Below are 90,329 nucleotides of genomic sequence, written 5' to 3'. Positions count from 1 at the left end.
CGCCGCGCCGGTCGGGCGGCGCGCTCTCGGGCAGCCACAGTTCGACGCGCGTCCCCCGGCCAACCTCGCTGTGGATGCGCAGATCGCCGCCGCTCTGGCGCACGAAGCCGTAGACGCTGCTGAGTCCGAGCCCGCTCCCCTCGCCAGCCGCCTTGGTTGTGAAAAATGGTTCGATCACCTTGTCGAGCAGCACCGGCGCGATCCCGCAGCCCGTGTCGGTGACGCTCAGCACGATCGCGTGCGCGGCGCCGCCGTCGGCCGCCGGTTCGCGGCGCGCGGCCAGCGCCAGCTCCCCGCCGTCCGGCATCGCGGCGGCGCTGTTGAGCGTCAGGTTGAGGACCGCGTTCTCGAGCTGGCCGCGATCGACGTTCACCCACATCGGATCGGCGGCCGGCTCCAGCACGACGGCCACTCGCTGGCCCGCCGAGTATTCGACGAGATCGAGCATTTCCGCGAGCATCGCCCTCACCGACACGCGCTCGGCCCGCAGCGGCTGGCGCCGTGCGAATGCGAGCAGCCGCCGCGTGAGCCGCGACGCACGCTCGGCCGCGCGGCGTGCCCGCTCGGCCATCGTCTGCGCGTCCTGCTGCCCTTCCAGCCGCGGCAACAGCAGCTCCAGATTGCCGAGTATCGCGACGAGGAAATTGTTGAAATCGTGCGCCACCCCGCCCGTCAGCTGGCCGAGCACATCCATCTTCTGCGCCTGACGCAGTTCCGCCTCGACCGCGCGCCGGCTCGTCAGGTCGCGGCAGACCGCCACCCATCCGCCGTCAGGAAGGGGCTGGCAGTGGAATTCGAGGGTCCGCTGGTCCCGCAGGTGCAGTTCGGCCGATGCGGCGATACGCGCGCCGTCCGACGTGCGGGTCGCGGTTTCGCGCGACACCTGGCGCCAGCGCGCCGGCTGGTGCATGGCCTGCCGCAGCGCCGCGAGCGACAGGCCCGAATGCAGCGCGCCCGGGTCGATCCCGAGCAGCGTCGCGAAGGGCGGATTCCACGCGATCAGGCTGCCGTGCGTGTCGTGGACGGACACCCCGTCGTTCATCGAATTGAGCACCGACTCCTGCAGGCGGCGCTGCGACTCGAGCCCCTGGGTCAGTTGCTCCTTTTCGATCAGATTGGTGCGAAACACCTCGAACGCGCGCGCCAGCTCGCCGATTTCGTCGGGCCGGTGCGTCGACGGCATCCGGTCGGACGTAATCCCTTTCGCGAGTCGCGCCATCACGCGCGTCATCGCCTGCAGCTTGTGCAGGATGCGGCTCGCGTAGGCGACGCCGAGCAGCGCGACCGCGACGCCCGCGACGGCCAGCAGCAGCAGGCCCGACTGGCTGGAGACCGCGACCTTGCGCACCTTGTCGCTGCGCTCGCTGGCGATCTGCCGCAAGCGTTCGACGTAGCGCGCCGACTTGCCGCTCAGGTGATCCGCGTGGCCGCGCAGGAGCGTGACGAGATAGCCCGTCTGCGCTTCGCTCGACAGGAATTCGCGGCGCACCGCGAACACGCTGCGCGCGCCGCCGTCGAGGTGCTGCAGCGCGTCAGCAAGCGCCGGCTGCAGACGATCCTCGCCGCGCTCGCGCACGCGCAGCCACAGCGCCTCGTTATCGCTTTCCGCGCTGCCGAGCTCCGCTGCGTTCGCGGCCTGGAGCGCTCCGGCCGTGCGGGCCCAGATCTCGAGCAGCGTCGGCGCGCGCTTTGCAATCACGCTCTTGTCGCGCGCGATGCTTGCGCCGATGCGGTCGTTCGCGACGCGCAGGTCGCTCAGTTCCTCCTTGAGTTGCCGCTGCCGGCCCGACACGATCAGCAGCCTGGCGAGATCCTGGTCGATCGCGTCGAGATCGTCGATCACCGCGAGTCGCTCGCCGGCCTTGGCGGCGGGCCCCGGCTGTTTGCCGAAGCCCGGCGACAACCGCCGGATGTCGCCGAGCAGGCCGCGCAGCAGCTCGGTGTCGTTGTGCAGCAGGTCAGAAGAATCCGTCAGCATCATGCTCGGCGCGACCGCGGCGAGCTGCGCGACCTTGTCCGACAACTCGAGCGCACGGGCGATCTCCGGCACCACGTTCGCCTCGTATTCGTCGAGCGCGTTCTGGTTCGCGCGCATGCCGAGCACGCCGACCACCACGACTGCGAGCGTGATGCCGAACAGCAGCAGGAACGTCGCGATCAGCTTGGCCCGGACACTCCAGGGCGGCAACAGCCTGAACGTCGCGCGCATCGCGTCACACGCGCACGACGGGCACCGCGAACATATAGCCGACGCCACGCTGCGTGCGGATATAAGTCGGCTGCTCGGGGTTCGGTTCGATCTTGCGGCGCAGGCGCAGGATCAGCACGTCGATCGTTCTGTCGTATACATCGATGCCGAAGCCGCGCGTATGTTCGAGCAACCGGTCGCGCGACCAGACGCGCGACGGCTGCTGCACCATCGCGGCGAGCAGCTCGAATTCGCCCTGTGTCAGCGAGCACGGCGCACCGTTGTGCGTCAGCGTGCGCGCGGCCAGATCCATCGTCCAGCCGTCGAAGCAGTAGCGCGGGCCGCCGCCGTTCGATGCGGGGCGCGGCATCGACAGCTCGGTCGTACGCCGCAACTGGGCGCGCACGCGCGCGATCAATTCGCGCCCGGAGAACGGTTTCGTGACGAAATCGTCGGCCGCGGTCTCGAGGCCTAGCACGCGATCCGTCTCGTCGCCAAGGCCGCTGATCATGATGATCGACACGTCGGAGCGGCGCCGCAGCTCGCGCGCGACCGTCAGGCCGTCCTCGCCGCGCAGCTTCAGGTCGAGAATCACGAGCGCGTGCGGCGCGGCCGCGAGCTGCTGCTGCATCCCGGCGGCGCTGTCGACCGCCGAAACCCCGAACCCGGCTTCTTCCAGCGCGCTCGTCAGCCAGGCACGCACTTCCGGATCGTCGTCCACCACCAGGATCCGTTGTTTTTCCGACATGGGTGTTCTCCTCTGAGCTGGTCCTGCGCGCCTTTTTTGATCGTCCGTACGGTGCGGACTGGCCGTTCCGGCAATATGAGGCCGGACTGCGATGGCATGACGCAGTCGGCCCGGAAACGAATGGTGGCTGATTCAGGTCGATCCTGGCAAGTTCGCGAGAACTCGGAGCGGCGCGTGGATGCGCACGACGTCGCTTCCGTCTTCGCGTGAACGTGCCCCGATCGCGCAAGGGCACCGGCAGCGCCGTGCGATCATGTGTTCGGAAGCCGTGTGGTGGCGCTGTCACCGGCGTATCGTGTCCGGCTACCTGATCGCGCGCGGCGAAACGGTGCCGCGCATCATGGGCCAAGACCGCGTCGGGCCCGCGCGCCTCACGGCCGGCGCTGTGATCAGGACGGGCGGCTCGGTCGTCTATCCGGACGTAGAAGGCGATGCTGCGGCGCAAGCACCCGCCACGCAACCGGAACCGGACGAGCGACGCGGCGCCGGTCGCACGCCCGGGGAACGTTGGCGCGATAACGACATGGCGGCGTGACGGCGTGACGCGACACGCCCCGCACGTCCGCGGCCCCGCACTCGCCCCGATTTGCGTGTCGGCCATCCTGCATTACCATCGAACGACCACCGCGCATGCCCGCCTCCGGCATGCGAGCCTGCCACCTCCGAATTCCCGCACCGATGCTCGCTCTCATCATCCTCGCCGGCCTGTGGGCAGGCTTGCAGAACGCCCTCGCGGGCGGCGGCTCGTTCGTGACGTTGCCCGCGCTGATCGTGTCGGGGATGTCGCCGCTCGCGGCAAACATCACGTCGACGGTCGCGCTGTTCCCGGGCCAGGTCACCACCGGCTGGGCCAGCCGGAACATGGTGCAAGGCGCGGGCAAGCTGTCGTTTCGCGCGCTGTTCGCGCTCAGCGTGGTCGGCGGCGCGCTCGGCGGGCTGCTGCTGCTGAAAACCCCGTCGTCGATCTTCTCGCACCTCGTGCCGTGGCTCGTGCTGTTCGCGACGGTCGTGTTCGCGTGGGGCAGTTTCTTCCGCAGGCCGAGTGCGGGCGCGCAGCATCTCGGCCCGGTCACGGCCGCGATCTCGCAGTTCCTGATCGCGATCTACGGCGGCTACTTCGGCGGCGGAATCGGCTTCCTGATGATGGCTGCGCTGACGATGGCCGGCCTGTCGCCGCGTCACGCGATGTCGACCAAGAACGCGCTCGCCGGCGTGATGAACGCATCCGCGGTCGTGCTGTTCGTGACCTCGCCCGACCTGCACTGGCGCGCGGCGATCGCGCTCGGCGGCGGCGCGATCGTGGGCGGCCTGCTCGGCGCGTGGGCACTGCATCGCGTCAACGAACGCGTGCTGCGGATCGGCATCGTCTGCATCGGCGGCGCGCTCACCGTCGGGCTGTTCGTCAAGCCGATCTGACGCACGCGCGGGAACGGCCGGCGCGGCGCCGCCGCAACGGCAATTGATGAGCAAACCGCAAGACGTCTTTCGGATATCTCGTTTGCGGTCGCGCCCGCGTCCGCCGACAATCCGGGGCTGCCATCGTCATTGCCCGCTCGCGGGCAACGCCCGGCAATCCGCGGCCGGCGCCTCCGTCATCATCATCCACCGCCGGCCCGGCACATCGCGTCGCATACGCTCCCGACATCGGCGCACCGCGCGGCGGCAGAAGGCTTGCCGCAGCCCCCGCCCGATACCTTCCCGGCCAACAATAAATAGAGGTAGGAGATGCAGGACAACTCATTGAGGCAAAGCCTCAAACAACGACACATCACGATGATCGCGCTGGGCGGCGTGATCGGCGCGGGCCTGTTCGTCGGCTCCGGCGCGATCATCGCGTCCGCCGGTCCCGCGGCGATCCTGTCGTACCTGATCGGCGGCGTGATCGTCACGCTGGTGATGTTCATGCTTGGCGAAATGGCGTCGCGCAACCCCGACAGCGGGTCGTTCTCGACGTATGCGAGCGCGTATCTCGGCGAATGGGCCGGCTATGCGGTCGGCTGGCTGTACTGGTTCAAGTCGATGATGACGATCACGGTCGAGGCGATCCTGCTCGGCGCAATCCTCCACGATTTCCTGCCGTGGCTGCCGATATGGGGCGGCGCGCTGTTCATGCTGGTCACGCTGATCGCGAGCAACGCGTACTCGGTACGCTCGTTCGGCGAAGCCGAATACTGGCTGTCGTTCGCGAAGGTAACGACGATCATCGTCTTCATGGGGCTCGGCGTGTCGATCCTGCTGGGCTTCCAGCCGCGCATTCCCGCTCCCGGCCTCGTGAACCTGACGGACCACGGCGGCTTCATGCCGAACGGCATCTCGCCCGTGCTCGCGGGCGTGATGGTCGTGATCTTCTCGCTCGGGGGCAGCGAGATCGCGGCGGTCGCCGCCGGCGAATCGGAGAACCCGCGCAAGAACGTGATCCGCGCGATCAAGAGCGTGATCGTGCGCGTGATGATGTTCTACGTCGGCTCGGTGTCGATCCTGATCCTGTGCATGCCGTGGACCGACAAGGCCAACCTGAAGTCGCCGTATGTGTCGCTGTTCGGCATGGCGGGCTTCGCGGGCGCGGCCATCGCGATGAAGCTCGTGCTGTTCGTGTCGTTCATGTCGGTGATGAACTCGTTTCTGTTCTCGAACTCGCGCATGCTGTTCTCGCTGAGCCAGCGCGGCCACGCGCCCGCGATGTTCGGCCGCACCAACGCGAAAGGCGTGCCGATGAACGCGCTCCTGCTGTGCCTCGCGCTCTGCGTGTCGATCCTCGCGATTCACTTCGTCAGCGGCGGCGACCTGTTCCTGATGCTCGCGAAAAGCAGCGGCGCGTTCGTGATGATCGTGTGGATCTTCATCATCGTCGCGCACTTCGCGATGCGCCGGCAGACGAAGAGCGAACAGCGCGATCCGACGGCGTTCCGCGCATGGTTCTATCCGGTATCGAACTGGGTCGCGCTGCTCGCGCTGGTCGCCGTGCTCGGCTCGCAGGCGTTCAACCCGGATTCGCAGTTCCAGTTCTGGTTCACGGTGTCGACGGCGCTGGTGATCGTCGCGTCGTATTTCATGCGACGCAAATCGTCGTCGCTCGGACAGCCGTCGGTGCGCTGAGCGCTCAGGCGGCCGTGCGGCTGCCTCGACACGCAACACACGCGGGTGCGGCGGCCGGTTCGTGCGCGCCCGCCAGTCAACCCTGGCAGGCGCGCCCGTTCAACCGAACGGCCGCACGCCGATCAGCGGGCCATGCAGGAACAGCGCGAACACGGCCCACACGATGTGCCCCGCCACGACGGCGATGATGTCGCCAGACAGTCTGCCGGGCGGATAGCGAACGCCATCGCGGCGATCGCGTGCGCGCGACACGACGAAATCGACCAGCGACCACACGAAGAACGCGCCGAACAGCACGACCGCATGCAGCGTGCCGTTCGCGAGCAGGTGCGCGACCGCCCATACCATCACGCCGGCCAGCATCGGATGATGGACGAGCGGCTTGATCCGGTTGCGCGGCACGTACGCGGCGGCGATCAGCACGAACGCAACGGCGGTCAGCACGCCGGTCAGGTGGCGCACGCCGACGGGCGACACCCACAGCAGCGTCACGTTCTCGCGCGCGAGCCCGTAGCCGCGCACGATCAGTACGAAGCCGACGATCGATGCGATCGCATACCCGGCCTTCCAGCCCTTCTCGCCGATGCGTTCGATCATCGCGGTGCGCCAGCCGTCGGCCACGATCCGGATCGAGTGCACACCGAGGAAGATCGCTAAACCGAGAATCAGGACGAGCATCGGCTGTCTCCGTCTGGAGTGTCGAGGGGGGAGCCATTCCGCGCGGCATTCGACGCGCCGTTCGCGGAGCCGGCAGCGAGGCCGGCGGGGAATGCGCGAGACGCGGACGCAACCCGCGCCGATCATAAACGCCACAACCGCCGTTGTGAAGCATCGGGAATGTGCGGTGCGGCAAGCCTGGCGCTTTCGTGTATCCCGTGCGGATGCGAGGTATCGCCCGACTCGCCCGGCAAGGACAAAACGGAAAGAGAGGACAACGGACATCCCGCCGCCGTGACGGCGTGCGGCTGATGCTACGGTTGCTTGCGCTTCGACGCGGATTTCGGGGCGGGCTGTGTGGCGGGTTTCGTGACCGGCTTCGCGCCCGCTTTCGTGGCGGGTTTCGCAGCCGCTTCCGCCGCCTTCGGCGACGGCCTCGTACTCCGTTTCGCTGCCGGTTTCGACGCTCCTGCCGGTTCCTTCGCCGGTTTCGGCCCGGCCACCTTCTTCGCCTTGCGCTTCGGCGCACCCGCCAACAGCGCCGCGCGATACGCGCTGCGGCACCAGTCGAACAGCGCGCCGGCATCCTCGAGCACGTCGGCCGGCGTTTCGTAATAGCCTTCGAGCGCGACGGTCCGCGTGCGCCCCGTGTACGAGAACGGCCCCATCCCCGCCGCGATGAACGCCGGCCGGTTCACGTCGTCGACCCGCAGGAACAGCGACCCGCGCGCGAGAAACCCGAACATCACGCCATCGAGCCGCATCGCCGCGCCGCTGAAGAACCGCGTGACGTCGACGCGACCGAGGCTCGCGACCTGATACGCGATCTCGTCGCCATGCGCCTTGTCCGCCTGCCAGCTCATCAGCCGCTCGCTCGGGCTAGCCGGTCACGCTGCGCCGGTACAGCGCTGCGTCCACGCGTCGAGCCGGGCGTCGTCGAAGCCGACGAGCGCCGCGCTTTCGCGAATCTGCCGCCACGTCGCGCGATCGACCGGAATGCCGTCGGCGCCACGCGCGGCGCGACTCGCCTCCTCCGGCTCGCCGGGCATCTGCACCGGCGCATCGCCCGCCTGCGGCGACGCCTTCGCCCATGCGACGAACGCATCGGCCTCGCGCTGCGCATCGGCCGCATCGAACGCGTTCGGGTCGATCAGCACCGACAGCATCCCGTTCACGATCGCGCTCGTCTTCTGCAGCGTGTCGCCGTACGTCGTATGGCCGCCGACCAGCGCGCCTCCGAAGATCTCGCACATCGCGGCGAGCGCATAGCCCTTGTGCAGCCCGAACGGCAGCAGCGAGCCGAACGGCTGCTCGTGCATGACGGCCGGATCGTCGGTCGGCCGGCCGAGATGATCGATCAGCGACCCGGCCGGCACGCGCTTGCCCTGGTTATGGGCGACGCGCGTCTTGCCGTATGCGATCGCGCTCGTCGCGAAGTCGAGCAGCAGCGGCGGCTGACCCGCGCGCGGATACGCGGCGCAGAACGGATTCGTGCCGAAACGCGGATCGGTGCCGTGCAGCGGCGCGACCAGCAGGTCGCCCGGCACGTTGACGAAGTGAAACGACACGAGCCCCGAGCGCGCGCATTGCTCGGCCCAGTGCCCGATACGGCCGAGGTGATGCACGTCGCGCAGCCCGATCGCGCAGATGCCCATGCGGCGCGCACGCTCGATGCCTTCGACCATCGCCTCGAACGCGATCACCTGGCCGAAGCCGCGTCCGCCGTCGACCGTGAGCACCGCGCCGCCGTCGCGGGCGATCGACGCGTGCCCGTTCAACTGCAACTGCCCTTCCCGCCACGACGCGACGTAGTTCGGGATCATCCCGATCCCGTGCGAATCGTGACCCGCGAGATTCGCGCCGACCAGATGATCGGCGACGAGCCGCGCCTCGCGCTCGCTGCTGCCGGCCTGCTCCCACAGTGCCGCGACGAATGCATGCAGCGGTTCGGCGCGCATGCGCAGCGGTTCGGTATCAGGTGTCGGCAGCGCGGTCATCGGCAAGGCTCCGTCGGGTCAGGTCGAGGCGGGATGGGCAGCAACGGCGCTCAGCGCGCGGACGCGATCACGTCCGCTACCGCCGCGGTGAGCTTCTTCGCGTACGGCACGTGCAGGAACTCGTTCGGGCCGTGCGCATTCGACTTCGGTCCGAGCACGCCGCACACCATGAACTGCGCGGACGGGAAACCGGCCTGCAGCACGTTCATCAGCGGGATCGTGCCGCCGAGGCCCATGTACGCGCAATCTGCACCGAAGTGGCGGCGCGACGCGGCGTCGAGCGACGACGCGAGCCACGGCGCGAGGTCCGGCGCGCTCCAGCCGGTCGCGGCGCCCGCGTCCGGCTTGAACGTGACCTTCGCGTTGTACGGCGGATCGAGTTCGAGCAGTGCCTTCAGCTGCTGCACGGCCTGCGCGGCATCGACGAGCGGCGGCAGGCGCAGCGACAGCTTGAACGCGGTGCGCGGACGCAGCACGTTGCCCGCATCGGCGAGCGCCGGCATGCCGGCCGCGCCCGTCACCGACAGCGACGGACGCCACGTCGAATTCAGCAGCGCCTCGCGCGGATCGGTCGTGGTCGGCAGCACGGGCTTGCCGTCCATCCCGCAGGCCCACGGCAGCCCCTTCCACACGGTGTCGCCGAGAATCGCGGCGGCCGCGTCGGCTTCGCGCACGCGGCTGTCCGGAATCTCGCAATGGAACACGCCCGGCAACAGGTTGCCGTTCTTCGCGTCTTCCAGGCGTTCGAACAACTGGCGCATCACGCGGAAGCTCGACGGCGCGATGCCACCGTAGACGCCCGAATGGATGCCTTCCTCAAGCACCTCGACCTGCAGGTCGCCGGACACGAGCCCGCGCAGCGACGTGGTGAGCCACATCTGGTCGTAATTGCCGGCGCCCGAATCGAGGCACACGACGAGCGACACCTGGCCGAGCCGATCGCGCAGCGCATCGACGTACGGCAGCAGGTCGTAGCTGCCCGATTCCTCGCAGGTCTCGATCAGGCCGACGCAGCGCGGCCGCTCGACGCCCTGCTCGTCGAGCGCGCCGAGCGCCGCGAGGCTTGCGTAGATCGCGTAGCCGTCGTCCGCGCCGCCGCGGCCGTACAGCTTGCCGTTCTCGAACTTCGGCGTCCACGGGCCGAGGTCCGCACGCCAGCCGTCGAATTCGGGCTGTTTGTCGAGGTGGCCGTACAGCAGGATCGTGTCGGTGCTGCCCGGGCGCGTCGCGGGCGTTTCGAAGAAGATCACCGGCGTGCGGCCGGGCAGACGCACGATCTCGAGCTTCAGGCCTTTCACCGGCTGGCGTTCGGCCCACTGCGCGGCATCGGTCACGACCCGTTCGAGATACCCGCGCTTCGCCCAGTCGGGGTCGAATGCGGGACTCTTCGCGGGGATCGCGATGTAGTCGGTCAGTGCATGGAGGATTTCATCGTTCCACTTGCGCTCGACGAAGGTAACGAGCTTGTCATGGTCGAGGACGGGGGTAGTGTCGACGGAGGTCATGGTGGGGTGCCTGGATAGGGCTGACGAAAATCCGGATGATACGCCGATGGTCCCCGCCCGGGGCCGTCGCGAGCGGGAACGCGGACGCAAGCGCGCTCGACGAACCGACCATCGGAGCCTGGATCGGCGGCAAACGGGAAGGCAGCATCGGCATCACCTTTCGGAACGAGAAATCGTCATGTGCGTCATGGGCATCGACGCATTGACAGGTTTAATGCGCCAGATAATACCCACAAATTCTAAAATAAATTGCCCCATTATTTACATCACTGAATGATTTAACCAATTCGTCAAAAATGAATTATTCATCGACGAACGACCGGCGCGATTCTCGATTTTCCTGCACCCGCACCATCCCCCGTCAGCCTTGATGCACGGCGCCGCCATGCCGCACCGCAACACCCGTCGCCGGATTTCAATGACATCCATCAACATTTAACTCATTAAATCCCGGCGTTTTCCATTACACGATCCGATTAACGGGATAACATGGCTTCGCTTAATAAAACGACGATCCATTCCGGAATCGTCGATCGGCGCCGGGCCGCGCCACCTCAACCGCATCACGTCTTTTCCAGGAGCCTCGCATGTCCGATGCCAGCTCGTCCTCCTCCCGTTCCGCCGCCGCGCCAGCCGCGGCTTCCGCGCCGAAGATCGGCGTCATTCCCGCCACGCTGATGGTCGCGGGCAACATGATGGGCTCCGGCGTCTTCATGCTGCCCGCGAACCTCGCCGCCACCGGCGGCATCGCGATCTTCGGCTGGCTGATCACCGTGGTCGGCGCCGTGTCGCTCGCGCTGGTGTTCGCGAAGCTCGCGGCGATCGACCCGGCCGCCGGCGGCCCGTATGCGTATGCACGCAAGTCGTTCGGCCCGTACATCGGCTACCAGACCAACCTGATCTACTGGCTCGCGAACGTGCTCGGCAACGTCGGCCTCGCGGTCGCCGGCCTCGGCTACCTGACGCACTTCTTCCCGGTCCTGCACGACCCGCTCGTGTTCGCGCTCGCGCAGATCTTCGTGATCTGGCTGTTCACCTACGCGAACATCCTCGGGCCGAACGTGGTCGGCCGCGTGCAGTCGGTCACGACGATCTGCGCACTCGTGCCGATCCTCGGGATGGCCGTGTTCGGCTGGTTCTGGTTCAGCAAGGACGTGTACTTCGCCGGCTGGAACGTGTCGGGCGCGAGCAGCTTCAGCGCGATCGGCGCGACGCTGAACTTCACGCTGTGGGCGTTCATCGGAGTCGAAAGCGCATCGGTGTCGGCCGGCGTCGTCGAGAACCCGTCGCGCAACGTGCCGATCGCGACCGTCGGCGGCGTCGTGCTCGCGGCCGTCTGCTACGTGCTCAGCTCGACCGTGATCATGGGGATGATCCCGAACAAGGCGCTGCTCGCATCGAGTGCGCCGTTCGCGGATGCCGCGCGCCTCGCGCTCGGCAACACCGCCGCCAACGCGGTGGCCATCTGCGCGGCGCTCGGCTGCCTCGGCTCGCTCGCGGGCTGGACGCTGCTGGTCGGCCAGACTGCGAAGGCCGCGGCAGACGACGGCCTGTTCGCCGGCGTGTTCGCGCGCGTCAACTCGAAGAACGTGCCGTCGGCCGGCCTCGCGATCGTCGCGGTGATCATGTCGGTGCAGGTGCTCGCGACGATGTCGCCGAGCGCGAGCGAGCAGTTCGGCAAGATCGCGTCGATCGCCGTGATCATGACGCTGCTGCCGTACATCTACTCGTGCATCGCGATCAAGGTGCTCGGCTACGGCAAGATGCCGTCGCACCAGTTCACCTTCTACACGATCGTCGGCCTGATCGGCGCCGTCTATTCGCTGTGGGCGATGGTCGGCTCCGACGGTCAGCAGACGCGCTGGTCGCTGATCTTCGTGATCGCGACGATCGTGTTCTACGAGCTGTCGATCAACCGCCAGCGCGAAATCGCGGAAACCCACATCCATCCGGGCGGCCGCTCGCCGCGCTGGGTGCGCTACTTCGCGCTCGCCGTCACCATCGTCGCGCTCGTCGCGACCTTCTGGATCTCCGTCGGCCAGCACAAGGCCGACCGCCTTCTCGCACGCTCGCCTGCCGCCGCAGGCATCCCGGCCACTCAACCAACGGGGGAATAACAGATGACCGCTTCCTTGACCCAACCGGCATTCCGCCGCCTCGGCATGAAGGCACTGCTCGTGCAGCACGACATCGACGAGCGCACCGCCACCGGTCGCGCCGCCACCGCGCTCGCCGAGGAATTGCGCGCGCGGCTCGTCGACGTCGTGATCGCGACGTCCGCCGACGACGCGTGCGCCGTCGTCAATGCCGATCCCGCGATCCAGTGCCTGCTGCTGAACTGGGAGCTCGGCAACGATCCCGCGCATGCGCCCGCGCAGGCCGTGCTCGACGCGATGCGCGCGCGCAATGCGACGGTGCCGGTGTTCCTGCTCGCGAGCCGCGCGAGCGCGGCCGCGATTCCGGTCGACGCGATGCGCAAGGCCGACGACTTCATCTGGATGCTGGAAGACACCACCGCGTTCATCGGCGGGCGAATCGTCGCCGCGATCGAACGCTACCGCGAGACCGTGCTGCCGCCGATGTTCCGCGCGCTCGCGCAGTTCTCGCGCGTGTACGAATACTCGTGGCACACGCCGGGCCACACGGGCGGCACCGCGTTCCTGAAATCGCCGGTCGGCCGCGCGTATTTCGAATTCTTCGGCGAAGCGCTGTTCCGCTCGGACCTGTCGATCTCGGTCGGCGAACTCGGCTCGCTGCTCGACCACTCGGGGCCGATCGGCGAAAGCGAGCGCTACGCGGCGCGCGTGTTCGGCGCGCACCGCACGTATCACGTGACGAACGGCTCGTCGATGTCGAACCGCGTGATCCTGATGGCAAGCGTCACGCGCAACCAGGTCGCGCTGTGCGACCGCAACTGCCACAAGTCGGCCGAGCACGCGATGACGATGTCCGGCGCGATTCCGACTTACCTGATCCCGTCGCGCAACCATTACGGGATCATCGGGCCGATCATGCCGGAACGGCTCACGGCCGCCGCCGTGCGCCTCGCGATCGACGCGAACCCGCTGGTGCGCGACCGCGACGGCATCGATCCGGCGCCGGTGCATGCGCTGATCACGAACTCGACTTACGACGGCCTCTGCTACAACGTCGCGCGCGTCGAGGAACTGCTCGGCCAGAGCGTCGACCGGCTGCATTTCGACGAAGCCTGGTATGGCTATGCGCGCTTCAACCCGATCTACCGCGACCGTCACGCGATGCACGGCGATCCGTCTCAGCACGACGCGAGCAAGCCGACCGTGTTCGCGACGCAGTCGACGCACAAGCTGCTCGCCGCGCTGTCGCAGGCGTCGTTCATCCATATCCGCGACGGCCGCAACCCGATCGAGCATGCGCGCTTCAACGAGGCGTACATGATGCATGCGTCGACGTCGCCGAACTACGCGATCATCGCGTCGAACGACGTGAGCGCCGCGATGATGGACGGCCCCGGCGGCGAGGCGCTGACGACCGACGCGATCCGCGAGGCGGTATCGTTCCGCCGGATGCTTGCGCGGCTGCATGCGGAATGCGAGGAGAACGACGACTGGTTCTTCAACGGCTGGCAGCCGGACATCGTCGTCGACCGCAAGACGGGCCGGCGCGTGCGCTTCCATGAAGCGGACGAAACGCTGCTCGCCACCGACCCGTCATGCTGGGTGCTGCATCCGGGCGATACGTGGCACGGCTTCGGCAACATCGAGGACGACTACTGCATGCTCGATCCGATCAAGGTGTCGATCGTCACGCCGGGCGTCGCGCCGAACGGCGGGCTGATGCCGGTCGGCATTCCGGCGTCGGTCGTCACCGCATATCTGGACCGGCACGGCATCGTCGTCGAGAAAACGACCGACTTCACGATCCTGTTCCTGTTCTCGCTCGGCGTGACGAAGGGCAAGTGGGGCACGCTCGTCAACACGCTGCTCGACTTCAAGCGCGACTACGACACGAACGCGCCGCTCGAACAGGCGCTGCCGGAACTCGTCGCGCGCTATCCGGAGCGCTACGGCAAGCTCGGGCTGCGCGAGCTGTGCGACCTGATGTTCAGCGCGATGAGCGACCTGAGGACGACCGAGATGATGTCGCGCGGCTTCTCGACGCTGCCGCAGCCGGACTTCAGCCCCGCCGAGGCGTTCGAGCATCTGGTGCACAACGACATCGAGATGCTGGAGCTGTCGGAAATGGCGGGCCGCACCGTCGCGACGGGCGTCGTGCCCTATCCGCCGGGCATTCCGCTGCTGATGCCGGGCGAGAACGCGGGCCCGGCCGACGGCCCGCTGCTCGGCTACCTGAAGGCGCTCGAACAGTACGACCTGCGCTTCCCGGGCTTCACGCACGATACGCACGGCGTCGAAGTCGAAGACGGCGTGTACCGGATCGCCTGCATCCGGCAGGCCGACCACGACACCGCCACGCGGTGAACGGATGTGTTGCGACGCCGCGCCGGCTTGACGCGGCAGGCTGTCACGCGTGACAGCCTGCCGCTCAGGCGGGCAACTGACCGACCCACGCGGCAAGCTGCGCTTCGCCTTCCTCGTCGAGCTTGCCCTTCAGTTCTCCGTACCACGACACGATCGCGTCGGCCGGCTGCGTGGCCTTCAGGATCTCGAGACTGTTCTCGAGGAATGAAGAAAAGAACGGAATGCCGCGCATGTAGAGGAAGGTCGAGTCGGTAATGCGCACGTGGCCGTATACATCGCGCACCCACGCAAGATGCGGCAGCGCTTCGCGCACGTGGCCGCTTTGCATCAGCGCCGAAATGAAGTTCACGCGCGCTGCTACGTCCGACTGCTCGTGCGTGTCGTGATTGACCTCGGCCGCCTTCTCCATCCACGCTTCGCCGCGCGCCACTTCGCCGCACATCACGGACGTCGTCGCGAGTTGCACCGCGTTGTGCGCGCTCGGCTCGTGCTGGAACAGCCCGAGCCAGTAAGGAAACGCTTCCTGGTAGCGCTTCATCGCCGAGTACGACAGCGCGCACAGGCGCGCCGCATCGGCCAGCCGTTCCACGTGCGGGGCCGCCGCCGCGATCGCCGCCTCGTGCCGGCCGGCCTGGAATGCCTTCAGCGCGGGCGCGAGTTCCGGCGCGATGTCGGGCGCGCCCTGCTCGTTCGCGTTGCCTGCTTCGCTTGCTTCGTTCGCGTCGTGCCGCGGCGTGGGTGTTGCCGCTTCGTCACGCGGTTTCTTTCCGAACAGCTTTCCCAGCAGGCCCATGGTGATTTTCCTTGTCGTTGTGGTGAATGAATGGTGCATGCGCGCCGTATGCTGCCGGCCGGTCGCGACCGCCAATGCCCGCGATCTTGCGCCGGCATGAAATCATGCGCGAGAAACATCGTCGCCACCGCATCGGAGCGCGTCCGCTGCGGGCACGCGCACATCGGCTTCGATGCGAAACAGCAACCGGTCGTCGAGCACGTCCCAGATATCGACCTCGCCGCGCCCGCCCGTCGGCAGGCCCGCGAACACCGGACGTCCGCCGATCCAGCCGGCCTGGCTCTTGAACCACTTCCGCTCGCACCAGCCGCCGCGATGCAATGCGATCCGCTTGCCGCTGTCGACGTCGAACTCGCGCAGCACGCATTTGGCATCGCGCGCCAGCACGCGCGTGCCGTCGTCCGAGAATGCGCACGGAAAACCGTTGTCCGCGCCGGGCAGCTCGCGATCGGCTTCGCCGTCCGTGCGCACCACAAGCGCCGCGTCCTGCGCGAACGCACGGCGACGGCCACCCGCGCTCACCGCGAACGGCGCATCCTTGTAACGCTGGTCGGCCAGATCGTAATCGAGCACGTCGAGCGCGCCATCCGCAGCGAGCGGCACGCGATAGAGCCGGTTGCGGATGCGCACCCACGCTTCGCGCGCGTCGGGTGCGAGATGGACACGCTCCGGCTCGTCATGGCGGCTTTCTGCCTGCCAGCACACCTGCGCGGCGCCGCTCGCGGCGTCGACCCGGTAGAGCGCCGTGTTGTCCCGGTACGCGACGACCAGCGTCGACAGCGACGCATCGGCCGACGCGCTCACCGGCACGTTGCGCAGCCCGTCCATCGCGCTCGCCTCCGTTCCGTCCGGCACGAAGGGGCGCGGCAGCGCGAACGACACGACCACCTGTCGCCGAGCGAGATCCCAGATATCGCAGAACCGGTCGCCGGCCACGACGAGGCGCGGCTCTCCCGTGTCGTCGCGCGTCCAATCGAGCACGCATGCCCGACGGGCGGCGGCCGGCTCCTCGTGCGACGATCGCCGCAACCCGTTCGCCGATACCGATTCGGGCGCCGCGCCCGCACTGGCCGGTGCCGCCGCGTCGGGCGCGACATAGTCCGGCGGCACGTAATCGGGCATCGGCGACCGGTGTCGCGCGCGCCACGCGGCCAGCCATGCCTGATAGACGTAGCGGCGACTGCCGTCCGTGCCGACATCGGGTTGTTCCAGACGAAAGCCGGCCGGATCGACGCCCGGCAGCGGCACGAGTTCTGCACCGTTGCAATAGACGTAGGCTCGCGCGCGATCGCGCGCGAAATGCCCGGACAGGAACGTGAGCGTCGCGCCATCGACGCCGCGCCGATACGGCTGGTTGTCGTGCAGCAAGCGCCCCTGCCCGTCGCGCAGGAAGCCGTACCCCACAAGTTCGGCCGTCGGCGCATCGAATTTCGCCTTCACTTCCTTGCCGAAACAGAACAGCCGGCCGCCTTCGCGCAGATGGTGATCGCCGATGACTTCGACCCGCGCGGGATCGATGCCGCGCTTGCGTACCAGCATGCACAGCACGCCGTTGCGATCCTTCGCATACGTGTCGTTCAACACTTCGAAGGTCTTGCCGTCGACCTTCGCGGCGTCCGCATGCCCTCGCCATTGCCGCAGATAGCAATGGTCGCCGGCCTGATACCAAGGCCCCGTCAGGTGCCGCCACTGGCCCGGATCGCCCGGCAGCGGCCCGCCGTCGAGAAAACCCTTGTGGTACGTCGAGTACGAATAGAGCCGCGAGCGGTCAGCGATGAATGAGTCGCCGAGCCACCGGACCGTCGCGGCATCCGGTTCGAGCAGCGGCAGATCGTGCAGGTACACCTGGTTGCCGACCACCCGGTAGCCGCCGCCGAGCGCCCGTGCCGGCGTGTCCGGCGCGGCCTGCCCGCTCAGCGCATGCCACCAGTAGCCCTGCAATTCGGGACGCGCGGCAAAAAACGGCGACCAGTCGCGCTCCCATTGCTCGCGCGGGCCGGGATCGTCCGCGTGACCGTAACGGTAGGGTCGCGCGCGGTCGGTCGCCTGATCCTGCGCCACATCGTCCGCGCTGACGAAGCTCGCCGGGTCGGCGCCTTCCAGCGCGCGCCCGCCGTACCAGACTCGCTGCGCATCGACCAGGTACGCGCCGACCCGGCGCAGCGTCGCGGGATCCGCGCCGCGCATGCGCTTGCCGTAGTGATACAGGTAGCGGTCGTCGTGCCCCCATGACTCGTTCAGCAGCCGAAAGCGCGCGGGCGACGCGCCGGCGAGTGTGCGGTTCTGGAAATAGACATGGTTCGCGTCGACCGCATGCGACTCGTCGAGCAGGCGAAACGTCGCGACGTCGACGTCGAGCACGGTGAAACGCAGCAACGTGAACGTGCACGCATAGGCACGCACGCCGTCCGTCGCCAGATACCGGGACAACGGCCGGAAGCCGTCGATCGCGATGCCTTCGATCACGTTGCCGGCCCGGTCGCGCAGCGGGCCGTCGTGGCAATACACGTGCGCGTCATCGCGCATGAAGCCGAATCCGAGGTTCTCTGTGAGTGTCATGTTGGTTCCGCTTTCGTCCGGAATGCCCCGGTCAGACGGTGCGCCGCCGGGTACGAAAGCCATCGCCGCGCGACAACGCGGCGCTCAAGCGTCCTGCGATCTTACGCCACGATCCATCCCGCGCCGATACGCGGCGGGGCTCGTCGCCGCGACGCGCCGGAAATGCCGCCGCAGCGACTCCTCGGAGCCGAAGCCCGCACGCTCGGCAACCTGCGCGAGCGACAGCGCGGGATGCGTTTCGAGCATGTCCTTCGCGACGTTCACGCGCTCCCGGATCAGCCACGTGAGCGGCGACATCCCCGTCGCATCGGCGAACTGGCGCTGCAGCGTGCGCGTGCTCATCGCAGCCTGTGCGGCCAGCGACGCGAGCGTGTGCGGCTCGGCCGCATGCGCGCGCATCCAGTCGATCAGCTTCGCGATCCGGTCGCTGCCGCCGGGGGCGACCGGGCGCGGCACGAACTGCGCCTGCCCGCCGTCGCGATGCGGCGGCAGCACGAGGCGCTGCGCGACGCGATTCGCGATCGCGCCGCCGTGATCGCGGCGCACGAGATGCAGCAGCATGTCGAGCCCCGCCGCCGAGCCGGCCGACGTGATCACCTGCCCTTCGTCGACGTACAGCGCGTCGGGGCGCACGCGCAGCGCCGGATAGCGCGCCTGCAGACGCTCCGCGTAGCGCCAGTGCGTCGTGACGGTCAGCCCGTCGAGCACGCCGGCCGCCGCGAGCACGAACACGCCCGAGCAGATCGAACAAAGCCGCACGCCGCGACGGTGCGCGGCCCGCAGCTTCCCGAGCAACGGTTCCGGCGGCAACTCGTCCGGATCGCGCCAGCCGGGAATCACGATGGTGTCCGCGCGATCGAGCATCGCGAGACGATACGGCGCGGCGACCGTGATGCCGCCCGCCGCGCGCACCGGCCCCGGCTCGCTCGCGCAGACCGCGAAGCGATACCAGTCGACGCCCAGTTCCGGGCGCTCGAGCGCGAACAGTTCGACCACGCAGCCGAATTCGAACGTGCAGAGGCGATCGTAGGCGAGCGCGACGACGAGATGATTGTGCATGGCGCGATGTTACCGGAACTTGTCGATCGCGCCACTGCTGCGACGGCCGCCGAACCGCGATACTGACCCTCGTTCCGGCGCACTTCGCGCCGTCCTTCAGGAGCGTGTTTCATGTCATACGTCACCGACATCCCAGCCGCCGACAGCGCCGCCGCCCTCGCCCATTTCGACGCGTCGCTGCGCTTCGAGACCGATTGCTGGGATGTGCACGACGCGCTTGCATCGGGCGCGCCCGACTTCGTGCTGCTCGACGTTCGCGGTCCGGACCTGTTTGCGCGCGGCCACGTGCCCGGCGCCCGCAACCTGCCGCACCGCAAGATTGTTGCCGGCAAACTCGCCGATTACCCGGCCGGCACGCTGTTCGTCGTCTATTGCGCGGGCCCGCACTGCAACGGCGCCGCGCGCGCGGCGATCCGGCTCGCGCGCCTGGGCCGTCCGGTGAAGCTGATGATCGGCGGCGTCACGGGCTGGCTGGACGAAGGTTTCGCGCTGAGCAACGATGGGCAGCCGGAAGGCGCCGGTGCGCTCTGATCGTCATTAAAAACGCAACAATCAATTGTCTGCACGCAAACGGAAAAAGCGCGACAATCGGTCACATTGCAGTTCGGTTGGAGCAGCAACATGCATGACGCAGTCTTGATTGATATTGCCGGTTCGGCCGCCGCGGTCGCACTCTATTTCTTTCCGGCCATCGTCGCCGACCGGCGCGGCCGGCGCGACAAGCTGATGATCGCGATGTTCAACGCGCTGTTCGCGTGGACGGGCATCGGCTGGCTGATGACGCTGTACTGGGCGTTTCAGCCGAACCCGCAAGCCGATGTCGCGCAAACCATCCTCGCGAAGCGCCATGGCATCAGCATGCGTACCTTCTCGACCGGTCTCGTCGAACGCGTGCAGCGCCGCGTCGCCGCCCAGGAGCAATGGGCGGAGAAGCAAGGCTGCCGCTGAGCCCCGTTTTCCCGCTTACCGGGGCGTGCCGAAATTCGGCATCCTGACGTTGGTCGACGCCCGGTAGCTCCACACCAGCCTGTCGCGCGGCGCCCCGCCGCACGCACCCAGCCACGCGTCGAACGCGCCCGCCGTCACGGCCCGCGCGATCCGCTCGCCCGGGCAACCGTGCGGCCCCGTGCCGAACCCGAAATTCGGCCCCGGCGCGCGGCCGGGCAGCAGTCGATGCGGGTCGCGATGCACGGCCGGATCGCGATTCGCCGCCGCGAGCACGACGAGAATCGCCGCGCCCGCATCGACGCTCACGCCTTCGATCGTCGTGCGCGACGCAACGAAGCGGCGCGTGTTCTGCACCGGCGAATCGAATCGCCCGACTTCGGCGACGAATTCGTCCAGCGCGGCGGCGTTTGGCATCGGGCGTTCGCGCTCCGTCCGGTGAGCCGCCGTCGCATCCCACGCCACCAGCACGTTGCCGAGCCATGCGGCCGTCGCCTCGCAGGTCTGCGACAGCAATCCGACGAGATTCGCGACCCGTGCGCCGCTCGCCTGCCAGCCCGCGTCGCGCGCCGCCTGCTGAACCGCCGCGACGAGCGAGCCGTCCTGCGCCCGCGCGTGTGCAACGCGCTCGGTCATCCGGTCCAGCAATTCCCTCGCGGCCTCGCTCGCGCGGGCCAGGGCCGCATCGTCCGACAGCGGCGACAACGCGGCGACGAAATCGACGACCCGCGCGGCGATCTCGTCGAGTTGCGTATCGTCGAAACCGAGCAGGTCCGCGACCGCGCAAACGGGCACCGTCAGGCACCACGCGTTCAGCGCGTCGGCATCGTGAAGCGCGTGCAGCCGGCTGCCGGCAAGCTGCGCGGCCCGCTCGCGCAGCGCGTATGCATCGATCGGCGCGAACGCGGTGCGCAACGCCTGCTTCGGCACGTCGTGCCGCAGCGCGCCGTCGTTCATGCGCACCAGTTCACCGAACAGCGCGCCGGCCGTCGTGCCGCGCAATGCCGACGGCACGGGCGCGTCGAGCGGCCTGACGCGGCACGCGGGATGGCCGAGCACGGCCGTCACGCTCGCCGCACGGCTCGCGACCCAAAGGCCGAGCGTGGCATCGAACGCGAGCGGCGGCCCGTCGACGAGCGTCGCGTAGTACGGATAGGGATCGCGGTGCGTCACCGCGGCAATCGGATCGGTCGGGTTCATACGTGCAGTATCGGCGCACTGCGCGGCCGCACGTTTCGGACTGGCGTGAAATGTCGAAGTGCGGGCAGCGCGGGCCGCGGCTGTGCAGCACGACCCGGGCGGCAGGCGCCACGCGGCGCGGCGCCATGACGAAACGACCGGCGTCAGGCCGCCGACCGGTGGCGGTACGCCTGCATGCGCATACGGACGCGCCCGGCCGAAATCGCGCGCGGCTCGGCCACCACCGTCTCGTGGTGGAACATTTCCTGCCGGAAGTGGCCGCTGTCGTCGAACCACTGGCAAATCAGCCAGTCGGCATCGTCGAACACGACCGGCCCGGCATAGGTGACGGTCATGCGCGGGCCGCCGGTTTTCAGCGTCACGACATCACCGACGCGAAAGCCACTGCCGGGATTCTCTCGGATCGTCATCGCTTTCTCGACTTTCCATATATTCATTTTCCGGCGGCCTGCCTGCCGGCACATTTGACTGTGCCGCAGACTACCAATCCGAAAAATAAACGGTAACTCCATAAAATCGAAAGGAACCAGTCTGGAAACCGCAACAATAGGTGCGATCAATACACTTGGCGGATTGCCGATCGCGAGAACCGGCGGGGCTTACGCGCCGGCTCCGATCGAACGGCTGGAATGCGGAGAATAAACGAAGTAAATTACGCCGTCATCGAACTTTAAATCGACGGCGATTTCGCTTGATTACTGTCAATTCCTTTTCAACGTGAAAACGTTCCCGGGTTTTATCGAATGATCATTGCGCAAGCGGAACGCCGGAATTGTCCGGCGCGGCAAACCAGCGATCGAGGTCGCGCCCCGGCACCGCCGCCTGCGCGAACGTGAACGTGCCGTCGCGCGCCATTTCCGTCGCACCGCGCAGGAACGCGCCAAGCGCGGCGCGGGCGAGCGCGCCGCCGACGCTGATGCGCTTCACGCCGAGCGCCGCGAGCGCATCGCGGCTCAGCAACCCGCCTTGCAGCCCCATCACGACGTTGACCGGTGCGCTCACCGCACGCGTGACCGCCGCGATGTCGTCGGGATCGGTCAGGCCCGGTGCGTACAGCACGTCGGCACCCGCATCGCGATACGCGACCAGCCGCGCGATCGTATCGGCTAGATCGCGACGGCCATGCAGGTAGTTTTCGCAACGCGCGGTCAGCGTGAACGGGAACGGCAACGCGCGCACTGCCGCAACGGCCGCGCCGATCCGCTCGACCGCCGCATCGTGCGGATAGATCGGCGCGTCGGTGCGACCGGTCGCGTCCTCGATCGAGCCGCCCACCGCGCCGGCTTGCGCGGCGAGCCGGATCGTGTCGGCCACCGTCTCGGGCGCGTCGCCGAAACCGTTCTCGAGATCGGCGCTCACCGGCAGGCCGCCCGCCGCCGCGATCTCGGCAATGTGCGCGAGCATCGCGTCACGGCCGATCGCGTTGTCGGGCAGCCCTTTCGAATACGCGAAGCCGGCGCTCGTCGTGGCGAGCGCGTCGAAGCCGGCCATCGCGAGCAGCCGGGCGGTGCCGGCGTCCCACGGGTTCGGGATGATGAATGCGCCGGGGCGGGCATGCAGTGCGCGGAAGGCTTCGGCGTGGCGGGCTTGAAGGTCGGAACGGGTCATCACGGACTCCCGAATGAGGTTGACGAGCCAGCTTACGCGCATCGCGCACGCGACGTTTCAGCATCAGCCGAAGTGTCGCCGCGCACATGCGATGCAGCGCAGGCGCGACCCGCGCCTGCTCGCTACCTCGAGCGAGACCGTTCAGTTCGATACGGGTTGTCGCCCGTCGAGACCAAGCAGCACGTCCGCCACCGCGTCGGAAAAGCGCATCGTCCGACCGTCGATCAGCACCGCTTCCGGATTCGACGGATCGCGCACCGCGTGCGGCACGCCGTGCGCGAGCAGCACGCGCGCGCAGGCTTCCCAGTCGGCGTCGCCGACGCCAGCCGGTTCGTTGACCGACGCCCAGGACAGCGTACCGAGTGCGTCGCTCCCGAAGCCGTGCGCGTCGCGCCAGCTCGCGCCGTGTTCGAGCAGGAATGTCAGCAGCGCAGCGTCGCCGCGGAACACCGCATGATTGAGCGCGCTCGCGTCCCAGTCGCCGCCGCGCGCGGCGATCGGCCAGCCCAGTTCGACCATCACCTTCACCGCATCGACCGAACCCCACGCAGCCGCATCCGGCAGCAAGCGCAGCCGGTTTTCCGGCAATGCCCGCGGAAGCGCCGGATGCCGGGCCTGGAGGCGCCGTGCATCGGCGGCATCGCCGCGCGCGCACGCCGCGACGAACGCGTCTTCCGCGTCCAGCGGCTCCTCGGCACCGACCGCGCGCAACGCCGCCGCGACGTCGGACAGCCCCGTCTGCATCGCGAGCCGATACGCGCTGACGCCCGCGGCGGTTCGCGCGCGCGGATCGGCGCCGGCCGCCAGCAACGCGGCGACGTGACGTGCCGAGCAACGCACGGCGATCGCGCGCAACAACGGCGCGCCCCACATCTGCGCCGGCCCCGCCCCGGCCGGTTCGTTCGGATCGCCGCCATGCGCGAGCAGCAGTTCGAGCGCGTCGGCATCGGGCATGTCCAGCGCGCGCCGCAGCGCGTTCGTCCCGGTCACCCGCGCACCATGCTCGAGCAGCACGCGCGTGCACGCCGGATTCTCCAGCGAGTGATACAGCGATTCGCCGTCGTTCGGATCGGCGCCGGCTTCCAGGAGCATCGCCGTCAGCACCGGATCGCGAATGACACCGGCGGCGCCGTAAAGCGCCGACAGCGGGCCCGAGTCGTCAGGCGCGGCAAGCGACGCCGGCGGAAAGCGGTTGCCGATCCGCTGGTTCGGGTCGGCGCCGGCGTCGAGCAGATGGCGCGCGCATGCGCGCAACTTCGCGGCGAACGCCGGAATCCGGCCGAGTCGCGAATGCGTCACGGCGACGAGCGGCGGCAGATTCAGCACGCCGTCCGCGCGCGCGACCCATCCGGGGTCGGTGGCCGTGGCCCGCATCAGCGCGTCGAGATCACCGGCCGCACAGGCGACGGTCAGATCGTCGCCGACGAAGTCCGGCTGCTCGCGCAGCAATTGCGCGGCGACGCGCGGCCGTCCTGCATCGACGCCGCCGGTCACGTCGCCGCCATAGGCGACGTCGAGCCAGCGGCGAATCAGCAGCGACCGCTCGTGCCGCGCGAGCGCCTGCGTTTCGACGAACACGCCGAGATCGGCCCACGACGCGAAGCCATATTCGCGCGCGATGCAGGACTGCGCATCGTGCAGCCGCAGGTCGAGCGCGGCGACATCGTCGAGCGTGCGGTTCGCGGCGGCGGGCAGCGAGCGGGCGAAACGCGCGAGCGCGTCCGGGTCGCGCTGCCGGTAAAGGCGCAACAATGCCTTGGCCTGCTTTTTCAGATGATCGGGATGGGCCTTGAGAGGCAGCTTGTTCATGCGCATCCTCGTGCAGAAATGGCTGAAGGTCCGCAATACCGCCAGCACAAAGGACAGGGGGAAAGACTGGAGTTGCTGCCACAGGTGGGTTCAACCCTTTCCGCGGACCCGGAAGCGACCTGCATCGCATGATCGCCATGCTAGGCGAGCGCCGACCGGCTCGTCAACCGTCGCGCCGCGCGCTGGCGGCGACGCTCAGCGCACTCCGCGCACGAGCTGCTTCGTCAGGAAAATGCGCGTATGCCCGGCCGGATAATCCGGCAATTCGCCGAAGCGGACATAACCGCGTTTCTCGTAGAACGGCCGCGCCTGGAAATCGAACGTATCGAGCCACGCGCCATGGCAGCCGCGCGCGACGGCCTCCGCTTCGGCGAGATCCATGATGCGCGTGCCGGCGCCCTGCCCGCGCGCCGCCTCGGGCACCACCAGCAGATCGACGTGCAGCCAGCCGAATGCCGTGCCGCCCCACAGGCCGCCCACTATCGTGCCGTCGGCATCGGTCGCGAGCACGGCCAGCGGCCGGAATTCGTTCGGGCCGACCCGGCTTTCGTTGAACCGGACGAGCGGCGCCACGATCTGCTTGCGCACGTCCGCATCGCCCGCGTCGGTCACCGCGTATCTGAGGGTCATCGGTTGCATCGGAAGGAATCGCGAAAACAGGAGATCGAAGCAGCCGGTACGGTCATACGACGTACGCACCCTTCGCATGCAGCTCGGCTTCGGTGCGTTCGAGCGCGGCGATCGCGTCGCTGCCTTCGAGCGCCAGCAACTGCGCGACCAGCGTCTCGGCCATCGCGTGCGCGGCGACCAGCGACGGAAAGAACGACGGGCTGTCGTGCGTGAAGATCAGTTGCGCGTCCGCATGCAGTGCGATCGGCGACACCGCGCTGTCGGTGATCGCGACGATCTTGCTGCCCTGAGCCTTCGCGGCCTGCGCGACGCGCGTCGCTTCCGCCGAATACGGCGCGAAGCTGACGACCACGGTCACGCTGTGCTTCGCGATCGTGCGCAGCTCCATCTCGAGCGAGCCGGCGACGCCGTTGAGCAGCGACACGGTCGGCCGGAACAGCCGGTAGCCGTACACGAATCCGAACGCGACCGGATAGCACGACCGGAATCCCGCGACGTGGACGTGCGATGCCTTGCGGATCAACTTCGCGGCGTCCGCGAGCGCTTGCTCGTTCTGCGCGGCGGTGGCCGCGAGATTGTGCTGCTGTGCGGCGAGCAGGTCGTGCGCGAGCGACGCCTTCGCGTCGGGGCGTACCAGCGAACGCGCACGCTGCGTGAGCGGCTCGGGACGCGTACGCACGCGCGCGACGCACAGGTCGCGCAGCTCGTTCCAGCCGGGGAAGCCGAATTGCTGCGCAAGCCGCACGAGCGACGCAGGCTGTACCTGCGCGCGCTGCGCGACCTTGCGCATCGACGAAGTGGCGACTTCGTCGGGATGATCGAGCAGAAATGCAGCGCCCGCCTGGAATTGCGGGCTCAGTTCGGAAAATTGCGCCCGGATCCGGGACGCGAGTTCGTCGAAATTGGCGGCCATCTTGGTGAGAACGGGAACCGGTCGCTCATGGTATCACCGGCCCCGCGCGCACCGGTCAGCGCAGCACTTCGACGTGGTCGGCGTCGACCTTCACGCGGCCCGACCACTTGCGCTCGAATTCGCCGGTCACCTTCACTTCGTTCCTGTCGTTCACGGGCTGGCCGGCAGCCCACAGCTTGTCGTCGATCTCGACGCGGATCGTGCCGGTCGCATCGGCGAACTCGTAATCCTCGCCGCCGACGTGCTTGACGATGCGCCCCTGCAACTGCACGTGCTGGTCGTCCTTGCCGTTCGCGAGCAGTTCCTTCACGGTGATGGTGGTCAGCGCGGACGGCCCCGTGTATTGCGCGTAGACGGCGGCGGGCAGCGCGGCGAGCGCGACGGTCAGGATTCGGGCCAGGTGTTTCATGATTGGATTCCCCTTGTTCGACATGGCGCCGCGTCTCGATGAACGCGACGACCCAAGATTACGGACCGTAAGATTAAGCAAACCTGAAGGCGGCGGCGAAGTGACACGGTGCCGCATTGGACGAGTACGAAATGCGGGCCGGCCGCAGGCCTTTAAGCTGGGGCTAAGACACCAGCCTTTATCATGGGAACCCCGGGCGTTCACGCCCACGAAGAGACACGAATCCATGCGCGTACTGCTCGTCGAGGATGATCCGCTGATCGGCAGCGGGCTCGAACAGGGCCTCCGGCAAGAGGGCTTCGCGGTCGACTGGGTGAAGGACGGCGACGCCGCGTCGCTCGCGCTGCGCTCGACCGGCTATGGCCTGCTGCTGCTCGACCTCGGGCTGCCGAACCGCGACGGCCTGTCGGTGCTCGCGTCGCTGCGCCGCCGCGACGAAACGCTGCCCGCCATCATCATCACCGCGCGCGACGGCATCCCGGACCGCATCGCCGGCCTCGACAGCGGCGCCGACGACTACCTCGTCAAGCCGTTCGTGCTCGAGGAACTGCTCGCCCGCATTCGCGCGGTCAACCGTCGCCACGCGGGGCGCGCGCAGACGACGCTCGCGATCGGCCCGCTGCGGCTCGATCCGGTCAAGCACCTGGTGTGGCTCGACGACGACGCAGTCACGCTGTCGCCGAAGGAATTCGTATTGCTGCACGAACTGATGCGCGACCCGGGCGCGGTGATTTCGCGCGAGCAGTTCGAGGAGCGGCTCTATAGCTGGGGCGAAGAAATCGAGAGCAACGCGGTGCAGGTGCACATCCACAACCTGCGCAAGAAACTCGGCCACGACATGATCCGCACGGTGCGCGGCGTCGGCTACCGGATCGGTGACGGCACATGACGCGGCTGCAGCAGGCGATCGCGCGCTGGCGCACCGCGTCGCTGCGGCGGCGCCTGCTGATGTGGCTGCTGCCCGCGGCCTGCGTGATCGGGCTGGTTGCGAGCGCGGGTACCTACTGGGGCGCGCTGCGCGAGCTCGACGACCTGCTCGACGACCAGATGCGCAGCATGTCGAAGCAGATCGTCGTCGGCCCGAACGGCGAGCTGTCGTTCCGCAATCACGGCGACGGCAAGCACGATTTCGAGGCGAACGACCCCGACGCGGTGCTGCTGCAGGTGTGGCGCAACGGCACGCTCGTCTATTCGACCGATCGCGACTCGCCACTGCCGCCGCCCGCGCAGACGGGCATCGCGAGCGTCGACGTCGGCGGCCAGCCGTGGCGCACCTACGTCACCGAACGCGGTGGCACCACGATCCGGCTCGCGCAGGCGCGCCACGCACGCTGGGAAGCGATCGCGGGCATCGCCGTGCATCTGCTGTGGCCGGTATTCTCGATGCTGCCGGTGCTCGCGATCGGGCTGTGGTTCGGCATCGGCGCGGGGCTGCGGCCGCTGCGCACGATCGCGGCCGGGCTGAAGCGCAGGAATGCGAACAATCTCGAACCGGTGGACGTCGCGTCGATGCCGAACGAGGTCCGCCCGCTCGCGGAAGCGATCAACGACCTGCTCGCGCGGCTCGACCGCTCGTTCACGCTGCAGCGGCATTTCATCGCCGATGCCGCGCACGAGCTGCGCACGCCGATCATGGGGCTGTCGATCCAGTCGCAACTGTTGCGGCGCGCGGCGAGCCCCGAAGAACGCGAGCAGATCCTCGCGCAGATCCACGCGGGCACGACGCGCCTCGGCCATCTCGCAGAACAGTTGCTGACGCTCGCGCGCCTCGAACCCGATGCGCAGGCCTCCGCGTCCGCGCCCGTCGATCTCGCCGCGCTGTGCCGCTCGGTGGTCTCCGACCGCGCGCGCGTCGCCGACGCGCACCGCATCGATCTCGGCGCGATCGTATCGTCGCCCGTGATGGCCGCGGGCAATGCGGACACGCTGCGCGTGCTGCTGAACAACCTCGTCGACAATGCGATCCGCTACGCCGGCGACGGTGCGCGCGTCGACGTGTCCGCACGCATCGACGGCGCGACGCCGGTGCTCGAAGTCGCCGACGACGGCCCCGGCATCCCCGAGGCCGAACGGGCCGATGTGTGGGAGCGCTTCTATCGCGGCGAAGGCGCGCAGGCGGCCACGTCGTCGGGCAGCGGGCTCGGGCTGTCGATCGTCAAGCGGATCGCCGAACAGCATCGCGCGACGGTCGCGCTCGGCACGACGCAAGGCGGGCGCGGCTTGACCGTGACGGTGCGGTTCCCCGTGCCGGCCTGACGCGTACCGGCCCGACGCGCATCGCCGCACGGCTTGTCCACAGATTGTGTTGGCAAGCTTGTGGACAACCCGCCGCCAACGACGACAAGCCATTGATCGGAAAGGATTTGGCGGTCGTGCGCAATGAATGCGCCGGACAGGCAAGCGTGATCGCCCCCATCCCCACCCGCGCTTCCATGTCCCGCTTCAAACAGAGGGGCCCGAAATTTCCGGTCCGGCAACAGATCGGCATCGACACGCAACCCGTCGCGCTCGTCAACGTCTTCACGCTCGATCCGGCGAACGATGCGGATTTCCTCGCCGTGCGGAAGGGCAACGCCGGGTTCATGAAACGGCAGCCGGGATTCATTTCGACCCGGCCGCATCGCGCGCCCGGCGACAGTCCGGCCGACTTCAATTGCGCGCCCCGGGAATCGACGGATGCGTTTCGCGCCGCGTTCACGCATCCCGAGTTCGTCGCGAAACGCCCGGCCCGTCCGTCGTCGGCCGTCGCGAGCCCGCACTTGTTCCAGAAGGTCGCGGTAGCCGGCATCTGTACTGCGTGAGCGCACGCGCAAGCCGGCACGCCCCGCGCTTTGCATCCAGTGCCATGCCGGCCGATCGCGCACCCGGACTTCTCCACAGAAAATGTTGGCAAGCTTGTGGATATCCTGCGCACCGCAGCGCTAAGCCCTTGATCCGATGGACTTTGGCACGCGTGATGCAGACGCGGCGCGCGCCGGGCCGTCATACGCGCCGCGTCGCCGCACTTCGCGTCACGATGCCACGCCGGCGATACACGATTCGACCGCCGCAACACTTACCCACAGATTATGTTGGCAAGCTTGTGGATATCGTGCGCATGCATGCGCTAACCCGTTGATCGGACAACGATTCATGCGCCGCGTCACCGTTTCGGCAGCGCGCGGCCGCCGCACGCGCAGAAACGGACGATCCGGCGCGGCAGCGACGCACTGCCCGCACGCCGTCCGCGCCTTGACGCCCCTGCATCCCGCGCGTCAAGATCACCCGAGCGGCACATGGCCCTGCGTCGCCAGCTTCGCGCGTCTGCGCAACGGGCCGGCCGTTCCGCCGGCACTGCACAACGACACATCATTCCGAGGAAGACCATGGAACACTTCACCGCGTGGCAGTTGCTCGTTTCTCTCGTGCTCGTCGCCGTCGTCATCTATCCGTACGTGCGCATCGTTCGGCGCACCGGACATTCGGGCTGGTGGGTTCTGACGATGTTCGTCCCGATCCTGAACTTCGTCATGCTGTGGGTGTTCGCGTTCGCGCGCTGGCCCAACGTCGACGATCGGCAGAGCTGAACGTCTTGCGGGCAACGGCGCCGGCTTGTCCACAGATTGTGTTGGTAAGCATGTGGATAGCCTGCGCATACAGCACCCAAGCGCCTGATCCGAAAGACTTTGTTCGCGCCGCTTCGAATGCGGCACGCGGCGGGCAAGGCCGTGCGCGCGCATCGTCATGCGGCATCACGGTCGCATGCCGTGCGGCCCGCCCAGCTTGTCCACAGATTGTGTTGGCAAGCGTGTGGATAGTCTGCGCATACAGCACCCAAGCGCTTGATCCGAAAGACTTTGTTCACGCTGCTGCGAACCAGGCACGCAGGCTCGTCCGACGCCTGCCGCGCGTGCTCGCGGGCTTGTCCACAATTTTTGTTGGCAAGGATGTGGATATCCTGAGCACGTGTGACCTAAGTCGTTGATCGCACAACGTTTCGACGGGCAGGTCACGTTAGCGGCACGGCATGCATCGACCGCTCGATCACGCACGCCGCGCCACGCCACCCGCTCAGCCGAACGTCGCGACCGCGATGCGCGCGGCCGCGGCGATCACGGCGTCCTTCGCCTTCGCATCGGCACGCGTCTGCGTGTAGTACACCACCAGTACGACCGGCGCACCCGACGGCGGCCACATCACGCCCGCGTCGTTGGTCGTCCCGTAGTCGCCGGTGCCGGTCTTGTCGGCCACCTGCCAGCCGGCCGGCACGCCGGCGCGAATCCGCTTGTCGCCGACCTTGTTGCCGCGCAGCCATGCGACGAGTTGTGCACGCTGCGCGGCAGGCAGCGCGTCGCCGAGCGCGAGCACGCGCAGGCTCGCGGCCATCGCGGCCGGCGTCGTCGTGTCGCGCTGGTCGCCCGGCAACGCGGTATTCAGTTCGGTTTCCCAGCGATCGAGCCGGAACGTGTCGTCGCCGATCGAGCGCGCATATGCCGTCACCGCCGACGGTCCGCCGATCATCTTCATCAGCAGGTTCGCGGCCGAGTTGTCGCTGTATTGAATCGCCGCCTCGCACAGCGCCGCGACGGTCATGCCGGTGCCGACGTGCTTGCTCGACACCGGCGAATAGTTGACGAGGTCGCCCTGCCCGACCATCACGCGCTGCTGCAGCAGCCCCGGACGCTCGACGCTCTGGGCAAGCACCGCCGCACTCAGCATCGCCTTGAACGTGCTGCAGAACGGGAAGCGCTCGCCGGCGCGATGCTGCGCGCGCCGGCCGCTCGCGGTATCGATCGCGCACACGCCGAGACGGCCGCCCGCTGCGTGTTCGAGCGCGGCGAACGACGTCGCGGACGACATGTCCTGCGCGGCGGCGGGCGGCGACGACGCGCACGCGGCGACGGTCAGGACGAGCGGCGCCGCCGCCGCGGCCAGCAACAGGGTTCGACGTTGCGAGGAGTAGGTCATGTCAGTCTCTCGTGGTGGAATGGATGCAAAACGGCCGGCCGGCGAGACAGCACTATCGTGACTTTACGGTTGCCTGACAAGCAACGATAATTGAGCGCTGACAAAAGAATTTCTTATGACCAAGCTCCGACCTCATCTTCCGCTGAATGCATTGCGCGCGTTCGAATCGTCGGCGCGCCACCTGAACTTCACGCGCGCCGGCCTCGAGCTGAGCGTGACCCAGGCCGCGGTCAGCCAGCAAGTGCGCTCGCTCGAGGAGCGGCTGGGCTGCACGCTGTTCACGCGCCTGCCGCGCGGCCTCGGGCTGACCGACGAAGGACGCGCGCTGCTGCCGGTGCTCAGCGACGCGTTCAGCCGGATCGAGACCGTGCTCAAGCAGTTCGAGGGCGGACGCTTCCACGAGGTGCTGACGCTCGGCGCGGTCGGCACCTTTGCCATAGGCTGGCTAATGCCACGACTGAAACGGTTCGGCGATACGCACCCGTTCGTCGAACTGCGGCTGCGGACCAACAACAACGTCGTCGACCTCGCGGCCGAAGGGCTCGATTTCGCGATCCGCTTCGGCGAGGGCAACTGGCCCGCGACGCGCAACGAGCGCCTGCTCGACGCGCCGCTCACCGCGCTGTGTGCGCCCGAAATCGCGCGGCGTCTCGCGCAGCCGGCCGATCTCGCGAACGAAACGCTGCTGCGCTCGTACCGCACCGACGAATGGCTCGGCTGGTTCGACGCCGCGCAGCTCGAACCGTGGCCGGTCAACGGGCCCGTGTTCGATTCGTCCCGGCTGATGGTCGAGGCCGCGATGCAGGGTGCAGGCATCGCGCTCGCGCCGGCCTGCATGTTCGCGCGCGAACTGCAGCTCGGCCTGCTCGCACGTCCGCTCGACATCGACGTGCGCGCGGGCGGCTACTGGCTCACGTCGCTGAAGTCGAAGCCGCTCACGCCCGCGATGACGCTATTTCGCGACTGGATCACGGCGGAATCGGCCGAGGCCAGCGCGACGCCGGCCGAATGACCGGAGCCGCTTGTCCACAGAAAATGTTGGCAAGGATGTGGATATCCTGGGTACCCGGGGCCTAACTCGTTGATCACGCACGCATTAACGTGCCGACGCACGCATCGGGCAGCCCCGCCGCACGGGCGTCCGGGCGACTTCCTCCGCACGCGCGATCATCAACCATCGAGAAGCAATCACGTCAGACTTATCCACAGATTTTGTTGGCAAGCCTGTGGATATTCCGCTCGATCGATGCGTAACATATTGAAACAAAAGAGGATTCGGTAGATCGCAGTCGAAAGGTCAATGATGCGACACCGATTGACGCCCTCACGGCACGCATTGCACGGCCGATTCTGGGGGCCGGTTCTCCACAGATTTTGTTGGCAAGCTTGTGGATATCCTGAGCACCACCCGTCTAAGTCATTGAGCACACGGGGTTTTGTGCGCGTCATGCAGGATCGGGCAGCGTCGGCGCGGGCCATGCGGCCGACGCCGGCGCTGCCGGTTCGTCAGTGCCGGTCGAGCGCGCCGCGCAATTCGCTCGCCTTGTCGCGCAGCGCCTCGTAGCCAGAGCGTGCATGTTCGGGGAGATCGGGATCGCCGATCAGCGCGCCGAGCGTTTCGATCAGGCTGAACAGGATGCCTTTCGCCGCGCCTGCCGCGATGCTCTGCGACTCGATCGACTTGTGCAGGTGGTCGACTGCCGCTTCGAGATTCTCGAGGTTCTGCTCGCGATCGTCGGGCCGATTGTCGGTCGTCATCGTATGTACCTCCGCCATCGTTCAAGGGTCATGTCACGATTCTATGCCGCTGCGCACGGTCGTGGCGCGACATTGCGCAACGTCCGTGCGCCCGCCCGGGCTACAGCACCGCGACCACCTTCACGCGCCCCGGCTGCCCCGCCGCCGCGACCACCTGGCCGTCGACACGGCGGAACGTCAGCGACACGGTTTCGTCGCCCACGCGCAGCTCGTCGATACGCAACCAGTCGACGCCTTCCGGCAGCGCGGGACGCTCGACGCGCACCTCGTGGCGCGCCGCATCGACGCTCACGCCGAGACACGCCTGCAGCATCATGAACGGCGCACCGGCCGCCCACGCCTGCGGCAGGCAGGCCACCGGATAGGCGGTCGGCGGTTCGCCGCGCCGGCGCGGGAATCCGCAGAACAGCTCCGGCAGCCGCATCTCGAAGCTCACCGCGGCTTCGAACAGCGCGCGCAGCAGGTTCACCGCGGCCGTCTTGTCGCCGTAGCGCGCGAGCCCGCGCGCGATCAACGCATTGTCGTGCGGCCACACCGAACCGTTGTGATACGCCATCGGGTTGAAGCGCGGCTGGCCGGCCGCGAGCGTGCGGATGCCCCAGCCCGTCTGGAACAGCGTCGAGCCGAGCACGCCGGCGACTTGCGCGCCGCGCTCGGCATCGGGCAGCCCGAACGCGAGCAGATGGCCCGCGTTCGACGCGAACACGCGGCACAGGTCGCCGTGACCGTCGAGCGCGATCCCGTAGAACTTGCCTTCCGGCATCCAGAACAGCGCTTCGACCTGGTCGCGCAGCGTCTTCGCGCGCAGCGCATAACGCGTCGCATCGGCCGCATGGCCGCGCCGGTGCGAGCACGCGGCCATCGCATCGAGCGCCGCGCACGCATACGCCTGCACTTCGACGAGCGCGATCGGCCCGTCGGGGAAGCGGCCGTCCGCGTGAAACACCGAATCGTGACTGTCCTTCCAGCCCTGGTTCGCGAGGCCGCGCTCCGACGTGCGCTGGTAATCGAGCAGCCCGTACGGATTGCGATCGCACTTGTCGGTTACCCACTGCGCGGCGCGCTCGAGCGCTGGCCACAGCTCGTCGATCAGCGCATCGTCGCCGGTGTGTTCGACATAGGCGCCCGCGAGCACGATGAACAACGGAGTCGTGTCGACGCCGCCGTAATACAGCGCGAACGGCACCTCGCCCGTCGCGGCCATCTCGCTGCGGCGGAACTCGTGCATGATCTTGCCGGGCTCCGCATCGCGGAACGCGGACGTCTCGCGCGCCTGGTGCTCAGCGAGAAACCGCAGCACGCCGCGCGCGAGCGACGGCTGCAGCCACAGCATCTGCAGCGACGTGATCACCGCGTCGCGGCCGAACGGCGTCGAGAACCACGGAATGCCCGCATACGGATACGGGCCGGTGTCGAGCTGGGTCGTCAGCAGCCCGAGATCCGCGAGCGAGCGGTCGAGCCACGCGTCGAACAGCGGATTGCCGGTGTTCACGCGCGCCATCGTCTCGCGGCGCGAGCGCATCTCGCGATGCACGCCGACGAGCGCGGTGCGCAGCGCGACGCGACCGCATCCCGGGCCTGCGCCGTCGTGCGCCGAACCGAGCGTCGCGTCGACGGTCAGGTAGATCGAGATGCACGCCTGCGCGGCGATCGTCAGCGTGTAGTCGGCGCGGTCGACCGACAGCGCGTCGGGCGCCGGCGAGAAATGCACCGTCACGTTGCGTTCGACGCCGTCGAGGCCATCGTAGCGCAGCCGCGCCGCGCCTTCGTCGACGCGCGGCGCGGCCACGGTTCCGCGCTTCGGGCGCTGCGTGCCGCGCACTTCGAACATGTCCTTGAAATCCGCTGCGAACGACAGCGACAGCGGCACCTCGGCCTCGCTCGCACCGTAGTTCGTCAGCGTCAGCGCTTCGTAAAGCACGTCGCCCGCGAGGACGCGCGTCCGTTCGATATGGATCACGCCCTCGGGCGTTTCGTGGCCGCCGAGCGGCGGCAGCGGACGGTTCGTCAGGTGCGCGGTGAACGACGCGTTGTCGGCGCTCGTCGCGCCCGACAGCAGCGACGGCGCGCGGCCGCCGAAGGTCAGGCGCCATTTCGACAGCACGCGCATGTCGTCGACGAACAGGCCGTCGTCGTGACCGCCGATGTCGCCGAGCGCATCGCTGACCACGAATGCGTCGCCGGATTTCAATACGTACTGGTTGTTGCGCGCGAGCGCCTGCGGGTCGGCTTCGGGCGCGATGAAGGCGGGCCCCGACGCCTGGGTCGGGGGGGCCGGCGCGGCTTGCGGCGCCTGCGTCGTGGTGGCTTCGGCGTGATTCGGCATCGATGCTCCTGTGTCGAGACGCAACGCGCGGTGCGCGTCGCGTGTTTCGCACAGGATAGGCCAGAACGGGGAGCGCGCGCAGCGACGCGCCGCGCGTCGCGGGGCACCGCATGCGCGCGCGGGTTACGCGCCGGCCAGAACTTCCGGAGGATATTGCCGAGCATCGCGTTGCCGCGAGCAATCGGCACGCTCGACACCTGGCACGGCGCGCAGTCGTTCCGCGAACGTGAATGCCGACGAAAGTCGCACGCCGCACGATGCCCAAAGTCCCGACAATCGCGAATCGTGCGATACCGGTGCACCGCGATCCATTAGCGCGAATGAAAAGTCACGGCCGAATCGACGCAGAAAAGGCGAAAAGACGCGCAACAGAAACGAACTAGTCGACGTGAACCGAATCCCGGCAGGCACCGCCTCATGAAAACAGGCGCATCAGGTAAAGCATCGGCCGGAACGATATCGGCCGCGCATCGGGGTTCAGCCACAGGCGCAGCGCGTAGATCGCATACGCCGGCACCTCCCGCCAGCTCGAATAGACATCGCGCAACTGGAAGCGGCGCGGATACGCGGCCGAGATGTCCGCGCGCGCGATGCCGACCCGCTCGAATGCGAGGCGCGCCCGTGCGAGGTGGTAATACTGGCTGACGATCAGCACGCGCGACAGGCCATGCGCTTGCAGATAGGCGCGCGCGTGCTGCGCGGTCGCGAGTGTGTTGTCGCCCTGGTCGTCGACGGCGATCCGCTCGGCCGGCACGCCGCGCGCGACCAGGTAGTCGCGCATCGCGGTCGCCTCGTTCAGCCCGGGGCCATCGAGCGCGCCGCTGACGAGAAACGCCGGACACTGCCCGGTGCGATAGCACTGCACGCCGACGTCGAGCCGCGCCGCGAGCACCGGTTTCGGCGCACCGCTGTCGTCGAGCGCGTTGCCGAAGATCACGGCGACATCGCACGGCCTGCTCGGCATCCGCATCCCGTATCCGACGAGCGCGACGGCCGCGACCACCCACAGGCAGGCGAAAACGGCCAGCACACGGCCGATGCGGGCTACGCGGCCCCGCCCGGGACGCTCGTTCAACATGGTCGGACTCCTGGAAAGATGCGCGGCCGGCTCGTCCGGCACGCGGCCCGGCATGCTGCCACGGCGCGCGCGCACGTGTCCAGGTATCGATGTCAGCGGGAAGTCGCGATGCCGGACGAAGCCCGCGTCGTTCGGGCGCGCGGATGTTCGGTATTCGAAAGACTTTGAACGAATGTTGCCGGGGGGCCATGTACGGCGCCCGTCTCAATCCACCGGGCACATCGCGAGCCGCCCCATCGCCTCGCCGGCGCCGCGCACCGCGCAGGTGGCCGGCTCGTCCGCGATCCGCGCGGTCAGGCCGGTCTCGTCGTACAGCAGGCGTTCGAGATCCGCGAGCAGCGCGCCGCCGCCCGTCAGCACCACGCCGCGATCCGCGATGTCGGTCACGAGTTCGGCCGGCGCGTTTTCCAGCACCGATTTCACCGCGCGGATCACCTGCTTGAGCGGCGCGGCGAGCGCCTCCGCCACATCGTGATTGGACAGCTCGACGGAGCGCGGCAGGCCGTCCTCGACGCTGCGTCCGACCGCGCGCGTCGACGTGCGTGGCACCGCGCTGGTGGCCGAGCCGATCGTCTTCTTCACGTGCTCGGCGGTCTGTTCGCCGAGCAGCACGCCGTACAGGTTGCGCACATGGTTGACGAGCGCCGCATCGAACTGGTTGCCGCCGACGCGAATCGCCTCGCGGTACACGATGCCACCGAGCGCGATCACCGCGACTTCGGTCGTCCCGCCGCCGATGTCCACGACCATCGAGCCGACCGGCTCGGTCACCGGGAGGCCCGCGCCGAGCCCTGCGGCCAGCGATTCCTCGATCAGTTCGACATCCGATACACCGGCCGCGAACGCGGCTTCGCGGATCGCGCGGCGCTCGACGGCCGTCGCGTCCGACGGCACGCACAGCGTGACCTCGACGCGGCGGCCAAAGCGCGAGCGCGTGCGCGACATGTCGATGAAGCGGCGGATCATCTGCTCGGCGGCGTGCGCGTCGGCGATCACGCCGTGCTGCATGGGCCGCACGGCCTCCAGATGGCCCGGCTCGCGGCCAAGCAGCGCCTTCGCGAGTTCGCCGACCGCTTCGAGCGTCGGCCGCGCGTCGGACGCGCCGGCCTTGCGAAAGCACACGACCGACGGCTGGTTCAGCACCACGCCGCGCTCGTGCGTATAGATCCGCGTACTTGCCGTTCCAGGGTCGATCGCAACGGGTTGCGCAAACAACTTTCCGAACAGCGGTGTCGACATATCGAGCCTTTTTTTGGACGAACGGGCCGCAACGGCCAGGCCGCATCCCCGCGGCGCGCCTTTGCCGCCCATCCCGCCTGGCGGCAAATCGTTCCGATACTTTAGGCAATTCCGACGATTTTTTCGCGACGAAATTGCCGAAAACGCGTTTTGCGACATGCCCGACTACGCATCGCGCCCCTCGCGTTGCGTCCGTAAAACACGGTACTCTCTCGGTCTTGCCTGCTCCCTGGCAGGCGTCCCATGCCGATCACGCCAGATACTCCACCATGACAGCGACCGCTTCTCTCCGCTGGCTGGGGGTGCGCCAGCTCGGCGCGACACTCGTCGCGCTCTGGTGCTGCACCGTCGCCGCGCAGCCCTCGCCGGCCGCCGACACTGCCACCCGCGCCGCCACCGCCGCCACTGCGCCGGCAACCGCACCCGGCGCCGCCGCGCCCGCGCCGACCTGCACGGCCGACGGCGGCCCGGCCGGACGTCCGTCGGTCGGCCTTGTGCTGTCCGGCGGCGGCGCACGCGGCTATGCGCACCTCGGCGTGCTGAAGGTGCTGGAAGAGAACCGCATTCCGATCGACTGTATCGCGGGCACCAGCATGGGCGCCGTGGTCGGCGGCCTGTATGCGAGCGGGATGGCAGCCGACGAGATGCAGAAGCGGCTGTCGGAGGTGAACCTCGCGGATATCGCGTTCGACGTGACCGATCGCGCGGACCTGCCGCAAAGCAGCCGCGAGGACGAGCGCCTTTACATCAACGGGCTCACGCTCGGTTTCGGCAAGAAAGGCGTGAAGGCGCCGGTCGGCCTCGTGCAGGGCAACCGGCTGCAGGCGCTGCTCGCGAACTGGACGGCCGCCGTGCCGACCAACCAGCCGTTCGACCAGTTGCCAATTCCGTATCGCGCGGTCGCGACCGACCTGCAGACCGGCCAGATGGTCGTGCTGGACCACGGCTCGCTGCCGCTCGCGATCCGCGCGAGCATGGCGATGCCCGGCCTGTTCGCGCCGGCCGAGATCAACGGCCGCGCGCTCGTCGACGGCGGCCTCGTCAGCAACCTGCCGGTCGACACCGCGCGGCAGATGGGCGCGAAGGTCGTGATCGCCGTCGACATCGGCTCGCAGTTGCGCCCGCTCGACGCGCTCGCGTCGCCGGCCGACGTGATGCAGCAGATGGTCGGCATCCTGATCCGCCAGAACGTGACGTCGCAGCGCAAGCAGCTCGACGCGCAGGACATCCTGCTCACGCCCGACCTTGGCTCGCTCGCATTCACCGATTTCCAGAACGCTCGCCAGGCGATCGCCGCCGGCGCGGCCGCCGCGACCGCGGCGCTGCCGCGGCTCAAGCGCTTCGCGCTCACACCGGAGCAGTACGCGGTGTACCGCTCCGCGCATGCGCAACCGCTGCCGCCGCCGATCCGTATCACGCGCATCGACATCAAGACGACCGGCGGCGTGCCGAAGCGCGTCGTTGCCGACGCGCTGCACGTGAAGCCGGGCGACACCTACGATCCGGCAACCGTCAGCCAGGATCTGCTCGGGCTGACGACCGGCGGCAATTTCGAGAGCGTGACGCAGCAGATCGTGAGCCACGGCGACGACAACGTGCTCGAAATCAACGCGCGCGAGAAATACTGGGGGCCGAATTTCCTGCTGTTCGGCGTCGGGATGTCGAGCAGTTCGACCGACGAAGGAGGCTTCCGCCTGCACGTCGGCTACCGGCGGCCGTGGCTCACCGAATCGGGCCTCGAGTTCCGCGCGGATACGACGATCGGCAGCGACCTGCAGTCGGCGCGCGTCGAGTTGCGCCAGCCGTTGTCGTCGACGTACGGCTATTACCTCTCGCCGTACGCCGAATATCAACGCCGCTACGCGAACCTGTACGACGACAGCGGCGAGGTGAAACTGAACCAGTACCTGATGCAGACGGCGCGCGCCGGGATCGACTTCGGCCTGCCGCTCGCCCGCCTCGGCGACTTCCGGATCGGCCTCGGCTACGCGACCGGTCACGGCTCGCCCAACTACAACCTGCCGTCGGCCGCCGACGAAGACGGCGGCTCGACGCTGCTGTGGCCGAGCTTCACGTCGCAGGCCCTGACCGCCCGCGCGCGGCTCGTCATCGACCAGCTCGACGATCCGATGTTCCCGCGCCGCGGGTACTACACGGAGTTCCGCGTCGAGCGCTCGCTGCTGTCGCACAACAGCGAGTCGGCGATGCTCTTCGGCGGCGACAACCGACCATACACCGAGCTCTACGGCAAGGCGATGATCGCGCAGCAGTTCGGCCGGCACAGCATCAGCGCAACGATCGAGGGCGGCAAGAGCATCGGCGGCACCAACCTGATCAACGCGTTCAACTTCACGCTCGGCGGTTTCCAGCATCTGGCCGCCTACGCGGCCGACCAGTTGAACGGCAACGCGCTCGCATACGGCAACGTGACCTACATGAATCAGTTGATGACGTTCAACGCGTCGCCGGTCAAGGCGCTGTCGATCGGCGCCAGCGCGGAAGTCGGCAACGTGTGGTCGAGCGGCGAGCAGATCGGCGGCGGCACGCTCAAGCAGAGCTATACGTTCTTCACGAGCCTGTCGACCGCGTTCGGCCCCGTGTACATGGGCGTCGCGCTCGCACCGGGCGGCCGGCGCAACATTTACCTGCAGCTCGGCCGCACGTATTGAGCGATCGCGGATGCCGCCACGGCGGCACCCGCGCATGCGGCGCGTCGCGCGCATGCCTCGATCAGAAGTCCGCGGCCATCGCCGCCGCGCACGCTTGCGCGCGTTCGATGCTGTCTTGCGCCCGGGCATTCCACGTGTGTTCGACACTCACGCTGCTGACCTCGCGCACGCCGATGAACTTCAGCCAGAACTCGATGTAGTCCGCCTGATGCCGGAATCCGGGATTGCCGGCATCCGCGCCGGTTTCCTGGCTCTGTCCGCGAACATGGATGACCAGCGCGCGCGCAATCTTCAGCAGCGGGCCGTACGCGCTGCCGTCGAACGTGAAGAGCATGTTCCGCTGACTGACGAGATCGATCAGTTGCTTGAGCTTGTACGGATAGCCGAAATTCCACATCGGCACGCCGACGACGATCCGGTCGGCCGCCTGAAACCGCCTCACGAGCGCCTGGATCCGCAGCCATGTCGCCTGCTCGGCCGCATCCATCGGCTCGTTCGCGACGCCTTTGTACTTGGCGCCGATCGCGTCGCTGTCAAAATCCGGCAAGTTTTCTTCCCATACGTTCAGCGTATCGACGTCGACCGATTCGTGCGTGTTGCGGCACGCGTCGACGAATGCGTTGGCGACCGCGATCGAAGCCGACCTTGCGCCGCGGGGAGAGGAAACGATATTCAGTAGCCGCATGATGCGTGATCCCGACAGGAATGCATGAACGAAGGACGGCAAGCGCGGCCGCCCCGGCCTCACTGCTGCTGCGCAGGCCGCCTGCTTCATGCTTTCAGGGGGCTGCCCGCGAAATAATTGCAAATGCAATCGTATAGCAAGGTGCACATGAGTTGCAAATGCAACCTCATGCGATCACGGGATGAGAAAGGTCTTGCGGGGAAAGTCGGCGACGCGCCGCGACACCGATGTGGATCACCGTCGCGATGATCGTTGCCGCCGCGGGTCGACCCGCGCGTGCGGCGTATCGCTAGATCGGCCAGCTGATCTCGAACCGCGCGCCGCAGAGTTCGACCGGATCGACGACCGCGATCCGGCCATTGTGTGCATGGAGCACCTGCCGCGTGATCGCGAGGCCGAGCCCGTAGCCGCCGGTGCGGCGGTCCAGCCGCACGAATGCGTCGAAGATCCGCTCCCGTTCGCTCTCCGGCACGCCGGGGCCATCGTCCTCGACAAAGATTGCGATGTTGCCGTGGTCGATCGAAATCCCGACGACGATCCGCGACGCCGCGTACTTGCTCGCATTGCGCAGCAGGTTGCGCATCGCGTACGACATCAGCCGCCGGTCCATCTTCACGCGCAGGTCGGATTCGAGCGCGATGCGCGACTCGATCGCGCGCTCCGGATACAGCAGTTGCGCGTCGTTGACCTGATGCTCGAACCAGGCGACGGGTGCGGTCAGTTCGAGGTTCGACTGCAGCGAGCTGTACTCGAGACGCGCATACGTGAGGCTCATGTCGATCAGCTCTTCGAGCTCGGTCACGTCCTGCGCGATGCTTTCCAGCGCACCGTGGTATTCCGCCGCGGAGCCCGGTTCGCGCAGCATTTCGAGCGCGAAACGCACGCGTGCGAGCGGCGTGCGCAACTCGTGCGAGATCCCGTTGGTCAGATCGCGCTGCGCGGCGATCAGCCGTTCCATGCGCATCGCGAGCGCATTGAGCGTGCGCGCGAGCGGACCGATGATCACGCTGTGCGATTCCCGCGCGCGCGTGTTGAAGCGCCCGCCCGTGAAGTCGATCGCGCGCTCGCGCACCATCACGAGATCCGACCACACTGGCCGCATCCACCGGTACGCGGCCAGCGCGGGCGCGGTGAACACGAACGCGAGCACAATCCAGATGTCGCCCGGCAGCGCGTCGAACGCGTGCCATACGACCTCCGGCGACAGCACGACGCACAGCGCGAGCGCCGGCACGAGCGCGGTCAGCAGCACGAGGCCGAGCAGATGCAGGTAGGTGCGCACGTACAGGCGCGACCAGCTCGGAATGCGGTCGGCGCGCGTGTCCGTCCACGCGCGACGGAAATGCAGCCAGCGCCATTTAACATAGCGCAGTGTCGAAAGCGGCGGTGCGTCAGGGTGCGAACGGGTGCGTCGGATCATCGCGGCTTCCGGTCAGGGGTATCGGGCAACGCGGGCGCGCGGCGGCAGACGGTGCAGTACGCGGGCGGTGTCATTCCCACGCGTGCTTGCTGAACTGGTAACCCTTGCTGCGGATCGTCTTGATCCGCTGCGGGTTGCTCGCATCGTCGCGCAGCTTGCGGCGCAGCTTCGAGATGCGGCCGTCGATCGTACGGTCGAGGCCGTCGAATTCGACCCCGCGCAACTGCAGCATCAGGTCGTCGCGGCTGACGACTTCGCCCGCATGACAGACCAGCACCCAAAGCAGGTCGAACTCGGCCGACGTGAGGTCCGGCGAGTCGCCGCCGGGCAGCACGACCGAGCGGTCGGTGCGGTCGATCGAGAACTGGCCGAACGTGTAGCGCTCCGGTTGCGGCGCCGCCCCTTCCGCCGCGCGGGCCGGTGCGCGGCGCAACTGCGCCTTGATCCGCGCGAGCAGGATGCGCGGCTCGACCGGCTTGTGCACGTAGTCGTCCGCGCCGAATTCGAGACCGAGCAGCTCGTCGAACGGCTCGTCGCGGGCCGTCACCATGATGATCACGCCGTCGTACTGCTTGCGCGCCTCGCGGCAGATCTCGAAGCCGTCCTTGCCCGGCAGGTTCACGTCGAGAATGACGAGATCCGGGCGCATGGACAGGATCGCCGGCACGGCGGCGTCACCATGCAGCACAGTGTCGACTTCATAGTCGTTCTTGCGCAGGTAACCGGCGATCAGCGTGGACAGGCGGGTGTCGTCTTCGACGAGCAGGATGTGAAAAGACATGGGCGGCGATCGGATCATACGGAGAGACCGCAGCGGCGGCAACGGCTTGCACCGGCTGCCGGCCATCGGCCGAAACGTACCGCATGATACTGCGCCCGCCGTTCGCCTGTTTGGAGATCTGGAAAATAGGGGCACGATTACTGTCGCGCTTGACGAATCGGCGCCGAAACGGTTCCATACGGGCTCCCTGGAATCCGGGCCACCCGCCCACCCTGCCTCACGTGATGAACTACCAGCCGATCCTCGAACGCATCCATACCGAACTCGCCCCCTGGATCGGCCAGGGACGCGTCGCCGACTACATTCCCGAGCTCGCGAAAGTGCCCGCCGACAAGTTCGGGATGGCCGTCGTGACGCTCGATGGAAACGTTTACACGGTCGGCGACGCGCACGAGCGTTTCTCGATCCAGAGCATCTCGAAGCTGTTCGCATGCACGCTTGCGTTCCAGATGCTCGGCGACGCGCTGTGGGAACGGGTCGGCCGCGAGCCATCCGGCAACGCATTCAACTCGCTGGTGCAGCTCGAAAGCGAGCGCGGCAAGCCGCGCAATCCGTTCATCAACGCCGGTGCGCTGGTCGTCACCGACGTGCTGTGCCGGCGTTTCGTGCGGGCCGAGACGGCGCTCGTCGAATTCGTGCGGCGCCTGATCGGCGCGGTCGATATCGACTACGATTCGCGCGTCGCGCTGTCGGAGCTCCAGCACGCGGAACGCAACCGCGCGATGGCGCATTTCATGGCGAGCTTCGGCAACATGCAGATGCCGCCCGAGACGGTGGTCGATGCGTATTGCCGGCAATGCGCGATCACGATGAACTGCGTCGAACTCGCGCAAGCCGCGCTGTTTCTCGCGAATGGTGGTGTCGCGCCGGTTACCGGCGAGCGGATCGTCGATGCGAGTTCGGCGAAGCGGCTGTCGGCGTTGATGCTGACTTGCGGCACTTATGATGCGGCGGGCGATTTCGTTTATCGCGTTGGCTTGCCCGCGAAAAGTGGCGTCGGCGGCGGGATCGTTGCGGTGCTGCCGGGGGAAATGGCCGTGTGCGTGTGGGCGCCGGGGCTTGATGCGAACGGGAACTCGCTGGCGGGGACGTTGGCGCTGGAGTGGCTGACGACGTATACGGGGCGGTCGATTTTTTGAGGCGTCGAAGTCGAGCGTGCCTCGCCTGGCGCTGTGGCAGCAGATTCGTTTCGGCGCGCGCCGGCTTGCTCGATGGTGGAATTCGGCCATCGGCGGCAATCGACCCATCGCGACCAGACGGTCAACACGGAATCATGGGCTTTGGGAAATCACGTCGCTCATGTATTTATTCAGATCGCGAAAATCCTGAACGGTCCAGGAGTGCGGCGCCAGCTTTACGCCGTTCTCCCTCAAAGTTCTCGGAATCAGGTCCCCGTTCGGACGAAGTATTACCGATGAAACAATGACGCCTGGATAATCACGGAGTCGCTTTTTGAACGCTGCAGTTGTGAGGTCAGGCGTGGCAGGATTGCTTTTCTTGGCCAATGGCCCGGTGCCCTTGATGTCTGCGCCATGGCACATAGCGCATCTCTGTATATAGAGATTTTTCCCGTTGATGTCTTGCGAGAAGGATGGTGAAGGTTGAATCAACACCAACGCTCCTAGCGAAGCAATGAACAATTCTCTTGCCTTCATTTGGCCTTGTCGTATCACGCAGATTGCCGGGCCGGGGAGTATAAACTCGTAATCGCGAAATGGCCGCTCTTGTCCGAACTCTCGAGCCTATCCGGTCTTTTGTGTGTGATGCATAAACTGACGGCCAAGGAGCCACTTTTATGCCACACAAACGCAAGGAAGAAGTGACGATAGAACCGGGCAAGGGCTTGAACCTGGACCCGGAACTGATCAAGCAACTGGTGCCCGGAACGCTGGACCGGGCGACGATCAACGAGCAGCTCGCGGCGCTCAAGAAGGCGATCTTCGAGCGCGCACTGGGCGGCGAGTTGGCCCACCACCTCGGCTACGAGAAGGGCGAAGCCAAGCCGGCCGGCAGCACGAACCATCGCAACGGCACCAGCCGCAAGCGCATCGCGACCGATGACGACCTGCTCGACGTCGAGATTCCGCGCGACCGCGAAGGCACCTTCGATCCGGTGCTGATCGCCAAGGGCGAACGGCGCTTTACCGGCTTCGACGACAAGATCATCGCGATGTACGCCCGCGGCATGAGCGTGCGGGAGATTCAGGGCTTCCTGCAGGAGATGTACGGCATCGAAGTGTCGCCGGACTTCATCAGCACCGTCACTGACGCGGTGATCGACGAAGTGCGTGAGTGGCAGCAGCGGCCGCTCGAGCCGATGTATCCGGTCGTGTTCTTCGACGCCTTGCGCGTCAAGATCCGCGACGAAGGCGTTGTGCGCAACAAGGCGATCTACCTGGCGCTGGGCGTGCGCCGCGACGGCACGCGTGACGTGCTGGGCCTTTGGATCGAGCAGACCGAGGGGGCCAAGTTCTGGCTGCGGGTGGTGAACGACCTGAAGCTGCGCGGCGTGCAGGACATCCTGATCGCCGTGGTCGATGGCTTGAAGGGCTTCCCGGAAGCGATCAACACGGTGTTCCCGGAAACGACGGTCCAGACCTGCATCGTGCATCTGATCCGGAACTCGCTGGACTTCGCCAGCTGGAAAGACAGGAAATCGGTTGCAGCGGCGCTCAAGGAGGTCTATCGGGCACCGTCGGCCGAAGCGGCCACCGTGGCGCTGGATGCGTTCGACGCGAGCCCGTGGGGTACGAAATACCCCCCGATTGCCGCCCTCTGGCGCCGGGCCTGGGATCAGGTGATTCCGTTCTACGCCTTCGCACCTGACATCCGGAAAATTGTATACACGACCAACGCGATCGAGTCGCTGCACATGCAGCTTCGGAAGATCATCAAGGCGCGCGGCCACTTCCCGTCGGACGAGGCCGCGCTCAAACTGATCTGGCTGGCGCTGCGCAACGTCGTGGCCAAGTGGACCGGTTCCCGGCACGATTGGAAGAGCGCGATGACCCAGTTTGCGCTGCTTTACCCGGAACGATTCAACATTGGAGTCTGAATCTCAACCCGCCTCACACACTAAATTCCGGATACCTCCGAACTCTCCCGTCGAAGCCAACCCGACACTCGCCCGCTTGCTCGCCCCCGCAATGACATGTCGGTTTATATTGCCCGAGCCCCGGCACGTTGGCGCTCGAATGGAATGGTTCACGACGTATCCGTAGCGATCGATTTTCTGAAAACACCGAAGTGACTCATGGGAGAGCATCAGTCATGCAACCGGAACACGCTTCAGATGCCGCAACGAACGACCACACCGGCCCGGACGGCCGCACGCACGCGCCGCTTCCACCGATCGTGCCGGCCCAGACGGCATTGATCGTGATGCACTACCAGACCGACATCCTCGGCCTCTTCCCGTCAGCCGCCCCCACCCTGCTCGCCAACACACGCAAGCTGTGCGACGCGGCGCGCGCCGCCGGCGTCCACGTCTGTTTCGCGAATCTCCACTTCAGCCCCGGTTATCCGGAAGTCAGTCCGCGCAACAAGAACGGCCAGGGGATCAAACAGCTCGGCCTGTTCGTCGACGACGGCCCGTGCCCGGAGCTCGGACGGCTGGACAGCGAGCCGCTGATCGCCGCGCATCGCGCGAGCGTGTTCTTCCGCACCGATCTGCAGCCGCGACTCATCGCGCAGGGCATCGACACGCTGATCCTGGTCGGGATCGCATCGACCGGTGTCGTGCTGTCGTCGGTTGCGCATGCAAGCGACGCCGATTTCCGGCTCTATACGGTGAAGGACTGCTGCTACGACCCGGACGAGGTCGTGCACGAGCATCTGTTCGCTACCGCGTTCGAGACACGCACGACGGTGCTTTCACTCGCGGACGCACTTCGGCTGCTCGCATAGCCACATAACGCCCGCGCTGCGCCGACCTAAACCTTTCCGGCCGGCGCATCCCGCATCACTTCGCGACATATACGCCCGACGTCGGGCACGTCCCCTGCGTATTGCCGTCCGTCACGAGCGATGCCGCGCCCGGAAACTGCGCGGTCGCGTTCGTCTTCACCGCGATCCACGCTTCGGTGAAGTAACTGACGCCGTTGGTCTTCGTGCACTTCAGCGACACCGCACTGCGCGTATTGCTGCCGAACGCGCCTTCGAACGCAGACAGCAGTTGATTACGCGTCACGGTCTTGCCGGCGTTCGCCTGAAGATAAGCGTTGAACGACGTGTTGCCGAGCCGGCTGATCATGCCGGTCGCCTGGTTCCAGTACGTATCGGGCGATGCCGAATTCGAACAGGTGCCGTGCTTGAACCATTCATGCTTGTCGAGACACGATGCGACGCCCGGCATGTACGTCGACAGCGTGTTGCGGGTCGCGGTGCTGACCGGATACGCATCCATGCTGCACCACTGGTGTCCGTTGTCGAGATCGACGTCGCTCTGCGGCACGCCGCAGTAGAACGGCTGGTTGCCGTCGTACCTGTTCGGCCACAGGCCATGCAGCGACAGGCTCGTCGCCGCATACGAGCCGGCGAGGTTCGCGCACTCCGGCGTGTCGTGCGACGCGCAGAAGCCGGGCTCCCACGATGCCGCGAGCAGCAGGTAGTCGTAGCTGGTCTGAGCGGCGGCATGGAGCGAGGCGGATGCGACGGCGAGTGCGGCCGCGGCGCGGGCGAGCATCTTGAGCATGGCGTTTCCTCGGAAAAGGCTTGCGGTCGCAGGATGCGCCGCAAGATTGTCGAATGGCTGCCCGCGATTGTGGCCGCTGCCAGATGGCATCAATATGAAGATGAACGAAATATGTTCGTTCGCCCGCCGCTCACGACCCGCTGCCGAGCTGCGTGCACGCACGCGCGGCCGACTCGGGGCCTTCGAGCGCGAGGATCTGCCACACGCCGATGCTCACGCGCTGGCGCGCCGCCGTCGACGAATCGGCCAGCAGTGCCTCGACGCGCGGCGCCGCATCCGGCGCCTGCTGCTTGAGCGCGGTGTGATGCCGCGCGCGCGACGCCGGTTCGGATTCGTACACGTCGCACAGCCGCACCATGCCGGCCAGCCCGGCCAGGTCATCGTCCTTGTCGATCGCGCCGGCCTCGACGGGCGCGAGCCCTTTGCGTTCCGCGGCTGGCAGCTTGCCGCGCGCAGCCTCGTCGATCGTGATGGCGGAAGACGGCGGCAGGCCGCCGATCGCCGCGACGATCCGGCTGCCTGCGGCGATCATGTCGCCCTGGCACTCGATCTTCTGGTCGGCCGCGACGTTCGAGCAGAACGACACCGACGTGCGGTAAACGTCATCGCTCATGCGCGGCACCTCGTCGGCGCTCGCATGCGCGAGACCGACGCCCGCCAGCGCCACGGAAACGGGAATCAGGATGCGGAATGCGCTCGTCGTGATCATTGTTGTTCGTCATGCAGGTTCTGATGGCGGGCGCGGCGCCGAATCGCCCGACGGCGGCCCCTGTCGCGCCGGACCCTCGTCCGGCGCCACGTGATTATTTCATCGACGCGGCTTCCGATCCGCCCGGCGACAATGCCGCACTGTCCTGCTCGCGCCACGCACGGCGCGACGCCATGATCGCCTTCACGGCCGAGCGCGCGACCTTCCACCACGCGAACGGCCGCGGATCGGCCAGCATGCTGAGCGCGCGCGCATAGTCGAGCGTAAGCCCGGGCGTCCATGCCATCGTCACCGCGCGCTTGCGGATCTGCGCGGCTACCCACAGCTCGGGCGTGAGCAGCAGCCGCACGAACGCGCCCCACCCGGCCCGCGTGCCCTTGAGCCGCCACACCGCGCCATCCAGCGCGGCTTCGAGCGCGTTCGACACGGTGCTCGAGCAGTTCCGGTGCGTGAGGTTGTACGTCACCGTCTGCCGATACGACGACCAGAACGCGTCCAGCTTCGCCGGATCGTAGTTACGGATTCGCACGCGCACGGTCGACGGGCACCACGCCTTCGACTCGGTCGCGTAGTCGGGCTGAAACAGGCCGGGCACGTCGTTCTCGCGCGTCGCGCGCAGGATCCGCGTGAACTCGTCCGGAGAACGATCGATTTCGACGGCCGGATACAGGCTGATGTAGATGCCCTCGGGCGACTCGAGCGCCGCATGGCCGGTCGAGATCACGCCATTGACGTCCACCGCCGCGATGTAGCGGTCGATCACCGGATAGCGCTGCGCTTCGGCCTTCGATGTGCCGGTCGGCGTCCACACGTGCACGGTGAGCGCGTGCTCGTGATCGGCCGGCGGGCCATCCCATTCGGATTGCGTGAAGCGCGGGATGTCCGGTGCGGCGTCGATGTCGGGCACGATCGCCGGCGCGGGCGACGTGACGAACGCCGGGTTGCGCGTCAGCCGCCGCACGCGCGCGGCGAGGCTCAGCATGTGCATCCCGCCGAACATCAGCAGCAGCCCGAGGCAGTACGGCACAGTGCCCGCATAGTGGGTCGGGTACGGCTGGTAGAAGAAGATCGCGAGCAGGATCTCGACGACGCCCCATGCGAATGCGACGTTCCAGCGCCGGTAACGCACCATCCATGCGGAGGTGCATTGCAGCACCCCGTCGACAAGGAACAGCGTGCCGAAAATCATCGAAAGCAGGAAGTGGCCATGATGATGACCCGCGAACACGAGTCCGGCGGCCACCACCACCACGATGCCCTTCACGTAGCGCAGGATGCGCTGGCCGCCCACGCCGCTGCCGGCCACCGCGAGCGTCGCAAGCCCCTCGATCAGGAACAGCCACGCGAACAGCTCGATCGGAAAATGCAGCGCGCCGTCGAGCGCATCGACGAAGATACCCACGCCAGCGGCAACCCACAGCCAGCCCAGCACGGTCAGCCCGCGCCAGCGCGTTCGCAGATATTCGATGCCCAGCAGCAGCAAGACCAATCGGACCATCGCACCCTCTCAGGTTCTTTTCGGGATACGCGCTGGTCACGCGTTCCGTGTCTTGTCGACCGCACATCGTAAGGCGCGGCAATCAAAAAGCGGCAATGCTTGCCGGCGCGTCATGCGTCGACATGACCGATCACGGCCGGCGCGCGCCGCTCTGGCCGAATAATAAGATATGGAGGAGCCAGTTGAAAGCCCGCCGAAAACCATGCCGGCGCGGCCCCGGATCGTCCGCGCACACGGCCGAACCCGCAGTTCGCGCCGCACACCGTTCGCTGCCGCGGCAGATTTCCCGTTCGACAACGCGCGCCGGATACGCGAGAATCGCGGCTCCGAGGGCGAAAGCCGCTCCAAACCGCAAAGACGGGACAACAAGAAATGCGCATATCGATCACGCGCCGGCGCCTGCTGGCCGCCGGCATGGCTTCGGCCTGCCTCCCGCTGTCCGGCTGTTTCACGCCGAAGCTATACAAGGACAGCCAGTACCACGAACAGGTATCCGCCTTCATGATCACCGAAGACGGCAAGAAGCTCGTCGTCCTCGGCACGGATTACCACTACATCTTCGATCTCCCGGCGTCACTGCGGCCCGTGCTGATGTCCGGCTACCGAAAGGCGCTGCACACCGCGTTTGCCGGCTTCCACGCGAGCGGCAGCAGCGTGACGGGCCACTACCGGATCGTGTTGCCGAAGGAAGCGTCGTCGGACGATCAACAGGCCGCGGCCGCGGACGGCTTCACCGTCGCGAAAGCCGGTCTCGTGCTGGAAGGCGACATCAGCGGCAAGCGCTACTCGACCGACGGCTTCGCCGCCAAGGACAAGGTCAACGACAAGACGGCGCAGGCCTTCAATCAACGCTATGTCGTGTACATCACCGAATCGCCGTCCGCAGTCGGCATGGGCTTGCGGATCCTCGCGACGCCGGTTACGGTCGCCGCCGACGGCGTGCTCGTGCTGGGCGGCATCGTGCTCGTGCCGATCGCGTTCGTCGCGATCCAGGCGAACGGCGGCCTGCGGATCATGTAACGGCCACCGTCGACGGCCGCCATGCCTGCACGCGCACCACGCACGCAAACCGGAGCATCGCCATGACGCCCTCGCCGCTTCACACCCCGCCGCTCGGCCCGCAGTTGAAGCGCTGGCGTGCGCTGCACCGCGTGAAGCAGAGCCATGCGGCCGAACTGTTCGGCGTCGCGCAATCGACGATCTCGCGCTGGGAAGCCGGCATCCAGCAGATGTCGCCCGACGAGCGCGCGACCGCCGAGCAGTTGCTTGCCGCGCGGCTCGATTCGGCGGGTGATCAGGCGCTCGCGCGGCTCATCGCGGGCAGCACGGGGCGCATGCATCTCGTCTGCGACCTCACGCGCCGCCTGCTCGCGTGCTCGCCGTCGCGCGCGGCCGAGTTCTCGCTGCCGCTGTCGATGCTGCTCGGCACGTCGCTGTGGCGCTACGCGTCGCCGGAGATCGTCCGCATGGAGGCCACGCTCGATCCGCTCGGCTGGCACGATCGCGCCGGGCCGCCGAGCGTCGAATTCGCGACCGGCGCCAATGCGTCGCGCGTCGTGCCGATCTGCGGCAGCACCTGCCGGTGGACGCGGATGATGCTGTCGGACGGCTCCGCCGCGCGACTCGTCGAAACACTGTAGCGCTCACGCCTGCCGCGGCACTCGGCACTCGGCACACATATTTCATGCGTGGACGCATCGCGTCCGCGCGGCGTACGCTTGGCGGCTCGATTCAAGCAATCCTTCGGCCATGACCCTCGACACCCTCCACGCGCGGCTCGATTTCCTGCGCGAAACCGAACGCTTGAAAGACGTGCTGCGCAGCGGCCACACTTCGTCCGGCCGTCCCGAAAGCACGGCCGAGCACAGCTGGCGGCTGTGCCTGATGGCACTCGCGTTCGCCGACGCGCTGTCGAACGTCGACACGCTGAAACTGCTGAAGCTGTGCGTCGTGCACGACCTCGGCGAAGCGCTGCACGGCGACATCCCCGCGATCGAGCAGACCGCTCATCCGGACAAGAGCACGCAGGAACGCGACGACCTGCTGACGCTGACGGCCGGCCTCGATCGCGCGCTGTGGGACGAATACGAGGCCGCCGCGTCGCCAGAAGCGCGCGCGGCGAAGGCGCTCGACAAGCTCGAAACGATTCTGCAGCACAACCGGGGCAGCAACCCGCCCGACTTCGACTACGCGTTCAATCTCGGTTACGGCCGGTGCTACACCGACGCCGCGCCGCTGTTCGCGGCGATCCGCCCGATCGTCGATGCGGACACCCGAAGCAGGATCGACGCTTTCGATGTGCGCGTTTTCCACCGGCTTGCCTGGACGGATGAACTGCAGCTTGACGCCATGTTCGTGCGCCCAGGCATCGAGCGCCTTGCTGACGAACTCCGGCCTGTTATCCACCTGAATCAGATTGGGACATCGTCCTCGTTGCCGCAACTGCTCGAGCACACGCGCCACGCGTACACCCGTTAGCGAGAAGTCGACCTCGATGTGCGGGCACTCGCGGTTCCGCGTGTCGATGATCGTCAACATGCGTATGCGTCAGCCATGCACCAGCGCGTCAGCAACAAAGTCCATCGCCCAGCTTTCGTCTGCGCCGTTGGGCGTCGGCATGACCACGCGTAGATGACTCGGGCGTTTCTTTCCACGCTTCAGGCGAAGCGATAGGCCTTCTGCGCGGTACAGCCGCTCAGTGCGCTTGTGGTTCTGGACCAGACCCTCTCGACGTAGCAAGACATGCAGGCGGGGCGAGCCAAACCGTGGCCTCTCCTGTGCCAGCTCGCGCAGCCGTTGCCGCACTTCGTGGTCGGCGTCAGGCGGCGCCGGCCGCCGGAACGTTCGGCGATTCAGGCCAATGAGCGCACACGCCCGGCGCTCCGAATAGTCGTGTTGTTCAATTACCTGTTGCACGACTTCTCGGCGCTGCGCGGGCGAACTCACTTTTTTCCGAGAACGTCCTTCAGAACCTGGATGTCCAGCGCTTGGTCGGCCACCAGCCGCTTGAGCCGCTGATTTTCCTCCTCTAGTTGCCGCAATCGTCGCGCTTCCGATACATCCATGCCGCCGTAACGGCTACGCCAGTTAATGGTATGGACTGCTCCGGCAGGCGTATCGTAACTGCTGACGTTACCGTTCATAGGAGTATCGTCATGGAAATTATTCGGTTCCTTGCCATCGATCTTGCAAAGAATGTCTTCCAACTGCACGGCGTGGATGCCGCAGGCACGCTTGTGCTGCGACGTCGCGTTGGCCACGCCCAACCGACTGAACTGGTTCTTCGACTTGCACCATGCACTATCGGGATGGAAGCCTGCTCAAGCGCCCATCATTGGGCACGGCAGTTTCAGCAGCAAGGCCACACGGTAAAACTCATCAGCCCGCAATTCGTGAAACCTTTCGTGAAGGGCAACAAGACTGACGGCAACGATGCTGAGGCGATCTGCGAGGCATTGCAGCGACCATCAATGCGGTTCGTGCCAATCAAGTCCGTCGAGCAACAAGATGTTCAAAGTCTTCACCGCGCTCGTAGTCGCCTCGTGAGCAATCGGACCGGGCTGGTGAGTCAGATGCGCGGCATTCTCGCAGAGCGAGGCATCGTATTCGCGCAATCGATCACGCATGCGCGCCGGGGGATTCCGGCCATCGTCGCAGACATCACGAACGCCCTAACGCCACTCGCGCGCGAGATACTGGCCGATCTGATGGACCAGTTGCGCGAACTGGACAAACGCATCACCGGATTCGACAGGCGTATCGATGCAGTGTTCAAGGCCAGCGAGACCTGCCAGCGAGGCGACCGACACTTACGGACCTTACTCATACACGGTGCACGCGCAGTACTCCGAACCGCACCGACCAAACACGACAGAAAGCACACCTGGGCTCTTACGTTGCAGGCCAGGCGATGCGCAAATCGAGCCATCGTGGCGATCGCGAACAAGATGGCCCGTGTCATCTGGTCGATGCTTGCAACCGGCCAGTCGTATCAGAAAGCAGTGTAGCTCCCGACGTCACTACGATGCGTTGATGAATTGACGAATGGCACTCCGGTCGATCCGGCGAGCAGGGAACCTGACTTTTATAACGGCCCTCGAGGTCTTCCAGTTGTTGAGGCCTGCACGCGCGGAACTCCAGTTGGGCGCTGGGCTTTGCCCTGACGCCGGATATATGTACGCAATCGACTTCCGTGGCTGTCAATTCCGTTTGCTATTGGGAGCAGTCCATATATATAGAACGTCGCATCCGATATGCCGTGTTTGGAGCCTATCCGGTCTTTTGTGTGTGATGCATAAACTGACGGCCAAGGAGCCACTTTTATGCCACGCAAACGCAAGGAAGAAGTGACGATAGAACCGGGCAAGGGCTTGAACCTGGACCCGGAACTGATCAAGCAACTGGTGCCCGGAACGCTGGACCGGGCGACGATCAACGAGCAGCTCGCGGCGCTCAAGAAGGCGATCTTCGAGCGCGCACTGGGCGGCGAGTTGGCCCACCACCTCGGCTACGAGAAGGGCGAAGCCAAGCCGGCCGGCAGCACGAACCATCGCAACGGCACCAGCCGCAAGCGCATCGCGACCGATGACGACCTGCTCGACGTCGAGATTCCGCGCGACCGCGAAGGCACCTTCGATCCGGTGCTGATCGCCAAGGGCGAACGGCGCTTTACCGGCTTCGACGACAAGATCATCGCGATGTCCGCCCGCGGCATGAGCGGTGGAGATTCAGGGCTTCCTGCAGGAGAGGGCGGCATCGAAGTGTCGCCGGACTTCATCAGCACCGTCACTGACGCGGTGATCGACGAAGTGCGTGAGTGGCAGCAGCGGCCGCTCGAGCCGATGTATCCGGTCAGTCTTCGACGGCCTGCGTCAAGATCCGCGACGAAGGCGTTGTGCGCAACAAGGCGATCTACCTGGCGCTGGGCGTGCGCCGCGACGGCACGCGTGACGTGCTGGGCCTGGATCGAGCAGACCGAGGGGGCCAAGTTCTGGCTGCGGGTGGTGAACGACCTGAAGCTGCGCGGCGTGCAGGACATCCTGATCGCCGTGGTCGATGGCTTGAAGGGCTTCCCGGAAGCGATCAACACGGTGTTCCCGGAAACGACGGTCCAGACCTGCATCGTGCATCTGATCGGAACTCGCTGGACTTCGCCAGCTGGAAAGACAGGAAATCGGTTGCAGCGGCGCTCAAGGAGGTCTATCGGGCACCGTCGGCCGAAGCGGCCACCGTGGCGCTGGATGCGTGACGCGAGCCCGTGGGGTACGAAATACCCCCCGATTGCCGCCCCTGGCCCGGGCCTGGGATCAGGTGATTCCGTTCTACGCCTTCGCACCTGACATCCGGAAAATTGTATACACGACCAACGCGATCGAGTCGCTGCACATGCAGCTTCGGAAGATCATCAAGGCGCGCGGCCACTTCCCGTCGGACGAGGCCGCGCTCAAACTGATCTGGCTGGCGCTGCGCAACGTCGTGGCCAAGTGGACCGGTTCCCGGCACGATTGGAAGAGCGCGATGACCCAGTTTGCGCTGCTTTACCCGGAACGATTCAACATTGGAGTCTGAATCTCAACCCGCCTCACACACTAAATTCCGGATACCTCCCGTGTTTGCGGCACAGGTCTGCGACCTTCATGCCTGCGTCGGCTTCCTTCAGCACCCCGATAATCTGCTCTTCGCTGAACCGCGACTTCTTCATGACAAGGGTTCTCCTGCGGCCTTGCCACTAACTTTACCGTCGGATACTTCAGAGGGGTAAGGTCACCGCGCACCTGCCCCATCATTCACACACCGTCGCCCCACGCCGCACCGGCGCGAACGCCACCGCACTTGCGGTCGCTAGCAACGCCACGCCGGCCGCGCCGTACACCATCACCCAACCAAACCCGTGCACGAGCGCCGCATGCAGCGCCGTGCCGCCCGGATCGGCCTTTGCAAGCGCCGGTGCGATCGCCTGCAGCCCGTCGGTGCGCCCCGCCGCGATCTCCTGCGCAAGCGTGCGCAGCGCCGCCGCATCGACCGCCCCCGCGACGCCTGCCTTCAGGCTCGCGACGATCCCCGCGACCAGTACGAAACCCATCGCCGCGATGTTCAGCGCGAGCGAAATCATCCGCGCGCTCATGTCGATACCGGACGCCATACCGGCCCGCGCGCTCGGCACCGCGCCCGTCGTCGTGGTTGGACCGGCGTGCAGCGAGCCCCGATGCCGGCGACCACGCAGCCCGGCAGCATCGTGAGCCAGCTCGCGGATCGACACCGCTGCCGATCCCGGCATCAGCGCGAAGCCGGCCGCGATCGTGAACAAGCCGCCCGGAATCACGACCCCGGCCCGTAGCAGCGCGAGCCGTTCGCCGAACGGCGGCGCGACGAGCGTCGGCAGCGTATACGCGAGCAGCGCGAGGCCGGCCGTCACGCTGTCGTAGCCGAGCGCGACCTGAAACCAGATCGGCAGGTAGATCATGAACGGCCAGAAACTGAAGTTCATCCCCATCGAACCGAAGATCGCACCGGTGAACGCGCGGATCCGGAACACGGAGAAGTCGAACATCGGCCGCGCGCTCACGCGCTCCGCGACGACGAACCCGGCCGCCGCGAGCCCGGTCGCGCCGAGCACGCCAAGGCCGGCCGCGCTCGTGAGCCCCAACTCCGCGCTTTGCGTGATGTAAAACGCGAGCCCGAGCACGGCGAGCGACAGCGTAACGATGCCGGCGACGTCGAGCGTGCCCGCATGCGGATCGCGCGACTCCTGCACGGCACCACCGATCAGCACGAGCGCGACGGCCGCGAGCGGCGCATGGACGAGGAACACCCACGGCCAGTTCGCCAGCGCGACGATCGCGCCGCCGACGATCGGCCCGAAACCGAGACCGATCCCGAACACGATCCCCCAGATCCCGAATGCGCGGCCACGCTCGCGCCCTTCGCGAAACTGGTGCGACAGCACCGCGATCTGGCAGATCAGCATCGCGCCGCCGCTCGCGCCCTGCAGCAGCCGGCCGGCGACGAGCACCGGCACGTTCGGCGCGAGCCCGCACAGCAGCGATGTCGCGCCGAACAGCACGGTGCCGATCACATACACGCGCTTGCGGCCGAACCGGTCGGCGAGCGTGCCGGCCGCCATCAGCACCGTCGTACACGCGATCGTGTACGCGTTCATGATCCACTGCATGCCGTTGAAGTCGCCGTGCAGCACGTGTTCGAGCGTCGGCAGGATCACCGGCACGCTCGAGATCTCGAGGCCGAACATCAGCGACGTGAGACAAACGGCCGCCAGTGCGACCGCATTCCTGCGGGAGTCGGATAGCGTCATGTGTCATGCGCGCCGGCCGTGGAACGGGCCTCGCGCCTCCAAGTGAGAAGGATTCGCCGCGCGCGGCCGGCGACGCACGCGGTACGGGAATCGGTACTATAGTGAGAATTCTTCTCCCCATTGATGCTTGGATTTCTCGAAACTCGGGAATCACAGGACGCAATCAACGCAACCATCATGACCGACAGACTCGACGGCGTGACGACTTTCGTCCAGGTCGTGGAATCCGGCAGCTTCGCGCTTGCCGCCGAACGGCTCGACATGACGCGCTCGGCAGTCGGCAAGGCGATCGCACGGCTCGAGAAGCGGCTGGGCGCACGGCTGCTGCAGCGCACGACGCGCAGCCAGAGCCTGACCGACGACGGCCAGGCGTACTACGACCGCTGCGTGCGCGCGCTGGCGGAGCTAGAAGCGGCCGAAGCCGATCTCGATTGCGGCCGCAACGAAGCGCGCGGCAAGCTGCGGCTGAGCGTGCCGCTCGCATTCGGACACCACTGCGTGACGCCGATCGTGCTCGACCTCGCACGCACCTATCCGCATCTGCGGATCGACGTGTCGATCACGGATCGTTTCGTGGATCTCGTCGAGGAAGGGATCGATCTCGCGGTGCGCATCGGCACGCTCGCGGACAGCACAAGCCTCGCGGTGCGGCGGCTCGGCACGCAATACGGCAGCCTCGGTGCGGCGCCGTCGTATCTCGCGCGCTACGGCATGCCGCAAACGCTCGACGACCTGAGGCATCACCGGACGATCGCGTATTCACGCTCGGGCGTCGCGCAGCCGTGGGACCTGCGCGCGCCGGACGGCTCGACGGTGCGTGTCGACATGCAGCATCAACTGAGTTTCGACGACGTGCAGGCGATCGCGGCGGCCGGCGCATCGGGGTTCGGGATCGCATGGCTGCCGAGCTGGCTGCTCGACCATTACGTGAAGCGCGGCGAGATGGCCGTCGTGCTCGATCGCTGCTTCGTCTGCGAAGGCGACATTCATGCGATCTGGCCGAAAACGCGCTATCTGCCACGCAAGACGCGCTGCGTGATCGACGCGCTCGTGCAGGCGGTGCCGCCGATGATCGAGCGCTGACCGACGATGCAAAGAAAGAAAACAGGGTGAAACCGACGCGCCGCGCGGGCGCGTCGGGTCATCACGCCGCGCCGAGATCGGCGAGCGGATGCGTGAACACCTTCCACGGCGACGTCAGGAAATGCCGCACGCGCTCGGCGCGCAATTCGACGAGCGACGCGGGCGCCCAGCGCGGCTTGCGATCCTTGTCGACGAGATGCGCACGCACGCCTTCGCAGAAGTCGCCTTCCTCGATTGCGCGCGCAACGATGCCGAGCTCCATCCGGAACGACTCGGCAAGCGTCATCTGCCGGCCGCGCAGCAGCGCTTCGCGCGTCACGCACAGCATCGTCGGCGAGTGGCCTGCGAGCGCATCGAGCGTCGCCTGCAGCCATTGACGATGCTCACGCGACAGCTCGTCGCGCGCAAGATCCTGCTTCAGCGTCGCAACGATCCGCTCGACGGTCGAACGCTTGTCGAAGTGACGGACGATCCACGGCATCTGGCTATCGAGCGCCGCATGCGGCACGACGTTGCACGGCGGCTCGAACACCTTGCGCAGCGCCGGCAACACGTCGCCGTCCCATTTGACGCTCTCGATGCGCGTCTCGAACGTATCGAGCCACGACGACGGCACGCACAGGTCCGCGAGCTTCGCGCTCAGCGCGTCGGCGCCCGACAGCATCGCGCCCGTCAGCCCCACGTACAGTTCGAGCTCGGCCGGCATGCGCGACAGGAAATGCGTCGCGCCGACGTCGGGCACGAGGCCGATGCGCGTCTCGGGCATCGCGATCTTGCTGCGCTCGGTCGCGACGCGCAGCGCAGCGCCCTGCGCGAGCCCCATCCCGCCGCCCATCGTCACGCCGTCCATCAGCGCGACGACCGGCTTCGGGAACGTATGAATCGCGTAGTCGAGCCGGTATTCGTCAACGAAGAACGGCAGCCAGGTCTCGCGCTGCGTGACCATCCTGTACAGCGCACGCACGTCGCCGCCTGCGCAGAAGCCCTTCTCGCCCGCACCGCGCAGCACCACCGCGACGATCTGGTCATCGGTGCGGCAGCGTTCGAGCAGCGCGGCCAGCTCGCCGATCATCGGATACGACAACGCGTTGAGCGCGGCCGGCCGGTTCAGCGTGATCAGCGCCACGCGGTTCACCACGCGAAACAGCACCTCCGGCGCCGGTTGCGCGAAGCTGTCATGAGTCATGGCCGGCGTGCTCATCGTTGCGCCTCTTCATCGGTATGCCATTGCGGCGCGCGCTTGCCGAGAAACGCGGCCACGCCTTCGCGCGGATCGTTCGTGTCGAACAGGTCGACGAAGCGTTCGCGCTCGACGGCAAGCGCCGCGCTGCGCGGCACGCCGCGGCGCGCGAGACCGATCAGCTCCTTGCTGTACGCCACCGCGTGCGGGCTCTGCCGCGCGACGTTGCGCGCAAGCGCCAGCGCCGCATCGCGTGCCGCGCCGCTCTCGACCACGTCCTCGACGAGGCCGATCCGCAGCGCGGTGGCCGCATCGACGCGCGTGCCGGCCAGGATGATCTTCTTCGCCCAGCCTTCGCCGACGAGCCAGGGCAGCGTCTGCGTGCCAAGCCCGCACGGCAGCAGGCCGACCGACGGCTCGGGCAGCGCCATCTGCGCATGCGTCTCGGCGATGCGCAGGTCGCACGCGAGCGCGCATTCGAGACCACCGCCCATCGCATAGCCGTTGATCGCCGCGATCGTCACGACGCGCGCGTCGTGCAGCGCCTCGAACGCCGCGCCGAAACGCGCGGCCATCGCGCGCGCGACCCCGCGGTCGCCGTCGGCGAACGTGTTCAGGTCGGCGCCGGCGCTGAAGAACTTCGGGCCGTCGCCGGTGATCACCAGCGCACGCACGTGCGGGTTCGCGTTCAATTCGGTGACGGTTTGCTGCAGCTGCCGCAGACCGTCGGCGGTAAAGGCGTTCGCGGGCGGACGCTTGAGCGTCGCGCACGCAATCGCGCCGTCGTCGATGTAGTCCAGTTCGATCATGAGGCGTCCTTCTTCGTGGGCGGTTGATACAGGCGGATCACCGCCGAGAAATCGAGTTGTCCGTCGCCGCGGCTGCTCATCGTCTGGTACAGCTGCTGCGCGAGCGCGCCGAGATATACGGGCTGGCGCGCCTGCTTCGCGGCATCGTTCGCGAGGCCGAGATCCTTCAGCATCAGGTCGGTGCCGAAGCCGCCGCTGTAGCCGCGCGACGACGGCGCCGTGGCGATCACGCCCGGATACGGGTTGTAGGTGTCCGAGCTCCAGCAGCGGCCGGTCGACGTGTTGACGATGCCGGCCAGCACCTTCGGGTCGATGCCGAGCGCGACGCCGAGCGACATCGCCTCCGACACGGCCGCCATCGAAATGCCGAGCACGAGGTTGTTGCAGACCTTCGCGACCTGCCCCATCCCCGTCGCGCCGCAATGGACGATGTTCTTGCCCATCCCGGCGAGCACCGGCTTCACGCGCTCGAAGTCGACGTCGCTGCCGCCGACCATGAAGGTCAGCGTGCCGGCCGCCGCACCGCCGGTGCCGCCCGACACAGGTGCATCGACGAACGCGCCGCCGTGCTCGCGCACGAGCGCGCCGAACGCCTGCGCGCTCGCCGGATCGATCGTGCTCGAATCGATCACGGTCGCACCGGCGCCGAGGCCGGCCAGCACGCCGTTCTCGCCGGCAAGCACCGAGCGCACGTGCGGTGCGGCCGGCAGCATCGTGATTACAAACGCCGCGCCCGACGCGGCGTCGCGCGGCGAGGCGGCCACCTGCGCGCCGGCGTCCTGCAGCGCGCGCAATGCGTCGGCACTCAGGTCGAACGCATGCACTTCATGACCGGCCTTCAACAGGTTCAGCGCCATCGGCGCGCCCATGTGGCCCAGACCGATAAAACCGATTTTCATTGCGTGTCTCCCATCCCATGCTTCGCGCACGATCGGCGCGGCGCGCCGATCGCATGCGTCGTGGTCAATGCAGCCGGATCGTCGTATTCACCGGGGCGGCCGTCGTGTCGTCGTCGAACCAGCGCGCGGTGACCGTCTTCGTCTGCGTGTAGAACTGCACGACCTGCTTGCCGTACGGGCCGAGATCGCCGAGCTTCGAGCCGCGCGAACCGGTGAAGCTGAAGTACGGCACCGGCACCGGAATCGGGATGTTGATGCCGACCTGGCCGACGTCGATCTCGCTCTGGAACTTGCGCGCGGCCGCGCCGCTCTGCGTGAAGATGCCCACGCCGTTGCCCATCGGGTTCGCGTTGACGAGCGCGATCGCTTCGTCGAGCGTGTCGACTTCCATCACGACCAGCACCGGCCCGAAGATTTCATGCGTGTAGACCGACATGTCGGTTTTCACGCCCGAGAAGATCGTCGGACCGACGAAGTTGCCTTCCTCGAAGCCGGGGACCTTCACGCCCCGGCCGTCGAGCTCGAGCTTCGCGCCTTCCTTGATACCCGCATCGATCAGCGAGAGGACTCGCGCCTTCGCGCCGCGCGACACGAGCGGCCCGACGTCGGTGCCCGCTTCCGAGCCCGCGTTGACCTTCAGCGTCTTTGCCTTCTCGACGATGTCCGGCAGCCAGTCGCGCGCCTTGCCGACGAGCACCGCGACCGAGGTCGCCATGCAGCGCTGGCCGGCCGCGCCGAAGCCGGCGCCGACCAGCGCGTTGATCGCCTGCTCGCGGTTGGCGTCGGGCAGCAGGATCGCGTGGTTCTTCGCGCCCATCATCGACTGCACGCGCTTGCCGTGCTGGCTGCCGAGGTTGTACACGTGCGTGCCGACGGCGGTCGAACCGACGAACGAGATCGCCTTTACGAGCGGATGCGTGCAGATCGCGTCGACGACCTCCTTGCCGCCGTGCACGACGTTCAGCACGCCCTTCGGCACGCCGGCTTCGAGCGCGAGCTCGACGAGCTGCATCGTCGACAGCGGATCCTGCTCCGACGGCTTCAGCACGAACGTGTTGCCGCACACGATCGCCATCGGGAACATCCACAGCGGAATCATCGCGGGGAAGTTGAACGGCGTGATGCCCGCGCACACGCCGAGCGGCTGGCGCAGCGTATAGGTGTCGACGCCGCCCGCGACGTTCTCCGCGAATTCGCCGAGCTGCAGCGTGCCGACCGAGCACGCATGCTCGACCACTTCGAGGCCGCGGAAGATGTCGCCTTCGGCATCGGGCAGCGTCTTGCCCTGCTCGGCCGTCAGCGTCTTCGCGATGCGCTGCTGGTTCGCGCGCACGAGATCCTGGAACTTCAGCATGATGCGCATGCGCGCGGCGATCGGCGTGTTCTTCCACGTCGCATACGCGGCGTGCGCGGCCTGCACGGCCGCGTCGACTTCGGCCACCGTCGCGAACGGCACGCGCGCGAGCACGGCCTGCGTCGCCGGATTGACGATGTCGCGCCACTCGCTCGTGGTGGACTCGACGAAGGCGCCGTCGATCAGCAGCTTGACCGTCGGCACGTCTTGCCCCGTGCGGGGCGTCGGATTCGCGTTCATCGATGCATTCTCCTTGCAGTAGGCTGCGCAGCGCCATCGCACCGCGCGGCCGGTTCGATCCGGGAGCAGGCGGCCGCCGCGGATGCGGCGCGCGCGGCCCGCGGCCGGTCATTTCAGTTCGGCGGCGAAATCTTCTTCCCAGTACTCGCCGGGCATCCGCGTCGTTGCGTCGTCGCCGCGCTCGATCTCGCGGCGACGCAACTCGACGCGGCGGATCTTCCCCGAGATGGTCTTCGGCAGCTCCGCGAATTGCAGCCGGCGGATGCGCTTGTACGGGGCGAGCTTCTCGCGCGAGAAGCGGAAGATCTCCAGCGCGAGCGCCGGGCTTTCCTCGTAGCCCTGCCGCAGCGTGATGTACGTCTTCGGCACCGACAGCCGCACCGGGTCCGGGCTCGGCACGACGGCCGCTTCCGCGATCGCCGGATGCTCGATCAGCACGCTCTCGAGTTCGAACGGGCTCAGCCGGTAGTCGGACGACTTGAACACGTCGTCCGCGCGGCCGACGTACACGTAGTAGCCGTCGTCGCCGCGCATCGCGATGTCCGACGTGCGGTAATGGCCGTCGCGCATCGCATGCGCGGTCGCGTCCGGGTTGTTCGCATAGCCGTTCATCAGTCCGACCGGGCGCGTCACGTCGGGGCCGAGCGGCAGTGCGATCTCGCCTTCGCCGACAGGCGCGCCATCGGGGTCGAGCAGCGCGATCCGGTAGCCGGGCAGCGGCCGGCCCATCGAGCCCGCGACGACCGGCTGGCCCGGCGAGTTGCCGATCAGGCAGGTCGTCTCGGTCTGGCCGTAGCCGTCGCGAATCGTGATGCCCCACGCCTTCTTCACGCGCTCGATGATCTCGGGATTCAGCGGCTCGCCCGCGCCGACGATCTCGCGCAGCTTCACGTCGAACGACGCGAGCGGCTGCTGCACGAGCATGCGCCACACGGTCGGCGGCGCGCACAGCGTGGTCACCTGGTATTTGACGAGCGCATCGAGCACGACCTTCGGCTCGAAGCGCGCGTAGTTGAACGCGAACACGCACGCCTGCGCATTCCACGGCGCGAAGAAGCAGCTCCACGCGTGCTTCGCCCAGCCCGGCGAGCTGATGTTCCAGTGGATGTCGCCGGGTTGCAGACCGACCCAGTACATCGTCGACAGGTGCCCGACCGGGTAGGTGCGATGCGTATGCTCGACGAGCTTCGGCTTCGACGTCGTGCCCGACGTGAAGTACAGCAGCATCGGATCATTCGCGTGCGTGACGGCGTCCGGCTCGAACGCGGCGCTCGCCGCATAGCCGTCGTTCATCGCGAGCCAGCCTGCGCGCGGCGCGCCGGCGACGATCTTCTGCTCGAGACCGAGATCGGCCTGTTCGAACTTCGCGGTTTCGTTCTCGTCGACGATCGCGTATTTAGCGCCGCCGATCCGCACGCGATCGCGCACGTCGTCGGCCGACAGTTGCGTGGTCGCCGGCAGCACGATCGCGCCGAGCTTCATCGCGGCGAGCATCGCGTCCCACAGCTCGACGCGGTTGGGCAGCATCAGCAGGATCCGGTCGCCGCGCACGACGCCGATCCCGCGCAGCCAGTTCGCGATGCGCGACGAGCGCTCGGACATTTGCGCGAACGAGTACGGATCGCCCGTACCGGTTGCCGCGTCGACGATCCATAGCGCGGGCTTGTCGTTGCCGCGCGCCATCGGGTCGAAATAGTCGAGCGCCCAATTGAACGCGTCGAGCACCGGCCATTCGAAATCGCGGTAAGCGGTTTCGTAGTCGGTGCGATGGCGCAGCAGGAAGTCGCGTGCGTCCAGGAATGCCTGTACCGTCATCGTGTCGTCTCCGTCTCCAGTCTCCAAACCCGGCGGTCATCCGGCGCATGCGCTGCAGACCCCAGGTTCCCTGTCGCGCGGCGCACGGTCACGTCGTTGCGTGCCGCGTTCACCGCGCTACCCTCATGCGCCGATCGTTCATATCGTTGCCTGCGCAACGAATTCAGCGACTCAAAGCTGTCGCGCGATCACCATCCGTTGCACTTCGCTGGTGCCTTCGTAAATCTGCGTGATGCGTGCGTCGCGATAATGACGCTCGACTTCGTAGTCGGCCAGGTAGCCGTAGCCGCCGTGAATCTGAATCGCATCCGAACACACGCGCTCGGCCATCTCGGACGCGAACAGCTTCGCCTGCGATGCTTCCGACAGGCACGGCAGCCCGGCCGTGCGCAGCTTCGCCGCATGATGCACGAGCAGGCGCGCCGCGTTGATCTGCGTGGCCATGTCGGCGAGCTTCTGCTGGATCGCCTGATGCTCGGCGATCGGCTTGCCGAACTGCACGCGTTCGCCCGCGTAGCGGCGCGCCTTGTCGAACGCGGCGCGTGCGATGCCGAGCGCCTGCGCGGCAATGCCGATGCGGCCGCCTTCCAGGTTCGACAGCGCGATCTTCAACCCTTCGCCGCGATTGCCGAGCAGGTTTTCCTCGGGGATCGCGCAGTTCTCGAGCGTGATCGGGCACGTGTCCGATGCGCGAATGCCCATCTTCTTCTCCGGCTTGCCGACGATGAAGCCCGGCGTGTCGGTCGGCACCAGGAATGCGGAAATGCCGCGCTTGCCGGCTTCCGGATCGGTCATGGCAAAAACGATCGCGACCCCGGCACGCTGGCCATTGGTCACGAACTGCTTCGCGCCGTTCAGCACCCATTTGCCATCGCGCAGTTCCGCGCGCGTGCGCAGGTTGTTCGCTTCGGAGCCGGCCTGCGGCTCGGTCAGGCAGAACGCGCCGATGATGCGGCCCGCCGCCATCTCGGCGAGCCAGCGATCCTTCTGCGCGGGCGTGCCGAAGCCGAGGATCGGCCCGCAGCCGACCGAGTTGTGCACGCTCATCATCGTCGCGCACGCGGCGTCGCCCGCGGCGACTTCTTCCATGGCCAGCGCATACGCGACATAGTCCGTATAGGCGCCGCCCAGCTCCTGCGGCACGATCATCCCGAGCAGGCCGAGTTCGCCGAGCTGCGCGACGACGGCGTCGGGCAGTTGCGCGTCGTGGTCCCACTGCGCGGCGTTCGGCGCCAGCACCTCGGTGGCAAAAGCGCGCGCGGCGTCGCGAATCATCCGCTGGTCTTCGGTATAAAGCTCGTCCATGGTGCTGCTGTCTCCCGCGGCCGCGTGCCGCGACCGACCTTCCGTTTCGATGCAACAAGTGTAGGCAAGCACGCGCGACTGTTCGATGCTCGCGCCGCTCATTTACACTGAGCGTTTTTGCCATACCGGCGGCGCCGATGAAGCAGGAAGACAAGGGAACCGTCGCGATCAGCCTCGTCGCGTACAGCCTCGCGCTCGCCACCCGGCGCGGCGTCGCTGCCGAGCCGCTGCTCGCGCAGGCCGGCATCGCGCCCGCGCTGCTGGCGCAGCCGCGTGCGCGGGTGTCCGCGCAGCAATACGGCGCGTTGTGGAACGCCATCGCGCGCGCGCTCGACGACGAATTTTTCGGGCAGGATCGCCACCCGATGCGCAGCGGCAGCTTCATCGCGATGAGCCAGGCCGCGCTGTCGGCGCAGGACGGGCTGCACGCGATGGCGCGCGCGGTGAATTTCATGCACTGCGTGCTCGACGACCTGCACGCGGAGCTCGACGCCAACCCGCAGCGCGTGCGGCTGCGCTTCGTGCACCGCAACAGCGCCGCGGCGCCCGCGATGTTCACGTACGCGACCTATTTCATCATCGTCTACGGGCTCACCTGCTGGCTGATCGGACGGCGCATTCCGGTGCTGCACGCGAGCTTCCGCTGCGACACGCCGCCCGCCGATCACGAATACCCGTCGATGCTGTGCGACGACATGCGGTTCAACCAGCCCGATTCGTATGTCGATTTCGATCCCGAATTCGCGACGCTGCCGGTCGTGCAGAACGCGAAGACGCTGAAGGCGTTCCTGCGCAACGCGCCGGCCAGCTTCATCGTCAAGTACCGCAACCCGAACGCGCTCGCGCAGCGCGTGCGCACCGTGCTGCGCGGGATGCCGCCCGCGTCGTGGCCCGGCGCGGGCGGGATGGCCGCGCGGCTGCACGTGGCCGAAGCGACGCTGCGCCGCAAGCTGCACCAGGAAGGCCATGCGTACCAGTCGATCAAGGACACGCTGCGGCGCGATCTCGCGTTCGAGGCGCTGGCCGATCCGTCGCGGACCATCGCCGACGTCGCCGCCGCCACCGGTTTCGCGGAGCCGAGTGCGTTCTACCGCGCGTTTCGCAAGTGGAGCGGGCGCAGCCCGGCCGAGTATCGCGAAGAAGCGCTCGTGCGCGGGGGCGGCAGCGCGGGCTGAGTACGCGGCCGGCGGCCCCGCCTTCGCGCTTTCCGCCGAAACAGCCTAAGCTTCAAGCATCGGGCCAACGCCCTTTCCGCGAGCCGGATGGCGTGCGGCCGCGCGCCGCCCGGACGCCCCGATGCGCATTCACCGTCATGGGCCGCCGCCCGCTTCGCCCGACGGCCGCCCCCGTCACCCGCTATCCGCGCGGGTCGCGCGCGCCGCGCTGTTCGCGGCGCTGCTCGTCGTATGCGCGGCGCTCGCCGCACCGCCTGCCTCGGCCCCCGCTGCTGCGCCCGCCGCCACGCCGCCCGTCGTCGTGATTCCGGTCAACGGCGCGATCGGGCCGGCCAGCGCCGACTTCATCGTCCGCTCGCTCGAGCGCGCCGCGCACGAACACGCGCCGCTCGCGATCCTGCAACTCGATACGCCCGGCGGCCTCGACACGTCGATGCGGCAGATCATCAAGGCGATCCTGGCCTCGCCGGTGCCGGTCGCGGCGTTCGTCGCGCCGGGCGGCGCACGGGCCGCCAGCGCGGGCACCTATATCGTCTATGCGAGCCACGTCGCCGCGATGGCGCCCGGCACCGACCTCGGCGCGGCGTCGCCCGTGCAGTTCGGGATCGGCGGCGGCGCGCCGGGTGCGACGCCGCCGTCGCCCTCCGCGACGCCGGGTACTGCTGGTGCCTCCGGCGCGGCCGCGAAGCCGGCCGAGCTGCCGAACGACACGCAGTCCACCGAGATCCGCAAGGCGACGCAGGACGCCGCCGCGTACATCCGCGGCCTCGCGCAGTTGCGCGGCCGCAATGCCGCGTGGGCCGAGCGCGCGGTGCGCGAAGCCGTGAGCCTGTCGGCGAGCGAAGCGCGCGCGCAGCATGTGGTCGACCTGATCGCGCAGGATCCCGCCGATCTCGCGCGCCAGCTCGACGGCCGCGCCGTGACGACCACCGCCGGCACGCTGCGCCTTGCGACCGCGCATGCGCCGCTCGTCGTGCTCGCGCCCGACTGGCGCAGCCGCTTCCTGTCGATCATCGCCGATCCGAACGTCGCGCTGATCCTGCTGACGATCGGCATCTACGGCCTGTTCTTCGAATTCGCGAACCCCGGCTTCGTGCTGCCCGGCGTCGCCGGCACGATCTGCCTGCTGGTCGGGCTGTTCGCGATGCAGTTGCTGCCGATCAGCTATGCGGGCCTCGGGCTCGTGCTGCTCGGTCTGGGCTGCCTCGTCGCCGAGGCGTTCCTGCCGACCTTCGGCGTGCTCGGCTTCGGCGGGATCGTGTCGTTCACGATCGGCGCGCTGATGCTGATCGACACCGACGTGCCCGGCTACGGGATTCCATGGCCGGTGATCGCGGGCCTCGCCGTCGGCGGCGGTTTGCTGGTTGCCGGCGTGTCGAGCGTCGCGCTGCGCGCGCGGCGCCGCCCGGTCGTGACCGGCGCCGAGGCGATGCTCGGCAGCGTCGGCGAAGTACTCGACGACGGCCTCCGTCCGGACCAGCCGGAGGGTGCCGCCGGCCCCGCGCCGTCGGCCGCCGGCTGGGCGCTCGTGCATGGCGAACGCTGGCGCGTCGCGAGCAGCGCGCCGCTCGCCGCCGGCTGCCGCGTGCGCGTCACCGGCCGCCACGGGCTGATGCTCACCGTCGCGCCGCTGTACGACGCGCGGCCGCAGGACCCACGTCAGGGAGAACCTTCATGATCGGTTACACGTTCGGCTTCAGCAGCGTCCTGATCGTCTTCATCGTCGTACTCGCCGCGTCGTCGATCCGTATCTTCCGCGAGTACGAGCGCGGCGTCGTGTTCATGCTCGGCCGGTTCTGGAAGGTGAAGGGGCCGGGGCTCGTGCTGATCATCCCGATCGTCCAGCAGGTCGTGCGGATCGACCTGCGCACCGTTGTGTTCGACGTGCCGTCGCAGGACGTGATCACGCGCGACAACGTGTCGGTGAAGGTCAACGCGGTCGTGTATTTCCGCGTCGTCGATCCGGAGAAGGCCGTGATCCAGGTCGCGCGCTTCGTCGACGCGACGAGCCAGCTCGCGCAGACAACGCTGCGCGCGGTGCTCGGCAAGCACGAGCTCGACGCGCTGCTCGCCGAGCGCGAGCAGTTGAACGCGGATATCCAGAAGACGCTGGATGCGCAGACCGACGCGTGGGGGATCAAGGTGTCGACGGTCGAAATCAAGCACGTCGACCTGAACGAGACGATGGTGCGCGCAATCGCGCGGCAGGCCGAGGCCGAGCGCGAGCGGCGCGCGAAGGTGATTCATGCGGAAGGCGAGCTGCAGGCGTCGGAGAAGCTGCTGCAGGCCGCGCAGCGGCTCGCGCAGCAGCCGCAGGCGATGCAGTTGCGCTACCTGCAGACGCTGACGACGATCGCGGCGGACAAGAATTCGACGATCGTGTTTCCGCTCCCGGTCGATCTGCTAGGGGCGTTGCTGGATCGGTTGGGCGGGAAGCAGGATTCGTGACGTATTGAGCGATCGCCTCGCGCATGATCCAGTGCGGCGGGCGCCGGCGTTGTTCGGCGAGATGGCGCACCCGACCCTGAAGGGTCGGATCGAGTTTGATGGAAGTTGCCATGATGACGAGTATCCAGAGGTATTACCTTTTGCTGGTTTACTCACGCCGTCGTCGACAAGGCAAATCCCCCGAACGCTAGAGCTCTCCCTCCATTTCCCCCTTCCATTAGGACAAATCCTCACTTCCCGGCACGCGGAACCGTCTATGATCTTTACATCAATCAATGACACATTAAATGCTGACTGAATAACCCGTGACGGCGTCATCGGCGGGCGCGTTCCGGATCAGCGCCCCACCTGTAGACGGAGACGCATCATGACCGACCACCCGCTGCCGGAAGTCCACCTCGACGAGTTGCCGCAATTCCGCGCGGTCCAGCAGCTTGCCTACCGCTGTGTCGAAACGGTCGGCGCGATGCTCTACCCCGGCATCACCGAGAAGGAAGCCGCGCGCCTGCTGACCGAATGGCTGCAGGACAACGGCGTGCACGACTGGCTGCACAAGCCGTTCGCGTGGTTCGGCGACCGCACCGCGTTCGAAGGCTTCTCCGGCCTGAAACACATGGGCGGCTTCAATCTCGCGTTCTTCCCGAGCAACCGCCAGCTCGAGACCGACATGCCGGTGATCCTCGACGTCGCACCCGTGCTCGACGGCATCGTCGCCGACGTCGGCTACGCGCACTGTCTCGGCCACAACCCGATCCTCGAGCAGTTGCAGGACGACCTGATGGACCATCGCGACATGATCGTGCGCCTCGTGAAGGAGCGCCGCCCGATGGCCGAGGTCGCGCAGGCGGTCGACGCGCTGTGCCGCCGCCAGGGTGTCGAGCCGCGCCACAAGGCCTATCCGTTCAAGGTGCTCGCGCATCGCGTCGCGAAGATCCACAAGCTGTCCAAGCCGCGCTTCGTCGCGCGCTTCGGGCTGAACGCGACGCGCAACCTGCTGCTCGACCAGGGCCGTGCGGCCAGGCAGCAAGGCTGGTCGCCCCTGTGGTCGATCGACCGCCGCTCCGAACATGCGCCCGTGCCGGGCCTGTGGGCCGTCGAACCGCATCTCGGCTTCTCTGGCGTCGGCGCGAAATTCGAGGAACTGCTGGTGATCACCGACGACGACGCGTACTGGCTCGACGACGACCTGCCGCACGTGCGTCGCTGGCAGCGCCGCCAGGCCGAACGCGCGCAGGCCGTCGCGAGCGTGCCGGCCGCCGCCTGACGCCCCGCGCCCTTCCCCGAATCCCTGAACGACGGACTCACGATGCAGCCTCTTTCCGACGAAGCGCCGCTGGCCCTGTTCGAATCGGTCCACGGCGAGACGGCCGTCGCCTCCGGCGACCTGACGCTCGCCGTCAGGACCTGGGGCGACCCGTCCCGCTCGCCGGTCGTGCTCGTGCACGGCTATCCCGACGACAGCAGCGTATGGCAGCAGGTCGCCCCGCTGCTCGCGCGCAAGCACTACGTGATTGCGTACGACGTACGCGGCGCGGGCCTGTCCGGCGCGCCGAAACGCACGGCCGACTACCACCTCGCCAGGCTGACCGACGACTTCGTCGCGGTGATCGATTCGCTCTGCCCGGGGCGTGCGGTGCACCTGATCGCGCACGACTGGGGCTCGATCCAGGGCTGGGAATTCGTCACCGATCCGCGGCTCGCCGGCCGCATCGCGTCGTACACGTCGTGCTCGGGGCCGTGTCTCGACCACGTCGGATTCTGGCTGCGCGAGCGCGTGCTGCATCCGACGCCCGCGTCGCTGGCCAAGCTCGGCGGCCAGCTCGTGCGCTCGTGGTACGTGTACCTGTTCCACCTGCCCTTCATCCCCGAGCTCGGCTGGCGGCTGTGGCTCGGCCGTGCATGGCCGGGCCTGCTGCGCCGGGTCGAGAAGACGCCGGCCGCCGCGCGCGCGACGCAGGCCGACGACGGCGCGCGCGGCGTGCGCCTGTATCGCGCGAACTTCATCCGCTGCCTCTTCGCGCCGCGCGAACGCTACGCGCATGCGCCGGTGCAAACGCTCGTGCCGCTCGGCGACAAGTACGTGAGCCCGGCGCTGTCCGAAAACCTGTCGCGCTGGGTGCCGCAGTACTACCGCCGTGAAGTCGCGGCCGGCCACTGGCTGCCACTCGCCGCCCCGGAACGCTTCGCCGGCCTCGCCGAGCAGCTGATCGATGCGATCGAATCGGGCAACGAGCCGCCCGCGCTCGCGAACGCACGCCGTCGCGCAACCAGCGGCCGCTTCAGCGGCAAGGTCGCGGTCGTCACCGGTGCGGGCAGCGGCATCGGCCGCTGCGCGGCCCTCGCGTTCGCCCGCGAAGGCGCGACGGTCGTCGCGTGCGACATCGATCTCGCGAGCGCCGGGCGCACCGCGCTGCTGCTCGGGCTGACCGGTGCGCAAGCCCACGCGAAACGCGTGGACGTCGGGTCCGCCGACGAAATGGAAGCGCTCGCGACGTGGGTCGGCAGCGAACTCGGCGGCGCGGACGTCGTGATCAACAACGCGGGCATCGGCATGGCCGGCGGCATGCTCGATACGAGCGCCGGGCACTGGGAGCGCATCCTGCACGTGAACCTGTGGGGCGTGATTCACGGCTCGCGGCTGTTCGCACGGCAGATGGCCGCGCGCGGCACCGGCGGCCATATCGTCAATACCGCATCGGCCGCCGCGTTCGGGCCGTCGCGCGACCTGCCCGCCTATGCGACGACGAAGGCCGCCGTTCTGATGCTCAGCGAATGCATGCGAGCCGAGCTCGCGGAAAAAGGCATCGGCGTGACGGCCGTGTGCCCGGGTTTCGCGGAAACCGGAATCATGGCGTCGACGCAATATGCGGGCGCCAACGCACAGGACGAGGCGCGGCTGCGCAAACGCGCGACGAAGCTGTACCAGATGCGCGGCCTGAAACCCGAGACCGTCGCGCAGGCGATGGTCGACGGCGTGCTGCGCAACCGGCCGGTGGTCGCGGTGGGCACCGAAGCGCATGCGCTGCGCTTCGTCGGCCGCTTCATGCCGTGGCTTGGACGGATGCTCGCACGCATCAGCATGGCATCGCATTGACGGCGCAAGCCGCCGCACAGTAACGGAGACTACAGATGACCGCTACCGCCGACTACCACAAGATCAAGGCCCGGCACGTGAAGTTCGACTTCAGCGACACGCCGATCACCTGGGTGCCGAACGACCCGGGCAGCACGCACATCATCAATACGCTGAACCTGCTGTTCCCGGAAGGCGAGCTGTGGTTCTGCCGCGTGTACAACAAGGCGCTGCCGCATATCGCCGATGCCCGCCTGCGCGACGAAGCCGAAGGTTTCCTGCGCCAGGAAGCCGTGCATTCGCGCTCGCATGGCGGCGTGCTCAAGCACTACTACGACCGGCACGGGATCGACACGAAGCCGTTCACGCAGAAGCTGAACTGGCTGTTCACGCGCGTGCTCGGCGAAGCGCCGTTCGGGCTGAAGATCGGCCACACGCGCTTCTGGCTGCGACAGCAGCTCGCGGTGATCGCGTCGCTCGAACATTTCTTCGGCTATCTCGGCAACTGGGTGCTGAATGCGCACGGTCTCGACGAAGGCCACGCGGACCCGACAATGGTCGACCTGCTGCGCTGGCACGGCGCGGAGGAAGTCGAACACCGGACCGTCGCGTTCGACATCTACAACCACATGGGCGGCACCTACCTGGAGCGCTGCGTGCACATGGCGTTCGTGATCGTGCTGCTGCTCTACTTCATCACGAGCGGCGCGCGGTTCATGTACCGGCGCGATCCCGCCGCCGGCCGCTATCCCGGCTTCGTGCTGTCGTGGTGGAAGGGTTCGCGGCGCGGGCACCTGCCGTCGTTCTGGAAAGTGATCGGCGCCGCGCTGCGCTATTTCAAGCCGGGCTATACGCCGCACCACGAAGGCTCGACCGAGCAGGCGCTCGCGTATCTCGCACGCTCGCCGGCCGCGCAGGCGGCCGCGCACGGCGGTAACTGGGGCACGGCGAAGAGCTCGGAATCGGCTGCGTAATCGCGTTCGTGACGGTTCCGGCGGGCGGCGCCCGCCGAAATGCGTACAATCGCGGCTTCATTTCCCGGAGGTGCCGCGATGGCCATGAAGAAAACCGATCTAGAAAAGAACAAGGCGCTCAAGCTGACGCACTCGATGAAGCAGTCGAGCTCCGCGCGCTTCGGCAAGGGTGTCGACGAGGCGGCGAAGCTCGATCGCCGCGCGCAGCGCAAGCTCGACCAGGAACAGGGCCTCGTGCCGTTCGCATGCAAGCTGAACGCCGAACTCGTCGAACAACTGAAGGCACACGCAGCCACGCATCCGAACGGGATGACGGGTCTGCTGTCCGAACTGCTCGTCAACGGACTCGCCCAGCGCGACGCGTGATCGCCATTTGTCTCGAAAATAGTCGTTGACAACGCCGTACGACATCGACACACTCGTTCGCATGCCTACGTTCAAGCACATCGCCATCGCGAATCATTGCCCGATGAACATTCGAAAGAATGGTTCACGGGAGGCGCTTGTGCGTTAGCATCCGAGCAGTACCGCATGTCACACAAGGCCTCACCGGAAACGGATGAGGCCTTTTTGTTCTGGTGCGCGTCATCCGTCCGGCTCAATGAATGGAGAAGACGATGGACCAGGCAAGCCCGTTGTTCGACCGTCCCGATCTGCGCCGCACCGGCACGATCGCATTACCGACCGTCGTGATCCGTTTCGCGGTCGCGCCGCGCACGACACTCACCTGGCGTGCGCCGGGCGATGCGGAAATTCGCGCGCACGGCGCGCCGCTGTGGATCACGCGTCCGCCGAGCGTCGACGACTACTGGGTGCAACCCGGCGACGTGCTGCGCATCGCACGCGGCGATCGCATCTGGCTCGGCACCGATGACGCACGACCGGCCGAAGCATCGATCACGCTCGCCTACGTGCGGCGCGGCGAACGGCTCAAGCGCACGCTCGCGCATGTGCAACGTTTGCTCGTCGGACGATGGCGAAGAACGGGATGACGATGTGCGCTCACGCGCAGCACGGGTGTCACGCAATGCGCGTGATTACAGCCCGCCGAAACGGACGCACCCGCGGCGCAACGCGTCGCAGGTGCGCATCGAATGACGCGGCACGCGAGTGCGTGCCGCGAGCGATCGCGCGCCGTGCGCAACCCTCGGGTGCATCGAGGGCATCAGGTGCTGGCGGCGAGACGCGGGCCCGTGCTGCGGGGCGTTGAATCGAGGTCGGGGCGTTGCGCCGCCTGCGAGGTCACCCACGGGTCGATGCCTTGCTTCTGCACCTCCTCGAGAAATGACACACGTGTACGCCAGTAATCCGCCTGTAATTTCGCGTCGATGACGCGCTGTTCGGCTGCGAACAGTTCCATACGCGCCGTCACGAGCATCGACGCAGCGGTTTTTTCCGGCGTGGGGGCGTGCCGCATCGCCCAACGGCTGATCCAGTTCAACATGCTGACCTCCGTGATTACGGACGAACCCGCATCGGGCAATCGCAATCGGTCGCGCCTGCCCGAACGCACAACGACCGTCACCGCACTTCACCGCCTGACCCGCACGGACTGCGACTCCCCCGCGTCGGCAACAACCGGCCGGCGTGTGCGCGCGGTGTATCTATCCTAGAAAGAGTTGCCGGTTTACGCGATGAGGTCTTGCAATCTTTTACACAGAAACCACAGTCGCGCCCGCATCGCAAAATGACAGTTGCGCACGGGACGGCTTCGGCGCACGATAGCCCGATCGCTGCAACCGCCTGGACTGACGAATGGCCGATGCACGCCGCTGCGCATTCGCCGCGGCCACGCTCGCGCGTTCACGCGTACCTCGCATGCGCACCGCGTTCGCCCAGCATGCGGGCGCTCCGTTTCAGTCGCATGTCATCACGTGGCAGCCGCGCCACATGTGCACCCCATCCTGTTGCGCCCCGCATCGGCCGATGCCTGCCTCTCCACTTTCGAACCGTTTCCATCGTTTCCGCCTGCCCGCTTCGCGAGAACCGGTAGAATGCGCGCCTTCCTCGCGCGGCAGGGCTGCCTGACCGTCCGCGCGAACGCAGCCGATCGAGCCCCACGACTATATCGTCGGAGCTATCCACGCTATTACAATCCGCCGATAGCCCGGCAATAGTGGCTGGTTACAGTAGGCCGGCCGCGCGCTGCCTTTACAACAATTCGGCACAAACAACAAGCAACACGACAACCCGACCGGAGAAACGCCTTCATGGAATCCATCAAGCGGTATTTCGGCTTCGCTGAAGCCGGCACCGACTTCCGCACCGAAATACTCGCGGGCGTCACCACGTTCCTGACGATGGCCTACATCATCTTCGTCAACCCCGCGATCCTCGGCGACGCAGGCATGCCGAAGGAATCCGTGTTCGTCGCGACCTGCCTCGTCGCGGCGCTGGCGTCGATCATCATGGGGCTGTACGCGAACTACCCGATCGCGTGCGCGCCCGGCATGGGCCTGAACGCGTATTTCGCGTACACGGTCGTCAAGGGGATGGGCTTCACGTGGCAGGCCGCGCTCGGTGCGGTGTTCATCTCCGGCTGCCTGTTCCTGCTGGTCACGCTGTTCCGCGTGCGCGAGGCGATCGTCAACGGCATTCCGAGATCGCTGCGCATCTCGATCACGGCCGGCATCGGGCTGTTCCTCGGCATCATCTCGCTGAAGACGTCGGGCGTGATCGTCGGCAACCCGGCCACGCTCGTCGCGCTCGGCGACCTGCACAAGCACGACACGATCCTCGCGATCATCGGCTTCTTCACGATCGTCACGCTCGACCACCTGCGCGTGCGCGGCGCAATCCTGATCGGCATCATCGGCGTCACGGTCCTGTCGTTCTTCTTCGGCGACAACCAGTTCCACGGCGTGTTCTCCGCGCCGCCGTCGATCGACGCGACGCTGTTCAAGCTCGACATCCGCGCCGCGCTGTCGACCGGCATCATCAACGTGATCCTGGTGTTCTTCCTCGTCGAACTGTTCGATGCGACCGGCACGCTGATGGGCGTCGCGAACCGCGCGGGCCTGCTCGTCGAAGGCAAGATGAACCGCCTGAACAAGGCGCTGCTCGCCGACAGCACCGCGATCGTCGCGGGCTCGATACTCGGCACGTCGTCAACCACCGCGTATATCGAAAGCGCGTCGGGCGTGCAGGCCGGCGGCCGTACGGGCATGACCGCGCTCACCGTCGCCGTGCTGTTCCTCGCGTGCCTGTTCATCGCCCCGCTCGCCGGCGTCGTGCCGGCCTACGCGACCGCGCCCGCGCTGCTGTACGTGTCGTGCCTGATGCTGCGCGAGATGGTCGACGTGCCGTGGGACGACGCGACCGAAGCCGTGCCGGCCGCGCTGACCGCGCTGCTGATGCCGTTCACGTACTCGATCGCGAACGGCGTCGCGTTCGGCTTCATCGCATACGGCGGCCTCAAGCTGCTGACGGGCCAGGCCCGCTCGGTCAAGCCGATCGTGTGGATCATCGCGGCCGTGTTCCTGTTCCGCTTCTTCTATCTCGGCAGCGAGTGATGCGCGCGCCCCGGCGCGATGCACGATGAGAAAGCGCCACCTCCGGGTGGCGTTTTCGTTTGCGTACGCGTGGGGCGCCGACGATGGCCGATCACGCATCCGCCTCGCCGAGCACCCAGCGCGCGAAGCTCTGCACCGGCCCTTCGCCGAGTTCCAGCGCTTCCGGCAGCACGAGACAGAAACGCTTGACCACGTCCCGGCCGTCCGGCCAGGGCGCCGCAAGCAAGCCTTGCGCAATCTCGGTGTCGACATACAGCCGCGGCACCAGCGCGACGCCGAGCCCGGCCACGGCAGCCGCGATCAGCATCGAGTAAAGATCGTAGCGCGCGCCGGCGGCCGGGTTGCTCACCGGCAACCCCGTTTCGTGGACGTATGCCGACCACGCATCGGGCGTCTGGCGCTTGTGAAGGCGCGGCAGCGTGCCGAGCAGCGCAGCCGGATCCCCGCCGCCAAGCAGCGACGGGTGGCAGACCGGCACGAGCACCTCCTCGCATAACCGGTACGTATGCATGCCGGCCCATGCCGGATGCTCGAAATGAATCGCCGCATCGAAACCGCTGCCGGCCAGCACGAACGGCTCGGCGCGATCGGCGAAATGCACCGTGATGTTCGGATGCCGCGCCTGAAACTGCTTGAGCCGGGGAATCAGCCAGCGCGTCGCGAATGTGGGCGTCACGGCGATGTCGATGCTGCCGCCGTCGCCGGGCTGCCCCATCATGTACTGGCTGTCGCGCTCGAGCCGGTCCAGCACTTCGCGCACCTGCGCCGCGTAGCGCACGCCGTTCGGCGCCACCCGCACGCGGTTGCCGACCCGCTCGAACAGCGCGACGCCCAGGAACGTCTCGAGCCGGCCGATCTGCCGGCTGATCGCGCCTTCCGTCAACGCCAGTTCGTCGGCGGCACGCGCGAAGCTGCCGTGCCGCGCCGCGGCCTCGAATGCCATCAATGCCGAATTGCTCGGAATCCTGCGTCGCGTCACGATTGCTCCCGGTTTTGCGGTGGTCGGTCTAAGCTTGACCAAAGATCAATGAACGGTGATGAATCATCGTTTTTCGCCCATTCACCGGCTAATTATCATGACAAAAACTCAACCCGTCGAGCGGCGATCGATGCCGAAGGCCGCTCGCTACCCCGTTGGAGGTGTCATGATCTATGCCGTTGAATGCAGCTTCGCCGATCCCGCTACCGAAGCCGAATGGAACGACTTCTACAGCCGGATCAAACTTCCCGCGCTGATCTCCGTGCCCGGCTTTCGCACGTCGCAACGCTTGCGCGCCGTCGGTGGCGACGGCCCCGTCTACCTCGCGCTGCACACGATCGACAGCGCCGACGTGCTGGCGTCGGCCGCGTATCGCGACAACGGCGGCGGCAACTTCGCGCGCTGGCAGCCGCACATCGTCGAGTGGCGACGCAACGTGTACGACAGCGCGGCACCCGCGCCGGCAGTCGCCGATCATCAATGGCTGGCCGTTTGCGAAAACACGGCCCCGTTCGCGCAAGCGGGAATCGCCGCCACGGCCATTCACGCAGTCGCGCTGGACCGCCAGCCGGCATCCCGCTGGCTGGCCGTTCTCGGTCGCGATCAAGCGCTGCATGCGTCCAAGGCGTGCGGCGCCGAGATCCGGCTCTATGCGCCGATGGGCGAGCAGCTCGTCAGCGCGGCCGCACGCTGAGGGGGCCGGCCATGCCCAGCGTCACGATTTTCATCGCGGAGGCGAACATGCCGTCGAACGCCGCGCTCGACGCGCTGTCGTCTGCCTGCGCGTCGCTCTGCACCGACGTGTTGCAGGCCGCGCCCGGCACGGTCCACGTCATCCTCGTTCCGGTCCGGCACGGCTACGGACATCCCGTCAGCGCCGAAATCCGCTATCGCACCCAACCGTTTCGCACCCCTGAATTGATGGATCGTTTCATGGTCTCGCTGGATCGCGAGATGCTTCGCCACACCGGATGCGTCGCGCGCATCCGCTGCTTCGGCTACGACGCCGCCCACCTTCACGCCCGACATTGAGCCATGAGCGCCCCCCTTCCCCGCCTCCCGTTTCCGTGCCGCCGGGTCGGCGATTTCTCGGTCGTCGCGATCAGCGACGGCACGCTGACCGCCGGCCTCGACCTGCTGTCGAACATCGAGGTCGACGATGCGGCCTGCATCATGCAAAGCGCGGGCATCGCCGCGCCGTCGAGCGTCAATATCAACTGCTACGTGATCCGCGGGAACGACCGTACCGTGCTCGTCGACACAGGTGCCGGCGGCATCCGCAACTGGGGCGGCCGGTTGATGCCGTCCCTGGCGCGAGCCGGCATCGACGCGCGCGACATCGACACGATCCTGCTGACGCATGCACACCCCGACCACATCGGCGGCTTGCTCGATCCGGACGGGCAACCGGCCTTCGCGCACGCGGAAGTGCTCGTTCACGAACGGGAACTGGCGTTCTGGCTGGACGACGCAGCGTTCGAGCAGGCCAACGAACGGACCCGCGGCAATTTCCGGATCGCGCGGCGCGCGTTCGATGCCTGTCGCACCCGGCTGCGCACCATCGAAGCGGGCGGCGTGCTGCCCGGCATCGTCGCGGTTCCGCTACCGGGACATACGCCCGGTCACACGGGGTATCGCATCGAATCGCATGACGAGCGTCTGTTGATCTGGGGCGATCTCGTGCATTTCGCGCCGATTCAGGTCGTGCGTCCGGACGTGTCGATCGCGTTCGATCACGATCCGGCGCTGGCCGTCGCGACGCGCGCGGCCACGCTCGCCGAAGCGGCTTCGGACGACCTGCTGATTGCGGGAATGCATCTCGCCGAAACAGGCTTCGCGCGCATCGCGCGAGCGTATGGCGAAACCGGTGGCGCGTATGCGCTCACCGGTGCGAACTGACGGACAAAGACGGAAACGGCGCGCGCATCGTCGCGCGTGCGCACGACCCGGCACGCATGCGCCGATACGACACGGGCGCCGGTAACCGGCGCCCGCTCAGTCGCTGCCCGGTCGTCCGGTTCAGCGCCAGTTCGCCTCATAGAAGCGCACGTAGCCGCTACGCAGCGTCACGCATTGCGCACGCGTTTCGGACAGCAGCCGCCGTGCGGCCGCCTCGATACGTTCGCGATGCTGATCGTACGCACCGACCATGTCCTCGAAGCGCGGCGATGCCGCACCGAAATGGTCCTCCAGCGCCTCGGCTGTAATCTGACATTGGACACGCTCGCCATTGACCAACGCCATGAACCCGAGCATCAAGTCGCGCCCCGAATATTCGGGCTTCTCGTTCGTGAAATGGATCTGCATGGGAGCCGCCTATCGCCGGTAGAAAGCGAATGACCGCGTCCGTCGTCCGCTACCGGCCGGACGAAAATGTACGCGGGCTCGCCGACAGAGACACCGTTCGCGGGGGTATGGCGCGGACAATGCGTGCCGGTTGCATTCCACTTTAGACGGTTTCGCGCAGGAGGCAAAATTTGCGATGTGCGTCGTTCCGACGCGCATTTCGTCTGATCTACGCGGCATCCGGCACGCTGGGTCAAACGGCGTCAGTGAGGGTCGGTCGGCCAGATGTTCAGCGAGATCGCCGCGGTCGTGGCGCCCACCGCGATGGCGGCGGCCCCGTATCGCACCGCGGTGCTCAGATCGAACAGCAGACCGTGGATCGCCACGGCGATGCCGCCCAGCATGATGAAGGTGGCGATGGCCGCCAGCACGACTCTCAGTTCCGTCCGAACCATGATGCGTCTCCCGAACGGATGCATGTCACGTCGCATGCATGTTGCGATGCGGAACACGGCGCGTGCGCGCTCCATTTCAATCATTGCAGGCGTACGCTTAAAAGCAAGGGGATTTTGTTCGCGGTCGCGCAACGCACGCGGCGCTTGTATGATGGTGCGATATCGAGGCGGCGGCCGGGGTTTGGGTTGTTGCGATGCGGAAGCAGCAGGTTGAGCCGACTGCCAAGCATGAGGTCCAAGCAGGCGCGAAAGCACGGACCCGGACCGACCGCGAAGCATGGGGCCCAAGTAAGCGCTAAAGCGCTAACTTGGGCCGACAGGAGACAAGACATGCCTCAATCTTTCGTGCTGCCCGCCACCACGGGCCGCACCGACCTGCTCGCGCAGGCGCATGCGCGTTCGACCGCAGTCGGCCTGCGCGCAAACGAGCGCCCCGATTTCTCGCCGCTGTCGCGGCTCGCACTGCGCGAACTGCTCGACACGAACCATGCGCTGTTCGCGCACGCGCGCCCGGTGATGGAGGACCTCCACGCACAGATCGCCGATACGCAAAGCCTCGTGCTGCTCACCGATGCCGACGGCGTGATCCTGCACAGCATCGGCGACGCGGACTTCATCGAGAAAGCAAACCGCGTCGCGCTGTGCAACGGCGTGTCGTGGGCCGAAGGCGCACGCGGCACCAATGCGATCGGCACCGCGCTCGCGTCCGGCCAAGCCGTCGCGGTACACGGCTCCGAACACTTCCTGCGCGCCAACCACATCCTCACCTGCTCGTGTGCACCGATCATCGATCCGTTCGGCCGCACGCTCGGCGCGCTCGACGTGAGCGGCGACCCGCGCGGGTTCAGCTCGCATACGCTCGCGCTGGTGCGCATGTCCGCGCAACTGATCGAGAACCATCTGTTCGCGAACCAGTGCGCGCAAGCGCTGCGGCTGCGCTTTCACGCCCACGAGGATTGCGTCGACTCGCTGTTCGCCGGACTCGTCGCGTTCGGCCCCGACGGCGGGCTGATCGCCGCGAACCGCAGCGCACAATTCCAGCTCGGCGCGACGTTCGATGCATTGCAGCATCGCGGCTGCGATGCGCTGTTCGGCATGCAGTTCGGCCAGCTCGCCCAGCAGGCGGCGCGCGCGCCCGGCGCATCGTTCCGCCTGACGCTATCGACCGGCGTGCGCGTGCTCGCGCGCTGCGAATTCGCGGAAACGCACAAGACGACGGTCACCGTCACGCCGCCCGCACCCGCCGTGCGCGTGCCCGCGCCGGATCCCGACGCGATCACGTTCGCGACGCTCGACACCGGCGACGCGCGCATGGCCGCCGTGCTCGAACGCGTCGCGAAGATCCGCGGACGCGACCTGCCGCTGCTGATCCTCGGCCAGACGGGCACCGGCAAGGAATGGCTCGCCCGAGCGCTGCACCAGGCGTCGCCGCGCTCGGACGGCCCGTTCGTCGCGGTGAACTGCGCGGCGCTGCCGGATTCGCTGATCGAAGCCGAACTGTTCGGCTATGAGGACGGCGCCTTCACCGGCGCACGCAAGCGCGGCAGCCCCGGCAAGATCGCGCAGGCCGACGGCGGCACGCTGTTTCTCGACGAAATCGGCGACATGCCGCTCGCGCAGCAGGTCCGGCTGATGCGCGTGCTGCAGGAACGCGCGGTGATGCCGCTCGGCGGCGCGCGCGCGGTGCCGGTCGACGTGCGCGTGGTCTGCGCGACTCACCGCGACCTGCGCGCGATGATCGCCGAAGGCACGTTCCGCGAAGACCTGTTCTACCGGATCAACGGGCTCGCGGTCACGCTGCCGGCACTGGCCGACCGTACCGACCTGACGGCGCTGGTCGAGCGCATCCTCGCGCGGCTCGCGCGCAGCGAGCCGATGCCGTGCCGTCTCGCACCCGACGTGCTCGACGCATTCATGCGCCACCGCTGGCCCGGCAACCTGCGGCAAATGACCAACGTGCTCCGCACCGCCGGCATGCTCGCCGAAGACGAAGCCGAGATCGCGCTCGCGCATCTGCCCGACGATTTCTGGCTCGACTGCGACGATGCACCGGCGGCACCCGCCGCACCGGCCGACGCAGGCGAAACGACGACGCTGCAAAGCCACCAGGCCGCAGTGATCGATGCAGTGCTCGCGCGGCACGGCGGCAACGTGTCGGCGGCCGCGCGGGAACTCGGGCTCGCCCGCAATACCGTGTACCGCTACCTGCGCCGCCATTGACGCGCCCGCCGGCCGCCCGGCGGGCGCCGGCCGCATGCGGCTTCGGGTATGCTTGGCGCTTGCCTTGCCGCCGCCCGCTTCGCCCCATGACCGATCCCGACCACCCGCCTCTCGTGCGCATCGAGCCGCTCGGCGCGACGTTCGACGCACCCGATTCGCTGACCCTGCTCGAAGCCGCCGCGTTCGCGCACGTCAGGCTGCCGCGTTCGTGCCGCAACGGTACGTGCCGAAGCTGCCTGTGCAGGATCGTCAGCGGCAGCGTACGCTACACGATCGAATGGCCCGGGTTGAGCCGCGAGGAAAAGGCCGACGGCTATACGCTGCCGTGCGTGGCCGTCGCGACGTCGGATGTCGTGCTCGACGTGCCCGACGCGGAGATGATCGACTGAACGCGACGCGCAGTGGCGCGCCGTCCCGCAACCGTGACGGGCAAGCCCGTCGGGAGAGTGTGATGACCCAGTCAACCGATCGCATCGAGAAACAGGCCGTGCTCGCCGCGCCGCCGGCGCGCGTGTGGGAAGCGATCAGCAATTCCGCGGAATTCGGCACGTGGTTCGGTGTCACCTTCGACGGGCCGTTCGCGGAAGGCCAGCCGCTATTCGGCCGCATCACGCCGACGCGTATCGACGACGTCGTCGCCAAGGCCCAGGAGCCCTACTCGGGCGCTGTATTCGAAATCGTCGTCGAGCGCGTCGAGCCGAAGCAACTGTTCTCGTTCCGCTGGCATCCGTTCGCGATCGATCCGAACTTCGATTACTCGGCCGAGCCGATGACGCTCGTCACGTTCGCGATCGCCGAGCAAAACGGCGGCACGCGGCTCACGGTCACTGAAACGGGGTTCGACCAACTGATCGAAGCGCGTCGCGCGAAGGCTCGCGAAATGAACGATCACGGCTGGGCCGCGCAGATGATGCTGATCACGAAATATCTGGCGACGCACGCGTAACCGGCCCTTGCCGGCCCTTGCCCGCCATCCCCGGCATGCGGATGCGCGCATGCCGGCCTCGCGGGGTGCGTGGCATAATCCGCCCCATCGCAGTCCTCACGCCGCTGCTCATCGCATGCTCAGTCGTCGCCTCCGGAAGATCGGCAGTCTGATCGGGATGCTCGCCATCCTGATGACGGCACTCGCGCCGACGATCTCGCAGGCGCTGACGACGCAAGGCCGCGTCGATGCATTGCTCGCCGGTTACTGCACGGCCGGCCCGGTTGTCGGCGACCATCGGACGCATGCGCCGTCGAAGAGCCTGCAAGCCCATTTGCAGGCGTGCGGCTATTGCAGCCTGCTCGCCCATACACCCGCACTACCCGCGCCCGAACTGACGTTCGCGGCCCATGTGCGCGTCATCCAGCATCGCGAAGCGACCCGCTTCGAAAGCCTGCGGCGCGCGTTGGCGCTCACGGCCGCTCAGCCGCGCGCCCCACCCGCCTCCGCCTGAACCGTAGCCACAGCGCGCGATGCCTGAACGCATCGCGCCGTTCGCGCGCGCCCTGCCGGCGCCCGTGTCGTGTCACGTTCACGAGGACGATCATGTCGACCCTTATTGCCGCGCGCCGCATGTCACCGTGCGCGTGCGTCGCCGTCGCCGCGCATGAGCATGCATGCGCGAGTGCGGAAGATCGCATGCACGCCGTCACGATGACCATCGACACCCCGAGCGTCGGCGATGCGTTCGACTTCCAGTACGGTCACATCGCGACCCTGCTGCGGGCTCGTACGCATCTCGACGACATTTTCCCCGCCCCGATCCACAACGCATTTTCCAAGCCATGAAAACATCCGCGCTTTTCCGCGGCGCCATCGCCGCACTGACCTTCGTCATCGTCCAGGCCGCCCACGCGCACGCGTTTCCGAAAACGCAACAGCCGGCCGCCGGCGAAACGCTCACCGCCGCACCGCAAGCCGTCACGATCGATTTCGACGAAGCGCTCGAGCCCGCATTCAGCTCGATCGCCGTGACCGACAGCCACGGCCAGTCGGTCGCGACCGGCAAGGCCGTCGTCGTCGACGGCAACCGCAAGCGGATGCACGTCGCGCTGACGAGCCTGACGGCCGGCACCTACACCGTCGCCTGGGTCGCGGTGGCCAGCGACGGCCACCGGACCCAGGGGCACTACGCGTTCACGCTGAAGTGACGCACGCGTGCCCGCATCGTCAGGGGCGCATCGCCGCTCCATCCGCATTCCGTACTTTCGATAAGGAGAACACATGATGAAACGCTCGATTCCGGCCGCCCTGCTGTTTGCGCTGTTCGCGCTGCACGCTCCCGCCACGTTCGCCGCGCCAGCCGTACAGGCCGATGCCTGCTGGATCCGCGCAATGCCCGCGACGGTGCCGTCGTCCGGCTACTTCACGCTGAAGAACGACGGCGACGCCCCCGCTACGCTCACGGGCATCGACACGCCGGCATTCGGGATGGCCATGCTGCACGAAACGCAGACGGCCGGCAGCACCGCGAAGATGGTCCACGTCGACGCGGTCGAGGTGCCCGCGCACGGCACGGTGATGTTCAAGCCGAAGAGCTATCACGTGATGCTCGAACAACCGCGCCAGAGCGTCGCGCCCGGCGCGAAGATCCCGTTCCGGCTGCATTTCGCCGACGGCTCGACGGTGTCCGTGACCTGCGACGCGAAGGCGCCGTCGTACACGGGCCAGTAACGCCGCCTGCGTCACAACCGATGGAGACGAACATGAAAGAACGCCTGCCGCTGGCCGACCTGATCGCCCGCTACCGGACGCCGCTGAACGTTGCCGTGCTGATCGTCTGCGGGTTATGGGCGGCGTGGATCGCATGGATGACGCAGCCCGCCGCGATCGACTTGCCGTCGTCGATCGCCGCTTACTGCGTGCGCGACGCGCGTTGACACGGTGCATCGGGGTGATCCGCAACACGGTGCGCTACGGCACGCGCGGCACCGCCGCGACGATCGCCTGCACCGGCTCCGTCGAGACTTCGGCGTCAGCCCGTGGGTACCCGCGGCCAGGCGCGCGAGCGGGCTGCTGTTCGTCGGGCTCGGGATCAAGCTGCTGACCGCACGGCAGGTGTAAGCGCCGGCATGCCTTCGGCGCGCAAACGTCAGCGCTTCAATACAGCCAGTGAAGCAGCAATCGCGTCGAACGACGGACGCTCATCGACGTCCTCGTTCAGGCACGCGGCCGCAAGCGCTTCAAGTTCGCTCGCCCCGTCCCGCGCGCGCGGCTCGCATCGCTCCAGCAACTCGCCGAGCAGATAGCCGAATGCCCTGACTTCCAGCCGTTCGAGCCGCGCAGCGTGCGCGCGGTCATTCACGTCGTAGACCGACGCCGCGCCGAAATCGCCGAGCAGCGCGCCGCCCTCGCCATCGTGCAGGATGTTGTGCGCATACAGATCGCCGTGCATGATGCCGCGTGCGTGCAGATGCGCCGCGACCGATGCGATGCCGTGCGCGATCCGTGCCGCGGCCGCCGGAGCGAACCGCGCATCGTCCGCATACACGTCGCGCGTGCAGGTCGCGAAGCTCGGCGGCCCGGCGAGGTTCGTCAGTGCCGGATCGACCAGTTCCATCACGAGGCCGTGCGTGCCGTCCGGATGACCGCGCACCTTGCCGATCACCGGGATCATGTTCGTGTGGCGTCCCGCGTGCAGGCAGGCGGCCATTTCGCAATCGGGCAGACCGTCGCTCGTCACCGCGCCCTTGAACAGCTTGACCGCGACCGCGCGCGGCGCGCGACCGTTAGCCTGCCATCGCGCACGGTGGATGACGCCCGATGCGCCTTCGCCGAGCTTCCGTTCGCAGGAGAGCGACGTCCAGTCGATGTCCGTAACGCCCGGCTCGGCAGAAGCCGCCGCCTCCGGCGCGGCGCCGAGCGGATTGCCTGCGGCCGCGAGCCACGCGAGCCGCGGCAAACGCAGCAGCCAGTCCGGCAGCGCGTCGAGCCGGTTCGCCGACAGACGCACCAGTTCGAGCGCGCGGCATGCGGCCATTTCCGTGGGCAGCGCGCGCAGACGGTTGCCCGCGAGCATCAGCTTCTGCAGGCGTGAGCAGTCACCGATGTCGGCGGGCAGTTCTTCGATTTCGTTGTCGGTCAGGATCAGCCAGCGCAACGCGCGCGGCAGCGAATGGCGCGGCACCGCGCGAATCCGGTTCGCCTTGAAGCCGATCATGTCGAGTTGCGCACACGTGCCGAGCACTTCCGGGAATTCCGTGAAGCGGTTGGACGACGCGAACAGGATGCGCAAACGGTGCAGCCGCGACAGGTCGTCCGGCAGCGCGGACAGTGCATTTCCGGACAGGTCGAGCACTTCGAGCGTGTCTGCCAGATCGAAGATTTCGCGCGGAAATTCGGTAAGCCCGCACGCGAGCTTGAGTTGGCGGGCGCCCGACAGTTGGCCGGCCTGCAATTGTTCAAGAGTGGTCGTCACGGAGGGAAAGCAGTTGTGATTGCGATGATCGTCGGATCGATCGGACGAATTTTACCGGGATCGCTTTCGCGTGCCGCGCGCACCGCGTCACATCCTCTTCACAAACGCAAAAAGTGACGTTAGAATAGCGCCCCTTGCAGTACTGAAGTGCCGACGTGGTGAAATTGGTAGACACGCTATCTTGAGGGGGTAGTGGCGAAAGCTGTGCGAGTTCGAGTCTCGCCGTCGGCACCAGATACGGTTTTCACCGTGTTTCGGGCATGTGCAAAAAACCGCGACAGCGCAACGCTTCGCGGTTTTTTTGTTTCCGGGGCGCCGTAGACGACCCGATTGCGATCCGGAGCCGCAGGCACGCACCCGTGTCGCCGCCCCGGATTCGATCCTTCACCCCACCCACGACCTGATATTCTCCCGCATCGCGCTGGCCGAGATCCCGTAGCGATCGTGCAGCGTCGGCAACGCGCCCGCGGCGAGGTAGGCATCCGGCAGCGCGATCTGGCGGAACGGCGCGGCAACGCCGTCCGCCAGCAACGCAGTCGCCACCGCTTCGCCGAGTCCGCCGATCACCGTATGGTTCTCCGCGACGATCACCATGCGTCCCTTGCGCCGCGCCTCCCGAACGATGGTCGCCGTATCGAGCGGCTTGATCGTCGGAACGTGCAGCACGGCGGCATCGATGCGGTCGGCTTCAAGCGCCTTCGCGACCTCGAGCGAACGCATCGTCATGATCCCGGACGAGATCAGCAGCACGTCGTTGCCGTCGCGCAGCAGCTTGGCCTTGCCGAGTTCGAACCGGTAGTCGTATTCGTCGAGCACGACCGGCACGTTGCCACGGAGCAGACGTGCATACACCGGCCCCTTGTGCGCGGCCATCGCCGGCACCATCTGCTCGATGTCCAGCGCGTCGCACGGATCGATCACGGTCATGTTCGGCATCGCGCGCATCAGCGCCAGATCCTCGGCCGCCTGGTGGCTCGGCCCGTAACCGGTCGTGAGGCCAGGCAATGCACACACGAGCTTCACGTCGAGATTGTCCTCGGCGATCGCCTGATGGATGAAGTCGTACGCGCGGCGCGTCGCGAACACCGCATAGGTCGTGACGAACGGCTGCGCCCCTTCGTGCGCGAACCCGGCGGCGGCCCCCATCAGCAACTGCTCGGCCATGCCCATCTGATAGTAGCGCTCGGGAAATTCCTTCGCGAAGATGTGCAGGTCGGTGTACTTGCCGAGATCGGCCGTCATGCCGATCACGTTGCCGTTCGTACGCGCGAGGCTCGCCAGCGCATGGCCGAACGGCGCGGCACGGGTCGCCTGCCCTTCGGCCGCGATGGATGCGATCATCGCGGAAGTCTTCAGGCGCGGTTTGTTGTCGGCGGTGCTCATGCGTGTCTCCCTGCTTCGAGCGCGTCGAGCGCGAGTTTCCACTCGTGCGCATCGACGCGAATGAAATGGCTCTTCTCGCGTGCTTCGAGGAATGGCACGCCGCGTCCCATCTTCGTGTCGCAAACGATGATGCGCGGCTGCGGCTTGTCGTACCGGCGCGCATTGTCGAATGCGCGCTTCACCGCGTCGATGTCGTTGCCGTCCACGCGTTGCGTGTACCAGCCGAAAGCTTCGAGCTTGTCGGCCAGCGGCTCGAACGCCATGATTTGCGTCGACGGGCCGTCGGCCTGCTGGTTGTTCACGTCGACGATCGCGATCAGATTGTCGAGCTTCCAGTGCGCGGCCGACATCAATCCTTCCCAGATCGCGCCTTCGTCGAGTTCGCCGTCCGAGAACAGCGTATAGACGAATGCGTCCGAGCCGTTGCGCCTGAGCCCGAGGCAACGGCCGACCGCAATCGTCAAGCCCTGCCCGAGCGAACCGCCGGACATCTCCATCCCGGGCGTGTAGCTCGCCATCCCGGACATCGGCAAACGGCTGTCGTCGCTGCCGTAGGTTTCGAGTTCCTCTGCCGGCAGAATGCCGGCTTCGAACAGCGCCGCGTACAGCGCGATCGCATAGTGACCGTTCGACAGCAGGAAGCGGTCGCGCCCTTCCCACTCGGGATCGTCGGGGCGATAGCGCATCGCGCCGAAGTACGCGACGGCCAGCACGTCGGCGATGTCGAGCGCCTGGCCGACATAACCCTGGCCCTGGACTTCGCCCATCAGCACGGCGTTTCTGCGGATGCGGTACGCGCGCTCGGCGAGCGTGACCGCTTCATGGATGGTTTCGGTATCCATCGATAGCTCCAGTATTGGATCGGAAGGAATGCAGGTCGAATCAGCGGTTGACGGATCGGGGCACCCGGAACACGAGCAGCGCGCCGACCGTGATCGCGACGGAGATGAAGATCAGCCCGGCGGTGGACTTGCCGGTCAGGTCGTTCAACCAGCCGACGATCGCCGGCGAAAAGAAGCCCGCGAGGTTGGCGACGCAGTTGACC

At 67.2% G+C, this 90,329-nt stretch carries 86 protein-coding genes, 1 tRNA gene and 6 pseudogenes (1 of these 93 running past the window's edge); 45 read left to right on the top strand and 48 right to left on the bottom strand.

Features of this window, described 5'->3' with window-relative positions:
* Positions 1-2,209: ATP-binding protein (locus tag J7024_RS05820; protein WP_234744850.1), on the bottom strand; the 2,209-nt coding region annotated here is incomplete at its 3' end.
* Between the two features lie 4 nt (positions 2,210-2,213).
* The gene (locus J7024_RS05815; protein ID WP_124830047.1) at positions 2,214-2,936 is read right to left on the bottom strand and encodes a response regulator; all 723 of its coding nucleotides are present in this window, start codon (positions 2,934-2,936) and stop codon (positions 2,214-2,216) included.
* A gap of 220 nt (positions 2,937-3,156) precedes the next feature.
* Here J7024_RS05815 and J7024_RS05810 point away from each other — a divergent pair.
* From J7024_RS05810 to J7024_RS05800, 3 genes and pseudogenes are all read left to right on the top strand, one after another.
* Positions 3,157-3,399, top strand: a pseudogene (locus J7024_RS05810) (DUF488 family protein); the annotation flags it as partial.
* A gap of 215 nt (positions 3,400-3,614) precedes the next feature.
* The gene (locus tag J7024_RS05805) at positions 3,615-4,352 is read left to right on the top strand and encodes a sulfite exporter TauE/SafE family protein (RefSeq protein ID WP_175751909.1); all 738 of its coding nucleotides are present in this window, start codon (positions 3,615-3,617) and stop codon (positions 4,350-4,352) included.
* Positions 4,353-4,661: 309 nt separating this feature from the next.
* Positions 4,662-6,032, top strand: a complete 1,371-nt coding sequence (locus J7024_RS05800) for an amino acid permease (RefSeq protein WP_124830046.1) — start codon at positions 4,662-4,664, stop codon at positions 6,030-6,032.
* Between the two features lie 99 nt (positions 6,033-6,131).
* On the opposite strand, the gene J7024_RS05795 is transcribed toward J7024_RS05800, so the two are convergent.
* From J7024_RS05795 to J7024_RS05780, 4 genes are all read right to left on the bottom strand, one after another.
* The gene (locus J7024_RS05795; protein ID WP_124830045.1) at positions 6,132-6,710 is read right to left on the bottom strand and encodes an NnrU family protein; all 579 of its coding nucleotides are present in this window, start codon (positions 6,708-6,710) and stop codon (positions 6,132-6,134) included.
* A 293-nt stretch (positions 6,711-7,003) separates the two neighbouring features.
* Positions 7,004-7,552: a TfoX/Sxy family protein gene (locus J7024_RS05790; protein WP_124830044.1), complete on the bottom strand. Its 549-nt coding sequence runs from the start codon at positions 7,550-7,552 to the stop codon at positions 7,004-7,006.
* A gap of 24 nt (positions 7,553-7,576) precedes the next feature.
* Complete coding sequence (locus J7024_RS05785) at positions 7,577-8,686, bottom strand: malate/lactate/ureidoglycolate dehydrogenase (protein WP_124830043.1); 1,110 nt, start codon at positions 8,684-8,686, stop codon at positions 7,577-7,579.
* Between the two features lie 50 nt (positions 8,687-8,736).
* Entirely contained in the window at positions 8,737-10,191 is a 1,455-nt protein-coding gene (locus J7024_RS05780; RefSeq protein WP_124830042.1) for a M20 family metallopeptidase, read from the bottom strand.
* A 587-nt stretch (positions 10,192-10,778) separates the two neighbouring features.
* Here J7024_RS05780 and adiC point away from each other — a divergent pair.
* Positions 10,779-12,308 (top strand): arginine/agmatine antiporter, encoded by a 1,530-nt coding sequence (adiC, locus tag J7024_RS05775; protein WP_124830041.1) that lies wholly within the window; start codon positions 10,779-10,781, stop codon positions 12,306-12,308.
* Between the two features lie 3 nt (positions 12,309-12,311).
* Complete coding sequence (locus J7024_RS05770) at positions 12,312-14,651, top strand: Orn/Lys/Arg decarboxylase N-terminal domain-containing protein (protein WP_175751905.1); 2,340 nt, start codon at positions 12,312-12,314, stop codon at positions 14,649-14,651.
* Positions 14,652-14,715: 64 nt separating this feature from the next.
* Here the strand turns inward: J7024_RS05770 and J7024_RS05765 are convergent, their stop codons facing one another.
* The 3 genes from J7024_RS05765 to ftrA all read right to left on the bottom strand — a co-directional run bounded on the left by J7024_RS05765 (position 14,716) and on the right by ftrA (position 19,062).
* Positions 14,716-15,444: a hypothetical protein gene (locus J7024_RS05765; protein ID WP_175751903.1), complete on the bottom strand. Its 729-nt coding sequence runs from the start codon at positions 15,442-15,444 to the stop codon at positions 14,716-14,718.
* 102 nt (positions 15,445-15,546) lie between these two features.
* Positions 15,547-18,003 (bottom strand): DKNYY domain-containing protein, encoded by a 2,457-nt coding sequence (locus tag J7024_RS05760; protein WP_199568886.1) that lies wholly within the window; start codon positions 18,001-18,003, stop codon positions 15,547-15,549.
* 84 nt (positions 18,004-18,087) lie between these two features.
* Complete coding sequence (gene ftrA, locus J7024_RS05755; protein ID WP_175751899.1) at positions 18,088-19,062, bottom strand: transcriptional regulator FtrA; 975 nt, start codon at positions 19,060-19,062, stop codon at positions 18,088-18,090.
* A gap of 111 nt (positions 19,063-19,173) precedes the next feature.
* On the opposite strand from ftrA, the gene J7024_RS05750 reads away from it, so the two are divergent.
* Together J7024_RS05750 and J7024_RS05745 are read left to right on the top strand one after the other, a co-directional pair.
* Positions 19,174-19,593: a rhodanese-like domain-containing protein gene (locus J7024_RS05750; protein ID WP_124830036.1), complete on the top strand. Its 420-nt coding sequence runs from the start codon at positions 19,174-19,176 to the stop codon at positions 19,591-19,593.
* A gap of 90 nt (positions 19,594-19,683) precedes the next feature.
* Complete coding sequence (locus tag J7024_RS05745) at positions 19,684-20,010, top strand: superinfection immunity protein (RefSeq protein WP_124830035.1); 327 nt, start codon at positions 19,684-19,686, stop codon at positions 20,008-20,010.
* Between the two features lie 15 nt (positions 20,011-20,025).
* Here the strand turns inward: J7024_RS05745 and J7024_RS05740 are convergent, their stop codons facing one another.
* The 7 genes from J7024_RS05740 to J7024_RS05710 all read right to left on the bottom strand — a co-directional run bounded on the left by J7024_RS05740 (position 20,026) and on the right by J7024_RS05710 (position 26,576).
* Positions 20,026-21,207 (bottom strand): cytochrome P450, encoded by a 1,182-nt coding sequence (locus J7024_RS05740; RefSeq protein WP_175751898.1) that lies wholly within the window; start codon positions 21,205-21,207, stop codon positions 20,026-20,028.
* A 143-nt stretch (positions 21,208-21,350) separates the two neighbouring features.
* Complete coding sequence (locus J7024_RS05735; protein WP_124830083.1) at positions 21,351-21,617, bottom strand: YodC family protein; 267 nt, start codon at positions 21,615-21,617, stop codon at positions 21,351-21,353.
* Between the two features lie 337 nt (positions 21,618-21,954).
* The gene (locus tag J7024_RS05730; RefSeq protein WP_124830033.1) at positions 21,955-22,815 is read right to left on the bottom strand and encodes an isocitrate lyase/PEP mutase family protein; all 861 of its coding nucleotides are present in this window, start codon (positions 22,813-22,815) and stop codon (positions 21,955-21,957) included.
* Between the two features lie 141 nt (positions 22,816-22,956).
* Positions 22,957-24,624: an ankyrin repeat domain-containing protein gene (locus J7024_RS05725; RefSeq protein WP_124830032.1), complete on the bottom strand. Its 1,668-nt coding sequence runs from the start codon at positions 24,622-24,624 to the stop codon at positions 22,957-22,959.
* A 195-nt stretch (positions 24,625-24,819) separates the two neighbouring features.
* On the bottom strand, positions 24,820-25,254 hold the full coding sequence (locus J7024_RS05720; RefSeq protein ID WP_124830031.1) for a GNAT family N-acetyltransferase: 435 nt from the start codon (positions 25,252-25,254) through the stop codon (positions 24,820-24,822).
* A gap of 52 nt (positions 25,255-25,306) precedes the next feature.
* Complete coding sequence (locus J7024_RS05715; RefSeq protein ID WP_124830030.1) at positions 25,307-26,167, bottom strand: MurR/RpiR family transcriptional regulator; 861 nt, start codon at positions 26,165-26,167, stop codon at positions 25,307-25,309.
* A 55-nt stretch (positions 26,168-26,222) separates the two neighbouring features.
* A complete protein-coding gene (locus J7024_RS05710) occupies positions 26,223-26,576 on the bottom strand; it encodes a YgiW/YdeI family stress tolerance OB fold protein (protein ID WP_124830029.1) in 354 nt (117 codons plus the stop codon).
* 226 nt (positions 26,577-26,802) lie between these two features.
* Between J7024_RS05710 and J7024_RS05705 the strand changes: the two genes are divergently transcribed.
* The 4 genes from J7024_RS05705 (at position 26,803) to J7024_RS05690 (ending at position 30,142) form a co-directional block, all read left to right on the top strand.
* Complete coding sequence (locus J7024_RS05705) at positions 26,803-27,465, top strand: response regulator (RefSeq protein WP_124830028.1); 663 nt, start codon at positions 26,803-26,805, stop codon at positions 27,463-27,465.
* Positions 27,462-28,832, top strand: coding sequence for an ATP-binding protein (locus J7024_RS05700; protein WP_124830027.1), 1,371 nt, complete (start codon positions 27,462-27,464; stop codon positions 28,830-28,832). The genes J7024_RS05705 and J7024_RS05700 overlap by 4 nt, the downstream gene beginning before the upstream one ends.
* Before the next feature lie 176 nt (positions 28,833-29,008).
* Positions 29,009-29,377 (top strand): antibiotic biosynthesis monooxygenase family protein, encoded by a 369-nt coding sequence (locus J7024_RS05695; RefSeq protein WP_124830082.1) that lies wholly within the window; start codon positions 29,009-29,011, stop codon positions 29,375-29,377.
* Positions 29,378-29,941: 564 nt separating this feature from the next.
* Positions 29,942-30,142, top strand: coding sequence for a hypothetical protein (locus J7024_RS05690; protein ID WP_124830026.1), 201 nt, complete (start codon positions 29,942-29,944; stop codon positions 30,140-30,142).
* A gap of 484 nt (positions 30,143-30,626) precedes the next feature.
* Here the strand turns inward: J7024_RS05690 and blaPEN-bcc are convergent, their stop codons facing one another.
* Positions 30,627-31,523 carry a PEN family class A beta-lactamase, Bcc-type gene (blaPEN-bcc, locus tag J7024_RS05685; protein WP_175751892.1) on the bottom strand — a complete coding sequence of 299 codons (897 nt, stop codon included), beginning with the start codon at positions 31,521-31,523 and terminating at the stop codon, positions 30,627-30,629.
* A gap of 115 nt (positions 31,524-31,638) precedes the next feature.
* On the opposite strand from blaPEN-bcc, the gene penR reads away from it, so the two are divergent.
* Entirely contained in the window at positions 31,639-32,535 is an 897-nt protein-coding gene (penR, locus tag J7024_RS05680) for a beta-lactamase transcriptional regulator PenR (RefSeq protein WP_124830024.1), read from the top strand.
* Positions 32,536-33,029: 494 nt separating this feature from the next.
* On the opposite strand, the gene J7024_RS05675 is transcribed toward penR, so the two are convergent.
* The 4 genes from J7024_RS05675 to J7024_RS05660 form a co-directional block, all read right to left on the bottom strand.
* The gene (locus tag J7024_RS05675; protein ID WP_096502015.1) at positions 33,030-33,281 is read right to left on the bottom strand and encodes a hypothetical protein; all 252 of its coding nucleotides are present in this window, start codon (positions 33,279-33,281) and stop codon (positions 33,030-33,032) included.
* A gap of 100 nt (positions 33,282-33,381) precedes the next feature.
* On the bottom strand, positions 33,382-35,607 hold the full coding sequence (locus J7024_RS05670; RefSeq protein WP_175751890.1) for an amylo-alpha-1,6-glucosidase: 2,226 nt from the start codon (positions 35,605-35,607) through the stop codon (positions 33,382-33,384).
* Between the two features lie 415 nt (positions 35,608-36,022).
* Positions 36,023-36,685 carry a YdcF family protein gene (locus tag J7024_RS05665; RefSeq protein WP_124830022.1) on the bottom strand — a complete coding sequence of 221 codons (663 nt, stop codon included), beginning with the start codon at positions 36,683-36,685 and terminating at the stop codon, positions 36,023-36,025.
* 204 nt (positions 36,686-36,889) lie between these two features.
* Positions 36,890-37,924, bottom strand: coding sequence for a rod shape-determining protein (locus J7024_RS05660; RefSeq protein WP_124830021.1), 1,035 nt, complete (start codon positions 37,922-37,924; stop codon positions 36,890-36,892).
* A 269-nt stretch (positions 37,925-38,193) separates the two neighbouring features.
* Between J7024_RS05660 and J7024_RS05655 the strand changes: the two genes are divergently transcribed.
* Positions 38,194-40,593 carry a patatin-like phospholipase family protein gene (locus J7024_RS05655; protein WP_175751888.1) on the top strand — a complete coding sequence of 800 codons (2,400 nt, stop codon included), beginning with the start codon at positions 38,194-38,196 and terminating at the stop codon, positions 40,591-40,593.
* A gap of 61 nt (positions 40,594-40,654) precedes the next feature.
* On the opposite strand, the gene J7024_RS05650 is transcribed toward J7024_RS05655, so the two are convergent.
* The 3 genes from J7024_RS05650 to J7024_RS05640 all read right to left on the bottom strand — a co-directional run bounded on the left by J7024_RS05650 (position 40,655) and on the right by J7024_RS05640 (position 43,479).
* On the bottom strand, positions 40,655-41,278 hold the full coding sequence (locus J7024_RS05650; protein WP_124830019.1) for an FMN-dependent NADH-azoreductase: 624 nt from the start codon (positions 41,276-41,278) through the stop codon (positions 40,655-40,657).
* Positions 41,279-41,567: 289 nt separating this feature from the next.
* Positions 41,568-42,698 carry an ATP-binding protein gene (locus J7024_RS05645; protein WP_124830018.1) on the bottom strand — a complete coding sequence of 377 codons (1,131 nt, stop codon included), beginning with the start codon at positions 42,696-42,698 and terminating at the stop codon, positions 41,568-41,570.
* A gap of 70 nt (positions 42,699-42,768) precedes the next feature.
* Positions 42,769-43,479 (bottom strand): response regulator, encoded by a 711-nt coding sequence (locus J7024_RS05640; RefSeq protein WP_124830017.1) that lies wholly within the window; start codon positions 43,477-43,479, stop codon positions 42,769-42,771.
* A gap of 224 nt (positions 43,480-43,703) precedes the next feature.
* Between J7024_RS05640 and J7024_RS05635 the strand changes: the two genes are divergently transcribed.
* Positions 43,704-44,618, top strand: coding sequence for a glutaminase (locus J7024_RS05635; protein WP_124830016.1), 915 nt, complete (start codon positions 43,704-43,706; stop codon positions 44,616-44,618).
* Between the two features lie 132 nt (positions 44,619-44,750).
* Here J7024_RS05635 and J7024_RS05630 read toward each other — a convergent pair whose 3' ends face one another.
* Positions 44,751-45,134, bottom strand: a complete 384-nt coding sequence (locus tag J7024_RS05630) for a c-type cytochrome (protein WP_175751886.1) — start codon at positions 45,132-45,134, stop codon at positions 44,751-44,753.
* A 140-nt stretch (positions 45,135-45,274) separates the two neighbouring features.
* On the opposite strand from J7024_RS05630, the gene J7024_RS05625 reads away from it, so the two are divergent.
* Both J7024_RS05625 and J7024_RS05620 read left to right on the top strand, forming a co-directional pair.
* Positions 45,275-46,534 (top strand): IS256 family transposase, encoded by a 1,260-nt coding sequence (locus J7024_RS05625; protein ID WP_234744849.1) that lies wholly within the window; start codon positions 45,275-45,277, stop codon positions 46,532-46,534.
* A 215-nt stretch (positions 46,535-46,749) separates the two neighbouring features.
* Positions 46,750-47,385, top strand: a complete 636-nt coding sequence (locus J7024_RS05620) for an isochorismatase family cysteine hydrolase (protein WP_124827032.1) — start codon at positions 46,750-46,752, stop codon at positions 47,383-47,385.
* 55 nt (positions 47,386-47,440) lie between these two features.
* Here J7024_RS05620 and J7024_RS05615 read toward each other — a convergent pair whose 3' ends face one another.
* The 3 genes from J7024_RS05615 to J7024_RS05605 all read right to left on the bottom strand — a co-directional run bounded on the left by J7024_RS05615 (position 47,441) and on the right by J7024_RS05605 (position 50,379).
* Positions 47,441-48,172 (bottom strand): ribonuclease T2, encoded by a 732-nt coding sequence (locus J7024_RS05615; protein WP_124827031.1) that lies wholly within the window; start codon positions 48,170-48,172, stop codon positions 47,441-47,443.
* Positions 48,173-48,302: 130 nt separating this feature from the next.
* Positions 48,303-48,881 carry a hypothetical protein gene (locus J7024_RS05610; RefSeq protein WP_124827030.1) on the bottom strand — a complete coding sequence of 193 codons (579 nt, stop codon included), beginning with the start codon at positions 48,879-48,881 and terminating at the stop codon, positions 48,303-48,305.
* A gap of 94 nt (positions 48,882-48,975) precedes the next feature.
* On the bottom strand, positions 48,976-50,379 hold the full coding sequence (locus J7024_RS05605) for an HdeD family acid-resistance protein (RefSeq protein ID WP_124827029.1): 1,404 nt from the start codon (positions 50,377-50,379) through the stop codon (positions 48,976-48,978).
* Positions 50,380-50,751: 372 nt separating this feature from the next.
* On the opposite strand from J7024_RS05605, the gene J7024_RS05600 reads away from it, so the two are divergent.
* The 3 genes and pseudogenes from J7024_RS05600 to J7024_RS05590 form a co-directional block, all read left to right on the top strand.
* Entirely contained in the window at positions 50,752-51,399 is a 648-nt protein-coding gene (locus J7024_RS05600; protein ID WP_124827028.1) for a hypothetical protein, read from the top strand.
* A gap of 62 nt (positions 51,400-51,461) precedes the next feature.
* On the top strand, positions 51,462-52,019 hold the full coding sequence (locus tag J7024_RS05595; RefSeq protein WP_124827027.1) for a helix-turn-helix domain-containing protein: 558 nt from the start codon (positions 51,462-51,464) through the stop codon (positions 52,017-52,019).
* A 109-nt stretch (positions 52,020-52,128) separates the two neighbouring features.
* Positions 52,129-52,671: pseudogene (locus J7024_RS05590) on the top strand (HD domain-containing protein); the annotation flags it as partial.
* A gap of 81 nt (positions 52,672-52,752) precedes the next feature.
* On the opposite strand, the pseudogene J7024_RS37440 reads toward J7024_RS05590, so the two are convergent.
* From J7024_RS37440 to J7024_RS05580, 3 genes and pseudogenes are all read right to left on the bottom strand, one after another.
* Positions 52,753-52,917, bottom strand: a pseudogene (locus J7024_RS37440) (integrase catalytic domain-containing protein); the annotation flags it as partial.
* 9 nt (positions 52,918-52,926) lie between these two features.
* Complete coding sequence (locus J7024_RS05585; RefSeq protein WP_175750819.1) at positions 52,927-53,295, bottom strand: IS3 family transposase; 369 nt, start codon at positions 53,293-53,295, stop codon at positions 52,927-52,929.
* 26 nt (positions 53,296-53,321) lie between these two features.
* Positions 53,322-53,522 (bottom strand): transposase, encoded by a 201-nt coding sequence (locus tag J7024_RS05580; protein ID WP_124827025.1) that lies wholly within the window; start codon positions 53,520-53,522, stop codon positions 53,322-53,324.
* Positions 53,523-53,534: 12 nt separating this feature from the next.
* Between J7024_RS05580 and J7024_RS05575 the strand changes: the two genes are divergently transcribed.
* The 3 genes from J7024_RS05575 (at position 53,535) to J7024_RS37435 (ending at position 55,947) form a co-directional block, all read left to right on the top strand.
* On the top strand, positions 53,535-54,386 hold the full coding sequence (locus tag J7024_RS05575; protein WP_124827024.1) for an IS110 family transposase: 852 nt from the start codon (positions 53,535-53,537) through the stop codon (positions 54,384-54,386).
* A gap of 315 nt (positions 54,387-54,701) precedes the next feature.
* Complete coding sequence (locus J7024_RS05570) at positions 54,702-55,718, top strand: IS256 family transposase (protein WP_442861896.1); 1,017 nt, start codon at positions 54,702-54,704, stop codon at positions 55,716-55,718.
* On the top strand, positions 55,624-55,947 hold the full coding sequence (locus tag J7024_RS37435) for a transposase (RefSeq protein WP_442861895.1): 324 nt from the start codon (positions 55,624-55,626) through the stop codon (positions 55,945-55,947). The genes J7024_RS05570 and J7024_RS37435 overlap by 95 nt, the downstream gene beginning before the upstream one ends.
* A gap of 37 nt (positions 55,948-55,984) precedes the next feature.
* On the opposite strand, the pseudogene J7024_RS05565 reads toward J7024_RS37435, so the two are convergent.
* Both J7024_RS05565 and J7024_RS05560 read right to left on the bottom strand, forming a co-directional pair.
* Positions 55,985-56,080, bottom strand: a pseudogene (locus J7024_RS05565) (transposase); the annotation flags it as partial.
* Between the two features lie 81 nt (positions 56,081-56,161).
* Positions 56,162-57,691: pseudogene (locus tag J7024_RS05560) on the bottom strand (MFS transporter).
* 177 nt (positions 57,692-57,868) lie between these two features.
* Here J7024_RS05560 and J7024_RS05555 point away from each other — a divergent pair.
* A complete protein-coding gene (locus tag J7024_RS05555) occupies positions 57,869-58,774 on the top strand; it encodes a LysR family transcriptional regulator (RefSeq protein WP_124827022.1) in 906 nt (301 codons plus the stop codon).
* Between the two features lie 61 nt (positions 58,775-58,835).
* Here the strand turns inward: J7024_RS05555 and J7024_RS05550 are convergent, their stop codons facing one another.
* From J7024_RS05550 to J7024_RS05525, 6 genes are all read right to left on the bottom strand, one after another.
* Positions 58,836-59,975 carry an enoyl-CoA hydratase/isomerase family protein gene (locus J7024_RS05550; protein WP_124827021.1) on the bottom strand — a complete coding sequence of 380 codons (1,140 nt, stop codon included), beginning with the start codon at positions 59,973-59,975 and terminating at the stop codon, positions 58,836-58,838.
* Entirely contained in the window at positions 59,972-60,763 is a 792-nt protein-coding gene (locus J7024_RS05545) for an enoyl-CoA hydratase (protein WP_175750817.1), read from the bottom strand. Before J7024_RS05545 ends, J7024_RS05550 begins: the two co-directional genes overlap by 4 nt.
* Complete coding sequence (gene mmsB / locus J7024_RS05540) at positions 60,760-61,662, bottom strand: 3-hydroxyisobutyrate dehydrogenase (protein ID WP_124827019.1); 903 nt, start codon at positions 61,660-61,662, stop codon at positions 60,760-60,762. The genes J7024_RS05545 and mmsB overlap by 4 nt, the downstream gene beginning before the upstream one ends.
* Before the next feature lie 64 nt (positions 61,663-61,726).
* Positions 61,727-63,256 carry a CoA-acylating methylmalonate-semialdehyde dehydrogenase gene (locus J7024_RS05535; protein WP_124827018.1) on the bottom strand — a complete coding sequence of 510 codons (1,530 nt, stop codon included), beginning with the start codon at positions 63,254-63,256 and terminating at the stop codon, positions 61,727-61,729.
* A gap of 108 nt (positions 63,257-63,364) precedes the next feature.
* Positions 63,365-65,071: an AMP-binding protein gene (locus J7024_RS05530; protein ID WP_124827017.1), complete on the bottom strand. Its 1,707-nt coding sequence runs from the start codon at positions 65,069-65,071 to the stop codon at positions 63,365-63,367.
* A 171-nt stretch (positions 65,072-65,242) separates the two neighbouring features.
* Positions 65,243-66,376: an acyl-CoA dehydrogenase family protein gene (locus J7024_RS05525; protein WP_124827016.1), complete on the bottom strand. Its 1,134-nt coding sequence runs from the start codon at positions 66,374-66,376 to the stop codon at positions 65,243-65,245.
* A 137-nt stretch (positions 66,377-66,513) separates the two neighbouring features.
* On the opposite strand from J7024_RS05525, the gene J7024_RS05520 reads away from it, so the two are divergent.
* From J7024_RS05520 to J7024_RS05510, 3 genes are all read left to right on the top strand, one after another.
* Positions 66,514-67,551, top strand: a complete 1,038-nt coding sequence (locus tag J7024_RS05520; RefSeq protein WP_124827015.1) for an AraC family transcriptional regulator — start codon at positions 66,514-66,516, stop codon at positions 67,549-67,551.
* A gap of 121 nt (positions 67,552-67,672) precedes the next feature.
* Positions 67,673-69,229: an NfeD family protein gene (locus J7024_RS05515; RefSeq protein WP_124827014.1), complete on the top strand. Its 1,557-nt coding sequence runs from the start codon at positions 67,673-67,675 to the stop codon at positions 69,227-69,229.
* Positions 69,226-69,999, top strand: coding sequence for a slipin family protein (locus J7024_RS05510; RefSeq protein WP_124827013.1), 774 nt, complete (start codon positions 69,226-69,228; stop codon positions 69,997-69,999). The genes J7024_RS05515 and J7024_RS05510 overlap by 4 nt, the downstream gene beginning before the upstream one ends.
* Positions 70,000-70,009: 10 nt before the next feature.
* On the opposite strand, the pseudogene J7024_RS05505 reads toward J7024_RS05510, so the two are convergent.
* A pseudogene (locus tag J7024_RS05505) lies at positions 70,010-70,111 on the bottom strand (CopG family ribbon-helix-helix protein); the annotation flags it as partial.
* 255 nt (positions 70,112-70,366) lie between these two features.
* On the opposite strand from J7024_RS05505, the gene J7024_RS05500 reads away from it, so the two are divergent.
* The 5 genes from J7024_RS05500 (at position 70,367) to J7024_RS05480 (ending at position 75,038) form a co-directional block, all read left to right on the top strand.
* Positions 70,367-71,263: a M24 family metallopeptidase gene (locus tag J7024_RS05500; RefSeq protein WP_124827012.1), complete on the top strand. Its 897-nt coding sequence runs from the start codon at positions 70,367-70,369 to the stop codon at positions 71,261-71,263.
* A gap of 42 nt (positions 71,264-71,305) precedes the next feature.
* Positions 71,306-73,093, top strand: coding sequence for an SDR family oxidoreductase (locus J7024_RS05495; protein WP_234744848.1), 1,788 nt, complete (start codon positions 71,306-71,308; stop codon positions 73,091-73,093).
* 35 nt (positions 73,094-73,128) lie between these two features.
* Complete coding sequence (locus J7024_RS05490) at positions 73,129-74,046, top strand: metal-dependent hydrolase (RefSeq protein WP_124827010.1); 918 nt, start codon at positions 73,129-73,131, stop codon at positions 74,044-74,046.
* A 78-nt stretch (positions 74,047-74,124) separates the two neighbouring features.
* Positions 74,125-74,412, top strand: coding sequence for a hypothetical protein (locus J7024_RS05485; protein WP_124827009.1), 288 nt, complete (start codon positions 74,125-74,127; stop codon positions 74,410-74,412).
* Positions 74,413-74,663: 251 nt separating this feature from the next.
* The gene (locus J7024_RS05480) at positions 74,664-75,038 is read left to right on the top strand and encodes a DUF2917 domain-containing protein (RefSeq protein WP_175750814.1); all 375 of its coding nucleotides are present in this window, start codon (positions 74,664-74,666) and stop codon (positions 75,036-75,038) included.
* Between the two features lie 173 nt (positions 75,039-75,211).
* Here J7024_RS05480 and J7024_RS05475 read toward each other — a convergent pair whose 3' ends face one another.
* Positions 75,212-75,490 (bottom strand): hypothetical protein, encoded by a 279-nt coding sequence (locus J7024_RS05475; RefSeq protein WP_006480752.1) that lies wholly within the window; start codon positions 75,488-75,490, stop codon positions 75,212-75,214.
* A gap of 766 nt (positions 75,491-76,256) precedes the next feature.
* Here J7024_RS05475 and J7024_RS05470 point away from each other — a divergent pair.
* Entirely contained in the window at positions 76,257-77,558 is a 1,302-nt protein-coding gene (locus J7024_RS05470) for an NCS2 family permease (protein WP_124827007.1), read from the top strand.
* 91 nt (positions 77,559-77,649) lie between these two features.
* Here the strand turns inward: J7024_RS05470 and J7024_RS05465 are convergent, their stop codons facing one another.
* On the bottom strand, positions 77,650-78,501 hold the full coding sequence (locus J7024_RS05465) for a LysR substrate-binding domain-containing protein (protein WP_175750826.1): 852 nt from the start codon (positions 78,499-78,501) through the stop codon (positions 77,650-77,652).
* Positions 78,502-78,703: 202 nt separating this feature from the next.
* On the opposite strand from J7024_RS05465, the gene J7024_RS05460 reads away from it, so the two are divergent.
* The 3 genes from J7024_RS05460 to J7024_RS05450 are packed head-to-tail and all read left to right on the top strand — an operon-like array spanning position 78,704 to position 80,436.
* Entirely contained in the window at positions 78,704-79,231 is a 528-nt protein-coding gene (locus J7024_RS05460) for a sugar ABC transporter (RefSeq protein ID WP_124827006.1), read from the top strand.
* A gap of 11 nt (positions 79,232-79,242) precedes the next feature.
* Entirely contained in the window at positions 79,243-79,569 is a 327-nt protein-coding gene (locus J7024_RS05455; RefSeq protein WP_124827005.1) for a hypothetical protein, read from the top strand.
* Positions 79,570-79,572: 3 nt separating this feature from the next.
* Positions 79,573-80,436: an MBL fold metallo-hydrolase gene (locus tag J7024_RS05450; protein ID WP_124827004.1), complete on the top strand. Its 864-nt coding sequence runs from the start codon at positions 79,573-79,575 to the stop codon at positions 80,434-80,436.
* A gap of 120 nt (positions 80,437-80,556) precedes the next feature.
* Here J7024_RS05450 and J7024_RS05445 read toward each other — a convergent pair whose 3' ends face one another.
* A complete protein-coding gene (locus tag J7024_RS05445) occupies positions 80,557-80,844 on the bottom strand; it encodes a DUF1488 domain-containing protein (protein ID WP_096501666.1) in 288 nt (95 codons plus the stop codon).
* Positions 80,845-81,086: 242 nt separating this feature from the next.
* Entirely contained in the window at positions 81,087-81,278 is a 192-nt protein-coding gene (locus tag J7024_RS05440) for a DUF2964 family protein (RefSeq protein WP_098552873.1), read from the bottom strand.
* Positions 81,279-81,608: 330 nt separating this feature from the next.
* Between J7024_RS05440 and J7024_RS05435 the strand changes: the two genes are divergently transcribed.
* The 9 genes from J7024_RS05435 to J7024_RS05395 all read left to right on the top strand — a co-directional run bounded on the left by J7024_RS05435 (position 81,609) and on the right by J7024_RS05395 (position 86,547).
* Positions 81,609-83,498: a sigma-54-dependent Fis family transcriptional regulator gene (locus J7024_RS05435; RefSeq protein WP_124827003.1), complete on the top strand. Its 1,890-nt coding sequence runs from the start codon at positions 81,609-81,611 to the stop codon at positions 83,496-83,498.
* A gap of 86 nt (positions 83,499-83,584) precedes the next feature.
* The gene (locus tag J7024_RS05430; RefSeq protein ID WP_011659384.1) at positions 83,585-83,887 is read left to right on the top strand and encodes a 2Fe-2S iron-sulfur cluster-binding protein; all 303 of its coding nucleotides are present in this window, start codon (positions 83,585-83,587) and stop codon (positions 83,885-83,887) included.
* Positions 83,888-83,949: 62 nt separating this feature from the next.
* Positions 83,950-84,444 carry an SRPBCC family protein gene (locus J7024_RS05425; RefSeq protein ID WP_175760694.1) on the top strand — a complete coding sequence of 165 codons (495 nt, stop codon included), beginning with the start codon at positions 83,950-83,952 and terminating at the stop codon, positions 84,442-84,444.
* 115 nt (positions 84,445-84,559) lie between these two features.
* Positions 84,560-84,937, top strand: a complete 378-nt coding sequence (locus J7024_RS05420) for a DUF2946 domain-containing protein (RefSeq protein ID WP_175858174.1) — start codon at positions 84,560-84,562, stop codon at positions 84,935-84,937.
* A 185-nt stretch (positions 84,938-85,122) separates the two neighbouring features.
* Positions 85,123-85,272, top strand: a complete 150-nt coding sequence (locus J7024_RS05415) for a hypothetical protein (protein ID WP_175769974.1) — start codon at positions 85,123-85,125, stop codon at positions 85,270-85,272.
* Positions 85,269-85,634 carry a copper resistance CopC family protein gene (locus tag J7024_RS05410; RefSeq protein ID WP_234744847.1) on the top strand — a complete coding sequence of 122 codons (366 nt, stop codon included), beginning with the start codon at positions 85,269-85,271 and terminating at the stop codon, positions 85,632-85,634. Before J7024_RS05415 ends, J7024_RS05410 begins: the two co-directional genes overlap by 4 nt.
* A gap of 76 nt (positions 85,635-85,710) precedes the next feature.
* Positions 85,711-86,157 (top strand): copper chaperone PCu(A)C, encoded by a 447-nt coding sequence (locus J7024_RS05405; protein ID WP_124827045.1) that lies wholly within the window; start codon positions 85,711-85,713, stop codon positions 86,155-86,157.
* A 32-nt stretch (positions 86,158-86,189) separates the two neighbouring features.
* On the top strand, positions 86,190-86,363 hold the full coding sequence (locus tag J7024_RS05400) for a hypothetical protein (protein ID WP_175750809.1): 174 nt from the start codon (positions 86,190-86,192) through the stop codon (positions 86,361-86,363).
* Between the two features lie 4 nt (positions 86,364-86,367).
* The gene (locus J7024_RS05395) at positions 86,368-86,547 is read left to right on the top strand and encodes a hypothetical protein (protein ID WP_233410034.1); all 180 of its coding nucleotides are present in this window, start codon (positions 86,368-86,370) and stop codon (positions 86,545-86,547) included.
* A gap of 28 nt (positions 86,548-86,575) precedes the next feature.
* On the opposite strand, the gene J7024_RS05390 is transcribed toward J7024_RS05395, so the two are convergent.
* Entirely contained in the window at positions 86,576-87,901 is a 1,326-nt protein-coding gene (locus tag J7024_RS05390) for a leucine-rich repeat-containing protein kinase family protein (protein ID WP_124826998.1), read from the bottom strand.
* 149 nt (positions 87,902-88,050) lie between these two features.
* Between J7024_RS05390 and J7024_RS05385 the strand changes: the two genes are divergently transcribed.
* Positions 88,051-88,135 (top strand) — tRNA-Leu (locus J7024_RS05385).
* 150 nt (positions 88,136-88,285) lie between these two features.
* Here the strand turns inward: J7024_RS05385 and J7024_RS05380 are convergent.
* The 3 genes in view from J7024_RS05380 to J7024_RS05370 are tightly spaced (at most 40 nt apart) and all read right to left on the bottom strand, a layout consistent with a single transcriptional unit that may run on beyond the window.
* Positions 88,286-89,284, bottom strand: a complete 999-nt coding sequence (locus J7024_RS05380; protein ID WP_124826997.1) for a transketolase family protein — start codon at positions 89,282-89,284, stop codon at positions 88,286-88,288.
* A complete protein-coding gene (locus J7024_RS05375) occupies positions 89,281-90,126 on the bottom strand; it encodes a transketolase (protein ID WP_124826996.1) in 846 nt (281 codons plus the stop codon). Before J7024_RS05375 ends, J7024_RS05380 begins: the two co-directional genes overlap by 4 nt.
* 40 nt (positions 90,127-90,166) lie before the next feature.
* Positions 90,167-90,329: the 3' end of an MFS transporter gene (locus J7024_RS05370; RefSeq protein ID WP_175750808.1), read on the bottom strand. The gene runs 1,163 nt beyond the window's last position; 163 of the gene's 1,326 nt are visible here — the last part of the coding sequence; its start codon lies beyond the right edge, outside the window — the gene reads right to left on this strand; the stop codon is at positions 90,167-90,169.

The organism is Burkholderia sp. WTPI3 (assembly GCF_021483755.1).
GTDB lineage: Bacteria > Pseudomonadota > Gammaproteobacteria > Burkholderiales > Burkholderiaceae > Burkholderia.
Note: the sequence above shows the minus strand (reverse complement) of the source record. Positions and strands in the feature narration are given on the sequence as shown.

Bases quoted from the DNA above. Each gene is read 5' to 3' on its own strand.
- J7024_RS05815 (WP_124830047.1), bottom strand. From the start codon at position 2,936: ATGTCGGAAAAACAACGGATCCTGGTGGTGGACGACGATCCGGAAGTG.
- J7024_RS05805 (WP_175751909.1), top strand. From the start codon at position 3,615: ATGCTCGCTCTCATCATCCTCGCCGGCCTGTGGGCAGGCTTGCAGAAC.
- J7024_RS05800 (WP_124830046.1), top strand. From the start codon at position 4,662: ATGCAGGACAACTCATTGAGGCAAAGCCTCAAACAACGACACATCACG.
- J7024_RS05795 (WP_124830045.1), bottom strand. From the start codon at position 6,710: ATGCTCGTCCTGATTCTCGGTTTAGCGATCTTCCTCGGTGTGCACTCG.
- J7024_RS05790 (WP_124830044.1), bottom strand. From the start codon at position 7,552: ATGAGCTGGCAGGCGGACAAGGCGCATGGCGACGAGATCGCGTATCAG.
- J7024_RS05785 (WP_124830043.1), bottom strand. From the start codon at position 8,686: ATGACCGCGCTGCCGACACCTGATACCGAACCGCTGCGCATGCGCGCC.
- J7024_RS05780 (WP_124830042.1), bottom strand. From the start codon at position 10,191: ATGACCTCCGTCGACACTACCCCCGTCCTCGACCATGACAAGCTCGTT.
- adiC (WP_124830041.1), top strand. From the start codon at position 10,779: ATGTCCGATGCCAGCTCGTCCTCCTCCCGTTCCGCCGCCGCGCCAGCC.
- J7024_RS05770 (WP_175751905.1), top strand. From the start codon at position 12,312: ATGACCGCTTCCTTGACCCAACCGGCATTCCGCCGCCTCGGCATGAAG.
- J7024_RS05765 (WP_175751903.1), bottom strand. From the start codon at position 15,444: ATGGGCCTGCTGGGAAAGCTGTTCGGAAAGAAACCGCGTGACGAAGCG.
- J7024_RS05760 (WP_199568886.1), bottom strand. From the start codon at position 18,003: ATGACACTCACAGAGAACCTCGGATTCGGCTTCATGCGCGATGACGCG.
- ftrA (WP_175751899.1), bottom strand. From the start codon at position 19,062: ATGCACAATCATCTCGTCGTCGCGCTCGCCTACGATCGCCTCTGCACG.
- J7024_RS05750 (WP_124830036.1), top strand. From the start codon at position 19,174: ATGTCATACGTCACCGACATCCCAGCCGCCGACAGCGCCGCCGCCCTC.
- J7024_RS05745 (WP_124830035.1), top strand. From the start codon at position 19,684: ATGCATGACGCAGTCTTGATTGATATTGCCGGTTCGGCCGCCGCGGTC.
- J7024_RS05740 (WP_175751898.1), bottom strand. From the start codon at position 21,207: ATGAACCCGACCGATCCGATTGCCGCGGTGACGCACCGCGATCCCTAT.
- J7024_RS05735 (WP_124830083.1), bottom strand. From the start codon at position 21,617: ATGACGATCCGAGAGAATCCCGGCAGTGGCTTTCGCGTCGGTGATGTC.
- J7024_RS05730 (WP_124830033.1), bottom strand. From the start codon at position 22,815: ATGACCCGTTCCGACCTTCAAGCCCGCCACGCCGAAGCCTTCCGCGCA.
- J7024_RS05725 (WP_124830032.1), bottom strand. From the start codon at position 24,624: ATGAACAAGCTGCCTCTCAAGGCCCATCCCGATCATCTGAAAAAGCAG.
- J7024_RS05720 (WP_124830031.1), bottom strand. From the start codon at position 25,254: ATGACCCTCAGATACGCGGTGACCGACGCGGGCGATGCGGACGTGCGC.
- J7024_RS05715 (WP_124830030.1), bottom strand. From the start codon at position 26,167: ATGGCCGCCAATTTCGACGAACTCGCGTCCCGGATCCGGGCGCAATTT.
- J7024_RS05710 (WP_124830029.1), bottom strand. From the start codon at position 26,576: ATGAAACACCTGGCCCGAATCCTGACCGTCGCGCTCGCCGCGCTGCCC.
- J7024_RS05705 (WP_124830028.1), top strand. From the start codon at position 26,803: ATGCGCGTACTGCTCGTCGAGGATGATCCGCTGATCGGCAGCGGGCTC.
- J7024_RS05700 (WP_124830027.1), top strand. From the start codon at position 27,462: ATGACGCGGCTGCAGCAGGCGATCGCGCGCTGGCGCACCGCGTCGCTG.
- J7024_RS05695 (WP_124830082.1), top strand. From the start codon at position 29,009: ATGTCCCGCTTCAAACAGAGGGGCCCGAAATTTCCGGTCCGGCAACAG.
- J7024_RS05690 (WP_124830026.1), top strand. From the start codon at position 29,942: ATGGAACACTTCACCGCGTGGCAGTTGCTCGTTTCTCTCGTGCTCGTC.
- blaPEN-bcc (WP_175751892.1), bottom strand. From the start codon at position 31,523: ATGACCTACTCCTCGCAACGTCGAACCCTGTTGCTGGCCGCGGCGGCG.
- penR (WP_124830024.1), top strand. From the start codon at position 31,639: ATGACCAAGCTCCGACCTCATCTTCCGCTGAATGCATTGCGCGCGTTC.
- J7024_RS05675 (WP_096502015.1), bottom strand. From the start codon at position 33,281: ATGACGACCGACAATCGGCCCGACGATCGCGAGCAGAACCTCGAGAAT.
- J7024_RS05670 (WP_175751890.1), bottom strand. From the start codon at position 35,607: ATGCCGAATCACGCCGAAGCCACCACGACGCAGGCGCCGCAAGCCGCG.
- J7024_RS05665 (WP_124830022.1), bottom strand. From the start codon at position 36,685: ATGTTGAACGAGCGTCCCGGGCGGGGCCGCGTAGCCCGCATCGGCCGT.
- J7024_RS05660 (WP_124830021.1), bottom strand. From the start codon at position 37,924: ATGTCGACACCGCTGTTCGGAAAGTTGTTTGCGCAACCCGTTGCGATC.
- J7024_RS05655 (WP_175751888.1), top strand. From the start codon at position 38,194: ATGACAGCGACCGCTTCTCTCCGCTGGCTGGGGGTGCGCCAGCTCGGC.
- J7024_RS05650 (WP_124830019.1), bottom strand. From the start codon at position 41,278: ATGCGGCTACTGAATATCGTTTCCTCTCCCCGCGGCGCAAGGTCGGCT.
- J7024_RS05645 (WP_124830018.1), bottom strand. From the start codon at position 42,698: ATGATCCGACGCACCCGTTCGCACCCTGACGCACCGCCGCTTTCGACA.
- J7024_RS05640 (WP_124830017.1), bottom strand. From the start codon at position 43,479: ATGTCTTTTCACATCCTGCTCGTCGAAGACGACACCCGCCTGTCCACG.
- J7024_RS05635 (WP_124830016.1), top strand. From the start codon at position 43,704: ATGAACTACCAGCCGATCCTCGAACGCATCCATACCGAACTCGCCCCC.
- J7024_RS05630 (WP_175751886.1), bottom strand. From the start codon at position 45,134: ATGAAGGCAAGAGAATTGTTCATTGCTTCGCTAGGAGCGTTGGTGTTG.
- J7024_RS05625 (WP_234744849.1), top strand. From the start codon at position 45,275: ATGCCACACAAACGCAAGGAAGAAGTGACGATAGAACCGGGCAAGGGC.
- J7024_RS05620 (WP_124827032.1), top strand. From the start codon at position 46,750: ATGCAACCGGAACACGCTTCAGATGCCGCAACGAACGACCACACCGGC.
- J7024_RS05615 (WP_124827031.1), bottom strand. From the start codon at position 48,172: ATGCTCAAGATGCTCGCCCGCGCCGCGGCCGCACTCGCCGTCGCATCC.
- J7024_RS05610 (WP_124827030.1), bottom strand. From the start codon at position 48,881: ATGATCACGACGAGCGCATTCCGCATCCTGATTCCCGTTTCCGTGGCG.
- J7024_RS05605 (WP_124827029.1), bottom strand. From the start codon at position 50,379: ATGGTCCGATTGGTCTTGCTGCTGCTGGGCATCGAATATCTGCGAACG.
- J7024_RS05600 (WP_124827028.1), top strand. From the start codon at position 50,752: ATGCGCATATCGATCACGCGCCGGCGCCTGCTGGCCGCCGGCATGGCT.
- J7024_RS05595 (WP_124827027.1), top strand. From the start codon at position 51,462: ATGACGCCCTCGCCGCTTCACACCCCGCCGCTCGGCCCGCAGTTGAAG.
- J7024_RS05580 (WP_124827025.1), bottom strand. From the start codon at position 53,522: ATGAACGGTAACGTCAGCAGTTACGATACGCCTGCCGGAGCAGTCCAT.
- J7024_RS05575 (WP_124827024.1), top strand. From the start codon at position 53,535: ATGGAAATTATTCGGTTCCTTGCCATCGATCTTGCAAAGAATGTCTTC.
- J7024_RS05570 (WP_442861896.1), top strand. From the start codon at position 54,702: ATGCCACGCAAACGCAAGGAAGAAGTGACGATAGAACCGGGCAAGGGC.
- J7024_RS05555 (WP_124827022.1), top strand. From the start codon at position 57,869: ATGACCGACAGACTCGACGGCGTGACGACTTTCGTCCAGGTCGTGGAA.
- J7024_RS05550 (WP_124827021.1), bottom strand. From the start codon at position 59,975: ATGAGCACGCCGGCCATGACTCATGACAGCTTCGCGCAACCGGCGCCG.
- J7024_RS05545 (WP_175750817.1), bottom strand. From the start codon at position 60,763: ATGATCGAACTGGACTACATCGACGACGGCGCGATTGCGTGCGCGACG.
- mmsB (WP_124827019.1), bottom strand. From the start codon at position 61,662: ATGAAAATCGGTTTTATCGGTCTGGGCCACATGGGCGCGCCGATGGCG.
- J7024_RS05535 (WP_124827018.1), bottom strand. From the start codon at position 63,256: ATGAACGCGAATCCGACGCCCCGCACGGGGCAAGACGTGCCGACGGTC.
- J7024_RS05530 (WP_124827017.1), bottom strand. From the start codon at position 65,071: ATGACGGTACAGGCATTCCTGGACGCACGCGACTTCCTGCTGCGCCAT.
- J7024_RS05525 (WP_124827016.1), bottom strand. From the start codon at position 66,376: ATGGACGAGCTTTATACCGAAGACCAGCGGATGATTCGCGACGCCGCG.
- J7024_RS05520 (WP_124827015.1), top strand. From the start codon at position 66,514: ATGAAGCAGGAAGACAAGGGAACCGTCGCGATCAGCCTCGTCGCGTAC.
- J7024_RS05515 (WP_124827014.1), top strand. From the start codon at position 67,673: ATGCGCATTCACCGTCATGGGCCGCCGCCCGCTTCGCCCGACGGCCGC.
- J7024_RS05510 (WP_124827013.1), top strand. From the start codon at position 69,226: ATGATCGGTTACACGTTCGGCTTCAGCAGCGTCCTGATCGTCTTCATC.
- J7024_RS05500 (WP_124827012.1), top strand. From the start codon at position 70,367: ATGACCGACCACCCGCTGCCGGAAGTCCACCTCGACGAGTTGCCGCAA.
- J7024_RS05495 (WP_234744848.1), top strand. From the start codon at position 71,306: ATGCAGCCTCTTTCCGACGAAGCGCCGCTGGCCCTGTTCGAATCGGTC.
- J7024_RS05490 (WP_124827010.1), top strand. From the start codon at position 73,129: ATGACCGCTACCGCCGACTACCACAAGATCAAGGCCCGGCACGTGAAG.
- J7024_RS05485 (WP_124827009.1), top strand. From the start codon at position 74,125: ATGGCCATGAAGAAAACCGATCTAGAAAAGAACAAGGCGCTCAAGCTG.
- J7024_RS05480 (WP_175750814.1), top strand. From the start codon at position 74,664: ATGGACCAGGCAAGCCCGTTGTTCGACCGTCCCGATCTGCGCCGCACC.
- J7024_RS05475 (WP_006480752.1), bottom strand. From the start codon at position 75,490: ATGTTGAACTGGATCAGCCGTTGGGCGATGCGGCACGCCCCCACGCCG.
- J7024_RS05470 (WP_124827007.1), top strand. From the start codon at position 76,257: ATGGAATCCATCAAGCGGTATTTCGGCTTCGCTGAAGCCGGCACCGAC.
- J7024_RS05465 (WP_175750826.1), bottom strand. From the start codon at position 78,501: ATGGCATTCGAGGCCGCGGCGCGGCACGGCAGCTTCGCGCGTGCCGCC.
- J7024_RS05460 (WP_124827006.1), top strand. From the start codon at position 78,704: ATGATCTATGCCGTTGAATGCAGCTTCGCCGATCCCGCTACCGAAGCC.
- J7024_RS05455 (WP_124827005.1), top strand. From the start codon at position 79,243: ATGCCCAGCGTCACGATTTTCATCGCGGAGGCGAACATGCCGTCGAAC.
- J7024_RS05450 (WP_124827004.1), top strand. From the start codon at position 79,573: ATGAGCGCCCCCCTTCCCCGCCTCCCGTTTCCGTGCCGCCGGGTCGGC.
- J7024_RS05445 (WP_096501666.1), bottom strand. From the start codon at position 80,844: ATGCAGATCCATTTCACGAACGAGAAGCCCGAATATTCGGGGCGCGAC.
- J7024_RS05440 (WP_098552873.1), bottom strand. From the start codon at position 81,278: ATGGTTCGGACGGAACTGAGAGTCGTGCTGGCGGCCATCGCCACCTTC.
- J7024_RS05435 (WP_124827003.1), top strand. From the start codon at position 81,609: ATGCCTCAATCTTTCGTGCTGCCCGCCACCACGGGCCGCACCGACCTG.
- J7024_RS05430 (WP_011659384.1), top strand. From the start codon at position 83,585: ATGACCGATCCCGACCACCCGCCTCTCGTGCGCATCGAGCCGCTCGGC.
- J7024_RS05425 (WP_175760694.1), top strand. From the start codon at position 83,950: ATGACCCAGTCAACCGATCGCATCGAGAAACAGGCCGTGCTCGCCGCG.
- J7024_RS05420 (WP_175858174.1), top strand. From the start codon at position 84,560: ATGCTCAGTCGTCGCCTCCGGAAGATCGGCAGTCTGATCGGGATGCTC.
- J7024_RS05415 (WP_175769974.1), top strand. From the start codon at position 85,123: ATGCACGCCGTCACGATGACCATCGACACCCCGAGCGTCGGCGATGCG.
- J7024_RS05410 (WP_234744847.1), top strand. From the start codon at position 85,269: ATGAAAACATCCGCGCTTTTCCGCGGCGCCATCGCCGCACTGACCTTC.
- J7024_RS05405 (WP_124827045.1), top strand. From the start codon at position 85,711: ATGAAACGCTCGATTCCGGCCGCCCTGCTGTTTGCGCTGTTCGCGCTG.
- J7024_RS05400 (WP_175750809.1), top strand. From the start codon at position 86,190: ATGAAAGAACGCCTGCCGCTGGCCGACCTGATCGCCCGCTACCGGACG.
- J7024_RS05380 (WP_124826997.1), bottom strand. From the start codon at position 89,284: ATGAGCACCGCCGACAACAAACCGCGCCTGAAGACTTCCGCGATGATC.
- J7024_RS05375 (WP_124826996.1), bottom strand. From the start codon at position 90,126: ATGGATACCGAAACCATCCATGAAGCGGTCACGCTCGCCGAGCGCGCG.